The following is a 108,975-nucleotide window of genomic DNA, read 5'->3' as shown; positions in this document are numbered from 1 at the left end:
CACCGGCCTCGACGCCGGAGAGAACCAGGCCCGCCGACTGCTCAACGACCTCGACTCGTACCGCGCCACCGGCGACCGCGCGAATCTTGACGAGGAGCAGGTCGCGCACGAGTGGCTCGCCAAGGTCTTCGAGCCGGTGATTCGCGCGGTGCCGCGCGACCTGCGCGGCAAGCTCGAACCGGCCGAGCTGTTCCATCAGCTGCTCGATCACCGTTGGTATCTCTCGCAGAACACCGGCCACAGCGTTCCGCTCGCCGAGGCTCTGACCTCCTACATCGAGACGATCCTGCGGCACCGGCGCGACGAGATGACCGTCGTCGCCCCGGTGACCGGACTCATCGACGTGCCGGTCGAGACCTCGGCGATGCCGATCATCTCGCCCGACGACGACGAAGAGGACTGGCGCGCGAAGGTCTAGCGCGCCTCGGCGCGCAGCTTCGCCACCTCGTAGAGGGTGACGCTGACGGCGATCCCGGCGTTGAGCGACTCGGTGCTCGACTCGATCGGGATCGACACCACGGCGTCGCACTTCTCGGTGACCAGCCGCGAGAGCCCCTTGCCCTCACTGCCGACGACGATCACGATCGGCGAGGTCGCCAGCTCCAGGCCCGGCAGCGAGATGTCTCCGCCACCGTCGAGGCCGAGCACGAAGACGCCGCGCTGCTTGAGCTCCTCGAGCGCGCGCGTCAGGTTCGCGGCCATCGCGACCGGAACACGCGCGGCCGCGCCGGCGCTGGTCTTCCAGGCGCTCGCGGTCATGCCGACGCTGCGACGCTGCGGCACGATCACGCCGTGCGCGCCGAACGCGGCAGCCGACCGCACGATGGCGCCCAGGTTGCGCGGATCGGTGACGCCGTCGAGCGCCACCAGCAGCGGCGGGCGACCGGAGTCGATCGCCGCGTCGAGCAGGTCGAGCGGGTGCGCGTACTGGTAGGGCGGCACCTTGAGCGCGATGCCCTGGTGAACGGCGTCGTGGCCGCTGAGCCGGTCGAGCTCGGGCCGCATCACCTCGAGCACGTTGAGGCCGCGCTTGGTGGCGAGCGACAGCGCCTCCTTCACCCGGTCATCCATCTCGATGCGGGAGGCGATGTACAGCGTCGTCGCGGGGATCTTCGCGCGCAGCGACTCGAGCACCGAGTTGCGGCCGGTGACCATCTCGCCGTCGTCGCTCTTGGGGCGTGCGGTGCGGCGCGCGGGCGCCTCCGAGCCGCCGCGACCCGACTTGGCGCGGGCTGCCTCCAGGCGCTCCTTGGCGGCCTTCCGCTTGCCGGCGACGTGCCAGCTGCGGTCCTCGGCCTTCGGCGTCGGGCCCTTGCCCTCGAGGGCGCGGCGACCGTGACCGCCGGTGCCGACCTGGGGGCCCTTCTTCTTCGGCTTCCCGGCCCCAGCTCGTCCTGGCTTGTTCATGCGATGCTCCATCTGGTTCCGTCGGGCGTGTCGTCGAGGGCGATCCCCGCGGCCGTCAATTCGTCGCGGATGCGATCCGCGGCGGCAAAGTCCTTGTTCGCGCGCGCGGCGGCGCGGTCGGCGATGAGGCGCTCGACGAGCGCCCCCAGCACCGCGTGCGACTCCGCGTCGTCGCCCGCCGCCCACTCGGGGGCATGCGGGTTGATGCCGAGCACGTCGAGCATCGCGACCACCTCTTCGCGGCGCTCCTCGGCGACGGCGAGAGCGCCCGCGTCGAGCGCGATGTTGCCGGCCCGCACGGTGTCGTGCAGCACGGCGAATGCCTGCGGCGTGCCGAGATCGTCATCCATCGCGTCGGCGAACGCGGCCGGCACCCGCCCCGGAACGCCGGCGCTGGCGGCGGGTCGGCCCTCGACGGCGCGGATCACGCGGTCGAGGAACCCTTCGATGCGGGCAAAGGCGGTCTCCGCCTCGCGGAGCGCCCCCGGGTGGTAGTCGATCGTCGAACGGTAGTGCGCGCTCGCGAGATACGCACGCACCACGATCGGCCGCGCCAGGGCGATCAGCTGGGAGGCGTAGACGGAGTTGCCGAGCGACTTCGACATCTTCTGGCCCTCGATGTTCACGAGGCCGTTGTGCACCCAGTAGCGCGCAAAGCCCTCGCCCGCGGCCGACGACTGCGCCAGCTCGTTCTCGTGGTGCGGGAAGCGGAGGTCGAGGCCGCCGCCGTGGATGTCGAAGGTCCCGCCGAGGTAGCGCTTGCTCATCGCCGAGCACTCGATGTGCCAGCCGGGGCGACCGGCGCCCCACGGGGAGCTCCACGACGCCGAGTCCGGCTCACCGGGCTTGCTGCCCTTCCAGAGCGCGAAGTCGCGCGGGTCGCGCTTGGCGCGCGCGGGCGCATCCGCCGCGTCGGCCATGTCGTCGAGCTTCTGATGCGTGAGCGAGCCGTAGTCGGGCCAGGTCTTCACGTCGAAGTACACGTCGCCGCTGTCGTCGTCGGCGACGTAGGCGTGGCCGCGCTCGATGAGCTCGGCGATCATCTCCTGCATCTGCGAGATGCTCGCGGTGGCGCGCGGCTCATAGGTGGGCGGCAGGATGCCGAGCGTGCGGTACGCGGCGGTGAACTCGAGCTCGATGCGGTAGGCGAGCGCCCACCACACCTCACGGCCGCTGGCGTGCTCCAGGATCTTGTCGTCGATGTCGGTGACGTTGCGCACGAAGGTGACGTCGTAGCCGCGCATGCCGAACCAGCGTCGCCACAGGTCGTAGGCGAGCGCCGAGCGCACGTGGCCGATGTGCGGCGAGGACTGCACGGTGGGTCCGCAGACGTAGATGCCCACCTTGCCGGGCACGAGCGGCTCGAAGGCGCGCAGCCCGGAGGCGCGGGTGTCGTAGAGGCGGATCGTCACTCGGCGAGTTTAGCCGGGGTGGCGGCGCGTTACCCCAGAATCAGGGCGGTCGCGAGCGCTTGGACCCCTTCACCGCGGCCGGTGAAGCCCAGCCCGTCGCTCGTCGTGGCGGCAACGCTCACCGGCGCCCCGACGAGGGCGGTCAGATGCGCCTCCATCTCGAGGCGACGCGCGGCGAGGCGCGGGCGCTGCGCGACCAGCTGCACCGCCACGTTCTGGATGCGGTAGCCGGCGCCGTCGACGAGCGCGAGAGTCTCGGAGAGGAACACCTCGCTGCGCGCGTCGGCGAAGCGCGGGTCGGCGGTGCCGAAACGGGACCCGATGTCGCCGAGCCCCGCCGCCGAGAGCAGCGCGTCGCAGATGGCGTGGATGACGGCGTCGCCATCGCTGTGCCCCGCGAGCCCCGGCTCGTCCGGCCAGTACAGCCCGCCGAGCCAGAGCGGCGCGCTCTCGTCGTAGGCGTGAACGTCGATTCCGATGCCGGTCCGCATGCGGTCCGCCCCTCCGACCAGGTGCTCGGCCCGCTCCAGATCGGCGGGCGTGGTGATCTTGAATCCGAGCGCGTCGCCGTCGACGGCGACGACGGTGCCGCCCGCCGCCGCGAACAGCGCCGCGTCGTCGGTGTGCTCCTCGATCGCCGCGTCGTAGGCGGTCTGGAGGGCGGCGCGCGGGAAGCCCTGCGGCGTCTGCGCGGCGACCAGTTCGGCGCGGTCCACCGCCTCCAGGATCTCGTCGGCATCCAGCGGGCGGCTCTGCGGCGCGGCGGCGACCCGCTTGAGCGTGTCGACGACGCGCAGCGCCGGCACCACGCCGATGCCGCGGTCTCGCACCGCGCGCGCGACGCGGTCGATCACCGCGCTCGGGGTCAGGGCCCGCGCCGCATCGTGCACGAGCACGACCTCGACCGAGTCGGGCAGCGCCGCCAGCCCGGCGGCGACGGACGCCTGCCGCGTCGACCCCCCGGTGACGACGCGCACGCTCCGATCCGCGCGGTCAGCGATGCGGGTCGCCTCGTCAAGGCGATCGGCGGGCGCGACGACGACGGTCGCGTAGGTCTCGACCGCCTCCGAGACGCCGTCGAGCGCGCGCTCCAGCAGCGTGCGCGCGCCGAGTTCGACGAACGCCTTCGGCGTCGCGTGGCCGAGGCGCGTGCCACTGCCCGCGGCGACGATCACGACACCGAAGGGTGACGGCGCGCCAGAGATCATGCTCCGAATCGTAGTCGGAGCGGGCGCTGCCTCAGGAGGCGAGAACCTCGTCGAGGACCGTCGAGGCCTTCTCTTCGTCGGTCTTCTCGGCGAGCGCGAGCTCGGAGATCAGGATCTGGCGAGCCTTCGCCAGCATCCGCTTCTCGCCCGCGGACAGGCCGCGGTCCTGATCGCGACGCCACAGGTCGCGGACGACCTCGGAGACCTTGATGACGTCACCCGACGCGAGCTTCTCGAGGTTCGCCTTGTAGCGGCGGCTCCAGTTGGTGGGCTCTTCCGTGAACGGCGCGCGAAGCACCTCGAACACGCGGTCCAGGCCTTCCTTGCCGATGACGTCGCGAACGCCGACCAGGTCGACATTCTCCGCGGGCACCTCGATCGTCAGATCACCCTGGGTGACATTGAGCTTGAGGTACAGCTTTTCCTCACCCCGAATGGTGCGCTTCTTTACTTCAATGATCTTTGCCGCCCCGTGATGGGGGTACACGACCGTCTCGCCGACCTCGAACAGCATGGAGTTGTTCCTTCCCGCAGACCTCCCATTTTAGCACAGTCGGGGTACGAGTTAGGATGGCCTAAGCCAGGGGTGCGCCTCGCCCCCGCTAGGCTTGGGGACGCTGTCTACTGTCTGACTCGGAGGGTCTTGTGAACGCACGTGCCGCGATGTCCATTGTGCTGGCCGGCGTCACCGCCGCCGTTCTCGCGGGATGCGGTTTCGTCACCCCGATCGCGACGCAGTTCCAGTACGACCCGAGCGACGGTGTGAGCACCGAGGTCGGCGAGGTCACCGTGCAGAACGTGCTCGTGCTGACCGAGGACGGCCTCGATGGCAACCTGCTCTTCACGGCCGTCAACCACGGCGACGACGCCGTCGATCTCGGCGTCCAGTACGTCGTCGACGGCTCCAAGGTCGACCTGACGCTCGAGCTCGAGCCCAAGTCGTCCACCAACTTCGGCTTCGGCGAGAACGGCCAGCTGCTGCTCGAGGGCATCGACAGCCCGGCGGGAAGCCTGATCGAGCTCTACTTCCAGTACGGCAACGAGGTCGGCAGCCAGATCGACGTGCCCGTCCTCGACGGCTCGCTCGAGCAGTACGCGCCGTACCTGCCGACGCCCACGCCCACGCCGACGACGTACGCGACGACCGAGCCCGAGCCCACCGAGACCCCCGCCCCGTAGCAGGGCGTCGGCGGCCGCGGCCCGCAGCCGGGTCTAGGACTCGAAGCGGTAGCCCAGTCCGCGCACGGTCACCAGCAGCGTCGGCTGCGCCGGATCGGGCTCGATCTTGCTGCGGATCCGCTTGATGTGCACGTCGAGCGTCTTGGTGTCGCCGAAGTAGTCGGCGCCCCACACCCGGTCGATCAGCTGGCCGCGGGTGAGCACCCGCCCGGCATTGCGCAGCAGCAGTTCGAGCAGTTCGAACTCTTTGAGCGGCATCGAGATCTCCGTGCCGTTCACCGCGACCGAGTGGCGTTCGACGTCCATGCGCACGGGTCCCGCCTCGAGGACACCGTCCTGCTCCTCCTCCACGTCGGCACGTCGACGCAGCACGGCACGGATGCGGGCCAGGAGCTCCCGCGAGGAGTACGGCTTGGTGACGTAGTCGTCCGCCCCCAGTTCAAGCCCGACGACGATGTCCACCTCGCTGTCCTTCGCCGTCAGCATGATGATCGGCACCGTGGAACGCGTGCGCAGCTCGCGGCACACCTCGGTGCCGGGAAGCCCGGGCAGCATCAGATCAAGCAGCACCAGATCGGCCCCTTGCCGTTCGAACGCCGCGAGCGCCGCCGGCCCATCGGCCGCCACCTCGGTCTCGTAGCCCTCCCGCTCGAGCAGGAACGCGAGGGGCTCGCTCAGCGAGGGCTCGTCCTCGACGATCAGGATGCGGGTCATAGTGCAGCTCCTTCAGATGGCAAGGCGTTCGGCGGCGGACTCGGGAAGCCGAATCGTGAACGTCGATCCGTTGCCGGTCTGCGACCAGACTCGGACGTCTCCGCCGTGTTGTTTGACGATGTGCTTGACGATGCTGAGCCCGAGGCCCGTGCCACCCGTCTGGCGGCTGCGGGCGCTGTCGAGGCGGAAGAACCGCTCGAAGACGCGGTCGCGCTCTGACTCCGGGATCCCGATGCCCTGATCGGTCACGGCGATCTCGACGACGCCCTCGGAGCGCGTCACGCCCACTCCGACGCGGGAGCCGTCGGGCGAGTACTGGATCGCGTTGACGACGAGGTTGTGCACGGCGGTGATGAGCATGTTCTCGTCGCCGAACACCTGCGCGCCGGCGTCGCCGCCGGTCACCAGCGAGATGCGATGCGCCGCTGCGGCGACACGATTGCGATCGACGGCCTGAGCGATCACCGAGTCGATGTCGACGTTCTCCGCGTCGTGCAGCGCGTCGTCGGCCTGCAGCCTGCTCAGTTCGATGATCTCCTGCGTGAGCCGCGCGAGACGGTCCGCCTCGACCGTCAGCCGCTGGGCGAAGCGACGCACCTCGACGGGCTCATCGGCACTCGCCTCGATCGCCTCGGCGAGAAGGGTGACGGCCCCGATCGGCGTCTTCAGCTCGTGGCTGACGTTCGCGACGAAATCGCGGCGGACCTCATCGAGTCGGTATGCCTCGGTCCGGTCCTCGGCCAGCAGCAGCACATAGCGGGTGCCGAGGCGCGCGACGCGGACCATGATGTGCAGGTTCGCGTCGCCGAACGGCCCGCGAGACAGGTGCAGCTCGCGACTGATCGTCTGGCCGGTGCGCCGCACCTCGTCGGCGAGGGCGAGCAGCTCCGGATGCACGAGCGACTGGTTCCAGACCAGCCCGAAGGAGAGGGCCCCCATCGACGCCTTGACGACGTTGTGCGAGGCATCCAGCACGACCCCGACCGACTCGAGCGCGTCGATGACCTCTTCGACGCCATCGGGGACGGTCGGCGAGACCACCGAGACCGCACGCTGACCGCGCCGATGCGCGAGAACGGCGATGGTGGTGATGCCGATCCCGACGATGAGTCCGAAGAACACAGCGAGGAGCACGAGCCAGCCTTGAGGCATGGGTCTAGATTAGGGGGACAAACGGAGGCGCTCGTCGCCGGTCTCCCGCCAGAGGCCGCGTCGAGCCGCAGTATTCACTCCGCCGACACCGATCGTTCACTTTCGCTCGGAAGGCTGGCGGAGATCGGCGCGGCTCATGCTGCCCGAGACGATGCAAGACGCGAGAGGATCCAAAATGCGCGAGGTGTTCCAGCAAGAGCTGCGAGAGGTGCAGGACCGACTCGTCGAGATCTCGTCCCTCGTGGCCGAGTCGATCGAGAACGCCACGAAGGCGTTCGGCGAGTCGAACGTGGCCCTCGCGGAGAGCGTGATCGAGCAGGACAGCCGCATCGACGCTGCGGCGCTCGCGCTCGACGAGCTGGCGATCCAGATCCTCGCCCGTCAGCAGCCCGTCGCCCGCGACCTGCGCATCGTCGTGACGGCGCTGCGCGTGAGCGCATCGCTCGAGCGGATGGGCGACATGTCGACGCACATCGCACAGCTCGCCCGCTACCGCTTCCCCGAGAAGGTCGTGCCGAAGGGTCTGCGCAAGACGTTCCAGGAGATGGGCGAGCTCGACTGCGAGATCGCGCACAAGCTGACCGAGCTGCTCCGCACCGAGGACGTCAAGCTCGCGGAGGAGATCCGCGACGAGGACGACAAGATCGACGCGCTGCACCTCAGCGTGTTCGACAAGGTGCTCGGCGAGACCTGGAAGGGCGGCGCCGAGGACACGGTGGATGCGACCCTCGCCTCGCGCTACCACGAGCGCTTCGCCGACCACGCCGTCTCGATCGCGAAGAAGATGCAGTACCTGGCGACCGGCGACTGGGCCCCCCAGGACGACTGAGCACAGACCTCAACGACGAAGCGCGTCACCCCGCGGGGATGACGCGCTTCGTCGTTCTCGGGGCGCTGCGCCCTACTTCTTGCCCTGGCTGGCGACCGCGGCGGCACCGGCGGCGGCGGCCTCCGGGTCGAGGTAGCGGCCCGGCGCGAGCGGACGGTAGTTGTCGTCGAGCTCGTAGACGAGCGGAATGCCAGTCGGGATGTTCAGCTCGGAGATCTCGTCATCCGCGATGTCCTCCAGGTGCTTGACGAGGGCGCGCAGCGAGTTGCCGTGCGCGGTCACCAGCACCGTCTCGCCGGCGGCGAGGCTGGGGATGATGTCGGACTCCCAGTACGGCAGCATCCGCTCGATCACGATCTTGAGGCTCTCGGTGCGCGGCACCTCGCCGTCGATGTTCGCGTAGCGCTCGTCGTGCACCTGGCTGTACTCGGCGTCGTCGTCGAGCGGCGGCGGCGGGGTGTCGAAGCTGCGGCGCCAGGTCATGAACTGCTCCTGGCCGTACTTCTCCAGCGTCTCGGCCTTGTCGAGGCCCTGCAGCGAGCCGTAGTGGCGCTCGTTGAGGCGCCAGGAGCGCTTGACCGGAATCCAGAGCCGGTCGGCCTCCTCCAGCGCGAGGTTCGCGGTCTGGATGGCGCGGGTCAGGAGGCTCGTGTAGAGGATCGTCGGCGCGAGGCCGGACTCGGCGAGCAGCTCGCCGGCACGCTTCGCCTCGGTGACGCCCTGGTCACTCAAGCGGACGTCGACCCACCCGGTGAACAGGTTCTTTTGGTTCCAGTCGGAATTGCCGTGACGAAGAAGGATGAGCGTGGTGGTCATGCCGCCAGCCTACCGAGACAAGAATGGACGCATGCCAAGATCCACCTCGCCGCAGGGGCGCATCACCCGCGGGACGACCGGGGTGAACCGTCTGCGGCGCGTGGACCGCTGGGTGGCGCAGCTGCCCGCGTTCCGTTCCGCGGACGCCCCGCTCGTCGTCGATCTGGGCTATGGCGCCTCCGCGCGCACGACTCTCGAACTGCACGAGCGTCTGGCCCGCGTGAAGCCGAACGTGGAGGTCGTCGGCATCGAGATCGACCCGGAGCGAGTGCGGCTCGCGAACGCCGAGGCGAAGCCCGGGGTGAGCTTCCGACTCGGCGGCTTCGAGACCCCGCTCGACGGGCGGCGCGCCACGGTCATCCGGGCGCTCAACGTGCTGCGCCAGTACGACGAGTCGGAGGTGGAGGCGGCCTGGGCGACCATGCGTGCGCGCCTCGCCCCCGGCGGCGCGCTCGTCGAGGGCACCTGCAACGAGGTGGGGCGCGTCGCCAGCTGGGTGACGCTGGATGCGGCAGGACCGGTGACCTTCACCATCTCTCTCCGACTGGCCGAACTGGACGCCCCCTCGATCGTGGCCGAGCGGCTGCCCAAGGCGCTCATCCACCGCAACGTGCCGGGCGAGCGCATCCACGACCTGCTGACGACGCTCGACCGCCTGTGGGCGACGCACGCGCCGCTCGGCGTCTACGGGCCCACGCAGCGCTGGATCGCCGTCGCCGAATCGCTGCGGGCCGAGGGCTGGCCGGTGCTCGGCGCGCGGTCGCGCTGGAAGCTCGGCGAGCTGACGGTGCCGTGGAGCGCCGTCGCACCGGCCTGAGTCAGGAGACCGGCGGCAGCAGCTTCCGCGCCTCGTCGATCGGCATGCCCGCGCCGACGAGCAGATCGACCACCAGCGGGCGCAGCAGCAGCAGCACGGTGGCGTCGGTGACGACGAGGGCGCCCGGCAGGCTCACCGCCGGGTCGAGCCGGGCCGCGAGCGAAGAGAGCACGCCGCGCGCCGACTCGGCGATCTCCAGCTCGACGACGGTGCGGGCGTCGAGCGCGGTCGCGAGCAGGCGCATCGCCGCCGACAGGTCGGCCACGAGCCCGGCGAGCGCGGGTCGCGGAACCCCGTCGCGCACCAGGAACTCGATGCGCCGGGCCACCAGCCGCAGGTGCCGACTCGCGAGGTCGGCCGTGGCCTGCAGCCGTTGCTGACGGCGCACCATGACGAGGTGACGGCGCAGGAACGGCGAGAGCCGTGTCACCGAGACCGCGGTGTCGGCCGAGGCCGCCCACTCATCCAGCAGCGGCTGGGTGCGTCGCAGCCGCGCCAGGGCGAGCTCCGCCGCCGCCGGATCGGCGTCGGCCAGCGCGTCGCGCACCGAGCCGAGCGCCTCGTCGAAGACCGAGAACACCCGGCGCCCGTCGCGCGCCGCCTGGCGGCGTGGATCGCGCGGAATGAGCGCTGTCACGAGCAGCGCCACGACGCCGCCGACGAGACCGTCGAGGGTGCGCCCGAACGGGCTCCCGTCGATCTGCGGCAGCAGCACGACGAGCGCGGCCGGGATCGCGGTGGCGAGCGCGAAGGCGGGATTCGGTGACACGGCGCGCGCCACCACGAAGGTGACCAGCATCGCCACCAGCAGCTGCCAGAGGCCCGCCCCGAGCAGCACCATGAACGCATTGGCGAGCGCGATGCCCAAGAGGATCGCGAGCACGCTGGCCGCCACCCGACGGGGCCGGGCGTCGCGCGAGAAGCCGAGGGAGGAGACGACGACCGTCACCGCGAGCACCGGCAACTGGTGACCCAGGCCCCAGTGCGCGATCGAATAGGAGGCGGCGATGCCGGCCAGGATCTGCAGGATCGCCGGCAGCGACTCCCACACGCGTCGGAGCGCCGCCCGCGCGTCAATCCGGCGACGCACGCGTCGCTCCAGAGCACGCAGGTTGCCGAGACCGTCCACGGTCACTCGCGACGGACGGCGCCGAGCCGCGGCAGGCGCGGGACGTTGGCAGATGCTCCCGCCTCCGGCGGAACGACGACCTCCTGGGCGGCGGCCAGCAGCGTGCCGTCCTCGGTCGCGACGGTGAGCTCTGCGTCGACCGGGGCCGACCGCTTCACCACGGCGAGCGCGATCGGGCCCAGCTCGTGGTGGCGGGCGGCGCTCGTCACGCGACCGACGACCTTCTCACCCGAACGCACCTCATCGCCCGCGGCGGCGGCAACGCCCTCGCTGCCATCGAGGTGCAGAAACACCAGGCGGCGCGGCGGATGGCCGAGGTTGTGCACCTTCGCCACCGTCTCCTGGCCGCGGTAGCAGCCCTTGGCCAGATGCACGGCCGACCGCAGCCAGTCGAGCTCGTGCGGCAACGTGGTGGTGTCGAGCTCGGTTGCGGCGCGGGGTCGCCAGGCGGCGATGCGCAGTGCCTCGAGCGCGAAGCTTCCGGCGACGGGGGTGCCGGTCGCCGCCAGCTCGGCGAGGCGGTCGCGCGGCACGAGCGCCTCCAGCGCGCGCCACTCGGCGCCCGGATGCCCCTCGGCGGCCGCGTAGGAGTGGCCGCCCGCGGCGACCTCGGCCCAGCCGTCCTGCCAGATCAGCGGAACGCCGTGCGGTGCGGCGGCGAACTCGGCGAGCGCGGCCGGCACCTCGCCGAGCGCACCCACGGTCGCGAACTCGGCGGTGCGGTCGGCGACCTCGACGCGGAGCATGAAGCGCATCCGGTCGAGGAAGGCGCGGAAGCCCTCGCCGAGACCCGCGTCGAGCAGCAGCCAGGTGGTCTCGCCGTCGTCGAAGACCCGCGCGACGAACTCGATGCGCCCGCTCGGGTCGAGCAGCAGGGTCTCGCTGGAGCCGCCGGGCGCGAGCCGCGTCAGCGCTTGCGAGGTGAGCGAGTCGAGCCAGCTCAGCCGGTCGTCGCCGGTGATCGACAGCACGTCGCGGTCGGAGAGGTCGACGATCGCCTCGCCGCGGTCGAGGGCGCGCTGCTCGGCGATCGGGTTGCCGTAGTGCTCGGGCGGGGAGCCAACGGCACCGGGGAGGAGAGCGAAGGGGGTCGCGGTTTCGACAGGCTCAACCCGCTCAGGCGGCTCAACCCGCTCAGTCGACACGAGCGAGCCTTCCGGAGGCGTGCGTGCGCAGGTCGTGGCCGAGGGCTGCGATGTCCCACGCCCAGAGCAGGTGGTCGTCGACGAGTCCGTAGATGCGGGTCGCGGCCGAGTAGTCCTTGGCGCTGGCGGTGCGCACCACGGCATCCGTCGCCAGATCGATGCGCGGTCCGGCAACCGCCCCGAGGTAGAGCTCGCTGACGCCCGCCGCGTGCAGAATCGACACCTCGATGTCGAAGGAGCCGGCGGCGTTCCGCAGCGTCTCCACCTGCTCGGCCGTCGTGAACTCCGACTCGCCGACGCCCGGGATCATGCCCGGGCCGGGGTCGGCCGCGGTCGCGGGTCGCGCCAGGCTCCAGTAGCCCAGCTCGGAGAAGTACGGCAGGGCCTCCGAGGCCTCGGCCTCCGCATCCAGCGCCCACACCGTGCAGCTGTACTGCAGGTGACGTCCGCCGTCATGGCTGAAGGCGATCCGCTGCCCGAACTCGCCCTCGTGCATCTGATCGCCGGCACGGTAGGCGAGCACGCCGGTGCCTTCCCACACGCCGATCAGCCAGGAGAGCGGGACGAGCTCTGCCGGAACCGCCGGGTCGAGCTCGAACATGCCCTAGCGCTGCCCGCGGAAGAGGTTGTACACCACGACGACGGAGACGAAGCCGATCGACAGCGTCGCGAGACCGAGGAGCGCGATGAAGAAGAGTTCGAGGGCGAGCATGGTCTCAGTCTAGTGAGGGGAGCAGGGCCACGTCGGGGTGAACGGCGATCAGCACCAGGGATGCCACCACCAGGATCACGAGCCCGCCGCCGAGGCTTGCGATCATGCGCGTCACGAAGCCCTCCCGACGGTGGATCGCCAGCTGGATCGCCGAGGTCATGATGACCAGCGCGCCCAGCACGACGGGGATCCAGACCAGGAACGCGGAGCCCGCGAAGACCCCCACCAGCACGGCGCCGACGAGCGCCGCACCCCAGACGATGCCGATGCTCCCACGTAGCCAGTTCACGCGCCCATAGTATGCGTCACTACACTGTCCCCAGACTCTCGGGAGGGTGTTCGTGGCACAGTTGTTGATTCTGACCTCTACGGTCGACAGCGACGTGTTGCCCGCGCTCGGACTTCTGAACCACCGCACGCGCAGCATTCCCGCCGAACCGGCGTCGCTCGTGACGGCGCCGACCGCCGACCTGATTCTGGTGGATGCGCGACTCGATCTGGCCAGCGCGAAGTCGCTGTGCAAGATCCTCGTCACCACCGGCGTCACCGTTCCCGTCCTGCTCGTGCTCACCGAGGGCGGGCTGACCGCGGTGCAGTCCGACTGGGGTGTCGACGACGTGATCCTCGAATCGGCCGGGCCCGCCGAGGTGGATGCGCGCATCCGCCTGGCGATCGGCCGCCTCACCGAAGACAAGTCGTCGAGCAAGATCCAGACCTCGGGCGTCATCATCGACGAGGCGAGCTACTCCGCCAAGGTGCACGGTCGCCCGCTCGACCTCACCTACAAGGAGTTCGAGCTCCTCCGCTTCTTCGCCTCCCACCCGAGCCGGGTGTTCACCCGCGAGCAGCTGCTCAGCGAGGTATGGGGCTATGACTACTTCGGCGGCACCCGCACGGTCGATGTGCACGTGCGACGACTGCGCGCCAAGCTCGGCGATCTGGAGTCGCTCATCGGCACGGTGCGCAACGTCGGCTACCGATTCAACGTTTATGAAGATGATGAGAGACTCACGCCAGCGGGCTGAGCTTTAACCTGTCGTTCATTGAGCGGTGCCAGGATGGTGAAGTGGACGACATCAACCCCCTCGGCGACCCGACGATCGCGGCCGACCTCCTCGACGACTACGAGGCAGAGCCGGTGCTCGTCGATGACGGGACTCTTCCCCACGACCGCTTCCTCGACCGCGAGCTGAGCTGGCTGGCGTTCAACCAGCGCGTGCTGGAGCTCGCCGAGGACGAGAGCCTGCCGATTCTGGAGCGCGCCAACTTCCTGGCGATCTTCTCCTCCAACCTCGATGAGTTCTTCATGGTGCGCGTCGCCGGCCTGAAGCGGCGCATCGCGACCGGCCTCGCGGTGCCGACGAACGTGGGGCGCGCGCCGAGCGATGTGCTCGCCGACATCAGCGCCAAGGCGCACGAGCTGCAGGACCGTCACGCCCGCGCCTTCGGCGAGCTGGTGAAGCCCGCCCTCGACGCCGCCGACATCCACATTGAGCACTGGACCGATCTGGAGGAGCGCGACCGGGTGCGGGTCGACGAGATCTTCTCGAGCCAGATCTTCCCGGTGCTGATGCCGCTCGCGGTCGACCCCGCGCATCCGTTCCCCTACATCTCTGGCCTCTCGCTCAACCTCTCGGTGCGGGTGCGCAACCCGAAGACCGACAAGGAGGAGTTCGCGCGCCTCAAGGTGCCGACGAACCTTCCGCGCTTCGTCAAGCTGCCGGATGACGGCACCGGCCGCCTGCGCTACCTCCCCCTCGAGGACGTGATCGCCAACCACCTGAGCGAGCTGTTCCCGGGGATGGAGATCCTCGCCCACCACACCTTCCGCGTCACCCGCAACGAGGACGTCGTGGTCGAGGAGGACGAGAGCGAGAACCTGATCCAGGCGCTCGAGAAGGAGCTGCTGCGGCGTCGCTTCGGCCCGCCGATCCGGCTCGAGATCACCGACGACATGGACGAGGTGACGCTCGGCCTGCTGATGAGCGAGCTGCAGATCACCGCGCAGGAGGTGTTCCGCCTGCCGGCGCCGCTCGACCTCGGGGGGCTCTTCGAGCTGATGAAGCTCGACCGCCCCGAGCTCAAGTACCCGAAGCACGTGCCGACCACGAGCGTGCACCTGCAGCCGGCCGACCCGACCGCGGCGCCCGACATCTTCGCCTCGATCGACCGCGGCGACGTGCTGCTGCACCACCCCTACGAGTCGTTCGCGACGAGCGTTCAGGCGTTCCTCGAGCAGGCCGCCGCCGACCCGAACGTGCTTGCCATCAAGCAGACCCTCTACCGCACGAGCGGTGACAGCCCGATCGTCGAGGCGCTGATCGCCGCGGCGCAGTCCGGCAAGGCGGTGCTCGCCCTGGTCGAGATCAAGGCCCGCTTCGACGAGCAGGCCAACATCTCCTGGGCGCGCAAGCTGGAGAAGGCCGGCGTGCACGTCGTCTATGGCCTCGTCGGGCTGAAGACCCACTGCAAGCTCGCGCTGGTGATCCGCCAGGAGGGCAGCGAGCTGCGGCACTACAGCCACATCGGCACGGGCAACTACAACCCCAAGACCAGCCGGATCTACGAGGACTTCGGTCTGCTGACCGCCGACAACCAGGTCGGCAAGGACCTCACCCGGCTGTTCAACGAGCTCTCCGGCTACGCGATCGAGAAGAAGTTCAAGCGTCTGCTCGTCGCGCCGCTGCACCTGCGCAAGGGCCTGCTCAAGCACATCAACGCCGAGGCCAAGAACGCCCGCGAGGGCAAGCCGAGCGGCATCCGCATCAAGGTGAACTCGATGGTCGACGAGGCCATCATCGACGCGCTGTACCGGGCCAGCCAGGCGGGCGTGCCCGTCGACGTCTGGGTGCGCGGCATCTGCTCCCTGCGGCCCGGGGTGCCGGGGCTGTCGGAGACGATCCGGGTGCGCAGCATCCTCGGCCGCTACCTGGAGCACTCGCGCATCTTCGCCTTCCACCACGCCGGCGACCCGCTGGTGTTCATCGGCAGCGCCGACATGATGCACCGCAATCTCGACCGCCGCGTCGAGGCGCTCGTGCGCCTCACCGAGCCGGAGCACATCGACGAGCTCACCACCCTGTTCGAGCAGGCGATGTCGGAGCAGACGGATGCCTGGCACCTCGGCGAGGACGGCGTGTGGGTGCGCCACGACCGCGACGCCTCCGGCGAACCGCTGCTCGACCTGCAAGACGACGTGATGCGCCAAATCGGGGAACGACGCCGGGGGAGCCTGCGATGACCGCCAACAACACCGTGCTCGCGGCGGGAGCCGTCGTCTGGCACGAGCTGCCGGACGGCCGGATCGAGATCCTCGTCGTCTACCGCACGCAGCACCGCGACCTGTCGCTGCCCAAGGGCAAGGTCGACCCCGGGGAGTCGCTCCCGCAGACCGCCGCCCGCGAGGTGGAGGAGGAGACCGGCCTCGCGCTCGCGCTCGGGGTGCCGCTCGGCACCGTGGACTACACGCTGCCCAACGGTCGACCCAAGCGCGTCTACTACTGGGCGGCCGAGGCCGACCGGGATGCGATTGCGAACTCGACCTTCAGCTCGAACGACGAGATCGAGGAGCTGCGCTGGGTCAGCCTCGACACGGCGCGCGAGATCCTGAGCTACGAGCATGATGTCGACGTGGTCGACCGCTTCGCGGGGCTCGTGGCGACCTCGAGCGCCCGCACCTTCGCCATCATCGCGGTGCGGCACGGCAAGGCCGTCGCCCCGCACGAGTGGCGCGGCCCCGACGCGAGCCGACCGCTCATGCCGCGCGGGCACGAGCAGGCCCGCCGCGCGGCCGCCGGCATCGCCGCGTTCCGCCCCCGCAAGCTGATCTCGTCGACGGCCGCCCGCTGCCTCACCACGATCGCCCCGGTGGCGGCGTCGACCGGGCTGCCGGTGAAGCTCTCCGACAAGATCAGCCAGGACGCGTTCCAGCCCTCGGGCAAGGCCGTCAACTCGGTCGTGCGCAAGCGGCTCAAGCGCCGACAGACGGTCGTGCTGTGCAGTCACGGTCCGGTGCTGCCGCAGGTCATCGAGGCGGTCGCCTCCCATGGCGGGGATCGGAAGCTGGACCAGCTGCCCCGCGCCAAGGCGCTCGGCACCGGCGAGTTCGCCGTGCTGCACGTCGCGACCGACCGTCCGGATGCCGGGATCGTCGCCATCGAGGTGCACAACCCCTTCGAGTGACGCGGGTGGCTATTCGCGGCTCGTTCACCTTCCGTTCACCATCCGGGTCGAGTCTGGACACGAGACGTTCTTAGCGTGACCTGCGGGTCGCACCGACCCTCACCTGAATCCAGACATTCCCGAAGGGAACACAGTGAACATCACGCGCATCGGCAGCGTTGCTGCCATTGCCATCGCAAGCACCCTCGTGCTCGCGTCTTGTGCCGGAGCCAGCGAAGGCGGCGAGGGCAGCAGCGACCTCACCGGCACGCTCATCGGCGCCGGCGCCTCGTCGCAGCAGTCGGCTCAGGAGGCCTGGGTCGTCGGCTTCCAGACCGCGAACCCGGATGTCACCGTCGAGTACGACCCGATCGGTTCGGGTGGCGGCCGCGAGACCTTCATCGGCGGCGGAAGCCAGTTCGCCGGTTCCGACCGTGCGTTCAAGGTCGAGGAGATCGCCGAGGACAACTTCGCCTCCTGCGTCGCGGGCACCGGCATCCTCGAGATCCCGGCCTACATCTCGCCGATCGCCGTCATGTTCAACCTCGACGGCATCGACTCGCTGAACATGGACGGCGCCACGATCGCCGGCATCTTCGCGGGTGAGATCACCAACTGGAGCGACGAGGCCATCGTCGCGCAGAACGAGGGCGTCGAACTGCCCGACCTCGCGATCACGGCCGTTCACCGCGCCGATGACTCGGGCACCACGGCCAACTTCACGGACTACCTCGCGGCCGTTGCGCCCGACGTGTGGACCGTGGGCCAGATCGAGACCTGGCCGACCGAGTACGGCGGAGAGGCTGCCCCGCAGACCTCCGGCGTGATCGACGCCGTCACCAACGGCACCGGCACCATCGGCTACGCCGACGCCTCGCGCGCCGGTGACCTCGGCACCGTCGCGGTCAAGGTCGGCGACGAGTACGTTCCGTACTCGCCCGAGGCCGCTGCCGCCATCATCGACGCTTCGCCGCGCGAAGAGGGCCGTGGCGACACCGACATGGCGATCTCGGTCGACCGCTCCTCGAGCGCGCCGAACGTGTACCCGATCGTTCTCGTCAGCTACCTCATCGCGTGCAACGAGTACGCCGAGGGTGCCCCGGTTGAGCTCGTGAAGGCGTACCTCTCCTACGTGATCAGCGCTGACGGCCAGGCGCTCGCCGCCGAGTCGGCCGGCTCGGCCCCGATCTCGGAGGCGCTCTTCACCGAGGCGCAGGCCGCGATCGACGCGATCAAGTAGCACGCAGTTCCCCAATCGGCCCCGCCGCTCGTTAGATTGAACGGCGGGGCCGGTTTCTTCCCCCTCGCGCTTCCCCTTACGCCCGACACGGAGCACACTCGAGATCATGTCTTCCCCCGCTGCGAAGCTTCGCCCCAAGTCCGCTCAGCGGCCCGGAGACCGGGTCTTCTCCGCCAGCGCACTGACCGCCGGAAGCCTGATCCTCGCGATCCTCGCCGCGGTCGCAGGCTTCCTCATCCTTGAAGGCATCCCCGGCGTTCTCGCCGACCCGAACGATGTGTCGATCTTCGACGACGGCGTCGACTTCGTCTCGTTCGTCATCCCCCTCATCTTCGGCACGCTGTGGGCGGCGGCGCTCGCCCTCGTCATGGCGATGCCGATCGCGCTCGGCATCGCGCTGTTCATCTCCCACTACGCCCCGCGCAAGCTGGCCGCCGGCCTCGGCTACACCATCGACCTGCTGGCTGCGGTGCCCTCGGTGGTCTTCGGACTCTGGGGCGCCAACGTGCTGGCCCCCATGATCCAGCCGGCTTACACCTGGCTCGCCGAGAACCTCGGCTTCATCCCGCTGTTCGCCGGCCCCGCCTCCGGAACCGGCCGCACCATCCTGACCGCCGCCATCGTGCTCGCCGTCATGGTGCTGCCGATCATCACCGCGATCAGCCGCGAAGTCTTCCTGCAGACGCCGCGCCTCTACGAGGAGGCCGCTCTGGCGCTGGGTGCCACGCGCTGGGAGGTCATCCGCACGGTCGTGCTGCCGTTCGGTCGACCGGGCGTCATCTCGGGCGCGATGCTGGGCCTCGGCCGCGCACTCGGCGAGACGATGGCCGTCGCCATGGTGCTCTCCGGCAGCGGCATCATCAGCTTCGACCTGATCAGCTCGGTCAACCCCACCACAATCGCCGCCAACGTCGCGCTGCGCTTCCCCGAGGCCTACGGCATCAACGTCAACGTCCTCATCGCGACCGGCCTCATCCTGTTCGCGATCACGCTCATCGTGAACTCGATCGCGCGCTACATCGTCAACCGTCGCAAAGAATTCTCGGGAGCCAACTGATGTCGAGCGCCACCGCCACGTCGCCGGTCACGAACGCGTTCGCGGCGAGCCGTCTGCCTCGCTTCTCGACCCTCTGGATCCTGCTCGCGAGCCTTGCGGTCTCGAGCGTCGTGGTCGGGCTGGTCACGATGGCCGGCGACGCCGAGTTCAACGTCGGCCTCGCCGTGTTCTTCGGCGCGGTGATCTTCGCCGTCGCCAACTACGTGATCTCGCTCCTGGTCGAAGGTCCTCGCCGTGCGGCCGACCGTCTCGTCACGACCCTGGTCGTCGCCGCCTTCACGGTGGCAATGATCCCGCTCATCTCGCTCGTCTACACCGTCGTCGTGATGGGCTCGGGCCGCATCGACTGGGACTTCTTCACCCTGTCGATGCGCAACGTCCTCGGCGAGGGCGGCGGCGCGGCGCACGCGATCGTCGGCACGCTGCTCATGACCGGGCTCGCGACCGTCATCTCGGTGCCGATCGGCCTGCTCACCTCGATCTACCTCGTCGAGTACGGCCGCGGCCGCCTCGCCCAGGCGATCACCTTCTTCGTCGACGTCATGACGGGCATTCCCTCGATCGTCGCCGGCCTGTTCGCCTTCGCCCTGTTCGAGCTGATCCTCGGCCCCGGAACGCGCGTCGGCCTCTCGGGCGCGATCGCGCTCACGGTGCTGATGCTCCCCGTCGTGGTGCGCTCCAGCGAAGAGATCCTGCGCCTCGTGCCGAACGAACTCCGGGAGGCCTCGTACGCGCTCGGCGTGCCGAAGTGGCTGACCATCCTCAAGGTGGTCATCCCGACCTCGATCGCGGGCATCTCGACCGGCGTCATGCTGTCGATCGCGCGCGTCATCGGCGAGACGGCCCCGCTGCTCATCGCGGCCGGCTTCTCGAACAACTTCAACTACGACCTGACCGAGGGCCGCATGCAGAGCCTGCCGGTCTACGTGTACTACTCGTACATCAGCCAGGGCACCGACTTCGCGCCGTACATCGAGCGCGCCTGGGCCGGTGCGCTGACCCTCATCGCCATCGTCATGATCCTGAACCTGATCGCGCGTCTCGTCGCACGAATCTTCGCCCCCAAGCTCGGTCGCTGAGCGAGAAAAGGAAGACTCCCACTGTGTCCAAGCGAATCGAAGTCAACGACCTCAACGTCTACTACGGCAAGTTCCGTGCCGTCGAGGGCGTGACGCTCACCATCGAGCCCCGCTCCGTGACCGCGTTCATCGGCCCGTCCGGCTGCGGCAAGTCCACCTTCATCCGCACGCTCAACCGCATGCACGAGGTGATCCCGGGCGCCTACGTCGAGGGTGAGGTGCTGATCGACGGCAACAACCTCTACGACGCGAGCGTCGACCCGGTGAACGTGCGCCGCCAGGTGGGCATGGTGTTCCAGCGCCCCAACCCGTTCCCGACGATGTCGATCCGCGACAACGTGCTCGCGGGCGTCAAGCTCAACAACCGTCGCATCAGCAAGAGCGAGGCGGATGAGCTGGTCGAGTCCTCGCTGCAGGGCGCCAACCTCTGGAACGAGGTCAAGGACCGCCTGGAGAAGCCCGGATCGGGCCTGTCGGGCGGTCAGCAGCAGCGTCTCTGCATCGCGCGCGCCATCGCGGTCAAGCCCGAGGTCATCCTGATGGACGAGCCCTGCTCGGCCCTCGACCCGATCTCGACCCTCGCGATCGAGGACCTCATCGAGGAGCTCAAGTCGGAGTACACGATCGTGATCGTGACCCACAACATGCAGCAGGCCTCGCGCGTGAGCGACAAGACGGCGTTCTTCAACATCGCGGGCACCGGCAAGCCGGGCAAGCTCATCGAGTACGACGACACCACGACGATCTTCTCGAAGCCCAGCGTGCAGGCGACCGAGGACTACGTCTCGGGCAAGTTCGGCTAAGCGCCCAGCACCACGATCGGCGGCGTCGACGGGGTCTCGGAGCCGCCCGCCGGCTCGATCGTGACTCCGACGGCGTCGCCGGCGTGCATCACGCCTTCGAGCACGACGCTGACCCGGTCGCCCTCCATCGTGAAAGTGCCCGCGGGGATCGCCTCGCCGTCGCGCAGGTACCAGAGCTCGTAGGTCTGGTCGCTGGGCAGCTCGCCCATGCCTTCGGCGATGAGCGCCGAGCGCCCGAGCTCCCCCGACCAGACGAGCGTGGCGTGGCCGCCGCCGTCGAGCGGCACGCTGGCGCGCTGGAAGTCGCTCGCGGCGGTGATCTCGGCGATCTGCTGCGCCTGGTTGTCGGCGGTGCCGTCGGCGACCAGGAGCCCGCCCGAGAACGCCAGCACGATGGCGGCCGCGGCCCCGGCCAGTGCGACGGCGGGGTGGCGGAACCAGCGGGCTCGGGCGCGCTCGGTCGGCGCCAGCACCTCGGCCGCGGGCGGCGCGGGTTCGGCGGCGGGCGCGGCCGTCTCCTCGGCGGGCAGCTGCGGCAGGTCGGCGATCGCGGCCAAGATGCTCGCACGAAGCTCGGGGCTCGGCGCCTCCGGGGTGACGGCGAGGCCCAGTTCGGCCGCCGTGGCAGTGAGCCCGTCGACTTCGGTGCGCAGCTCGTCCGAGCCGCGCAGCCGCGCCTCGAAGGCCGCGCGCTCGTCGGCGGGCAGCGCGTCGAGCGCGTACGCCCCGCTCAGCTCATCCACGTCGGGTCCGTCGTTCGGGTGCTCCGGTGTCGGGTTCGTGGTCACGAGGCCACCCCCAGTTCGTCTCTCAAGCGGATCATGCCGTCACGCAGCCGCGTCTTCACGGTGCCGATCGGCACCTCGAGCAGGGTCGCCACCTCGCTGTGGCTGAGGCCGCGGAAGTAGGCGAGCGAGACGGCCTGGCGCTGCAGCTCCGTGAGACGTTCCATCGCTTTCTCCACCCTTTCGCTCTCCAGTCTGATCTCCACGTTCTCGGCCACCGAGTCGAAGCCGGGGGCGAAATCGCGGATTCCCACCCGCGTGTCACGGTCCCGGCTGGACTGCGAGGCCCGCACCCGGTCGACCGCTCGGCGGTGCGCCATGGTCAGCATCCAGCTGACCGCACTCCCCCGCCCCGGTTCGTACCGGGCGGCGGTCTGCCAGATCTCGAGGAAGATCTCCTGCGTCACTTCCTCCGACTGCGCGTGGTCGCGCAGCAGCCGCTTGACCAGGCCGAAGACCCGCGAGGCGGTCTGGTCGTAGAGCTCGGCGAAGGCGATCTGATCGCCGCCGGCGCATCGCGCGAGAAGCGCCTCGGGCGTGAGGTCGACCTGGCTCGCGGAGCGCTGATCGACATCATCGGACACAAGTTTCAGCATCCCACACCGTTCCTCGACGTTCTCGTGGAAAGTCATTCGGAACCGGGCGCGAGCCGGATTGGTGCCGAATCGGGGCGCGAAAAACCGGGCCGCAGAACGCCTCTCGGCGGAAGGCCGCTCGCAGCGGCGAAATTTGGAGCCCGGGGTTACTGCGGCCCGGCCAGACGAGTCTACGTTCAGTCGAGCGAGTCTGCACGGGCGAGGCCCGCACTCGCCGCCAGATCGGCCGCGATCGTCGACAGGCGCAGGGCGCGACGCGTCAGCGCGTCCGCCCGGTCGCTCTCCGCGCCGTCGTAGTCGTCGGCGAGGCTGGTCGCCCCGGCCGCCGCGACCCGACAGAACGCCGCCGCACGCTCCAGTGCGAGCGCGAAGTCGCCCTCGAACACCCCGCGCAGGATGCGGTCGGCCAACTCGACGACCTCCTGCGGTCCCGCCGGGGTCGGCGCTCCCGCGACCAGTGCGTCGATCGTGCGCAGCACCTCGGTGCCGCGGGTGTAGATCAGGCTGACCGCATCCGGGTTGCTGCGGATCATCAGTCGCACCAGATACAGCCGCCACAGCGCCCCCGGCAGGCTGTGCGCAGTGGCGTGCGACCACAGCTCGGCGAGCGCGTCGATGCCGTGCTCGTCGGTGTAGTGCACGAGGCGCTTCACGACGCTCGGGTCGGCGGAGTCCCGCGCGCGGGTCAGGATCGCCGCCGCGCTCTCGTGCGCAGCCCGGGACTGCGCCGCCGGATCCGTGCCGCCCTCGTAGGCCTCGAACTCGCGGCCTCCGAACAGGGCTGGCTTGTGGAACTCCGACGACATCGTTCCAGGGTACGCGGGCGCGCACGTCTCTACCCGAACGTGAACGAATAGGCTTCGACACCCGGTTCAACGCTCACCTCGATCGTTCCCTCGGTCGAGCCGTCGAGCTCGACGAGCTGATAGGAGTCGGGCACGCCCTGCACCCGGATCACGCGCGGTTCGCCGCCGTCGACGCGCACCGTGACCTCGCCGGAGCCGCCGAGCACCATGCGCACCTCGCGGGTGGCGGTGAACTCGAGCCGCACCGTTCCGGGCGAGCCGATCGGCGTCGCGTTCTGGAAGTCGATCTCCCACCGCCCGTCGAGGGCGAAGGTGTCGCGGGCCAGATCGTCCGGAATCCGGTACTTGTTGACGCCGGAGCGATACGCCTCGTCGCCGCCGAAGTTCACGACCTTGCCGAGGCTGAGGTAGCTCTCGGGCGTCGTCGAGCCGAGCTCCGGGGTGTCGTCGACCAGCTCGGTCGGGGCGGGCAGCTCGACGTCGGGGTTCGCCAGCACGAGCAGTTCGCGGATCAGCTTCTCGGTGGTGGCGTAGCCGTCCTCGCCGAACTTGATGTGGCGCACGGTGCCCTCCGCGTCGATCAGGTAGTGCGCGGGCCAGTAGCGGTTGCGGTAGTTCGTCCACGTCGACAGCGAGTTGTCGAGCGCCACCGGGTACTCGATGCCGTAGCCGCGGGCGCCCGCCTCGACGTTGCGCTGCTCCTTCTCGAACGCGTACTCGGGCGAGTGGATTCCGATCACCTGCAGCCCGAGGTCGCGGTAGGTCTCATCCCACGCCACGGCGTGCGGCAGCGAGCGTTGGCAGTTGATGCACGAGTAGGCCCAGAAGTCGATCAGCACGACCTGGCCGCGCAGCTCCTCCAGCGCGATCGGCTGGTTGCCGGGGGTGTTGAACCAGGCTTCGATGCCGCGGATGTCGGGCGCCGTGCCGCAGCTCTCCAGCTCGGACGCTCCCTGCGTGCAGAGGTCGAGATCCTTGTTCTGCTCGTTCTCGAGACCGCCGAGGTCGAGCGCCTCGGTGATCGCCTCCGACTCGGCGATCTGCTCCTGCAGGGCGCTCGTGTAGTCGGGGATGAGGCGCTGCAGGGTCTGGGGAAGGTTGAAGACGAGTCCGACGGCGAGCGCGATCATCACGACACCGCCCGTGACACGGATCGCGTTCTGGCGCGCCCGGAACGCCTTCACTCGCTCGGCGACGCGGCGCCCCGCGAGCGCGAACACCAGCAGCGGCAGGGCCGCCCCGAGAGCGAAGGCGACCGTCAGCACGACCGTCTCCGCGCCGATCCGGCCGGTCGCGCCCGCCACGGTGATCGCCGCGAGCACCGGGCCGGCGCACGGAACGTAGACGGCGCCGAGGGCGAAGCCGAGCACGAAGCCGGAGCGATCGGTGGAGACGCTGCGCTGCGGAATCCACGAGAACGGCTTCTCCAACAGGTGCTGGAAGGCCGGAACGATGAGGCCCAGCCCGATCAGGATCAGCACGACGATGCCCGCCCAGCGCAGCACATCCTGCGGAAGGCCGAGCACGGCCAGCAGCAGCGAGCCGGCGAGCGTGATCAGGCTGAAGCTCGTGACGAGCCCCGCGATCACCAGGTAGGGGCGCCAACGCGAGACCGGCCTCGACGCCGCACCGTCGCGGGCGCTCTGCGCGCCGCCGGACAGGAAAATGACCGGGAGCACGGGGATGATGCAGGGCGAGATGCCGGTGATGAGACCGCCGAGCAGTCCGATCAGTCCGAGTGTGATGAGCATGACCCGTGTTCGGAGCCGTCACCGGAATCGGAGCGGTCGAAACCGGAGTTCCTGCGAATCCGGAATTCGACCCAACCGGTTCTGCCACTGCTCCGAAGTGCCTTGTACAGGAACCGTCCACACGGAGAGCCGCCCACCGCGGCTGTCCCGCACTGAGGAGAAACCCATGCGAACCCACTCGCGCACCAAGCTCGCCGCCATCAGCATCGCCGCTGTGGCCATGTTCGGCCTCGCGGCCTGTACGACCGCGGCCGAGGAGGTCACCGACGACCCGGCCATGGAAGAGGAGATGGACGACACCATGAGCGACCCGGCCTTCGCCAACCTGGTGGGCCCGGGCTGCACCGCCTACGCCGAGGCCGTTCCGGATGGCGCCGGCTCGGTGGTCGGCATGTCGCAGGACCCGGTCGCGGTCGCCGCGAGCAACAACCCGCTGCTGACGACTCTGGTCGCCGCGGTCTCCGGTCAGCTGAACCCGGAGGTCAACCTGGTCGACGTGCTGAACGGTGACGAGTTCACCGTCTTCGCGCCGGTCGACGACGCCTTCGCCGCTCTCGACGCCGAGACGGTCGACGCGCTCGCCCAGCCGGAGAACGCCGAGCTGCTGACCTCGATCCTGACCTACCACGTGGTTCCCGGTCAGATGCTGCCCGCCGACATCGCCGGAATGACCCTCACCACGGTGAACGGTCAGACCCTCGAGATCGGATCCGATGTCGACACCCTCACCGTGAATGACGCCAACGTCATCTGCGGCGGTGTCATGACGGCCAACGCCACCGTGTACCTGATCGACGCGGTGCTGTTGCCGGCGAGCTGAGTCCCTAGCTCGTCGCACCGGACGGGGTCGGATGTCGTGGTGGCATCCGGCCCCGTCTTTCTGCGCCTCAGGCGTAGGTGGTGGCCAGCAGCTCGTCGAAGATCTCGATCTCGTAGTTCTGCACGAGCGCGGCCTGCGCGGCGATCTGCCGGACCGGCGCGGTGGCGGCCCCGGTCGCCGCCTCCGCCATGTGCACCCCGCCGACGTGGTGGGTGCGCATCAGCTCCAGGAACATCCGCCCCTTCTCGAGGCCTTCGGCGAGCGCCAGCTCGCGCATCTGCTCGTCGGTGGCGAGGCCCGGCATCATGTCGGCGGCCATCTCCATGCCCATCCAGCCCATCACCGTCTCAGGCATCGCGGTGCTCTCGCCCCAGGACTGCAGCCAGGTGTGCATCATCCCGCGCTCGTAGGACTGGTTCTGCAGGATGTCGGCGGCGGCCGTCTGCACCTGCGAGCCGGTGTCGGTTCCGAGTACGCGCTGGCACATGGCGAGCGCCTGCTCGTGGTGGAAGGCCATGTCTTGGCAGAAGCCGATGTCGATCTCGTTGGGGGATGCGGCATCCGTCTGCTCGGTCGTGCACGCCGTCAAGAGCGCGCCCAGCGCCGCCGCGGCCGTGCCGCCGAGGAAGGCCCGGCGCGCGACGACGGGGCGCGGGGTGCTCACGGCCGGCCGCCGGGGCCACCACCGTTGCCGGTGCCGACGATGGCGTCGTCGGAGACCTCGCCGTAGTAGCAGCCCATGAAGTAGGGGAACGTGGTGGTCGTGTAGTACCGGTACTGCCCGTCGCTGTCGACGCGTCCGTTGCACTGGTCGAGATCGCCGGAGCCTTCGACGTAGGTGTGCGCCGACCAGGTGTCGGAGGCGAACAGCGAGTCGTCCGTGAGCTGCCAGCTGCTCTCGAGCTGCACCATCTCGGTGCACTCGTCGTCGGCGCAGACGTAGCCCGACATGATCGGGTAGCCGTCGGCCGACCAGCCGACCAGGATCGAGTCGCCGGATTCGACCTCCTCGGCGCTGTAGAGGCAGTCGACGTCATCGGCCCAGCCGAACAGGTGCAGGTGGAACTGCACCGGACTGGAGTGGCTGCCGCACTCGGAGAGCGCGCCGCGCAGCGACAGCACATCGCCGCCGGTCGACTCGGTGGGGCCGTAGATCGGCACCCCGTCGACGGCGATGCCGATGGTGCCGAGGGCGGGGATCTCGCCCGGCTCGTCGGCGACCGTCGGAGTGACGGCCAGGTTCAGCGCGACGGTGGAGGCCTGCAGCTCTTCCGGCGTCGTCGCGATGTAGAGGTAGTCGGGGATCGCGTTGCTGGTGACGCTGAGCACGTCGCCGTCGCAGGTGGCGGTGAGCTCCGGATCCGGGGAGTCCGGGTTGGCGCTCTCCACGTCGCGGAAGGTGGCGGCCATCGCCTCGCAGTCCCCGTTCGAGGCGGCGAAGTCGGTTGTGGTCGTGGTGGTCGTGGTGTCGCTCTCGACGACGGCGGAATCGGTCGTCGTCTCCGTGGTGTCGGCGGCGGTGCAGCCGGCGAGCGCGAGGGCCGCGATCAGGGCGACGGCCAGCGTCGGTTTCAGTCGGACGGGCATGGCGAGGTTTCCTTCAGCGTGGTGCGGCCAGATCGCCGCCCAGGCTGACAGCGTTCGCTATGCCGTCACTATGAATCCGCTCCACTCATGCACAGCCGCACGGGCGCCGCGCGCTCCCACTACGCTGGGGAGCCGAGGGCCTGTAGCTCAGTTGGCAGAGCAGCGGACTTTTAATCCGTGGGTCGTGGGTTCGAGCCCCACCGGGCCTACCGTCGAATATGCCGGCGAGGCGACTCTCACGCCGAGCCGCTCACCGCGATGCCGATCTTGCCGCGGGCGTGCTGCTCGCCGAAGTGGCGCAGCGCCTCGGCGGTTTCGGCGAGCGGGTAGCTGCGCTCGATACTCGGCCGCACCTGGCCGGCGTCGATGAGGGCGGCTAGCTCGACCAGGTCCGCGGCGCTGGCCGAGGCCGTGAGCGGGCGAAGCTGCTGGCTGACGAAGGTGTTCTGAATGCCCGCGGCGATCAGGCGTCCGATGGGGCCGAGTATCCGCCCGCCGTTGCCGGAGGACAGCACCAGGATGCCCTTCGGGGTGAGGATGCGACGCAGCTTCGACAGCGGGTGGTTGCCGACGACGTCGAAGATCACGTCGAACTTCTCGTCGCCGTCGGCGACGTCACGTTCGGTGTAGTCGATCACGTCGTGCGCTCCGAGCGAGCGCACCAGTTCGACGTTGCGGGTGCTGCAGACCCCGGTCACGGTGGCGCCGAGAGCGACGGCGATCTGCACCGCGAAGGTGCCGACACCCCCGGAGGCGCCGTTGATCAGGACACGCTCGCCGGGGGCGACGTGGGCGACATCACGGAGGCCCTGCAGCGCGGTCATCCCGGCGAGCGGCACGCACGCCGCCTCCTCGAAGCTGAGGCTCTGCGGTCGGCGCGCCAGCAGGCGCGCGGGCGCCACCACGTACTCGGCGAACGTGCCCGCCGGCACCTCGCCGAAGACCTCGTCGCCGACGGCGAACTGGCTCACCTCGCTGCCGACCGCCTCGATCACGCCGGCGACATCCCGCCCGGGCGTCGCCGCCTTCGGCGCCCGCAGTCCGAACACGAGCCGCACCAGGTACGGCTCGCCGCGGGTCAGGAGCCAGTCGGCCGCGTTGACGGAGGCTGCCCGCACGCGGATGAGCACCTGATCCGGCTTCGGCGTGGGCACCGGCACCTCGCTGAACTCGAGGACTTCGGGGCCGCCGTATCGCTGCTGGGTGATCGCCTTCATGACTTCCTTCGCGCTTTCGCTTCTGGTGTAACACTATGGTGTGTGCTACACAGTATCGTGTTACTCACTCAACCTCTACCCCGGATCGGAACACCCATGAAGCTTTTCGCCCCGAACACCCGTCCCGTACTGCTGTCGACCCTGTGGGTCGTGCTGATGCTCAACTACCTCTACTGCGACGTGCTCGGCCTCTACGACCCGCACCACCTTGTCGCCCTCCAAGAGCAGACCATCGGAGGCGTGCCGTTCACGCCCGAGGCGCTCGTCGCGGCCGGCGTGCTGATGCAGATCCCGATCGCCATGGTGCTGCTCTCGCGCATCCTGCGACAGGGCCTCGCCCGCTGGGTCAACGTGGCCGCCGCAACCGTGATGGGCGCCGTGCAGGTCAGCACGTTGTTCTTCGGCACCCCGCCGACGCCCGTGTACGTGTTCTTCTCCGCCATCGAGATCGCGCTGGCGATCGCGATCGTGGCGATCGCGCTCACCTGGCGCCGCGCATCCGAACCCGTCGCGCACGAGAACCGCACCGTCGCCGCGTGACGCCCACTAGCGTGAAGAAGTGCTGAACGACGACGAGCTCGCAACCCACCGGCAGGAGCTGCGCCGGGGGACGGTCGTGGCCGCCTGTCTCGTGCTGCTGCAACAGCCCAACTACGGCTACGCCCTGCTCACCGCCCTCGAAGACGCAGGGTTCGCCGTGGACGCGAACACCCTCTACCCGCTGCTGCGCCGGCTCGAGAAACAGGGTCTGCTGACCGCCGAATGGAACACCGACGAGTCCCGGCCCCGCAAGTTCTATGTGACCAGCAGTGAGGGTGCGGCACTCGCGCGCACCCTCACCGACGACTGGAACCAGCTGACCACCGCTTTCACGGCCCTCACGGAGAAGCCATGACCACCGCATCCACCCTCACCGACCGCTACGTCGCCGAAGCGCTGCGCGGGATGCCCGCCGCCCAGCGCGCCGACATCGAGACCGAGCTGCGCGCCTCCATCGCCGATGCAATCGATGACCGCATCGAGGCGGGGGCGGATGCCGCGGCCGCCGAACTCGACGTGCTGACCGAGCTCGGCGCCCCGCGCGGGCTCGCCGCCGGCTACTCCGCGCGCCCCACCGCCCTCATCGGGCCCGACCTCTACCCCGACTTCGTGCGCGCGCTCACGGCGCTGCTGGCGACCGTGGTGCCGATCTGGTTCCTGTTCAGCGGGATCGTGACCTTCGTCGACGGCGCGACGCCGCTCGAGACCTTCGGCGCGGCCCTGTTCGGCTCGCTCGAACTCGCGATGTCGATCGCCTTCTTCACGGCACTCGTCTTCGTGATCATCGAGCGCACGCCCGCGATGCGCTCGCGGCACCGGGCTGCCTGGAACCCGGCTTCCCTTCCCGAGGTGCGGGATCGACGCGGCTACCTGCAGGAGCTCGTCGGCGGCGTCATCCTGCTCGTCGTGATCACCGGAACCGTGATCGCACTGCAGACGGTCGGCGCCGTCGACGCCCCGAACGGAGATCTGATCGGTCCGATCCAACCGGACCTGTGGGCATCCGGTGCCCTGCTGATCGCGCTGTTCTACCCGATCGTGAGCATCGTGTTCCACGTCGTCGGCTACTACACCGGCTGGTCGACGCCGAACGCGATCGCGACGATCGTGTTCCAGGTGCTCTTCGTCGTGCCGGCGATCTGGCTCACCGCGAGCGGACGCCTGCTCAACCCCGACTACTTCGACGCGGTCGGCTGGCAGGGCGGGGCGGCGGTCGTCGCGACCGTGATCATCGTGCTCGTGCTGCTCTTCGCCCTGCTCGACGCGATCGACGGGATCGTGCGAGCGACGCGCTCGCGCCGCACGCGCTGATCGGGCGGATGCGGGAGCGCCGCGCGGCACCTACGAGCAGCAGCTGGAGGCGCCCGGCGCAGCCCCCGTCGAGCAGACGCCCGTCGCGGGCAGGTCGAGCTGCACCGCGGTCGCGGCGGCGAGGTCGCCGGCGAGCCAGGCGGTGATCGAGCGCACCTGCTCGTAGCCGGTCGCCAGCAGGAAGGTCGGGGCGCGTCCGTAGCTCTTCATCCCGGCGAGGAAGAAGCCCTCCTCCGGGTGCTGCAGCTCGGCGAAGCCGTGCGGCTCGACGGTGCCGCAGGTGTGCTCGTTGGGGTCGATCAGGGGCGCGAGGCGGCGCGGCGCCTCCACGATCTCGTCCAGGTCGAGGCGCACCTCGCGCAGCATGTCGAGGTTCGGGCGGAACCCGGTCGCGTTGACCACCAGGTCGGTGCCGTGCTCGACGAGCTCCCCGGCTCGGGCGCCGACGAGGCGCACCCCCTCCGCTTGACGCTCCAGCCGCACGATCTCGAAGCGGTCGACCACCTCGATCGCACCGGAGGCAACGAGCGCGTCGACGCGGGCCCCGAGCGAGGCCCGCGCGGCCAGCTCGTCGTCGGGCGAGGTCGTGACGCGCACCGCAGAGGCGTTGCGAATCAGCCAGGTGACCCGGGTTCCCGGTTCTTCCCGCGCCAGCTGGGCGAGCGCGAGCAGCGTGTTGGCCGCCGAGTGCCCGGCCCCCACGACGGTGGTGTGGCGGCCGGCGAAGCGCGCGCGCTCCCGGCCCAGCACGTCGGGGAGGGCGTGTGTGACGAGGTCGGCGACCTCGGGCAGGCCGAGCGGTTCCAGGCCGCTCGAGGCCAGACTGTTGGGCGAGCGGTAGGTGCCGGAGGCGTCGATCACGGCGCGCACCGGCAGGTCGGTCAGCTCTCCGCCGTCGCGCACCCGCACCAGGAACGGGGTGGACTCGCGCCGCGCGGTGCGGGTGCGATCCATGCCCTCACGCGTGACGGCGACCACCTCGACGCCGGTGCGCACGTGGTCGGCGATCTCGGGCAGGGCCGCGAGGGGCGCGAGGTACTGCTCGACGAGCTCGGCGCCGGTCGGCAGCGACGTCTCGGCCGGATGCGTCCAGCCGGTCGCCTCCAGCAGTCGACGCGAGGCCGGGTCGACGAGGTGCATCCAGGGCGAGAACAGCCGCGTGTGACCCCACTGGCGGACGCTGTCCGCGACGGTGTCGCCCGCCTCGAACACGACGAAGTCGATGCCGCGCTCGACGAGATTGGCGGCGGCGGCCAGCCCGATGGGGCCCGCGCCGATGATGGCGACCGGGAGCGCGTCGCGCCGCTCGCTGCTCACGGGACGGCGGGTCAGGTCGATCAGAGTCACGAGGGGCCTTTCACTTCATCGACGGGTGTCGATATGGATTCTGCTCGCATCCATCGAAGTTTGTCAATATTTGGGTAGACTCGTCCCATGAAGACTCTGCCGATCGTCGACGCGCCCGCGGGCGCGGCCTGCTGCGCGCCCCTCACCCGGGCGCCGCTCGACGCCGCCGAGGCCGACGACGTCGCCCGGCGATTCAAAGCGCTCGGCGATCCGGCCCGCGTGCGGCTGATCTCGATCGTCGCCGCCTCCGACGGCCAAGAGGCCTGCGTCTGCGACCTCACCGAACCGGTCGGGCTCAGCCAGCCGACCGTGTCGCACCACCTGAAGATCCTGATGGATGCCGGCTTCCTCACCCGCAGCAAGCGCGGCACCTGGGCGTACTACCGCCTCGTTCCCGGCAGCCTCGATCAGCTCGGGCTCGTGCTCGCCACCGGCTGAGACCGGCATGACGACCGCCTTCATCGCGCCGCCCAGGCGCATCCCGCTGTATCTGCGGTTCGGGCTCTGGGTGGTCAAGAAGCGCACCGGCGCCGACCTGCTGCCGCCGAAGCTCCTCGCCTGGTATCCGCGCGCGGCCATCGGCTCGGGCATCCTCGAGGCGCTCGTCGCGCACCGCGACGGCGACATCGACGAGCGGATGCTGAAGCTCGTGCGCATGGCCGTGTCGTTTCGCGTGGAGTGCCCGTTCTGCATGGGCTTCAACTCGGAGGGCTGGGAGCGGCTGATCACCGAAGACGAGCTCGCCGCGGTGCAGGGCCGCACGCCGCTCGACGAGGTGCCGACGCTCACCGCGCGGGAGCGGCTCGCGATCGAGTACGCGCGGCGCAGCTGCGACACCCCGCTCGACTTCACGCCCGAGTTCGGGGCGCGCCTCACGGAGCTGTTCAGCGAGCGCGAGCTCGTCGTGCTCGCCTCCACCTCGGCGCAGGTCAACTACTGGGCGCGACTCATCCAGGCGCTCGGCTGCCCGGCCGAAGGCTGAGCCCCGGTCAGACGATCGTGGCGCCGAACACCCAGCCGAGGGCGTAGGTGACCGCGGCGGCGCCGTAGCCGATGGCGAGCTGACGCAGCGCGCGCTTCAACGGTGACGCCCCCGAGAGCACGCCGACCACCGCGCCCGTCAGCAGCAGCGCCAGGCCGACCGCGACCGCGGCGATCACGACCGCCACCAGGCCGTCGCCGCCGAACAGGTACGGCAGCACCGGGATCACGGCCCCGGCCGCGAAGAACGCGAAACTCGAGATCGCCGCCCGCCAGGTGGAGCCAACCGCCTCGTGCTCGTCCTCGTCGTCGTCGTGGTCGATGCGACGCGCCGCCAGCACCTCCTGCGCGCGCTGCTCGGCGCGCTCCTCCGACATGCCGCGAGCGCGATACACGAGCGCGAGCTCGTTCGCGTCGACGTCGAGGGCCGCCACCGCGCCGTGCGAAGCCGGGTCGGCGCGGGAGGCCGTGAGCAGCTCGCGCTGCGAGCGCACCGAGACGTATTCCCCCGCCGCCATGGAGAGGGCGCCGGCGAGAAGGCCGGCGATGCCGGTGAACAGCACCACCGAGGAGGCGGCGCCCGTCGCGCTCACGCCGAGCACCAGCGCCAGGTTCGAGACCAGTCCGTCGTTCGCGCCGAACACCGCCGCGCGGAACGTGCCGGCCAGCCGCAACCGGCCCCGCGCTGCGAGACCGCGCAGCACCTCGCCGTGGATCCGCTCGTCGGCCGCCATCGCATCCGTCGCATCCGCGTCGTCGTCGTAGGGCGACCGCGCCTCGGCGCGCTGCGCCAGGGCGAGCACGAACAGGCTGCCGAAGTGCCGGGCGAGCCACGCCAGGCCGCGGGTGCGCAGGCTGCCGCGCTTCGGCGCCCCGACGTCGTCGCCGAGCAGCGCGAGCCAGTGCGCCTCGTGGCGCCCCTCCGCATTCGCCAGGCCGCGCAGAATCTCGCGCTCCGCGCCGTCGGCCCGCTCGGCGAGCTCGCGGTAGACCTGCGCCTCCGCGCGCTCGTCGGCCAGGTGACGACGCCAGCGCTGAATCTGCCGTCTCGTCGGAGTGCTCATGCGCTGAGCACCAGACCCCAGGAGCCCTGCCAGCGCTCCCCCGGCTCCAGCCAGATGAGCCCCTGCCCCGAGTTGAGAGCGTCGGGCGGGGCGGTCATCGGCTCGACCGCGACCGCGGCGACGAGCTCGCCCGCCTTCGGAAAGTTCTTCGGCGTGAACACCTGCAGGTAGCCCCAGTCGGCGTTCTGCCAGAGCGTCAGCCGACGCCCGTCGGGGGCGTCCAACCAGGCACTCGCCCCGCGCACGCTCGCATCCGCCTCGCCCGGCAGCGGCACGAGGGCGACACCCCCGAAGGCGGTGTCGAGGGTCAGCTCGCCGACCGGTCGGGGGGAGCGCACGTCGGCGAAGGTGCCGTCGACCGGCGATTCGGCGACCGGGTTCAGTCGCTCGTCCACCTCGAAGAAGGTGGCCGCCGCCACGGTGAGGCGCAGCTCCTCCACCGGCACGTCGCCGATGCGCAGATACGGATGCGTGCCCACGGCGTACGGCGCCAACCGCGTCGCGCGGTTCTCGACGCCGTGGGTGACGGTGAGCCCGGCATCGACCAGCTCGTAGCGCACCCAAGTGTCGAGCTCGAAAGGCCAGCCGTGCTGCGGGGCGATGCGCGCGCCGAGCGTCACCGCCTCGGCCGACTGCTCGCGCACCTCGTACTCGGCGAACTGCAGCAGCCCGTGCAGAGCGCCGCCCCGATCGGGCTCGGTGATGTCGAGCTGCTGCACGGCGCCGTCGAGGATCCAGCGCGCATCCCGCACCCGGTTCGGCCACGGCGACAGCACGACGCCGTTGCAGAACGCCGGAGCCTCATCGATCGGCACCGGCTCGGTGAGATCGACACCGTCGATGCGCAGCGAGCGCAGCACCGCGCCGACGGTGCCGAGCTCGGCGCGCACGGCGCCGCGCTCCAACAGGATCTGTTCGCCAGTGGGGGCACGCATGCGACGAGCCTAGAGGCCGGATGCGGCGCGGTAGCGAACACCCCACGACGCCTCGACCCGGTCGCCCGGTTCGAGCCACCGCAGGTCGGTTCCCGAGTTGAGCGCGTCCGGCGGCACGGTCATCGGCTCGAGCGCGACCGCGCGGTGCGGCCCCTCCTCGCCGGGGAAGTCGGCCGGCGTGAACAGTTGCAGCCAGCGGAATGCCGGGTCGGCCCAGACCGTCGTCGCGGCGCCGTTCGCCGCCTCTAGCCACGCGACCTCGGCAGCCTCCTCGCGGTTCGAGAGCTGCCCGAAGCCGACATTGAAATCGGCGCCGGCGAGCGACGTCGCCGCGCGCAGGTCGAACTCGGTGCCCGCCACCGGGTGCTCGGCGACCGGGTTGAGGCGGTCGTCCAGCTCGAGGCGCGTCTCGCCCGCCACCCGCAGCGTCAGCTCGTCGGTCGGCGTCTCGCCGACCCGGAAGTACGGGTGCGCGCCGACCGACCACGGCGCGCGGGCCGAGCCGAGGTTCTCCGCGCCGTGCGTCACCGTGAGGCCGTCCGCCTCCAGCGCGTAGGTGACCCAGGTGTCAAGGATGAACGGCCAGCCGTGCTGGGGGTAGATCGTGGCGCCCAGGGTGAGCGAGCGATCCGTCTGCTCACGCAGCCGGTAATCGGTGTTGCGCAGCAGGCCGTGGATCGCGCCGCCGCGAGCGACGTCGGTGATATCGAGCTGCTGCACCTCCCCGTCGAGAACCCAGCGGGCATCCTTCACCCGGTTCGGCCACGGGGCAAGCACGATGCCGCAGCCGTGCGAGGGCAGGCTGTCGGCGGGCACGGTCTCGGTGATCCGGATGCCGCCCACACGCACCTCGCGCAGCACCGCCGCGAGGGCGCCGATCTCGACGCGCACGTGGCCGTCGTCGAGGAGGAACTGTTCACCGGTGGGAGAAGTCACGCCCGTCAGCCTAGAAGGTCGGGCACCTCGATCCGAGTGCCCGCGCGGGCCGCGACGGCGCGCAGCGCCTCGACGGCGGCCGCCTCGCCCGCGGTGACGAGAGTGTCGAAGTCGGCGAGGGTGCCGATGCGGCCCAGATGCCGCTGGCTCCACTTGGAGGCGTCGGCCACCAGCACGCGCCGGGTCGCCGCCGCGACCATCGCGCGCTTGATCTCCGCCTCCGGCAGGTTGAGGTTGGTGACGGCGCCGTCGTCGGCGATGCCGTTGCCGCCGAGGATCGCGAAATCGGCATGCAGCTCGGGAAGCGTGTTGGCGGCCAACGGCGCCACGAGCGAGTGCTGCAGCGGCCGCAGCGTACCGCCGGTGACGATGACCGTGAAGCGCGGGATCGCCGCCTCCAGCGCGAGCGCGATCGACAGCCCGTTGGTGATCACCGTGAGCTCGGTGAGATCGCGTCGCGCCACCAGGGCCCGGGCCACGGCGAGCGTCGTCGAGCCGACATCGAGCAGCACGCTCGACCCGTTGCTGACGAGCGCGGCGGCGCGGCGCCCGATGGCGCGCTTCAGCTCGGCGTCGCGCTCGGCGGCCGTCTCCACCGGGGCTTCGCGCTCCGTGCCGGGCACCGGCATCGCTCCGCCGTGCACGCGGTGCACGAGCCCGGCGTCGTCGAGGGCGCGCAGGTCGGAGCGCACCGTCACCTCGCTCACGCCGAAGTAGTCGCGCACCTCCGACACCCGCACGTACCCGCGCTCGGCGACGAGGGCCGCGAGGGCGGCGCGCCGGGCTTCGGCGGGCAGCTCGCCCCGGTCATCCATGATCGCCCTTTCGCTCCGCACGGCTTTCGATTTCTGTCGTATCTGCAAGCCGTGCTTTCATTATCGTAATCCTGTGCCCATCACTCACCACCGCAGCACCCTCGCCGACGGCCGCGAGCTGATCTACTTCGACGACGCCGACACCACCCTCGGACCCGAGCGCGCCCTCGACGCCCGCGAACTCGACCCGCGGCCCGCCACCGCGACCATGCGCCAAGACGTGCTCACCGGCGACTGGGTCTCGATCGCCGCCGCCCGTCAGAACCGGGCCTTCCTGCCGCCGGCCGAACTCGACCCGCTCGCACCTCAGAGCCCCGGCAACCCCTCCGAGGTGCCCTCGCTCTACGACGTCGCCGTCTTCGAGAACAAGTCGCCCTCCTTCGGCCCCGCGCTCGCCGACGACCCGAACGCGCCGCAGGGCCTGGGTGACCTGGCGACGCTCGGCTACGGGCGCACCCGCACCTCCGTCGGCCGCTGCGAAGTGGTCTGCTTCAGCCCCGAGCACGAAGGCTCCTTCGGCAGCCTCAGCCCCAGCCGCGCCCGCACCGTCATCGAGGCCTGGGCGCACCGCACCGCCGAGCTCTCGGCCCTGCCCGGCATCGAGCAGGTGTTCCCGTTCGAGAACCGCGGCGAAGCCATCGGCGTCACCCTGCAGCACCCGCACGGGCAGATCTACGCCTACCCGTACGTCACCCCGCGCACCACACGCCTGCTCGACTCGATCCAGCAGCTCGGGCCCGACCTGTTCGAGCGCATCCTCGAATTCGAGCGCGCCAGCGACCGCGTCGTGCTCACCGGCTCGCACTGGACGGCCTTCGTGCCGTTCGCGGCGCGCTGGCCCATCGAGATCCACCTGATGCCCCACCGCCACGTGGCCGACTTCGCCGAGACGAACGACGCCGAGCGCGACGAACTGGCGACGCTCTACCTGCGACTGCTGCGCGGCGTCGACGCGCTCTACGACACCCCCACGCCCTACATCGCCGCGTGGCATCAGGCCCCCGTGCACGTCGGCCGCGACAGCGTACGCTTGCACCTCGAACTCACCTCGCCGCGCCGTGCGGCCGACAAGCTCAAGTACCTCGCCGGCTCGGAAGCCGCGATGGGAGCCTGGATCGGCGACGTCACCCCCGAAGCCGCGGCGGCGAACATCCGAAAGGCCATCGAGAGCGTATGAGCGACCTGCGTGACGACGTCCGCGCCCTGTTCACCGAGCTGACCGCGCACGCCCCGCTCGGCCTCTGGTCGGCGCCGGGCCGGGTCAACCTGATCGGCGAGCACACCGACTACAACGACGGATTCGTGCTCCCCTTCGCAATCGACCGCCGCACGCTCGTTGCGGTCGGGGTGCGCGACGACGGCGTGCTGCGCGTCGCCTCCACCTTCGGCGACGAGAGCGTCGAGGTCGAGTTGGCCGAGCTGTCGGCGATCGTGGCCGAAGGCGGACTCGACGGCTGGGCCGCGTATCCGCTCGGGGTGGCCTGGGCGCTCGGCGAAGCCGGGGCCGACCTCGCGGCGGTGCCGGGGCTCGACCTGGTGATCGACTCCAACGTGCCGGTCGGGGCGGGACTGTCGTCCTCCGCCGCGATCGAGTGCTCCGTCGCGCTCGCGCTCGACGAGGTGTGGCAGCTCGGGCACACGCGCGAGCAGCTCGCCCGAGTCGGCCAGCGCGCCGAGAACATCGCCGTCGGCGCGCCGACCGGAATCATGGACCAGTCGGCCTCGCTGCTCGGGCAGCGTGACGCCGCGGTGTTCCTCGACTGCCGCTCGCTCGAGGCCGAGGTGATCGACCTCGGGTTCGCCGAAGCGGGGCTCGTGCTGCTCGTGATCGACACCGGGGTGAAGCACTCGCACGCGACCGGCGGCTACGGCGAGCGCCGCGCCTCCTGCGAGGCGGGGGCCGCCGCGCTCGGCGTCGCCTCGCTGCGCGACGTGACGGTCGACGATCTGCCGCGCGCCCGCGACCTTCTCGATGACGTCACGTTCCGCCGCGTGCGGCACGTCGTCACCGAGAACCAGCGCGTGCTCGACACGGTGCTCGCGCTGCGCGAGAGCGGGCCGCGCGCGATCGGCGAGCTGCTCGACGCCTCGCACGTGTCGATGCGCGACGACTTCGAGATCTCGGTGCCGGAGCTCGACCTCGCCGTCGAGACCGCGCAGTCCCACGGCGCCCTCGGCGCGCGGATGACCGGCGGCGGCTTCGGCGGTGCCGCGATCGCGCTCGTGCCCGCCGAGGAGCTCTCGCGCGTGCAGGTCGCGCTCGACGGCGCCTTCGCCGAGCACGGCTTCTCGGCCCCCGAGCTCTTCACCGTCACCCCCTCCCCCGGCGCCCTCCGCGAGCCCTAACCCCGCGGGGCGCCCCGCAGGGCGTGCCGAGCGCTACCGAAACTTGCGAGCGCCACCAGTTCTTCGGTGGCGCTCGCATTTTTGGGTAGCGCTCGGCGAAAGGGGGGCGGCGTGCGCGCGGGCGGCGGCTGACGTAGCATGGATACCCCCGGTGGGTATCCATGGGGCGTCAGACAAGGAGTGCGAACCGTGTGCAACTCGACCACCCCGGTCGGCCAGCTCGGCCTGACCGACGCCAACCACGAATGCCACTGCGGCAGCGCAAACGCGGCGCACACGATCGGCGCGCACCCCGAGGGCAGCATCGAGTCCGACTATCTGGTCGACGGGATGACCTGCCAGCACTGCGTCGCGAGCGTCACCGAAGATCTGAGCGAGCTCGACGGGGTCGAGCGCGTCGACGTCGACCTGAACGCGGGCGGCGCCTCGCGCGTCACCGTCGTCAGCCGTGCGCCGATCGCTCCCGAAAGCGTCGCCGCCGCGATCGCCGAGGCCGGCTACACGCTCACCCCCGCGTCATGAGCACCGCCGTCGACCTCGAGATCGGCGGCATGACGTGCGCCTCCTGCGCGAACCGCGTCGAGCGCAAGCTCAACAAGATCGACGGGGTCACGGCGAGCGTCAACTACGCCACCGAGAAGGCGCACGTCGACGCCCCCGGCGTTGACGTCGCCACGCTGATCGCCGCCGTCGAATCTGCCGGGTACACGGCCGCGCTCCCCGCACCGCCCGTCGCGCATCCCGCCGACGACGAGGCGCCCACCGACCCCGAACTGCGCGCGCTCCGTCTGCGGCTCATCATCTCCGCCTCCCTCGCCGTGCCTGTCGCGCTGCTGTCGATGATCCCGGCGCTTCAGTTCACGAACTGGCAATGGCTCGCCCTCACCCTCGCGGCCCCGGTCGCCGTGTGGGGCGCCTGGCCGTTCCACCGCGCCGCCACCGTCAACGCCCGACACGGCGCCGCCACCATGGACACCCTGATCAGCGTCGGCGTGATCGCCGCCTTCGGCTGGTCGCTTTACGCCCTCTTCTTCGGCATGGCGGGAATGCCCGGCATGCAGATGACGGTGACCCTTGTCGGCACGCCGGGCGAGGCATCCGGAGAGATCTACCTCGAGGTCGCCGCGGCCGTGACCGTCTTCATTCTCGGCGGGCGCTATCTGGAGGCGCGCGCCAAGTCGCAGTCGGGGGCGGCGCTTCGTGCCCTCCTCGAACTGGGCGCCAAGGACGCGGTGGTGCTGCGCGAAGGCGCCGAGGTGCGCGTTCCGGTCGACGCGCTCGTGCCCGGCGACACCGTCGTCGTGCGCCCCGGCGAGAAGATCGCGAGCGACGGGCTGGTGCTCGAGGGCGCCTCGGCGGTCGACGCGAGCATGCTGACCGGCGAATCAGTCCCGGTCGAGGTCGGACCCGGTGATCGGGTCGTCGGGGCCACGCTCAACGTGGGCGGACGACTGGTGATCGAGCTGACGCGCGTCGGGGCCGACACCAAGCTCGCCCGACTCGGGCGGCTGGTGGAGGAAGCCCAGACCGGCAAGGCCGCCGTGCAGCGGCTCGCCGACCGCGTCTCGGCGGTCTTCGTGCCCGTCGTCTTCGGCCTCGCGATGATCGCGTTCGCGGGCTGGCTCCTCGCCGGCGCGAGTGTCGAGCTCGCCTTCACAGCCGCCGTCGCAACGCTCATCATCGCGTGCCCGTGCGCCCTCGGACTCGCGACCCCCACCGCGCTGATGGTGGGCACCGGACGCGGCGCGCAGCTCGGCATCCTCATCCGCGGGCCGCAGGTGCTCGAGCAGACGCGTCGCATCGACACGATCGTGCTCGACAAGACCGGCACCCTGACCACGGGTCGGATGCGCGTGCTCGCCACGACCGCGATCGGCGCCACCGCGGCGGACGAACTGCTGCGCCTCGCCGCGGGGGTCGAGACGGGCTCGGAGCATCCCGTGGCGCGGGCGATCCTCGAGCACGCGCAGGCCGAGGGGGTCGCGGCCCCGTCGCCCGAGCGGTTCGTCGCGCACGCCGGGTTCGGCGTCGAGGCGGTCATCGACGGCCACGCGGTCGTCGCCGGACGCGCGAGCTGGCTCGCCGAGGCATGGTCGCTGGATGTCCCCGCCGAGGCGGTCGCCGCCGCGTCCGAGGCCGAGGCGAGCGGCCGCACCGCCGTCGTCGTCGCCTGGGATGGCGAGGTGCGCGGCGTGCTGAGCGTCGGCGACACGGTGAAGCCGAGCAGCGCGCAGGCGATCGCCCGGTTCCGCGAGCTCGGGCTGCGTCCGGTGCTCCTGACCGGCGACAACGCGGGGGCCGCGGACGCGGTCGCCGCCGCCGTCGGAATCGAGGAGGTGCACGCCGGGGTGACGCCGCAGGTCAAGCTCGAAGTGATCCGCGCTCTCATGGCGGACGGCCACACGGTCGCGATGGTCGGCGACGGCGTCAACGACGCGGCCGCCCTCGCCGCGGCCGACCTCGGCATCGCGATGGGCAGCGGAACGGATGCAGCGATCGCCGCGAGCGACATCACCGTGGTCAGCGGCGACCTCCTGGTGGTCGCCGACGCGATCCGCCTGGCGCGCCGCACGCTCGGCACCATCAAGGGCAACCTGTTCTGGGCCTTCGCCTACAACGTGGCCGCGATCCCGATCGCGATGCTCGGTCTGCTGAACCCACTCATCGCGGGCGCCGCGATGGCGTTCTCCTCCGTCTTCGTGGTCACGAACAGCCTCCGCCTCCGCCGCTTCCGCCCCGCCTAAGACCGCCGAGCGCTACCCAAACTCACGAGAGCGACCAGTTCTTCGGTAGCGCTCGCGTGTTTGGGTAGCGCTCGGCGGAAGAGGAGGGGCGCGGGGCGCGGCCCTACAGGGCGACGCCGCGGTTGCGGCGGCGGGTGTGCTTGGGCGCGCGGCCGCCGATGAACGAGCGGTCGGAGGCCACCACGAAGCCGTGGCGCAAGGCCTGTCGGCCGATCAGCATCCGGAAGCCCATCTCATCGCGGTTGGTGAGGGTCACCTCGATGTGAACGTCCTGCCCCACGAGCACGATCGGCATCTCGACAACGAGCCGCTCATCGACGTGCCCCGAGGAGCTGCGCACGCGGCGGCGATCTTTCACCGGCAGCTCGACGATCACATCGTCGTCGTTGGTGCGCTGCCAGGGGTGGATGTGAAACCGCACCCAGTCGGCCCCGTCGCACTCGAACGGCTCGATGTTGAAGGCGTGGATCGCGGATGTCTGCGCGCCGGTGTCGAGTTTCGCCTTGATCCACGGAATTCCGATTTCGGGCATCTGAACCCACTCACGCCACCCCGCGAGGGTGTTTGAATGAGAGGACTCGCCCATCCCCCTATCTTGTCAGGGCCCCTCCATGAAACTTGCGATCCTGTCGCGCGCCCCCCGCGCTTATTCCACCCAGCGCCTCCGCGCCGCCGCCGAGCAGCGCGGCCACGACGTGAAGGTGCTCAACACCTTGCGCTTCGCGATCGACCTCTCGGGCGACGATCCGGACCTGCAGTTCCGCGGCAAGCAGCTGAGCGACTACGACGCGATCCTGCCGCGCATCGGCAACTCGATCACCTACTTCGGCACCGCCGTGGTGCGCCAGTTCGAGCAGATGGATGTCTACACGCCGAACACCGCGAACGGCATCTCGAACGCGCGCGACAAGCTGCGGGCCACGCAGATCCTGTCGCGCCACAACATCGGCATGCCCGCCACCACCTTCGTGCGCAACCGCGCCGACGTGCGCCCCGCCATCGAACGCGTCGGCGGCGCCCCCGTCGTGATCAAGCTGCTCGAGGGCACCCAGGGCATCGGCGTGATCCTCGCCCCCGACCAGAAGGTCGCCGAGGCGATCATCGAGACGCTGCATTCGACGCGGCAGAACGTGCTCATCCAGCGCTTCGTGAGTGAGAGCCGCGGGCGCGACATCCGCGCGCTGGTGGTCGGCGACCGGGTTGTGGCGGCGATGCGCCGCACCGCGAGCGGCGACGAGTTCCGTTCGAACGTGCACCGCGGTGGCTCGGTGGAGGCGGTCGAGCTGTCGAGCGAGTACAAGGATGCGGCGGTCCGCTCCGCCCAGATCATGGGTCTGAAGGTCGCCGGCGTCGACATGCTGGAGGGCGCCGACGGTCCGCTCGTGATGGAGGTCAACTCCTCGCCGGGCCTGCAGGGCATCGAGGCGGCGACCCAGCTGGATGTCGCGGGCGCCATCATCGACTACATCGCCAACCAGGTCGCCTTCCCCGAGATCGACGTGCGTCAGCGCCTGAGCGTCTCGACGGGCTACGGCGTCGCCGAGCTGCTCGTGCACAACAACGCCGACCTGGTCGGCAAGAAGCTCGGCGACTCGGGCCTGTGGGAGCGCGACATCACGGTGCTGACGCTGCACCGCTCGGCCTCGGTGATCCCGAACCCGCGCAAGGGCGTCGTGCTGGAGTCCGGCGACCGCCTGCTGTGCTTCGGCAAGCTGGAGGAGATGCGCTCGATGATCCCCGAGCGCCGGCGCCGGCGCGCCAAGGTGCGGAAGCTCCCGACCGAGGCGATGCCGACCGAGGACGCCTAGCCGAAAGGCGCCGGGCGCTGGGGAATCCAGCAGCGAACGGAGTCCCGGTACGCCCGGAACTCGTCGCCGAACTTCGCTTCCAGGTCGGCCTCCTCGTGCGGCCTGACGGCGTAGTTCCAGACCAGCGATCCCAGCACCGCGTAGGCGACGACGAGCCAGGACGAGAGGATCAGCCCGACCGCGGCGCCCTGCACGATGCCGCTCAGCGCCATCGGGTTGCGAACGAAGCGGTACGGGCCCGAGACGACGAACTCGTTGGGCATCGCAGCCGGAAGCGGCGTGCCGTTGCCGCGAATGGACATGGTGAGCCCCGACCAGATCCCGAGGGCGCTCGACAGCGCCAGCACGACGACGCCGATGACGCCGACCGGCTCGGGCAGCGCCACATGCAGGTTCCACCGCCGCTCGGCCGCGACGACGATGAGCGGAATCACGACCAGGAAGAACCCCCAGAACACCGCGATCTGCAGCACGGTCGCGGTGACGTGAACGACGTGCCCTCGCCGCGGACGTGCCACGCGAAACGCGAACGGCCCGTGCATGATCCATTCGGTGGGCACCCGGCCGAGGATGACCTCGAACAGCGCCACGACGGATCCGGCGCTCGCCGCCGCCATCGCCACGACGCCCCACCCCGCCTCGGTGGTCACCGTCGCGTAGCCCGCCAGCGCGAGGGTCACCAACAGCGTCCACACCGTCGCGATCACCGCGGCGGCGCGAACGCCGGCCGCGGCGAGCGCCGAGCCGACGACGAACAGCGGGATGTCGGCTGCCGCGACCGCAAGCGGGTCAAGGCCGCCCAACGTCGCCTCGCGCACGCCGGGAAGCAGAGCGACGGCAACCCACCACACCGCGCCCAGCACCGCCTGAGCCGCAAAGTAGGCCCGCCCCCATCGCATGAGCGAAACGTAGCAGTCGGCGGCCGCGCGCAACGCGTCGGCGCTGGCTCGACGAACAGGAGATCGCAGGGAGGGCGAGACTCGAGCCCGCGCTTGTGCGTCGCGTGCGTTCACCTCTCGGGCTGACCCGCCGGGGAACTGCCGCTGGTTTCGATACGCCGCTTCGCGGCTACTCAACCAGCCCGCTCAGAAGAAGATGCGGGTGACTGTCCAGTAGAGACCGACGGCGCCGATCGCGGCGGCGACGGCGTAGCGCACGCGGTCCTTCCACGCGGGCACCCACCGTCCGATCGCGAGGAACGCCCCCAGCACGGCGAGCACCACGACGGTCTGCGCCACATCGATTCCGAGGTTGAAGGCGATCAGCGCGACCGCGTGATCGGCGGTCGCGACCCCGAGCCCGGCGAGGCTGGAGGCGAACCCCAGGCCGTGGATGACGCCGATGATCCCCGCGATCCACCAGCGCACGTCGCCGCCGGTCTTCCGCAGCGCGAGCGCCGCCGCGGCGACGATCGACAAGGCGATGGCCGGTTCGACGATCTCGGCCGGCACCGAGACGAGATCGAAGTAGGCCAGGCAGAGGCTCAGGGCGTGCCCGACGGTGAACGCGGTGACGAGCTTGACGACGCGCCAGGCAGCGGCGCGACCGGACTTCGCACTCACCACCCCGAGCGTCAGCACCACCAGGAACAGCAGGTGGTCGAGCCCGAGCCGGATGTGCTCGATGCCCTGCACGAAGAACGACCCCGCCGTTGACCACGCGTCGAAGGTGAAGGACGCGGTTCCGGCTTCGCTGAGTCCGCCGACCACGACGCCGTCGGTGCGGACGACGAGCACCGTGTCGGCCGAGGAGGCGAGACCCCACTCGAGTTCGAGGCGGGAGAGCTCCCCCTCGAACTCCGCGGAGGCGAAGGCCACCCCGATCACGGACGACCCGGAGTCGGGAGCGCTCGTCAGGTCGCTCACCGCGACCGCCGACAGGCCCGCCCCGATGATGGTCACGTCCGTGCCGTTGACGGAGAGCTTCACGTGTTCGCGCACCGTCGCGACGAGGCCGCCCGAGATCGCGGATTCCTGCGCCTGCAGCTCGTCCTCGTCGATGACACCGTCACCGGAGGTGTCCACCAGACCGAGCTGCTCGGCCTCGACGTGCGCCGTGCCGACGACGCGGCCCTGGTCGACGGCGAGCGACACCACGTTGGTGGCATCGTCGTGCGCCCACGCCGCGGCGGAGCCCGTCGCGAGCAGCGCCGCGAGGACTCCGACCGCGACGAGACGGTGGGTGCGCTTCAAGGTCAGTTGTCGCCCGGACGACCGCCGGCCGGAGGCCCGCCCGTGCCGCCGCCGTCGGGAAGCGTCACGCTGCTGTTGTCAGGACTCGAGAGCTTGCCGACCGCCGCCGCTCCGACCCGGCACAGCGGGAGGTTCGAGTCGTCGTAGCTGAGGTGGTAGTGGTAGACGCTGCCGAACTCCTCCGTCTCGGACACGTGGCCCGAGCACTCGTCGAGGTCGGTCGGAACCGCGCCGTTCTCTTCCGGTCCGTAGATGACATAGCCGTCGTAGGACAGCGCGACCGCGGCCTCGAGGTCCTGCGCGATCGAACAGGTCACGTCGGCGCCCGCCGCGTCCAGGTTCGACTGGATCGACTCCGCGCCGTAGTGCCAGTGGTAGTAGCCGGACGGATCGATGTGTCCGCCGCAGGCATCCAGCGCGGGAAGTCCGCCCGTGTCACCCACCGACGGCGCATCGCCGAAGATCGTGACCCCGTCGAAGGCGAGCCCGATCTGCGAGATGGTCGTCAGGTCGACGACCTCATCGAGGTTCTCGGGCGTCACCGGGATGAGCACGTCGATGTGGTACGAGCCGTCGGGCGTCGCCTGGAGGCACGAGTTGGCGGTACCGCCGTCGGAGGGCGCGTTGCCGGCCGGGTCGACGATCGTGATGTTGCCGTCCGCATCGGCGAACTCGTAGCCGAGCGAGGCCATGAAGTCCCAGAACTCGGAGTCGAGCGCGTAGAGCCCGGGCTCCTCGCCGTCCCAGACCCAGATTCCGCCCTCATCGCTCGTGGTCTCCGGGCAGTACGGCCCGTCGGTCGAGACCGCGTCACTCAGGCTGCCGACCTCGAACTGGTAGCAGGTGGTCTCGCTGCCGTTCTCGAGGGTGCAGTCGACGATCGTCGCGTCGGAGGTGAGGGCTCCGTCGGCGAAGAGCGCCGCCACGCCGGTCGTGGTCGAATCCGTCGTCGATTCCGTCGTGGTGTCGGTCGTCGCGTCGGTCGTGCACGCACCCAGGGCGAGCGCGGCGCTCGCGACCGTGACCAGCAGGAGGGGGCGGGTGAGCCGCATGATCCCGCTCAGCCGTTCTGCCCGGCGGGCGGGCCCCCGTCACCGGGGCCGTCGGTGCCGCTGGAGACCACCTGGCCGACGTAGCACTCGACGACGAGGTTCTCGGCGGCGCTGTTCGCGTGGTAGTGGTAGCCGAGCTCTTCCGTGGTGTGCCCGTTGCACTCGTCGAGTTCGACGCTCGCGAGCTCCTCGTCGGTGTACGGGCTGTGGATCGCGAAGCCGTCGAGGGCGTAGCCGAAGATCGGCGTCTCGCCGTCGGATGCGGTGCCGACCTCGGAGCAGCCGGTGGCGCCGTGCAGGTGGTAGCCCTCAAACGGGTTGATGTGCCCGCCGCAGTCGTCGAAGGAGGCGATCGTGTAGGCGCCGAGGATCGCGTCGACCGGGGCCGAGGCGGCGATGATCACGCCGTCGAGGGTCACGCCCAGGTTGCCCTGCGCCGCGGCCGAGGCAGATGCCACCACCGGGGTGGTCGGGATCAGCACCGTGGAGGTGATCGGTTCGCCGTTCTCGAGGAACGAGATCTGTCCCTCGATGCAGTAGTTGTAGTACGCCGGATCGACGTCGGGCCGCGCGGCGGCCTCGAAGGCCTCCACCGTCTCGGTCACGTACACGTTGCCGTCGTCGTCGTACATGTGCCAGCCGTCGTCGCCGTAGAACTCGGCGAGGCCGGCGATGAACTCGCCGTCGAGGTCGTAGACGCCGTCGCCGTCGAACCAGATCCCGGCCTCGTCGGCGCTCGTCGTGATCGTGTCCGGGCAGAACGGGCCGACCTCGTAGTCGGTCGGATATCCGGCGATCGTGAACTCGTAGCAGGTCGTCTCGACGCCCTCGCTGAGCGTGCAGTCGACCGTGGCCGGCTCGCCGACGATGGCACCGTCGGTGAAGAGAGTCAGGTCGATCCCGCTCGAGGTGACGGTGTCGGTGCTCGTGGAGCCATCGGTGGTCTCGGTCGCAGTGCAGGCCGCGGTTGTCAGGGCCACCACCGCGAGAAGGGCTGTCGTCAACGACAGTCGGCGGGCGCGCGCGATCCGGGAACGGAGTTCAGTCATGCCGGCCAGCATTCCGCTTTTCGCTGTGGCGAAACTGAGGGTCCCGGTAGCGCCACCCCTGTCGGACGATCTAGCGTGGCGACGTGGACCCGGACGCGCAGGAGGCATCACCGACGACGATTCTGATCGTCGAGGACAGCCCCGCAATCAGCGACATCGCCGCGACCGCGCTTCGCTTCGAGGGGTATCACGTCGTCCAGGTCGAGGACGGTCTCGACGGCCTCACCCACGCGACGACCCAGCCGGTCGATCTGATCGTGCTCGATGTGATGCTGCCGGGGATGGACGGCTTCGAGGTGTGCCGGCGGCTGCGCGAGCAGGGGCTGCGAACACCGGTGCTGTTCCTGACCGCGCGCGGTGAGTTCGATGACCGGGTGCGGGGCCTCGACACCGGCGGCGACGACTATCTGACGAAGCCGTTCACCGTGGATGAGCTCACCCTCCGAGTGGCGGCGATCCTGCGCCGCGCGAACCCCAAATCCGAGCCGGAGGTGGTCAAGGTGGGGTCCCTCACGCTCGACCCGGCGAGCCTGGAGGCAGTTCGCGACGGGCAGACGATCGAACTGTCGGCGACCGAGTACCGACTGCTCCACTACCTGATGGTCAATCAGGGCGTCGTGCTCTCCAAGAACCGGATCCTCGACGCCGTGTGGGACGACGAGCTCACCCGGAACCCGAACGTGGTGGAGCTCTACATCGGCTACCTGCGCAAGAAGCTCGATGGCGACCACCCGCCGCTCATCGAGACCCGACGCGGCATCGGCTACATCCTCCGCCAGGACACGGCGTGAAGCGGCTGTCGCTCCGCTGGATGCTGCTCGTTCCCGTGCTGGCCGCCATCATCATCGGATTCGTCGCGTTCGCGGTCGCCGTCGACGCGAGCGAGCGGGCGCTGCGCCTGTCGGAGATCGACCAGGAGCTCGCCCGGGCCGAGTTGAGCCCCATGCAGGCGACGGTCTCAGAGACCGACGGCGACTCCGCGGCACCGAGCCCACGCCCCACCTCCGACCTGGCGACGAACCTGCCGGTGCAGCTCACCCTGACGCAGTCCGGAGCTGTGGTCGCCACCGGGGGTGCCGCGAGTACGTTCTCCCTCGATGAACTGGCCGAGATCGCGGCCCAGCCGAGCGGCTCGACGTTCAACGTGAGCGGCTACCGGGTGCTCGTCACCGCTCTTCCAGAAACACTCGTCCGCGTCACGGCGCTGTCGCTCTCCGGCTTCGATGCGGCCATCGCGGCGCTGCGTGGCACGCTCGCCGCCGGCGGCATCGTCATCGTCGTGATCGAGGCGGTGGTCGTGTGGGTGCTCGCGCGGCGGATCGCGAGACCGATCACCACCGTCGCCGCCGGGGTCTCCCGGATCGCGGACGGCGAGCTCGACACGCCCGTGTGGGCGACCGGCGGCTCGCGCGAGGTGGCGATGCTCACCCACGACGTCGGCCGCATGGTCGCGCGGCTCCGCGCGGCGCTCGCCGAACGCGAGCAGTCCGCCGCCGACGCGACCCGCGCGCGCGACGACCTGCGCCGGCTCCTCGCCGATGTCGCGCACGAGGTCCGCACCCCGCTGACCGCACTCAAGGGCTACAGCGAGCTGTACGAGCGCGGCATGCTCACCGAGGAGGGCGCCCTCGACCGGGCAATGGCCCGCATCGGGGAGGAGAGCACCCGACTGCATGAGCTGGTCGACTCCATCCTGCGCACCGCCCGCACCGGTGACACACCCACGCCGGTGCGCGACCGCGTCGACATCGCACGCGTGATCCGCAACGTCGTCGACGACCTCCGTGCCGCATTCCCCGGTCGACGCATCGACGAGCGCGTGGATGTGCCGGACTGCGAACTGGTGGGTGACCGCGCGCAGCTTCACCAGGCGGTGCTCAACCTGGGAGCCAACGCCTGCCGACATACCCCCGCGGATTCGCGGATCACCTTCGAGGCGACCCAGAGCGCCGGCCGGCTCACGATTCGCGTGATCGACCACGGCCCGGGCATCCCGGAGTCGGAGCGCGACAAGATCTTCCTGCCGTTCTACCGCTCCGACCCGGCCCGCGCGCGGCAGGACGGCGACGGCGCCGGTCTCGGGCTCACGGTCACACAGCAGATCGTGTTCGAGCACGACGGAACGGTCAGCGTGCGCGAGACCTCGGGCGGCGGGGCGACATTCGAGATCGAGCTGCCGCTCGCACCTCCGTCCCGCGCGGACCGTTCACACCGCGGCCACGGCGATCACGACTGATCAGATCGACCGCTCTCCATCGGCGCGTGACGGTGCGGGGACACCGTGATCCAGAGCCACGGTCACGGCCCACTCGGTCCACTGGTCGGGGCGCAGCACGAGCGCTCGGCCCGCCCCCGCCGCGGCCTCGACATCATCGCCGAGCGACGTGGCGGGCTCGAGGCACACGACGGGCTCTCGCGACGCCCAGCAGTGGTCGATCCACAGCGCCGCGGCGGCGATCGGTCCTCGCCACGACATCGTGAGAGCGGCACCGTCGGAGTGGATCACCTGCATGCCGGTCGGCGCTGCCCCGTCGACGCCGGCGAACCAGAGCTTGCGGCCCGTGCCCCGGGCGACGCCGACGACGGCGGGTTCGGCCTCGTCCCAGGTCGACTCGACCAACACACCATCGACGTCGCGCGCGACGACGTCGGACACCGGAATCACTCGCACTCGGGTCCGGGCGTCGGCGCGGAACTGCGGATGCGCCATCCACAGAAAGGCCGACTCCGCCCCGGTGGCGCGGGCCGAGTAGTCGAGGACGAAGCCGTCCGACGTGACGCGGAGAGTGCGCCGCAGCGTGAAGCGAGCCGCTGAGATCTCGAGCGACACCGCGTCGTCGCGCACGTCGAGCACCGTCCAGCAAGCCCGCCACACCTCACCGTGATCGGCCATGCCCGGGGTGCGCACCGTGGGCGCCATCTCGTCCCAGCCGCACATCTCGGCCTCGGTGAACGCGACGGCGTCGTCGACGGGCGGCAGGTCGGCATCCGGCTGGGTCAGCCATTCGCGACCCGCACGATCTCTCAGCGAAGCGATCTTGCCACCGCGCGTCGGAAGCACGACGACGTCGCCCCAGCCGGCGCCGAGCACGGTCGCCGGGACGCCATGCCAGAGCATCACGCCGATTGAAGCCGCGCGAGCCCCTCGAAGTCGAGCGCGACGCCGTGGCCGGCGCGATCGGGGGCGGTCACCGTGCCGTCGATGACCGGCATCGGCTCGGCGATGTAGTCCTCCAGCCCGAAGCCATGCGCTTCCATGTAGGTGCGGTTCGGGGCGGCCGCGAGGGCGTGCACCGTGAGGTCGTGCACCCCGTGCGAGGTGAGGCGGAGGTTGTGCGCCTCCGCCAGTGCGGCGACCTTGCGGAACGCGGTGTATCCGCCGATGTTGCTCACGTCAGGCTCGGGCAGCGTGAGCGCCCGCGCCTCGATCGCGTTGACGAAGTCATAGATCGTGTGCAGGTTCTCGCCCGCGGCGATCGCATGGCCGCCGTGCTCGACGATCCGGGCGTTGCCCGCCAGGTCGTCGGGAATCGTCGGCTCCTCGATCCAGGTGAGGTCGAACGGCTCGAAGGCGCGCGCAGCGCGCAGCGCTTCGTCGGCCGACCACTTCATGTTCGCGTCGACCATGAGTGGAAACGCCTCGCCGAGGTGCTCTCGCATGGCCGCGACGCGCGACACGTCTTCCCGCAGGCTCGGGCGTCCGACCTTCATCTTGATGGCGCGGATGCCGCCGGCGACGAACTCGTCCGCCTGGTCGAGCAGCGCCTCGAGCGGGAACTCGAGATCGATCCCGCCCGCATAGACCGGAACGACCGGGTCGAAGCCGCCGAAGAGGACCCAGAGCGGAAGGTCGGCGCGGATGCCGGCGAGGTCCCACAAAGCGATGTCGATCGCCGACATGGCCGAGGTCTGGTGCCCGCCGCGTCCGGCGTAGTGCAGTCGCCACCACATGTCCTGCCAGATCTTCTCGCGGCGCTGCGGGTCGGCGCCGAGCAGGCAGCCGGCGAGGTCGCGCTCGATCATGGTCGCCACCGCGGCGCCGCCGTGATTCACCGTGTAGGTGTATCCCATGCCGGTGGCCCCGTCGGAGTCCTCGATCCGCACCGTGATGAGCTCGAAGTCCATCATCACGCCGTGGGTGCTGTCGGTGAGGCTGCGCTTGAGCGGGACCCGGAAGAGGTCCGTCTGCACCCGTTGAATCGTCGTCATGCCGGTCATCTGCTTTCGTGGAGAGAGTTGTCGAGTCGAGGTCGGGCGTCGAGGGGACGGACGCCGTCAACCGTCACGTTCCGGCCCGCCCCGGCTGCCCGAGGATCGCGCCGCCGCCGTCGCGGGCGACGGTCTCGGGGCTGATCGCGTTCTCGTAGAGGCGCTTCATCTCCTCGTCGGCTCGAAAGCCGCGCAGGTACCCCCACTCGCCCGTCACGTCGTGGCACAAGCCCCAGCGCAGCCCGTCGAGCGGAGCCGTCGTCGGCGCACCCGGCCGGAACGGACCGGCCGCGACGGGCGGGTCGGGCACGAAGGCGCGAATCTCGAAGTTCAGGCCGTCGGGCGCGAACTGGATGGTGTTGCGCTCCGGGCCGTCGGTCGTCAGGAGGGCGGCGACGCCGCCGTCGTGCAGCCACAGGCACGTCTCGTGCCCGCTGTTCGTGATCGGGTTCAGGGGCGACTTGACGTACGGCCCTTCGACGCGTTCCGCGATCGCGACACCCCAGCGCGTGGAACGGCCGCCGGACGTGAACCGCTCCCCCATCTGCTCGCCCTTGTAGTACAGGAAGAACCGGCCGTCGTAGGCGAGAAGAAGCGGGTCGTGCACTTTCAGGCTGTCGAAGGAGCCCTGCGATGCGACCGCCAGCCGGTTGTCATCCTCGCCGAGCCACTGGCCGTCGGCCGCCGGCGCGATGAGCGGCGCGGCCGACTTCACCCAGGGGCCGTCGGGGGTCTCTGCGCTGGCCATCGCGATCGACTCCAGGCTGCGGAGCCGGTAGGGCGACTGGAGCACCTGGTAGACGAGATGGAACCGTCCGCCGTGCTGAAGGATCTCCGGCGTGAACACGCTGCGATCGTCGTAGGCGCCGGGCTCGCCGACCGCGACGGCGCGGTCGCGCTCGACCCAGTGGATGCCGTCCTCACTGGTGGCGTGCCAGACCTCCGACCAGTCCCAGGGGAACACCTTGGCCTGGGGGTCGTCGCTGCCGAATCCGACGGCATCTCCCACGGACTTCGAGTACCAGACGTGATAGGTGCCCTCGATCAGCAGCACGCTGCTCGGGTCGCGGCGGTGGACGCCGGGCTCGGGGCCGAGGCCGCGGAGCTCGTACACCTCGAAGTTCGTGAACCACTCGGCAGACGCCGGATACGTCGCCGCCCGACGGGTGGCCGCACTGACGGGATTCGACTCCGTTGTCACAGCTCTGTTCCTCTCAGCGCGCCGACCGGGCCACGTAGAGAACCGGTTTACCGAATTGTAGACAGCGCACGGAGCCACCGCAAGCCGACCGCGATGGGCGGGCTTCGACGGGTCGACGACAGAGCCGGCTACGCCCCCGAGTCGCTCGCGCGTGGAGCGGCCACCGAGGCGCGTTCGACGACGCGAGCGCCGCCCTCGATCCGCCGACCGACGGGCCGCCGAGTCTCGATCTGCTCCACCAGGGCGTCGACAGCAGCCTCGCCGAGAGCCTCGAGCGGCATCGCGACGGTCGTCAGCGGCGGGTCGAGGAAATCCGCCACGGCGGAGTCGTCGTAGCCGATGATCGAGAGATCCGCCGGAACCGAGAGCTCCCGATCGCGCGCGGCCTTCAAGGCGCCGACCGCCTGGCCGAAGTTGGAGACGTAGACCGCGGTCACCTCGGGATGCCGCTCAAGCAGCCGAAGCGTGGCCTCGTAGCCCCCGTACTCGGTGAACTCGCCCGACTCGGCCACCGTGGCGTCGAGACCGAGCTCCCCCATCCGCCCGGCGAACCCGGCGGCGTGCGCCTGCGCCGGCGCCAGCTCGAGCGGACCGGACGTCAGCCCGATGTGGACGTGCCCGCGATCGTGGAGGTAGTCCACCGCGAGCGCGGCCGCACCCTCGAGGTCGAGGCCGACGTTCCGCACCGAGCCCGCGACGACACGGTTGACGAACACGTGCGCGATCGCGTCCGGCGCCTCCATGAGCCGGTCGACGAGCGCGTCACCGGGCCGGGCCGACGCCACCAGGAGCCCGTCGACGCGACCCGAGGTGACGAGGTCGGTGTACTCGTCGGCGCCCACCGGATGGGTGGGCTCGTCTTCGGCGATCAGCAGCACGTAGCCGTGCTCGCGCGCACGCCGAAAGGCCGCGCGCGTGATCGCGGCATAGACGCTGTTGCGCAGGTCGGGAATGATCAGCGCGAACGCACCCGTGCGCGAGACCGACAGGGCGCGCGCGCCCGCGTGCGGACGGTACCCGAGCTCAGCGGCGACGGCGAGGACCCGCTCGCGCGTCTCGGGCCGGATGCGCAGGGTCTCGTCGCCGTTCATGATCCGTGACACGACCGACTTCGTCACGCCGCTGCGCTCGGCGACGTCGACGAGGCGCGCCCGGCCGCGCGGGCGCGGCACAGCGACGCTGCGCTCCCCGGCCTGGTGCTCGCGGCTCATCCTGCCCTCTTCGTCTCGCGGTCGAGCCGGTCAGACCTGACCGTGCTGCTCACCCGTGTCGATCGTCTTTGCCGTCCACGGCGCTATTCCACGCCGCATCCAGCATAGGAGAAACCGGTTGACCGTGGGGGGCGTTCGCTCGCGCTACGCGCCGGACGGCGGCCCCGGGAACTCCGCCCGCACGGCGGCGTCATGCTCGCCCAGACGGGGAGCCGCGACACGGCTCGACAGCACGCGGCCATCGACGCGGATCGGCCCGCGCGTGGTCGTCAGGCTCACCCCGTGCCGCTCGACCTGCTGCGTCATCCGGATCGCGGCGAACCCCTCGGCGTCGAGCAGCTCATCGAGCGTCAGCACCGGTGCGCACCACACGTCCTCCGCGTCGAGCACGCTCAACCAATGCTCGGTGGTGTCGGTCGCGAGCGCCTGCGCGAGCAGCTCCTCGATCTCTTCCTGCTGATCCCACGCCTGCTGCGGATCGGTCATCTGCTCGAGTTCGGGCAGGCCGAGCAACCGCCCGAGGGTCGGGATCGGGTTCATCGCGAGCGCGAGGTACCCGTCCGCGGTCGGGTAGGTACCGTACGGGGCCGCCAAGAAGGCGTTCGCCGAGCGCTCGCCACCGCGGCGCACCTGGATCGCGTCGTCGTTGAGCTTCGTGGACAGCAGTTCGAACTGGAGGTCGAGCATCGCCTCCAGCAGGCTGGACTCGACGTGCCCTCCCGTGCCCGTCCGGAATCGGCGCACCAGCAGCGCGGTCACGCCCTGCGCGAGATGACAGCTGAGAAGGTGATCCGCCACCGCGACGCCGACGGGCACCGGCCCGTCCGTGCGCGAACCGCTCAGCCAGGGCAGCCCCGACAGCGACTGGGCCAGGAGGTCCTGACCCGGGCGGTCCTTCCACGGCCCCTCTGAGCCGTATCCCGAGGCGCTCGCGTAGACGATCCCCGGATTGATCGCACGCACCGACTCGTAGTCGAGTCCGATCCGCTCCATCACCCCCGGCCGGAAGTTCTGCACGATGACGTCGGCCGAGCGCGCCAGCTCGGTGACATAGGCGAGGTCCTCCGGCGACTTGAGATCCGCCGTGATCGACTCCTTGTTGCGGTTCATGGCGTGGAATGAGACCGAGTCGCCGTCGATCACGCGACCCGCGAACGCCAGCGTGCGCCCGACGTCGCCCACCCCCGGCCGCTCCACCTTGATGACGCGCGCGCCCAGGTCGGCCAGTCGCAGTGCCGCCACCGGCCCGGCGAGGAACTGACTGAAGTCGAGCACGAGCAGTCCATCCAGTGGAAGGTCGTGTTCTTCGGTGTTCTCGTTCATCTCTGCACCGTCCTCCGGCTCACTCGGGGTCCCGCTCGACCCACATCTCCGGCCAGTACCGGTAGATGCTGTGGCCGTGCTGGCGGATGCGCTCGTCGGCCTCGGCCTTGAAGGCCAGGCTCCGCGCCTTGGCCGCCGCCTGATCGCCGATCAGCAGCACGACCTCGTTCTCGGCGACCACATCGCCGGCGGCGTCGCGCAGACGAAGCTGGACGCGGAAGGAGCCGCTCGCCTGTGCGGGCACCGCCCACGAGACCGGGCACACCTCAAGCGAGCTGTCGGCCGGCACCTCGGCGAGCGTCGCCCCCGCGCTCACGGTCTGCCCCCCAGCGTCGAGCACACTCCACTCGAGCGTGAGAGCGCCGAGGTCGCGCTGAAAGTCGTTCACGATCCACGCCGAGGCTTCGAACCTCTCGCCCGGCAACCACCGACGTCGACTGACCTCGAGGCTCGGCAGCACCGGCTGATACGTGCGCCGCAGCCAGTCGAAGGAGGCCTTCTTCTTGCCGTAGTAGTCGATCACGCCCCACTTGATGTCCGGCACGTGCGTCATGAAGTGGCAGAGCGAGACGCCGCTCATCTTCGGCTTCCGCCGCCGATAGGTCTCGAGGGCGAACTGGATCACGGTGCCCTGGGCGACCTGCGTCGCTTCGACGAACTCGTCAAGGCTTCCATCCCTGACGTCGTCGAAGACCTCGAGATTGATGGCCTTCAGCATGTCGATATCGGCCCAGTGGTAGGCCCAGCTGACACCCATCGGCCACAGCTCATCCTCGGGAATGAACCGCCGGAGGCTCTCGACGTTCGGCGCCGACGCGGCAGTGAGCTCGGGGATGATCGCGCAGTCGAGCGCCGGGTAGTACTCCTCCATGAACTCGGCGCCGCATTGGTAGTAGTGCTCGTTGGCGTGCATGCTCTCGTTGGGCTTGAACCCGAGACGCTGACCGGCTTCGGCGCTGAGCGGCGAGGCGAGGCCGTAGGGCACGTTCGTTCGCGTTGCGACCGCGTCGCCGATCGCGCGCATGAGCGCGAGGTTGCCGCTGCGCTCGTGGGCACCGGAGAAGAAGACCTCCTCGCCGCCCATCCAGAAGATCTGCGAGGGGTGATTGCGCCGCGCGTCGACGACTGCCAGGCACTCCTCGACCACCCCGGCCACGAAGTCCGGGTCGTCGGGGTAGGCCTGCGTCGCGAGGCTGAAGTTGGTCCACACCGTGATCCCGAGCTCGTCGCAGAGGCGATAGAACTCGGGCGTCTCGGGCGGGTGCCAGCCGAAGATGCGCAGGTTGTTGATGTTCGCCTCGCGCACCAGGGCCACCCGGTCCGCATACTTCTGCGCGGAGTTGCGGCCGTACAGGAACGAGGGCTGCCCGCCCCAGCACGCCGAGCGGAGGAAGTGGCGCTTGCCGTTGATGGTGAACGTCCACGGGAACTCGACCTGCTCCGGCGTGTATCCGGGGTTGAAGTCCATCGTGATCTCGCGCAGACCGATGCGCTCGGCCTGGCGGTCGAGCACGTCGGCCCCCTCGCGCACGTCGATCGAGAGCTCGTACAGGTTCTGCTCGCCCATGTCCCAGGGCCACCAGAGGCGCGCGTCGTTGACGTCGATGTCGAAGCTGACCGACGTGCGCCCGGGCTCGGCGACGGCGGTGAGCTCGTGGCCGAGCTGCGCGACGTCGACGTTCCAGCCGCTCAGCGCCGCGACGAGCTCGACCTCCCGCGGCTGCTCGCCATGATTCACCAGTTCGACGGTCGCGCGGACGGTCGCACGATCGTCGCCGGGCACTGTGACGTCGGTCCGCACGGCGTCGATGCGCACGGGGCCCGTCGCCTCGAGCCGCACCGGACGCCAGATGCCGAACGGCACGAGCCCCGAGAAGTAGTCCCCCGAGAAGTTGACCTTCTTGCCTCCGCAGTTGCGGTAGTTCTTCGGCGGGGGGTCGAGCTTGACCATGAGCATGTTCGCCCCGTCGCGCCAGTCGTCCCAGCTCACGAGGTCGGTCACGTCGAACTCGAATGACGAGAACATGCCCTCGTGCCGACCCAGGTGCGCGCCGTTCAGCCAGACATCGCAGCTGTAGTCGACGCCTTCGAAGATCAGCCGGATGACCTTGCCGCGCATCTCGGGATCGACAGCGAACCGGTGGCAGTACCACCACTCGTACTCGGCGACCCACTTCGCGCGGTGCATGCCCCGCCCGACGTACGGGTCGTCGATCTCGCCAGCCCGCTGCAGATCGGTGTAGACGTCGCCCGGAACGGACGCGAAGTTCCAGCTGAAGTGGGTGCCCTGATACTCGGCCGGAAGGAGGTGCAGACCTTCTTCGACGCCGCGCCCCGCGCGCATCCGCTCCATCTGCCACCGGTGACCGCTGAGGTCCTGATCACTGCGTCCCACACTTGCTCCTTTGCACCTGCCGACGCGAGGATGACCCCTGTCGGCAACATAAGAATACCGGTTTTTCACTGCGCGGCGACGCGCATCCTCGCCCGGGCAAACCGGTCGAGCACGTGACGACTCAGGCGTAGTTGAGGTACACCGTGCGGCGCTGCAGATAGCTCTCGATGCCGTAGACACCGTCTTCGCCCGCCGTGCCGCTGCGCTTGTGCCCGGAGTGGTAGCCCTGGATGTACCCGGTGATCTGCTGGTTCACGAACACCGTGCCGACCTCCATGTGGTTGATGGCATGGAACACGCGGTTGACGTCCCGAGTGAAGATGTAGGCCGACAGGGCGTCCTCGCGGTCGTTGCAGATCGCCAGGGCCTCCTCGTAGTCCTTCACCTTCACGATCGGCAGGATCGGACCGAAGATCTCGGTGGTGGCCAGAGGCATGTCGCGGGTCACGCCGCTGACGACCGTCGGCAAGAACCAGTGCCCGCCGGCGAACCGCTCCTCGGTCGGGCGCGCACCGCCGACCTCGACGCTGGCTCCCATCTCGACGCTCTCCCGCAGCAGCCCGTCGATGCGCTCCACACTCGCCGCGGTCGCGCTCGGTCCCATGCCGGTTCCCTCGGCGGGGTCGGCGAGGGAGATCTCGCGAACCCGCTCCGCCACCCGAGCCGTGAACTCGTCGGCGATGGCCTCGTGCACCAGGACGAGCTCGTTGCAGATGCAGACCTGGCCCGCATTCACGAAACGCGAGGTCACGGCGGCCTCCACCGCCTTGTCGAGGTCGGCATCCTCCAGCACGATGAACGACGCCTTGCCGCCGAGCTCGAGCACCAGGCCCGGGATGTTGTCAGCGACCGAGCGGAAGATGGCCTGCCCGGCGCGCGTGCTGCCGGTGAGCGACACGAGTCGCGTCAGCGGATGCGTGACGAGCGCCGAGCTCGCCTCGATTCCCGAGCCGGTGACGACGTTGAGCACGCCGGGGGGCAGGCCGATCTCGGTCGCGAGCCGCACGAACTCCGACGCCGTCACCGGCGTCGCCTCGTGGGGCTTCAGCACCATCGTGTTGCCGGTCACGAGCGCCGGCCCGACCTTGCGCCCGACGAGCGCCAAGGGGTAGTTGTACGCGCACATGCCGACCGTCGCACCGTAGGGCACGCTCTGGATCCAGAGCTGCTCATTCGCGCGTTCCGAGGGCAAGATCTTGCCCTCGATGCGGCGTGCGGCCTCCGCGGCGTAGGTGAGGTACGTCACGGTGTCGGTCACCTCGGCGTGCGCCTCGCCGACCGGCTTGCCCTGTTCACGCACCAGCAGCGCGACGAAGTGCTCGCGGTTCTGCTCGACCGCGTCGGCGAGACGGTGCACCCACCGCCCCCGCTCGACGGCGGGAAGCTCTGCCCAGGCCGCCTGCGCGGCGTGCGCGCTCTCGATCGCGCGCACGGCGTCATCGGCCGAGAAGTCGGGGACGGTCGCCCAGATCTCGCCGGTGGCGGGGTTGTCGACCTCGACGAGGGCCCGCGCGGAGGCCTCGACCTGCTCGCCGTCGATGTAGCAGGGGTAGTGCTGTAGCTCGGTCATTCGGTTGCCCGATCCTCTCGTTCGCGGTTCGGCATCTCCGCCGACCGATTCGCGTGGTGCGCCCGGAAAGTCTGAGGTCATCGACCCTCGAACACCGGTGAGCGCTTCTCCAGGAACGCCGCGAGACCCTCCGCGGCATCATAGGTCGCCGGGAGCGACGCACCCGCCCGCTTCTCGACGTCGAGCGCGACCTCGAGCACCACGTCGGCGCCGTCGCGGAGGGCGTGTTTGGTGGCCGCGAGGGCCAGCGGGCTCTTCGCGGCGATCCGCTCAGCCAGCTCTCGCGCCCGATCCTCGAACTCGGCTGCGTCGAAGAGATGCGACACGAGCCCCCACGTCAGCGCATCCTCGAGGGAGAACGCGTCGCCGGTCAGCAGCAGCTCGGCAGCGCGCGTGCGGCCGACGAGGCGCGGCAGCCGCTGCGTGCCGCCGTTGCCCGGGATGAGCCCGAGTGCGATCTCCGGAAGACCGAGGATGCCACGGGCGTTGGAGGCGATGCGAAGATCGCACGCCATCGCGAGCTCCAACCCGCCACCGAGTGCATGCCCGGCGATCTCGGCGATGAAGATCAGCCGCGACGCTTCGATGCGCGCGCAGCTCGCGCGCGCCGCATCGGCGAGCGCCTGCCGCTCGCCGACGGACGCCGCGGTGTATTCGCCGAGGTCCGCGCCGGCCGAGAAGAACTTCGCCGAGGCACTGCGGAGGCGCACGACGCGGACTCCCGGGTCGGACTCCAGCTCGTCGATGCGGGCGACCAGCTCCTCGTGGCAGGCAATCGTGTAGGCGTTGGCCGGCGCACGATCCAGGGTGATCGTCGCGATCGCGCCCCCGACCGCGATCTGCGCCCAGTGCACGCGAGCGCGAGGCGCTCCGAGTTCGTCTCCCATGGCGCTCGCGCTACTTCCCCGCGCCGGCGGTCACGCCGGACACGATCCGACGCTGGAAGATCAAGAACAGCACCAGCAGCGGCAGCGACCCCAGCACGGCCGCCGGGAACAGCTGATCCGGGAGCACGTTCTGGTTGCCCACGAATCGGTACACCGACATCGTGACCGTCTGCATGGAGGGGTCGGTCAGCAGCAGGAGCGGATAGGTCAGGTCGTTCCAGACGAACAGCATCACGAACAGCGAGAGCGTGGCGGTCGCGGGGCCGAGCAGCGGCCGCACGATGCGCCAGAACACCTGCCAGTCGTTGCACCGATCGAGCTTCGCCGACTCCAGGAGCTCCTTCGGGATGGTGCCCATGAACCCGATGTAGAAGAAGATCGCGAGCGGAAGGTTGAGGGCCCCGTAGGCGAGGATGATCCCGGGATAGCTGTTGAGCAGCCCGAGGTCGCGGAAGATCACGTAGATGGGCGTGATCGTGACGAAGTTCGGCGTGGCCATGCCGAGCGCGACCACCATGATGACGACGCGCGTCCACCAGCCCGAGCGCATCACGATCGGGAAAGCCGCCATCGATCCGAGAAGTGCGGTGAGCAGCACCACCGCGACCGTGATGATCACGGAGTTCGCGATCGCCTGGCCGTAGTTCATCGCCGAGAAGGCCCGCGCGTAGTTCTCCCACGCCGGATCGAGCGGCAGTCCGAGGGGCGCCTGAGCGATCTCGGTCGGGGTGCGCAGCGACATGGTGAGCATGTACAGCACGGGGAGGAGCATGATCCCGACGATGACGAGCACGCCGCCGTTCGCGAGCACGCGCCCCGCCCGGGAGGTTCCTGCCGGGGGACGGAGACTGGTCATGCGGTGTCCTCGCGCTTCCTGAGGTAGGCGTTCTGCAGCGCCGCGATGGCCACGATCACGACGAGCATGACGACCGCGAGGGCCGAAGCGAAGCCGAAGTCGAAGCTGCGGAACAGCTGGTAGATGATCTCGAGACTCAGGGTCTGCGTGGCGCCGTCGGGCCCGCCCCTGGTCATGATGAACGGCAGCTCGAAGGTCTTCAGCGTGCCGATGGTCGACAGGATGATGTTGATGGTGAAGGAGCGCGCCAGCAGCGGGATCTCCATGTGGCGGAAGCGCTGCCAGGACGACGCGCCATCCAGGCGCGCCGCCTCATCGATCTCGGGCGAGATCGCCGCATAGCCCGCGAGGAAGATCGCCGTCGTGTAGCCGGTGAACATCCAGACGTGCGCGGCCGCGATGGCGTACAGCGCAATGTCGGGGTTGCCCAGCCAACTCTGCGTCAAGGATTCGAGCCCGATCGACGTCAGGAGGGCATTCAACCCCCCGGAGAACGGCGAGTAGATGAACTGCCACACGTAGCCGACCACGACGAACGACATCATCGCCGGGGTGAACAGCGCCGCACGGCTGAAGTTGCGGATCGCCGGAAGGCGATAGAGCAGCGCCGCCATCAGCAGGCCCGCGAGCGTCTGCACGACCACGACGACCACGGTGAACTGGATCGTGATCAGCAGCGACTCGAGGTACTCGGAGCGCGTGAAGATCTTCTCGTAGTTCTCGCCGCCGATGAAGGTCGCATCCCCCACGCCCGTGAAGTCGGTGAAGCTCATCTGCACCGTTCGGACGATCGGGTAGATGAAGAAGACGAGGAGGAAGATCGCCGCCGGGGCGATGAAGAAGAATGCTGATCGTCTGGACATGTGCATCATCTCTGCGAGCGAATCCGCTCACGGTTGCTGCCCGCGTCGCGCCCGGCCCGACCAGGATCTCCCGATCGGGCCGTGCGCTCCGTGTGCGGTTCGTGTTACTTCGAGTCCTCGACCGCCGTGTCCCACCGCTTCAGCAGGTCGGCCGTCGATGTCGGCTCCAGCAGGAAGCCGGTGAGGCTGTCCCAGATCTCCTGCTCGAGCGGCTTCGGCCATTCGAGCGTCGAGAACGGGTACACGATCGACGCGCCCTCGGTGCGCGCGACGTCGTACGCCGCGGTCAGCGCCGGAGTGCCGGTGGCGCCGTCAGCGAAGGGCGAGTACGCGGCCTCGGCGTCGAGCAGCACCTGCAGGTTGTCCGGCTCGGCGAAGAACTCGACGAACTTCACTGCCGCCTCCTTCTGGGAGCTCGCCTCGGCGACCGACCAGCCGAAGCCGAAGAGGTCGAGCGCGACTCCCGGCGCCGTGGCGCTCGGAAGGGGAGTGAACTCGTAGTTCAGACCTTCGACCTGGTCGAACGCGCCGATGTTCCACGCGCCCTGCGGCATCATCGCGAAGTTGCCTGCCTGGAACTCGCTGAGCGCGGTGCTCCACGGGTCGAGGCCGGCCTGCGCGGCGGAGTCGAAGCACTTCGCGTCGGCGAGCTCCTCGATGAGGTCGATGCTGTCGGTGAACGAGGCGCTGTCGACGAACGACGCCGCGCCGGAGCCGAGGTCGCTCGTCGCGTCGGAGGACGACTCGATTCCGTTCGCGATGACCATCAGGGGCGCGGAGAAGCCCCCGGTGAAGATCATCGGGTTGATGCCCGCGTCGGAGAGCTTCACGCACGCATCCTTGAGCTCATCGATCGTGCTCGGGGCGGCGTCGACGCCCGCCTGGGCGAGAAGGTCGGTGTTCACGAAGTTGCCCATGCCGATGACCTCGAGCGGCATGATGTAGGCGCCGCCCTCGAACGTGATCGTCGACTGCAGGCTGTCGGCCACATTGGCGTACCAGTCGGAGTCGGTGCCGAGATCGACCAGGAAGCCCTCAGCTCCCCACTGCTTGACGAGCGCCATGTCGGTCATCATGACATCCGGCGGGTTGCCGCCCTGGAGTCGCGGGGGCAGCACGACGTCGACGTCGGTCCGGCCGACGTAGCTGAGCTCGACCGTGATGCCGGGGTTCTCGGACTCGAACTTCTCGATCAGTTCGGGCAGACCGGCGGGCTCGGTCTCATTGCCCTTCCAGGCACTCACCTCGAGGGTGATGGACCCGTCGTCGCCTCCGGTGCCGCCGGCGGTGCAACCCGCGGTGCCGAGCGCAACCGCGACCGCAACCGCGGTGGCGACGAGCGGCTTTCGTGTGATGGACATGTGTTCCCTCTACTTCCTCGTACTGGGGACGTTCGTTGCGCGGAGTGGCGCGACGAGACGACACATTACCTGAATAACCGGTTTTCCACTACTGACCAGATTCGCCCATCTCATCACAGATGCGTAACGGTCGACGACAGCAGCCCGCGGCGCATCCCGCGCGCACACGAAAAATGCCGGTCCGGGCGCGTGCGCGAAGGCGTCGCGCCGACCGGCACCGTGGCTGCCGAAGCCAGGAACGAAGAACTGTAGCGAGGGCGGGACTCGAACCCGCGACCCCACGATTATGAGTCGTGTGCTCTAACCACCTGAGCTACCCCGCCGGGAGAAACGCTGTGGTTTCGATACGCCGCTTTGCGGCTACTCAACCAGCTGGTTCCGAGCCCCGAGTCAGGATTGAACTGACGACCCCTTCCTTACCATGGAAGTGCTCTACCACTGAGCTATCGGGGCGCGTCGCGGTTGCCCGCGGCACCGCAAGAGCCTACCACCCGCGCGGGGTGCGTTTTAACCGCCTACGCACCCCACGCGGGGAGGGGGATGCCGGGGAGGTGCCAGGCGAGGAACTGCGGGCCGTCGGTCGACACCCGGCCCGACTGCCAGGTGGCGGCGCCCTCCAGCAGTTCGGCGGCATCCGGCAATTCGGAGCCCAGGTCGACCGAGCACGCTCCGCGGGCGGCGAGCACCAGCACGCTCTCGTCTGCCGACTCGCGCACGAACGCGATCGCCTCCTCCGACGCGTGCAGCCAGCGGATGCCGCCGCCGTTCAGCACCGGGTGCTCGCGGCGCAGCCCGATCATCCGCCGATACAGCTCCATCGCCTCGGCAGAGCGAGGCTCATCGGCGCGCGTCCACGGCAGCGGAGTGCGCGAGTGCTCCCCGTCGTCGCCGTGCAGCCCCCACTCGGCGCCCGCCCACACCACGGGGATGCCCGGCAGCGTCATCGACAGCCCCACCGCGACCGGCACCACGCCCTCGCGCGCGACGTTGCGGAACCGCGGGGTGTCGTGGGTGTCGAGGGCGTTCATGTTCTGCAGCCGCACCCGCCACGGGAACGCCGCGGCGAACGACAGGTGGGCGGCAACGAAATCGTCGCCGCCGAACTCGCTCGTGCGCTGCAGCGCCAGGCCGAGACCGCCGCCCGCCGGCGTGCCCGGCACCCCGAGCCAGTTCCACAACGGCCGGGTGAAGTTGGCGTAGGTCATCGCCCCGTGCCAGGCATCCCCGGTGAAGTCCGGGGCGGCGTCGTTGGTCGACTCCCCCAACAGGATCGTGTCGGCGTTGATCTCCTCCATCGTGCGCCGCACCGTCTGGCGCACCTCGGCGTTCAGGTCGAGGTCGCGGAAGCGGCCGGTCATGTTGGCGACGTCGATGCGCCAGCCGTCGAAGCGGAACGGCGGCTTCAGGTAGCGCGCCACCACCGAGTCGTCACCGTCGATGAAGCGTCGACGCAGCTCCTGCGAGCGCCAGTCGAACTTCGGCAGGCTCGGCACGCCGAGCCAGCTGGCGTAGGAGGTCTGCTCCTCGTTCAGCCACAGATAGAAGGCGCTCTCCGGCGCCTCCGGGTTGCCGTAGGCCGCCTGGAACCACTCGTGCGCATCGCCGGAATGGTTCGTCGTCAGGTCGCCGATGACGCGGATGCCCCGGGCGTGCGCCGCCTCGACCAGCGAGACGAGCGCCTCGTCGCCGCCGAGCAGCGGGTCGACGTGGTCGAAGGAGAGCGCGTCGTAGCGGTGGTTGCTGCGCGCGGGGAAGACGGGGGTCAGATACAGCAGGTTCACGCCCAGGGAGGTCAGGTGATCCAGGTGCTCTTCGACACCGGCCAGGTCGCCGCCGTAGAACTGCTGCGCCGTGTGCGCGCGATCCTGGTCGACCTCGTCGTCCCACTCGGCGGGCTCGGCCCACGCCGGCAGCTCGGCTTCGGCGATCGGGCCGGCCGCCGCCGATCGCGCGAAACGGTCGGGGAACACCTGATACATGACGGCCCCGCGCGCCCACGCGGGCGGCGGGGCGGCGGTCACCAGCCGGAAGTCATCCACGTCGCGCGTCTCGGTGACCGAGAGCCCGGCGGCGTTCAGCCAGCGGATCGCCCCCGACTCGAGCTCGAGCAGGAACCGGTAGCCGTGCACCGGGTTCTCGACGTGCAGCTCCGCCTCCCACCAGGTCGCCGTGTCGCCCTGGTGCACGATCTCGGCCTCGGTGAAACGCGGCTCGCGGTCGGGGTTCGAGCGTGTGAGCACGCGCGCCACCGGCTCAAAGGCGTGCGGCACGCGCAGCCGCACGCGCACCGTGTCGCCGAGCGCCGGCGTCTCGGTCGAGACGTAGAGGGCGGAGCCGTCGTGGTGGGGCGCCGCAGCGAGGTCGCGAGACATGACGGGAGGCTACCCGAGTCGTGTGTCGAACAGGCGACGATGCCGAGCACCGGTCGAAGGCGCGGCGCAATCCGGCTAGCGTGAAGGCATGAGCGAGTGGTGGCGGACAGCCGTGATCTATCAGGTGTACCCGCGATCCTTTGCGGACGCCGACGGTGACGGCATCGGCGACCTCGCGGGCGTCACCAGCCGCCTCGATGAGCTCGCCGACCTCGGCGTCGACGCCGTCTGGCTCTCGCCGTTCTTCACCAGCCCGCAGAACGACGCCGGCTACGACGTCGCCGACTACTGCGACATCGACCCGATCTTCGGCACCCTCGACGACTTCGATCGGATGCGCGACCGCGCCCACGAGCTCGGTCTCAAGGTCATCGTCGACCTGGTGCCCAACCACTCCTCGAGCGAGCACCCCTGGTTCCAGGAGGCCCTCGCCGCCGACCCCGGCTCGCCCGAGCGCGCCCGGTACCTGTTCCGAGACGGCCGCGGCGCCGACGGCGCCGAGCCGCCGAACAACTGGAAGTCGGTGTTCGGCGGCAACGCGTGGACGCGCGTCACCGAAGCCGACGGAACGCCCGGCCAGTGGTACCTGCACATCTTCGACTCGAGCCAGCCCGACTTCGACTGGACGAATCCCGAGGTGCACGAGTTCTTCCGCGGCGTGCTGCGCTTCTGGCTCGACCGCGGCGTCGACGGATTCCGCGTCGACGTGGCGCACGGCATGGCCAAGGTGGCCGGCCTTCCCGACTACACCCCGCCGGAGGACGGCGGCAGCATGGGCGGCGACGAGGCCGACGTGCCGTACTGGGCGCAGCCGGGCGTGCATCCGATCTACCGCGACTGGCACGAGCTGCTCGCCGAGTACGGTCCCGACCGGGTGCTGATCGGCGAGGCATGGGTCGAACCGCTCTCGAAGCTCGCCCTGTGGGTGCGGCCCGACGAGATGCACCAGACCTTCAACTTCGCCTACCTGGAGACCCCGTGGGAGGCGGCGAAGCTGCGTCGCGTCGTTGACGACTCCCTCGCCGCGTTCGGCGCCGTCGGCGCCCCGAGCACCTGGGTGCTGTCGAACCACGACATGATCCGGCACGCCAGCCGTCTCGCGCTCACCCCGCCGCCGCCGCAGGGCGTCGGCATCGGCCCGAAGAGCTCGCCGCTCCCGGACCCGGTCGTCGGCCTGCGCCGTGCCCGCGCCGCCACCAGCTTCATGCTCGCGCTCCCCGGCTCCAGCTACCTGTATCAGGGCGAGGAGCTCGGGCTTCCCGAAGTGATCGACGTTCCCGACGATCGCCGCGAAGACCCGACCTTCGCCCGGACGAAGGGCGAGACCTACGGCCGTGACGGATGCCGGGTGCCGATTCCCTGGGAGGCCGATGCCCCCGCCTACGGCTTCAACGACACCGGAGCGAGCTGGCTGCCGCAGCCGGCGAGCTGGGCCGAGTTGGCTCGCGACCGCCAGGTCGGCGTCGAGGGCTCGACGCTGGAGCTGTACCGCTCCGCGCTCGCGCTTCGTCGCGAGCACCGGCTCGCCGAGCACGCGCTCGAGTGGCTGCCGTCCGCTGACGAGGCGGTGCTGCGCTTCCGGGTCGGCGACGTCGTGATCGCGGCCAACACCGGCGCGACCGCGGCGGAGCTGCCGTCGGGCGAGGTGCTGCTGGCCAGTTCCGACCTCGCCGACGGCATGCTGCCCGCCGACACCACGGTGTGGGTCGCCGCGACCGTCTGAGCGGGTCGTTCCGCCGCTAGGAGGCGGCCTTCGCCTGCAGCCAGGTGAACGGGTTCACCTTGACCCCGTCGATCCAGATCTCGAAGTGCAGGTGCGGGCCGGTCGAGGCGCCCGTATTGCCGACGAGCCCCATGAAGTCGCCGACCGAGACCACGTCGCCCACCTGCAGCGGGCTGGAGTTGTACTGCATGTGCGCGTACTTGCTGGTGACGACGTGTCCGTCGATCTCGTGCTCGATCTCGACCGTGTTTCCGTAGCTCCAGTTGGCCTCATCGTGCACGGTCACCACGCCGTCGGCGATCACGTAGATAGGCTGACCATCACCCGGAATGAAGTCGACCCCCTGGTGGTAGGTGGAGCACCCACGGCAGGGCGACACGCGGTCGCCGAAGCCGTCGGAGATCGGCACCGGGAACGGGAACGGCCACTGGATGTCACCGGTGCCGACCGTGTAGGTGTAGCTGGCCTGGCCATAGCGCTGCTGAAGGATCTCGGCCCACGAGGTGACGCCGAACGTCGAGCGTTCGGCGACATCGGTCGTGACGGCGTCGTCGACGGAGAGCGTCTGCACCGCCTCCGCGCTGAGCGCGCTCGCGGCCGCGGCGTCGGCATCCGCGTTGTAGACGGCGTTCGCCGGCAGCGTCAGTCCGACCATGAACGCGCCGGCCAGCAGCAGCGCACCGGAGGAGAGCAGCCGCGCGCTCCAGCTCTTGCGCTGCGCGTGGCCGCGCGCCGGCGGGCTCGGCCGGCGCGACCGCGTGCGAGGCGCGGAGGCGGCACGACGACGGCGCCCGAGCTTGGCGGTGGCGGGCTCGGGGCGCGACGCGGCGCGCGATGCGGCGCGACGCGGCGAAGGCTCGACGGTCTCGGCGCTCGGCGTCGGAGCGGGCGCGGGAGCGGGAGCGGGAGCGGGAGCGGCGAGCGGAGCAGGGATCGGGGGCACCACCGGCGTCGGCACCGAGCTTGCCGCCGCGGCTTCGCGCGCACGCGCCTCGCGACGGGTGAGCGGCGGGGTCGCCTCCGGAAGTGCGGCGGGGACCGAGTTCGGCGTCGGCAGGTTCGAGGCCGGCGTCATCGGAACGAGGTCGGCCAGTAGTGAGGGCTGCGGGGGCGCCGACGGCGGGGCAGCGGGCGCGGCCTCCGCGGGGCTCGGCGGGGCGGACGAGATGAGGCCCAGCAGCTCGAAGGCCGAGACCTCGCGGTCGTGGCTTTCGCGGGGCATCGAGTCGTCCGCGCGCGTCACCGTTCTGCCACCCTCGAGGCACTGCGGAGGCCGCGGCGTGTGCCGGGCGCGCTCAGTGCGCGGATCGAGAACAAGCGCGAAGCTCCTTACGGTGCTCGCCAGGGGCAGGGGCGAAGTAGGGGGTCGGACCTCACCGATGGTAACGAATCGGCAACGTCAAGGCCAAGCCTAGTTCGCGGTTTGCCCGAGTTGGTCGCCGATTCCCAGCTTGATCAGCTGCGTCAGGAGCCGCTCCGCCAGGTCGGGATGCGCGGCGAGGATGAACTCGTGATCGGCGCGCGCGCCGTTCCAGCCGCTGACCCGTGCTCCCGCCTCCGCGGCGATCAGGGCACCGGCCGCGTGATCCCAGGGGCTGAGCGTGCGCTCGAAGTAGGCGTTCAGCCGGCCCGCCGCCACGAAGCACAGGTCGAGCGAGGCCGTCCCCTGGCGGCGGATGTCGCGCACCGTCGGCAGCAGCTCGGCGACGAGCGCGCCCTGCCGCGCCCGCGTCTCGGCGGAGTACGCGAAGCCGGTTCCCACGAGCGCCAGGTCGAGCGGCACCGGGTCAGCGACGCGGATCGGCTCGCCGCCGAGCTGTGCGCCCTGCCCCGCGCGCGCGCTGAAGGTCTCCCCCGTCGCCGGGTTGACGACGCATCCGGCGAGCGCCGTCCAGGTCTGCGGGTCGGGATCGCCTTCGACGACCGCGATGCTCACCGCGTAGTGCGGGATGCCGTACAGGTAGTTGACGGTGCCGTCGATCGGGTCGACGATCCAGGTGAGCCCGCTCTCGGTCGCCCCCGCGTCGCTCTCCTCGCCGAAGAAGCCGTCCCGCGGACGGGCCTCGGCGATCCGAGCACGGATGAACGCCTCGACTTCGCGGTCGACCGCGGTGACCACGTCAACCGGGCTCGACTTGGTGTCGGCCACCTCGACCCCCTCGCGACGTCGCCGCGCGGCGAGCTCGGCGGCATCGAGGGCGAGCGTGCGGGCGAAGTCCAGGAGTTCAGCGGTCACCGCCCCACTCTACGAGCGCGAGCGTGCGCCGTCCCGCAGCACGATCGCCGCGACCGACGAGGCGACGACGCCGCCTCCGGCAACGGCCAGACAGATGATGGCTCCCAGCGTGAATGCATCCATACCGATGAAGACGCGACTGGTCGCCGAACATGACGCCGACCACGAAAAAACGTGGGACCGGATCTCCGGTCCCACGTGGTGGTGGCGAGTGAGGGATTCGAACCCCCGAATGCAGAGCAGTCTGATTTACAGTCAGATCCCTTTGGCCGCTTGGGTAACTCGCCGGGCTGCGCCCTTCCGATGTATTCACCGACCGGACGCGCCTGACAAGGATACAAGGTCCGGGAGCCTTCTTCGACCGCGCCGCGGTCAGTCCTCGTCGGAGACCGCGGCGGCGTAGCTCGCGGCGGCCCGCGCGACGGCGTCGATGTAGCTCGGTGCCGAGTTGTAGGCGGTGATCGCGGCCCGCCAGCCGGCCTCGGTGTCCTGCGGCGCGCTCGCCCGGCAGAGGTAGTTCACGGCCGCCATCGCGGCGTCGTCGATGTTCTGCGGATCCTCCACGCCGTCGCCGTTGGCGTCCACGTGCCAGTTGCGCCACGTCTGCGGAATCAGCTGGAACGGCCCCACGGCGCGATCGAACTCGGCGTCACCGTCGAGCTCTCCCCCGTCGCTGTCGGGAATGAGGTCGGTGTCGCCGCCTTCGAGCGCGATCCCGATGATCGGCGGAGACACCTGCCCCTCCGCATCGACGCTCGAGCCCGCGTGCCGGCCGTGGTCGCTCTCCACCGCCGCGATCGCCGCGATCGTCGTCCACGAGAAGACGCACTCGGGCATCGTCGAGTTCTTCCAGAGCGTCACGCCGGCGTAGGCCGCCAGCTGCCGCTCGGGGATGCCGGTCGCCTCGCTCACCTCGGCGAGCCAGTCGGCATCCACGCGGCCCGCGATGCCGGGCCCTCGTTCGCTCGCCGCCCGCGGCGCCTCCACCGGCGGAACCCAGCTCGGCGCGGGCTCGGCCGTCGCCTCCTCGAGCACGCTCTCGACGGACGTGCAGCCGGTCAGGAGCACCGCCCCGATCAGCCCGATGACCAGCAGCCTCCCGGATTCACGCACCCGCTCGTTCTAGCATGGGCACATGGCAGATTCCTCATTCGACATCGTCAGCAAGGTCGACACGATGGAGACGCAGAACGCCCTCAGTCAGGCCCAGAAGGAGATCGCGCAGCGCTACGACTTCAAGAACGTCGGCGCCTCGCTCGAGTTCAGCGGCGAGAAGATCCTGATGAAGGCGAACTCGGAGGAGCGCGTCAAAGCCGTGCTCGACGTCTTCGAGCAGAAGCTCATCAAGCGCGGCATCTCCCTGCGCTCACTCGACGCGGGCGACCCGTTCGCCAGCGGCAAGGAGTACCGCATCGAGGCGAAGATGAAGGAGGGGATCTCGAGCGAGGACGCGAAGAAGATCTCCAAGATCATCCGCGACGAAGGACCGAAGTCGGTCAAGAGCCAGATCCAGGGCGACGAGCTGCGCGTGCAGTCCAAGAGCCGCGACGACCTGCAGGCCGTCATCGCCCTGCTCAAGGGCAAAGACCTCGACGTCGCGCTGCAGTTCGTCAACATGCGCTGAGCGCGCACCCAACCACGATGAGCTGACCGATGGAGCCTGAGGCGGAAAGTCCCGAAGTCGCGCTCGTCACGCTGATCATCCTCGGCCTCGCCCTCGCGGTCGATGTCACGGTGCGCGTGCTCGCGCTCATCTTCGTGCCGCGCAACCGGCGCCCGCAGACGGCGGCCGCCTGGCTGCTGGCGATCTTCTTCCTGCCGTACCTCGGCATCCTGCTGTTCCTCATGCTCGGGTCGGCGAAGCTGCCGCGCGAGCGGCGCCGCAAGCAGAGCGAGATCAACGGCTACCTGCACGCCACCACCGAGGGCATCGACCGGGTCACCCCGCACGAGAGCGACCCGGCGTGGCTGCAGCCGGTCGTCGAGCTGAACCGCAGCCTCGGAGCGATGCCGCTCGTCGGCGGCAACAGCGCCGAGCTCTACTCCGACAACGCCGAGGCCCTCGCCGCGATGACCGCGGCGATCAACTCCGCCGCGCGCAGCGTGCACGTCGAGTTCTACATCCTCTCCCTCGACCCGACGACGGCGCCCTTCTTCGACGCCCTCGAGGCGGCCATCCGCCGCGGCGTGACCGTGCGCGTGCTGCTCGACCACCTCGGCAACTGGCAGTACCCCGGATTCCGGCGCACCAAGAAGCGCCTCGACGAGATGGGCGCCGACTGGCACCTGCTGCTGCCGTTCCAGCCGCTGCGCGGTCGCATCCAGCGCCCCGACCTGCGCAACCACCGCAAGCTCGTCGTCATCGACGGCACCGTCGCGTTCACCGGCTCGGCGAACGTCATCGACCCGGGATACCAGCGCAAGCGGAACGCGCGCCGCGGCCTGGTCTGGAAGGACTTCATGGCGCGGTTCGAGGGCCCCGTGGTCGCCGGGATCGACGCGATCTTCGTCACCGACTGGTACTCGGAGACGGATGAGCTGCTCGGCCGCGACGTGGACCCCTCACGCCTCACCGGCGACGGCGACCTCGACTGCCAGGTCGTGCCGAGCGGTCCCGGCTTCGAGGGCGAGAACAACCTCAGGCTGTTCAACTCGCTCGTCTACGCCGCGAGCGAGAAGATCATCCTCACCAGCCCCTACTTCGTGCCCGACGACTCGATGCTCTACGCCATCACCACGGCGGCGCAGAGCGGCATCCACGTCGAGCTGTTCGTCTCCGAGATCGGCGACCAGTTCCTGGTGTTCCACGCGCAGCGCAGCTACTACGAGGCACTGCTGCGGGCCGGGGTGCGGATCTTCATGTACCGCGCGCCGACGATCCTGCACGCGAAGCACATCACGATCGACGACGAGATCTCGATCATCGGCTCGAGCAACATGGACATGCGCTCGTTCACGCTCGACCTGGAGCTGTCGATCATGGTGCGCGGCGGCGACTTCCTGCAGCGGCTGCGCGACATCGAGGACGAGTACCGCGCCCACTCGCGCGAGCTCACCCTCGACGAGTGGCTCTCGCGGCCGTTCGTGAAGCAGGCCGTCGACAACGTCGTGCGCCTGACCGCCGCGCTGCAGTAGCGGGGCGCGGCGTCAGCTCTCGACGCGCGAGACCCGCACCATCTCGTCGCGCGGCACGACCTTGATCCGGGCGCGGCCCTCCGGCTCGCCGAGCGCGATCTCGTGCTGGTCGAGCCGGTGCCAGCCCTCCAGGTCGGTGTACTTCACGCCGCGCGACTCGAGCAGGTCGAGAACCGCCTGCTCGCCGGGCTCGGCGGGCGACCACCAGTTCGACTGGTCCTTGACGAGGTGCGAGATGGTCTCCATCGCATCCGACTTGGTGTGCCCGATCAGGCCGACCGGACCGCGCTTGATCCAGCCGGTGGCGTAGACGCCGGGCATGACCTCGTTGGCCTGGTCGGGGCTCGAGGCGTCGGTGCGCAGCACGCGGCCCTCGTGGTTCGGGATGACGCCGCGCTGGGCATCGAACGGGATGCCATCCAGCGGCGAGCCGAAGTAGCCGATCGCACGGTAGGCGGCCTGCACCGGCACCTCGCGGATCTCGCCCGTGCCGCGCACACCGCCGTGGCCGTCGGGCTCGGTGCGCTCGTAGCGGAAGGCGCCCACGCGGCCGTCCTCGCCGGCGACGACCTCCAGCGGCTTGGCGTAGAAGTGGAAGTGCAGACGACGACTCGCCTGACCCACCTCGCGCGCCCGCCACTGGGTGAAGACGCGGTCGATGACGAGCACCTGCTTGTTGCTCTCGATCGCCGCTTTCGAGGCCTCGTCGTAGTCGAAGTCCTCCTCGTGCACGATCATGTCGACGTCGCGCAGCTCGCCGAGCTCGCGCAGCTCGAGCGGCGTGAACTTCACCTGCATCGGGCCGCGACGGCCGAACACGTGCACGTCGGTGACGGGGCTCTTCTGCAGGCCCTCGTAGACGTTCGCCGGGATCTCGGTCGGCAGCAGGTCCTCGGGGTGCTTGACGAGCATGCGGGCGACGTCGAGTGCGACGTTGCCGTTCCCGACGACCGCGATCGACTCGGCCTCGAGCGGCCACTCGCGCGGGTAGTCCGGGTGGCCGTCGTACCAGCTGACGAAGTCGGCGGCGCCGTAGCTGCCGGGCAGCTCGATTCCGGGGATGCGCAGCTCCGCATCCCGCACCGCCCCGGTCGAGAAGATCACCGCGTGGTAGTGGTGCTGCAGGTCGTCGAGGGTCAGATCCTCGCCGAAGCGCACGTTGCCGAAGATGCGGATGTCGCCACGGTCGAGCACGTCACGCAGCGCGTTGATGATGCCCTTGATGCGCGGGTGGTCGGGGGCGACGCCGTAGCGCACCAGCCCGTAGGGGGCGGGCAGCTGGTCGAACAGGTCGATCGACACGTCGAAGCTGCGCTCGTGCTTGAGCAGAATGTCGGCGGCGTAGATGCCGGCCGGTCCGGCACCGACGATGGCGAGGCGAAGCTTCACGGGTGTTCCTTTCGGGGCGCTCGCGAGAGCAGGTCCTAGTGCGAGCGCTCGACGATGGCCTCGGCGAAGCGCGTGAGCGCCTTCTTCACCGGGCCGTCGGGCAGCGGGGCCAGCGCGTCAACCGCGATGGCGGCCCAACGGTGGGCCTCCGTGAGCGTATCGCGAGTCACCTGGTGCTCGCGCAGCTCGGGAATCGCGGCGTCGACGTCGTGTTCGATGCGTGCCAGCAGCGCGGCCGCCGACGGATCCGACTTGGCCCGCTCGCGCAGATACAGCAGCGGCAGCGTCGGCACGCCGGCACGCAGGTCGGTGCCCGCCGTCTTGCCCGTCTCGGCGGTGGACGCCGAGAGGTCGATGACGTCGTCGATCAGCTGGAAGGCGACGCCGATGCTCTCGCCGAAGCGCTGCACCGGTTCGCGGTACTCGCCGGGCGCGTTCGAGAAGACCACGCCGACGTACGCGGCGAGCGCGATGAGCGAGCCGGTCTTGTCAGAGAGCACCTGCAGGTAGTGCTCGATCGGGTCATCCTCGGGCTTGGGGCCGATCGTCTCGTGCAGCTGGCCGAGGCACAGTCGCTCGAAGGTCTCGGCCTGCAGCTCGAGGGCGCGTTCGCCGAGGCCCGCGAAGATGCGACTCGCGCGCGCGAACAGCAGGTCGCCGGTGAGGATCGCCACCGAGTTGCCCCAGACGTTCTGCGCGGTGGGAACCCCCCGGCGCAGTTCGGCGTCGTCCATCACGTCGTCGTGGTACAGCGAGGCGAGGTGCGTGATCTCGACCGCCTCGGCCGCCGCGATCACGTCGTCATTGACCCCGTCGCCGAGCTGCGCGGTCAGCAGCGCGAGCGTGGGACGGATGCGCTTGCCGCCGGCCTGAAGCAGATAGCGGCCCGCGGCATCGGCGATGTCGTCGGTGAACGCGGTGTCGGTCACGAGTCCCGCCTCGACCCGGTCGAGTCCCGCTTCGATGGCCGCCGCGAAACGGCGCTCCTCGCTGGAGGCGAACAGCTTCTCGCCCAGCCCGAGCGACGAGCTCAGGGTGTTGCTTCGCCGAGCCAGCGGAGGGTTCGGAGTCATGTTGGCGCCGCTCGTCTCGTGCGGGCTCACGCCGCGGGCTCAGTCGTCGAGCGCCGTTGGCGCGTGGCACGGCGCTTCGCCGTCGTCGCCCGGATCGCCGCATCCTCGGGCTTCCGGCCGCGGTGCAGCGCCACGACGCCGCTGGTCAGGTTGCGGTGCGCGACACGGGTGAACCCGACCCCGCGGATCCACTGGCTCAGCGTGCCCTGATCCGGCCACGCCTCGATCGACTCGGCGAGGTAGTCGTACGCGTCCGGGTTCGAGCTGGAGGCGCGGGCCACGAGCGGCATGACGTGCTTGAGGTAGGCGTGGTAGCCGGCGCGCAGCAGGGCCTGCGGCGGCCGTGAGAACTCGCAGATGACGAGACGACCGCCGGGCTTCAGCACCCGGTACATCTCGGCGAGCGCCACCTTCGGGTGCTCGACATTGCGCAGGCCGAAGCTGATCGTGACCGCGTCGAACTCGTTGTCGCCGAAGGGCAGGCGCTCGGCGTTCGCCTCGACGAACTCGATCTTGGGGTGCTTCTTGCGGCCCACCTCGACCATGCCCGGTGAGAAGTCGACGGCGACGACCGTGGCTCCGTGCCGGGCGAGCGCGGCCGAGGAGGTGCCGGTGCCGGCGGCCACATCGAGGATGCGCTCGCGCGGCTGCGGCGCGACGGCGCGAACGGTGGCCATCCGCCAGAGCGTCGCGTTGCCGGCGGAGAGCACGGTGTTGGTGACGTCGTAGCGGGCCGCGACCTCGGTGAACATCCCGGCGACCTGCTCCGGGGCCTTGTGCATGTCGGCTCTGTTCACAGGAACCCATCCTAGTAAGCCCGCCCGCATGGTTGCCGTGCGCGATCTAGGCTAGGGAGGTGACGGAACTTCGGTCGCAGATCCCTGCGTTGACAGTCGAGACCCGCGCGGTCGAGCCCTTCGGTTCGCTGCTGCCCCTCCTCGACGCCCAGCATCCTCTGCTGTTCGTGCGTCGCGGCGAGGGCGTCGCCGGGCTCGGCGAGGCACTGCGTCTCGAGTTCCGCGGGCCCGACCGGGTGCGCGAGGCGGCCGAGACCTGGCGGCGCGTGGTGGCCGCCGCCACGATCGATGACCCGGTGCAGCGCTCCGGCAGCGGTCTGATCGCCTTCGGTGCGTTCGGCTTCGCCGACGACTCCGAGCGCGCCAGCGTGCTGATCGTGCCGCGCGTCATCGTCGGCCGTCGCGGCGGCGTCAGCTGGGTGACCCGCATCAACGGGGCCGACGACGAGGTCGCGGCCGAGCCGCTCGGGCCCGAGTACCGGTTGCGTCTGCTCCCCGGCCGGCTCGACGGCGACGCCTACGCGGCCGCGGTCCGTCAGGCGGTCGCCCGGATCGCGACTGGCAGTGTGCACAAGGTCGTCCTGGCACGCGACATGGTCGGGCACCTGCCGCAGAGCGCCGACCTGCGCCGAGTGCTCATGCACCTCGCGCTCAGCTACCCCGACACCTGGACCTTCGCGGTCGACCGCTTCCTCGGCTCGAGCCCCGAGACGCTCGTGCGCGTCAAGCGCGGCACGGTCAGTGCGCGTGTGCTCGCGGGCAGCATCGGGCGCGGCGCGGATGCCGACGCCGACCACGCCGCCGCCGTGCGGCTGGCGACCTCGACCAAGGATCTCGACGAGCACGGCTACGCGGTCCGCAGCGTCGTCCAGGCGCTGGCGCCGCACGCCCCGCACATCGCGGCGAGCGAGATGCCGTACGCGCTGAAGCTGCCGAACCTCTGGCATCTCGCGAGCGATGTCGAAGGAACCCTGAGCGACGGGTCCACGAGCCTCGACCTGGTCGCGGAGCTGCACCCGACGGCCGCCGTCGCGGGTACGCCCCGGACGGCCGCGCTCGAGCTCATCCACCAGCTGGAGCCCTTCGACCGCGGCCTCTACGGCGGGCCGGTCGGCTGGGTCGACGCCGCCGGTGACGGCAAGTGGGCGGTCGCCCTGCGCTCGGCCGAGATCAGCGAGGCGGGCGACATTCGCGCATTCGCCGGAGCGGGGATCGTCGCCGGCTCCGACCCGGAGCACGAGCTCGCCGAGACGCGCCTGAAGTTCCGTCCCGTGGTCGAGGCGTTCGGCTAGGTCGACCATGTCGGACAAGGTCGATCTGAAGAAGAGCCTGGACTGCTTCCGGGCCCCGATCGGCGAGTTCCGCCTTCTCGAGGTGCCCGATCTGAACTACCTCATGATCGACGGGCACGGTGCCCCGGGCGCCTCAGCGCAGTACACCGGAGCCCTCGAAGCCCTCTACCCGGTCGCCTACGCGCTCAAATTCGCAAGCAAGCTCGAACTCGGGCGCGACTACGTCGTTCCACCGCTCGAAGGCCTGTGGTGGGCCGAGGACATGAGCGTGTTCACGAGCGCGCGCGACAAGTCTCAGTGGGACTGGACCCTGATGATCCTGGTGCCCGACTGGATCGAGGGCGCGCTGGTCGAGACGGCGATCGAGCGCGCGGGGGCGAAGAATCCCCCGGCCCGGCTGGCCGAGGTGCGGTTCGAGACGCTGTCGGAGGGCCTCTGCGTGCAGACCCTGCACGTCGGGTCCTTCGAGGACGAGGGCCCGGTACTGCAGCGAATGCACGAGGAGTTCATCCCCGCCGAGAGCCTGCGGATGACGGGCCGCCACCACGAGATCTATCTGAGCGACGTGCGGAGGGTCGCCCCCGAGAAGCTGCGCACGATCCTGCGTCAGCCCGTCGAGGGCGCGAACTCGTAGCTCGTCACCGCAGCTGGAACAGGTAGGCGAAGGCGGGCGCCGTGTACGCGATCCCGCGCCCGCTGCGGCGGATCAGTTCGGGGTCGGCGTCCGCCGGCTTCTTCGGGACGAGGTAGCGTCCGAGATCGTTCGCGTCGAGTCGATAGCGGTCGCCGCGATGCTGCACGGCCGCCACCAGTTCGAAACGTGCGTCCAGCGCCGCGAGGCTCGCGTCGCCGTGGCTGGCGTTCGCCAGCAGCAGCCCGCCGGGGCGCAGGAAGCGTCGGCAGTGCTCCGACACCGGCCCCGCGTACAGCGAGATGAGCAGGTCGAACGCGCCGTCGCCGAGGGGAAGCGCCTCGGTGTAGTCGGCGTGCAGGAACCGCACCTCAGGAGGCGAAGCGCCTCGGGTGCGCCGTGCGTCGGCGAGCTCCGCCTGCACCAGCTCGGCATCCGCGAAGTACCGTGCGGCCCGGCGATCCGTGTCGACGTAGGTCACCGACGGGATCGCCGTCGACGGCGACAGATCGAGATAGCTGCCCGGGTAGAGCGCCCGTTCGACGCCCCAGCGCTCCCGAAGCGCCGCGAACAGCGAGGAGCGGTCGCCGATCGACTCGCGGTACGACGCCCAGGAGGGGGTGCGCGCTGCGGCCATCAGCTCGCGGCGAGGCGCTTCTTCTCGGCCTCGACGTCGAAGTCGGCGAGCGGCCAGCGCTGGTCGAGGCCGCGCAGGGCATCCAGCAGCAGGCTCTGCACCGCGAGCCGGGCGAACCACTTGCGATCGGCGGGCACCACGAACCAGGGCGCCTCGGGCGTCGAGGTGCGCGTGAGCGCGAGTTGGTAGGCCTCCATGTAGGCGGGCCAGAGCTGCCGCTCATCGACATCGCCCGGCGAGTACTTCCAGTGCTTGTCGGGGCGGTCGAGGCGCTCGGCGAGACGCTCGCGCTGCTCGCCGTTCGAGACGTGCAGCATCACCTTGACGACACTCGTGCCGCCCGCGACGAGCTCGCGCTCGAAGTCGTTGATGAGACCGTAGCGCTCCTCGATCACCTCGGGGCTGGAGAAACCGCGGACGCGGTGGATGAGCACGTCCTCGTAGTGCGAGCGATCGAAGACGCCCAGCTCACCGGGCTGCGGCAGCTGCTTGCGGATGCGCCACAGGAAGTCGTGCGCCTTCTCCTCCTCGGTGGGTGCCTTGAATGCCGCGATGCGCACCCCGAGCGGATCGACCGCGCCGACCACGTGCCGCACGATGCCGCCCTTGCCCGCGGTGTCCATCGCCTGCAGCACCAGCAGCACGCGCCGCTCGTCGCCGTGCCGCGAGTTGGCCCACATCAGCTCCTGCAGCTTCGCGAGCTCGGCGGCCCCCTCGGCCAGGGCCTCCCGCCCCTCCGACTTGTCGAGGTCGACCCCCGGGGTCGAGGACGGGTCCACCGCACCGAGGTCGAATCCGTCGCCGACGCGAAGAAGATCTCTCATGCGGCGACCCTAACGGGCGAGGGCGACCTCGACCAGGGTGCGCCCCGGGGCGGGCGTCAGCGCGCCGTCGAGGTCGGCGCGGGTGTCGACGCGGCGGTACTCCCAGCCGGCGGCGGTCGCGAGCGCCTCGATGTTCATCGTGTGCGGGGTGTACAGCACGCGATCGATCAGCTCGGGTTCGGCCCGGGCGGCGACCTCGAGCAGATCGAAGATCGAGCCCCCGCCGTCGTTGCCGACGATCACCTGCAGGCGCGGCTCGGCCTCCCCTGCGGCGGCCAGCAGTGAGCCGAGATCGTGCTGCAGCGCGAGGTCGCCGAGCAGCACGCGCGTGACCCCCTCCGCCCCCTCGGCCTCGGCGGCCAGCGCGATGCCGGTGGCCGTCGCGATCGTGCCGTCGATGCCCGCGAGCCCGCGATTGGCGTGCACGCGGAGCTTCTTGCCCGGTGCGACCCGGTCGAGCTCACGGATCAGGCGCGACGCCCCGAGGACGAGGCGGTCATGCGGCCAGCTCGCGTTCCAGACGGCGTCGACGAGCATCCGCCGGGTCACCGGGGCACGCAGGTGGGCGAGCTGCTCGCGAGCGAACTGGGCGCGCTCGGCGAGATCCTCGGTCAGCACCGCGCCGCGCTGCTCCGGAATGGCCACGAGCTGCCGGGAGGCGTGCACCCAGCGACCCACCCAGGAGCGCGCCGACTCCACCGCCGCGGGATCGTCGATGACGCGCACCGCGTCGAGGTGACGGGCGACCGCGCGACCCGGGTTGTAGTCGTCGCCACCGGGGCTGCGGACCACGATCGTCTCGACACCGGCGCGCTCGATGAGCGCCGGAATCTCGCGGCTGAGCGTCGGGCGCCCGAACACGATCACGCGCTCGATGCGGTCGCCGAAGTTCGCCGTGTCGAGCAGCTCGCGATACGCCGCCACGAGGTTCGGGCCGAAGCGGGCGCCACTGGTGACCTCGGCGAGCAGCGGGGCGCCGAGCGCCCGCGCCGCGTGCTCGGCCTGCTCTCCGGCGCCGGTCCCGGCCACCACCACGGTGCCGGGGGCCGCGCGCAGCTCGACCGGTTCCGCCGTCGGCGCCGGAGCCGCCCAGGTGCCCGGAGCGACGTCCGGGAGCGCCGCGGCGCCCGAGAGCGGCTCGCGGAACGCCAGATTCAGATGCACCGGGCCGGCGATGTCGCGCAGCGCCTCCGCGACGAGCTCGACCGCGCCCGCCTCGACCGGATCGTCAAGCGTCGGAGCGGGCACGTCCCAGCTGCGCGGGGTGGCGACATCGAACATCCCCGGCTGGCGGGTGGTCTGGTTGGCGCCGATGCCACGCAGCTCATCGGGCCGGTCCGCCGTCAGCAGCACGAGCGGGATCCCGGAGTGCGCCGCCTCGAGCGCGGCCGGAAGCAGATTCGCGACCGCCGTTCCCGAGGTCGTCACCACGGCGACGGGTCGTTCGCTCTCGCGCGCCAGCCCCACGGCGAGGAAGCCCGCCGCGCGCTCGTCGATGCGCACGTGCAGGCGCAGGAGTCCGGCCCGCTCGAAACGGGCGGCGGCGAGGGCGAGCGCCTGCGAGCGCGAGCCCGGGCACACCACGATGTCGGTCACCCCGGCGCGCGCGAACTCACCCAGCAGGGCTGTCGCGAAGGCGCTCGCGGGCGAGACCGGGTCAGTCCTTGGGGTTGTCATCGTCGAGCTCGGCGAGCTTCTCCTCGAGCTTGCGAATGCGCTCTTCCCGCTCCTGGTCGTGCGCGATGCGACGCAGGAACTCCGGGTCGTCGTCGGGGCCGAGCGCCGGACCCGACGTGCTCGACGGGCCGCGGCCCTTGTTCAGTCGCTCACGCCCGAGCGTGAACCACAGCGCCGAGCCGATGGCGGACAGGAAGATGACGAGCACGACCCACACGAACTTGGGCAGATGACGCACACGGGATCGGTCGATCGCCAGAATGTCGACGATGGAGAAGACCATGACCGCGAACAGGGCCAGGCCACCGATCAGGACGTAACGCATGCCCCGATTCTAGGCGGCCCGCCCACGTAGACTTTGGGAATGCGTCCCTGGGTGATCTACAGCCTCGCGCGCGTGGGTATCTTCCTGGCGCTCCTGGTGGTCCTGCTCGTGCTCGGCATCGAGTGGTGGATCGCCGCCATCGCGGCCACGCTCATGGCGCTCGCGATCTCGTACCTCGCACTCGGAAAGCTGCGCAACCGCGTCGCGGCGGACCTGTTCGCGGCGCGCGAGAAGCGCGAGGCGGGCATCGTCACCCGCGGCGAGGACGAAGCCGCCGAAGACGGCGACTAGAAGCCGATCGCCGCGGCGAGCCCGACCCCGAAGGTCAGCGCCGTCACGAGCACCAGCTGCAGCACGATCACGAGCTCGCGCGCGGTCTTGGCCGTCCACACGATGAGCAGCGCGGGGGCCGCGGCGAGCAGCGAGAAGTACACGTAGGGCGCGAACTCGTAGAAGAGCACGAAGAAGGCCAGGATGCCGTAGGGCACCAGGATCAGCAGCGTGAACAGCGCCTTCGACGCGGTCGCACCGATGATCACCGAGAGCGTGCGCTTGGCGTGAAGCGCATCGCGCTCCCGATCGCGCAGGTTGTTGACCAGCAGCACGGCCGCGGCGAAGCAGCCGAGCGCCGCACCGCCGAGCCACGCCTCGATGTTGACTGTTCCGGCCTGCACGAACATCGTGCCGGCCACCGGGACGAACCCGAAGAAGATCAGCACGGCGAGTTCGCCGAGCGGCAGGTACCCGTACGGCCACTTGCCGCCGGTGTAGAACCAGGCGGCGAGCAGGCTCACGGCCCCGACGGCGAGCAGCCACCACTGCTCGCTGCGCCAGATCAGCACGAGCCCGGCCAGCGCCGAGAGGGCGAAGAACACCAGCGCGACCGTCAGCACCTGGCGGGGCTTCGCGCGACCGGAGCCGACGAGTCGCTGCGGTCCGACGCGGTCGCGGTCGGTGCCGCGAACGCCGTCGGAGTAGTCGTTGGCGTAGTTCACGCCGATCTGCAGTCCCACCGCCACGGCGAGCGCGAGCAGCGCGCGCACCCAGTGCTCGGTCCAGGAGTCCATGAGCAGCGCGGCGGCCCCCGTGCCGAGCGCGACCGGCGCGATCGCCAGCGCGAGCGTCTGCGGGCGTGAGGCCGCAATCCAGGTGCCGAGCGTCGCCGGGCGCACGGGTCCGCGAGCGCGGGCGGCGTCCTGGGCGCTCTGCGCGCGCTTGGCCGGGTTGCCGCTGCGGGCGGCATTCTGCTTGGCGCGGGTGCGCTCGATGTTGCGGGGGTCGATGCGTTGCTGCTTGGGCACGACGTCAGCCTAGGCCGTGTGGGAGGCGACGAGCGCCCGAAGCGCCAGGCGATCCGGCTTGCCGCCCGGCAGCAGCGGGAGCGCGGTGACGCGCACTGCCCGGTCGGGTCGGGCCGCGGCGCCGAGCGCCGCCTCGACCGCCGCGCGCACCGCCTCCAGCTCGGCATCGTGCGCGGTGACGAGCACCGGCACCTCCCCCCAACGACGATCCGGCGCACCGACGATCACGGCATCGGTCAGGCCCGGCAGCTCGCGGACCACCCGCTCGATCTCGCCGAGCGCCACCTTGACCCCGCCCGAGATGATGACGTCATCGCGCCGGCCCGTCACCACGAGCCGCGGCTCCGGCTCATCCGTCAGGTAACCGGCGTCGGCGGTTCGGAACCAGCGCAGCCCCTCATCGTGGATGAAGCGCTCGTCGGTCAGCGCCGGGTCGCCCAGGTAGCCCTCGGCGAGGGTCGGCCCGGCGAGCTGCACCTCGCCGTCGTGGATGCGGACCTCGGTCGTGCCGTTGGGGCGGCCGTCGTAGACGCATCCGCCGCTCGTCTCGCTGGAGCCGTAGCTGCGGACGACGCGGATGCCGTGGTCGGCCGCCTCGGCCAGCAGGGGCGTCGGGGTGGCCTGGCCGCCGACGAGCACGGCGGCGAAGCGGGCGAGCGCCGCTCGCGCAGCCGGATCGGCGAGGAGCACCGCCAACTGCCGCGGCACGAGCGAGACGAAGCGCTCGGGCGCGTCGAGGCGCGCCACCGCGTCGAGGAATGCCGCCGCGGTGAACGGGCCGTCGGCGACCGCGACCGGAACGGTTCCCGCCGCGATCGAGCGCGCCAGCACGTTGAGTCCGGCGATGTAGTGGGTCGGCAGCGCGAGCACCCACTGGCCCGGCCCGCCGAGCGCCGACTCGCTCGCGGCCGCGTTCGCCAGCACGGCGTCCGCGCCGAGCGCGATGCGCTTCGGGCGCCCCGTCGACCCGCTGCTCTCGACCACGAGCGCGGTCGGGAGCGAGACGGTGTCGGGCAGGCCCTCCGGGCTGGCCCCGTCGGGGGTGACCAGGATCGCCGGCCCGCCCGAGAGTGCGGTTCGCAGCCCGTCGAGCACCTCCGGCCCGGCCCTGAGCACCCGGAGGGTGCGCGTCATCGCGATCCGCTCCCGGTCAGTAGTGCCACGGGTAGGGCGACCAGTCGGGCGCGCGCTTCTGCAGGAACGCGTCACGGCCCTCGACGGCCTCGTCGGTGCCGTAGGCCAGGCGGGTCGCCTCGCCGGCGAACAGCTGCTGGCCGACCATTCCGTCGTCGGTGAGGTTCATCGCGTACTTGAGCATCCGGATCGCCGTCGGGCTCTTGCCGAGGATCTCCTCCGCCCACTCCAGGGCGGTTGACTCCAGTTCGGCGTGCGGCACGACCGCGTTGACGGTGCCCATCTCGTAGGCGCGCTGCGCGTCGTACTCGCGCGCCAGGAAGAACACCTCGCGCGCGACCTTCTGCCCCACCTGCTTGGCGAAATAGGCACTGCCGTAGCCGGCGTCGAAGCTGCCGACATCCGCGTCGGTCTGCTTGAAGCGCGCATGCTCGGCGCTCGCGATCGTGAGATCGCAGACGACGTGCAGCGAGTGGCCGCCGCCCGCCGCCCAGCCGGGAACGACCGCGATGACGACCTTCGGCATGAAGCGGATCAGGCGCTGCACCTCGAGGATGTGCAGCCGTCCCGCGGGTTGAGTAGTCGACGCAGTCGACGTATCGAAACCCGGTCTCGATACACCGCCTTCGGCGGCCGGTCTCGATACACCGCCTTCGGCGGCACTCGACCCGCCTTCGGCGCTCGAGCCGCCTTCGTACTGGTAGCCGTGGCGACCGCGAATGCGCTGGTCGCCGCCCGAGCTGAACGCCCAGCCGCCGTCCTTCGGGCTCGGCCCGTTGCCGGTGAGCAGCACGACGCCGACGCGGGCGCTCTGCCGGGCGTCGTCGAGCGCGGCCGCGAGCTCATCGACGGTGCGCGGGCGGAACGCGTTGCGCACCTCGGGCCGGTTGAAGGCGACGCGGGCGATGCGCCCGGTCACGTCGTGGTGGTAGGTGATGTCCGTCAGCTCCGTGAAGCCGGGAACCTCGACCCACCGGCTGGCATCGAACAGTTCGGAGACGACGGGATTCACGGGTTCAGCCTACTGAGCCGGACGTTTCGGGGGCAGGATGGGGGAATGGATGCGACGGTGCCGAGTCTGGAAGAGCTGCGCTCCACCGCGGCGGTCGTGTCGTTGCCGCTGCGAACGCGCTTTCGCGGCCTCGACCACCGCGAGCTCGTGCTCGTGCGCGGCCCCCGCGGCTGGGCCGAGTTCTCGCCCTTCGTCGAGTACGACGACCGGGAGGCCGCCGCCTGGCTGCAGGCGACCTGCGACGAGGGCTGGGGTCCGGAGGTTCCGCACTACCGCGACAGCATCCCGATCAATGCGACGCTGCCCGCCGTCGCGGCGGCGCAGGTGCTGGCGGTGCTGGAGCGCTTCGGCAGCGTGCGAACGGTGAAGGTGAAGGTCGCCGAGCGCGGGCGGAGCCTCGAGGACGATGTCGCCCGGGTGCGCGCCGCACGCGAGTTCCTGGGCCCGGTCGGACGCATCCGCGTCGACGCCAACGGAGCCTGGAACGTCGACGAGGCCGAGCACGCCGCGCATCTCCTCGCGCCGTTCGACCTCGAGTATCTGGAGCAGCCGTGCGCGAGCGTCGCCGAGCTCGCCGAGCTGCGCGAACGGCTGCGCGACTGGCAGCTGCCGATCGCCGCCGACGAGAGCGTGCGCAAGGCCGAGGATCCGCTCGCCGTCGCGCGCGCGGGGGCCGCCGACCTGCTCGTGATCAAGGCGGCGCCGCTGGGAGGCGTGCGCGCCGCGCTCGCGATCGCCGCCGATGCGGGGCTTCCGGTGGTGATCTCGAGCGCGCTGGAGTCGAGCGTCGGCCTCGCGATGGGGGCGCGTCTCGCCGCGGCGGTGCCGGAGCTGGCCTTCGACTGCGGCCTCGGCACGGCCGCGCTGCTCGCCGCCGATGTGACCCGCGAGCCCCTCGTGCCGGTGAACGGCGAGGTGCCGGTGCGGAGCATCGACGTCGACGACGACCTCGTGCGGGAGCACGCAGCCGCACCCGACCGGGTCGCATGGTGGCGCGACCGGCTGGAGCGCTGCCACCGGCTGCTCACCGAGACTGAGTAGTTTCTCCCCCTATCTGGCGACCCGCGCCCCGGTTAGGGTCGAGACAACGCCCCGAGGAGGCCTCATGATCACCCTGCCGCGTTCCACGTCCGCCCTTCTCATCGCCGGCACCGCCGCCGCGCTCGCCCTGACCGGGTGCACCGGCGGCGCGACGCCCGCCGAACCGGATGCGTCGTCGAGCGGCGAGGCGGCCGAGGGCACCGGCGGCTCGGGCGGCGGCGGCGAGATCGATCAGTCGACCTGCCTGATCGGCGACTGGCGGATCACCGAAGACCAGATGCAGGTGTTCTACGACGCGGTCGGCGCAGACGCCGGCGGCGGCCTCACGATGACGATCGACGGCGACACCGGGCTGAGCTTCACCGAGACGAGCTACACCTACACGCCCGACTTCACGCTCGAGCTGTCCTTTGACGTCGGCGCCGACGGCACCGGCACAATCTCGGGCAGCATCCGCGGTGACTACGAGGTGGCCGACGGCGTGATCGCGACCTCGCACAACGAGAGCGACGTCTCGATGACGGTCGACGTCGGCGGGTTCGAGATGGACGGCAGCGAGCTGTTCGGCGACATCCTCGCCTCGCACCCGTTCAACGAAGCGCCCTATGAGTGCACGGCCGACGAGGTCGTCATCCAGTTCTCAACCGGAGACGGTCGGGTTCCGATCGCGCTGACGCCCGCCTCGTGAGGCTCGCGCCTACAGTCCGCTGTAGGCGTGCAGGCCCTTGAACAGCAGGTTGACGACCGTGAAGTTGAAGAGCACGGCCGCGAAGCCGACGATCGCCAGCCACGCGCTGCGCGAACCGCGCCAGCCCTTCGTCGCGCGCGCGTGGATGTAGCCGGCGAAGACGACCCAGATGATGAAGGTCCACACCTCTTTGGTGTCCCAGCCCCAGTAGCGCCCCCAGGCGCGCTCGGCCCAGATCGCCCCCGCCATGAGCGTGAAGGTCCACAGGGCGAAGCCGACGACGATGACGCGCGAGGCGAGGCGCTCCAGCGCCTCGGAGGTCGGGAAGGTCTGCAGGAATCGAAGCCCGGCGGCGCGGCCCGCCTCGCGGCGCGCCTGCAGCAGCTGCGCGATCGAGAGTCCGCCGCCGATGGCGAAGAATCCGGTGGCCAGCGTCGCCACGAACACGTGGATGACGAGCCAGATGGACTGCAGCGGCGGCGGCAGCGGCGAGACGGCCACGTAGAAGTTGACGGTCGCCAGCGCCAGCAGGATCGAGACGATCCCGGTGACGTACGCGCCGAGGAATCGCAGGTCGCGCCACAGCTGGACACCGAGGAACACGGCGACGGCGAGCGCCGTGCCGGTGAGTGCGAACTCGTACATGTTGGCCCACGGCACGCGGCCGGCGGCGATGCCGCGCATCACGAGCGCGGCCACGTGCAGCACCCAGCCGAGGACGGTCAGGGCGAGGCCGAGCCGCTGCCAGCGCGAGCCGCGCTCGACCTGGCCGGTCGGGCGGGCGAGGCGCTCCAGCAGGCTGGTCCGGGTGCCTGCGGCCGTCGCGGCCGCCGACTCTCGGGCGAGCGCCCGGGCCTCCTCGGCCCCGGCGGTCACGGCGGCCGATCGGGCGCTGAGGTCGCCGACGAAGGCGAGGAAGGCGAGCACGTAGAGCGCGATCGCGGAATAGTTCGCGATCAGCGAGTACGCGGCGAGGGTGTCCATCACGCGTCCATCCTAGGTTCGGTGTCTCGGTCCGGCGCGGCCACCCCGAGCGCGGTCGTGTGCCGGATCGCCAGCTCGGCGACGGCGTCGGCCAGTCGCGCGTCCTCACCGCGGGCGAGGCCGGCGTATTCGAGCACGGTTCCCTCCGCGGTGTCGCGCACCTTGATCCAGACCCGCCGACGCGCCACGAAGAGGCTCACCAGCAGCCCGCCGAGCAGCGTGATCGAGAACAGCAGCACCCACGCCTGGGAGGGATCGTGGTGGATGTCGATGCTCACGAAGCGGCGCAGCTCGGTGAACTCGACGGTGCCGAGCCCGTTCGGCAGGGCGACCTCATCGCCGAGCGCGAGTTCGAGCGCGGGCTCCTCGGCCGTGCGTCCGGCCAGCGGCGTCAGGTCATCGGTGTCGAGCGAGTACGCGTTGACCGACACCCCGTCATCGAGCCCGAGATCTCCGGAGTAGATCTCGAGCTGCAGGAGCGGATCGGCCGGGTCGGGTGAGAACGAGGCCAGCACGCCGCCGACCTCGATCGCGTCGGGGGCGAAGATGCCGACCATCCCGAGCTGCTCGTCGAGCCCGTCGGGCACCTTGATGACGCCGAGGCTGAACAGGTTGTTGTCCTGCGGGCGGAAGGCGACCGGGCCACTGGAGACGACCGTTCCCGCGGGGTCGCGAATCGTCACCACGGGGGCATAGCCGTTGCCGAGCAGGTACACCTGGGTGCCCGCGATGTCGAGCGGTTCGTTGATGCGCAGGCTGCGCGCCTCCCACTCGCCGCCCTGCTCGCGCACGCTCAGCTGCGCGTCGAAGTCGAGCGGCTGCCAGGTCACCGTGTCCAGGTCGAACGAGTACTCGGCCACGAAGTCGTCGAGTCGGAGCGCATACGGGTCGAGCTGATCGTCACTGAAGAAGCGGCCCGGATTGAACGAGTCGTAGCTGCCCAGGCTGTTGGTGAAGGCGGTGTCCTGCACGAGGATCCGCTGGCCGCTGTAGCCGAATCCGCCGCCGATGCCGACCGCGATCAGCACCCCGACGAGCGAGACGTGGAAGACCAGGTTGCCGGTCTCGCGAAGATAGCCGCGCTCGGCCGAGATCGAGCGGAAGCCGGTTCCGTCGTAGCGTTCGACGCGATAGCCCTGGCCGCGCAGCACCGAGCGCGCCGACTCGACCGCGCGCTCCGAGTCGACCTGCGCCGCCACGCGGCGGAAGCCGACGAGGCGCTCCAGGCGCGCCGGGGTGCGCGGCGGGCGGGCGCGCAGTGCGTCGAGGTGATGCTTGGTGCGCGGCAGGATGCAGCCGACGAGCGAAACGAACAGCAGCAGGTAGATCGCCGAGAACCATGGCGAGCTGAACGTGTTGAACAGGCCCAGCGAATCGAGCACCGGGTAGAGATCCGGGTGCTCCTGCTCGTACTGGATCACGCCGTTCGGGTCGGAGGAGCGCTGCGGCACGAGCGAGCCGGGCACCGCGGCGACGGCGAGCAGCAGCAGCAGGATGATCGCCGTGCGCATGCTGGTGAGCTGCCGCCAGAAGAAGCGACCGTAGCCGCGGGCATCGAGGCGGGGCTGCGTCGGCGCGGTGGCAGCCGAGGCGGCGTCGACGTGGTCGTCGGGCCGCAGCGGATCAACGCCGCGATCAGATCGGGAGGACGACACCGGCCAGCACCCCCCCGAACGCCGTCATGACGGCACCCCAGGCGCCGGTGACCATGAGAAGACCGAGCACGATCAGCAGCGCCCCTCCGGTGATGTTGATCGCGCGCAGGTGGCGCTTGACCCAGGCGATCGACGTGCCGACCCAGCCGAAGCCGAGCGCGACCAGCAGGAACGGGATGCCGAGGCCCAGGCAGTAGGCGACGCCGAGCGCGAGCGCGCGGGGCAGATCGCCGGTGAGGGCGAGCGTCGACATTGCGGCGAGGGTGGGGCCGATGCACGGGGTCCAGCCGACGGCGAAGACGACGCCGAGCAGGGGCGCGCCGAGGAGCCCGGTGCGCGGCTGCCAGGTCAGCTTGACCTGGCGCTGCAGCACCGTGACCTGCCCGATGAACACGACGCCCATCAGGATGACGACCGCGCCGCCGATCGTCAGCAGCACCTGCTGGTAGCGCAGGAAGAATGTGCTCACGCTGCCGATCAGCACGAAGATCGAGAGGAAGACGACCGAGAATCCCGCGATGAACAGGGCGGCACCGGCGACGAGCCGCCCGCGCGAGTGCTCGGCGCCGCTGGCGATGCCGCTCACATAGCCGAGGTACCCGGGCACGAGCGGCAGCACGCACGGGGAGACGAACGAGAGCAGTCCCGCGGCGAGCGCGAGCGGCAGCGCGAGCCAGAGGTCTCCCGCGAAGGCGAGGTCGCCGGGGTTCACAGGTCCTCGGCGAGCGCGTCGTCGATGAACTGGGCGAGCAGGCCGGGGTCGGAGACGAGTCCGGAGATCCGCGCCGCCACCCGGCCCTCACGGTCGAGCACGAGGGTCGTCGGCACGGCGTTCGGGGCGATCTTGCCCGCGAAGGCGAGCTGCACGTCGTTGGTCGCCGCATCCACGATGGAGGGGTAGGTGATGCCGAACTCGGCCGCGAAGGTGCGCGTGGTGGCGGCGTCGTCGCGCACGTTGACACCGAGGAAGGTCACCTCGTCGTCCAGGTAGTCCAGGTGGAGCTGCTCGAGGTCGGGGGCCTCGATGCGGCACGGCGGGCACGTCGAGTACCAGAAGTTGACGACGACGACCCGGCCGAGCAGCTCCTCGCTCGAGACGGTGTCGCCGAGTTCCGTCTCCCCCGCGAAGTCGATCGGCTCGCCGCGGTTCTCGGCGGCGATCGCGGTGGTCGTGCCGTCGCCGGAGACGTAGTTGCCGCCGTCGTCGCCCGCGTTGTAGTCGTCGAGCAGCCCGCCCGAGGCGGTCGAGCAGCCGACGAGGGCGACGGAGAGGAGCAGCGCGAGCGCCGCGGCGGGGGCGCGCATCAGACCGCCCCGAGGTCGATCGACTGGGCGAGCAGGTGTCCCGCGGGCTCGCGGTAGTCGACCTCGACGAAGCGGTCGCCCTCCTTGGCGAGCGTCGTGATGCTCGACAGCGTGCAGCGGCGGGCGCGCGGGTCGTGCGCGAGTCGACGCCCCGAGACGCTGCGCGCGACCATCCAGATCGGCAGCTGGTGGCTGACGAGGACGATCTCTCCCCCGCTGGCCACCTCGTGCGCCTCGGCGATGACGGACATCATGCGGACGCGGATCGAGGCGAACGGCTCGCCCCAGGAGGGGCGCAGCGGGTTGACCGTGTAGGGCCACAGGCCCGGGCGGCGACGCAGATCCCGACGCACATTGATCCCCTGAAAGCGGTTGCGCGGCTCGATGAGCCGCTCGTCGAGCACCACGCCGCGGCCGAAGCGCGCGGCCCACGGCGCGGCGCTCTCCTGCGCGCGCTGCAGCGGGCTCGAGAGGATGCCGGTGATGCTGTGGCCGTCGAGCGACGCGGCGGCCGCCTCCGCCATCCGGTGACCGAGCTCACTGAGCCCGAAGCCTTCCAGCTGGCCGTAGAGAATCCGGGTCGGATTCTCGACCTCTCCGTGACGGACGAGATGAACGAGGTCAGCAGGCACGGCTCGATTGTAGGCGCGCTGGCCGAGTGCGGCCGGACGGGGTCAGTGACCGCCGCCGACGCCCCCGCTGAGCCGCCCGTGGAATTCGGTGGTCGCCTGATTCATCCCCACCAGCACGACGCGCTTGTGGTGCTGCTCGTACTTGGTGACGATCGCGTCGAGCGCCGCGACCGTGGAGGCATCCCAGATGTGCGAGTTCGACATGTCGATCACGACCCGCTCCGGGTCGTCGGCGTACTCGAACTGGGTGGTCAGGTCGTTGCTCGAGGCGAAGAACAGCTCGCCGTCGACCGTGTAGTACGCGGTCGGCACCTGCTCGTCCTCGGGCAGCACGCGCGTCACGGTGACGAAGTGCGCCACCCGTCGCGCGAACAGCACCATCGCGACGAGCACGCCGGCGACGACGCCGATCGCGAGGTTGTGGGTCAGCACGACGATCACGACGGTGGCGACCATGACGGCCGTCTCGCTCTTCGGCATGCGCTTGAGCGTCGACGGGCGGATGCTGTGCCAGTCGAACGTCGCCACCGACACCATCACCATGACCGCGACAAGGGCCGCCATCGGGATGATCGCGACCAGGTCGCCCAGGCCGACGACGAGAATCAGCAGGAAGACCCCGGCGAGGAACGTCGAGATGCGGGTGCGCGCCCCGGAGGCCTTGACGTTGATCATCGTCTGGCCGATCATCGCGCAGCCGCCCATCCCGCCGAAGAAGCCGGAGAGGAGGTTGGCGACGCCCTGCGCCCAGGCCTCACGCGTCTTGCGCGAGTGGGTATCGGTGACCTCGTCGACGAGCTTCGCGGTCATGAGCGATTCGAGCAGACCGACGACCGCCATGGCGAGCGCGTAGGGCGCGATGATCGTGAACGTCTCCCAGGTGAGCGGCACGCTCGGGATGAACAGCTCGGGCAGGCTCTTCGGCAGCTCGCCCTCGTCGCCGACGGTCGGCACGTTGAGGGCCATCACGACGACCACGGCGGTGGTCAGCGCGATCGCGACGAGCGGCGCCGGAATCACCTTGGTGAGTCTCGGCATGAGCACCATGATCAGGATGCCGGCGGCGACGAGCGGGTAGACCAGCCACGGGACGCCGATCAGGTGCGGCAGCTGCGCGCTGAAGATGAGGATCGCGAGCGAGTTGACGAATCCGATCATGACGCTGCGCGGAATGAAGCGCATCAGCTTGGCGACACCGAGCACACCCATGATCACCTGGAACACGCCGCCGAGGATGACGGTCGCGATGAAGTAGTCGTAGCCGTAGTCGCGCATCACCGGAGCGATCACGACGGCGATGGCCGCGGTGGCGGCGGTGATCATCGCGGGGCGTCCGCCGAGGAAGGCGATCGAGACGGCCATCACGAACGAGGAGAACAGGCCCACCCGCGGGTCGACGCCCGCGATGATCGAGAACGAGATGGCCTCGGGGATGAGGGCGAGGGCGACGACGAGACCGGCGAGCACCTCGCGAGTCAGGATGCGCGGGGTCCGCAGCGCGGTGAGCACGCTCGGCTCGGCCTTGTAGCGGTTGGGACGGATCGGCGCGAGGGCAGGCGTGGTCATGGGACTCCTGAGGGACGGGCCCCGAGAGCGCTCGGCACGAGACGCGGGGGCGGAGATATCGCGCCGCGTCGCACGATACGAGAGAGTGGATCACCTGGGTGACGACGGACACGGCGAACCGCGCCCTCAGGAACACTACCGTAACGTGAAGGTTGTGAGGAATCGCGTGAGCACCGCCCCGGGCACGGTCATGCACATCGGCGAGCTCGCCGAGCGCTCCGGGCTGTCGCTCCGCACCCTGCGCCACTACGACGAGATCGGCCTGCTGACGCCGAGCGGACGCACCACCGCCGGGTACCGCGAGTACACCGAATCCGACCTCGAGCGCCTGCTCGTCATCCGCCGCATGAAGCCGCTCGGCTACTCGCTCGAGCAGATGGCGACCGTGCTCGCCGCGATCAACGAAGCCACCCAGCAGCACGACATCGCCGAGCTCGACCGCTTCATCTCGGACGCCGAGGAGCGCCGCGCCGCCCTGCTCGGGCAGGTCGAGATGGCCGACGACTTCCTCACGCGCCTCCGCTCGCTGCGCGGAGCGGCGGACTAGATTCTGAAGCCATGGCGACCGGCGGCTCTCGACGCGTGCGGGCGGCCCGGCGCCGACGCCGACGCGTCGCCCTCGCCGACAACGACCTGACCGTGCCGCAGTGGGACGCGATCGTTGCAGCCTGGGGCGGCTGCGCCTACTGCGGAAGCGTCGCCCCCGCGCTGCAGAAGGACTGCGTGCTGCCGATCTCGCGCGGCGGCCGCTACACGCTCGACAACGTGGTGCCGGCCTGCGCCTCGTGCAACGCGAGCAAGAGCAACGACGAGGTCACCTCGTGGATGCGGCGCAAGCGCTTGGACGAGCCGCGCTTTTTGGTGCGCTTCGCCGAGGTGGTCGCCGAGCTCCGCCCGCGCTCGCCCGAGCTCTGAGCGCCGGTACCTCCGGGCCGCGCACCGTGCGGTCGGCGCCGTCGAAGTAGACTCGACCCCCGTGACCGACCGCACTCTGATCAAGAACCTCGCCGCACTTGCCGACGGCCCCGTCTCCGTCTCCGGATGGGTGGAAACGGTGCGAGATCAAAAGAAGGTGCAGTTCGTCATCCTTCGCGACGAATCGGGAGCGGTTCAGCTCGTCAACCCGGCGACGCGCGAGGCCGAGAGCCCCGAGCAGCAGCCCGCGCTCGAGCTCACCGAGTCGATCTCGGCACTCTCCACCGGCACGTTCCTCACGGTGACCGGCGAGCTCAAGCACGACGAGCGCGTCAAGCTCGGCGGCCTCGAGATCAAGATCTCCGGACTCGACGTGGCGGCGCCCGCCCTCGACTCGCCGATCGCCGACGACTCGTCGATCGACAAGCGCCTCGACTGGCGCTTCCTCGACCTGCGCCGCCCGGAGCAGAACCTGATCTTCCGCGTGCAGACGACGTTCCTGCACGCGCTGCGCACGTGGTGGGTCGAGAACGACTTCATCGAGATCCACACCCCGAAACTCATGGCCAGCGCCTCCGAGTCCCGCGCCGAACTGTTCGAGGTCGAGTACTTCGAGACCACGGCCTACCTCGCGCAGAGCCCACAGTTCTTCAAGCAGATGGCGCAGCCGGCCGGCTTCGGCAAGGTCTTCGAGGTCGCGCCCGCGTTCCGCGCCGACCCGAGCTTCACGAGCCGCCACGCGACCGAGTTCATCTCGGTGGACGCCGAGATGAGCTGGGTCGAGAGCCACGAGGACGTCATGCGGATGCACGAGCAGCTGCTCGTCGCCGGCCTGACCGCGGTCGCCGAGAAGCACGGCGCCGAGATCGAGGCCGCGTTCGGCGTCACCGTCACCGTGCCGAGCCTGCCGTTCCCGCGCATCCCGCTCGCCGAGGCGCACCAGATTCTCGAGAAGCGCGGCTACACGGTGCCGCGCGCCGACGGCGACCTCGACCCCGAGGGCGAGCGCCGCCTGAGCGAGTACGTGCGCGAGGAGCTCGGCCACGAGTTCGTCTTCGTGACCGACTACGCGACCGGAATCCGGCCGTTCTACCACATGCGCCACGAGGGCGACGCGAGCCTCACGAACAGCTACGACCTCGTCTTCAACGGCGTCGAGATCTCGACCGGCGCCCAGCGCGAGCACCGCGTCGACGTGCTGATCGAGCAGGCCAAGGAGAAGGGCCTCGAGCCCGAGGAGCTCGACTTCTACCTCGACTTCTTCCGCTACGGCGTGCCGCCGCACGGCGGATTCGGCATGGGTCTCAGCCGCGTGATCATGCTGCTGCTGCACCAGTCGTCGATCCGCGAGGTCACGTACCTGTTCCGCGGACCGAACCGCCTCACGCCGTAGTCGGCCTCAGGCGAGGTCCTCGATCGTCGCGCCGGCCGCGTTGCTGATGACCGACTCCACGGCCTTCTTCGCGGATGACTTCTGCACGTAGTTCTCGCTCACCGCGAGCGTCTGGCCGTTGGACGCGACGATGCGCCAGAAGTACGGCTGCTTCTCGCTCTTGCCCTTGACGATCTGGAACTTCATGGTGCGAACTCCCTTGTTCGGTTGCCTCTGACCTCCACCTAAGCACGGAGCCGCGGCGCTGACCAGGGCGCCGCCAGCAGCCTAGAGGTCGAGGTCGACGCAGACCCGATCGCTGGTCAGCTCGCGCGGCAGCGCCGCGAAGGCCACGTGCGCGGGGTGCGACTGGTAGGTGTCGAGGTCGGCGAGCGAGGCGAAGTCGACCCAGAACGCGACGTCCCAGTTGCCGTCGACGACGCCGACGTCGGCGCCGACCGTCAGGTGCTGGATCTCCGGGATGATCGGCACAAGCTCCTGCAGCCCGACAGCGAGGCGCCGCGCGGCCTCCTCCTTCTCGGCGGGCTCGGTGGCCTTGAGCTTCCAGGCGACGATGTGACGGATCATGCGGTGACCTCCTCGAGTCGACGACGCAACCGCTCCGGGTCGACGCGCCAGATGGTGTGAACCCGGTCGTCGATGAGCACGACCGGGATTTCTTCGACGTACGCATCGAACAGCTCTGTGTCGTCGAGAATCGATCGCTCATCGAAACGGACGCCGGGGAACTCTTCGAGCACCTGCAGCACCACAGCCCGTGCGTCGTCGCACAGATGACAGCCGGGCTTTCCGACCAGAGTCAGGCGTGGTGCACTCACGTCGCCACCCTACCGGCGGCTAGAGTGGCGCCGATGTCCGTCTCCGACCTCAGCCCGAGCGATCGCCCGATCATCGCGTTCTTCGATGTCGACAACACGCTCATGCGCGGCACCAGCATCTTCCAGGTGGGCCGTGAGGCCGTGGCGAGCGGGCTGCTGCGCTGGCGAGACATCTGGCGCTTCGTCTGGCATCAGGCCCGTTTCATCGCGGTGGGCGAGAACGACCTGCATCTCGTCTCGGCCCGTGAGCGCGCCCTCGGACTCGCCGCCGGCCACACCCGCGAGCAGATCATCGGCCTGGGCGAGCGCATCTGGGAGCGCCGGATCCAGCCGCGGCTCTACCCCGAGTCGGTCGAGCTCGCCCGCGACCACCTGCGCAAAGGCCACGAGGTCTGGCTGGTCTCGGCGACCCCGTGGGAGGTCGGCGACCTGATCGCCCGCAAGCTGGGGCTGACCGGTGCACTCGGCACCCAGGTGAAGACCATCGACGGCGTCTACACCGGAGAGCTGGTCGGGCACGTGCTGCACGCCGAGCGGAAGGCCGCGGCGGCCCGCGCCCTCGCGGCGAAAGCGGGGGCGGACGTCGCCGACTGCTGGGCCTACTCCGACAGCCGCAACGACATCCCGCTGCTGGAGCTGGTCGGCAATCGGATCGCCGTGAACCCGGATGCGATCCTCACCCACCACGCGCACAAGCACGGCTGGCCGATCCTCCGGCTGACCGCCAAGAGCATCCGGGCGGCACGGAAGCGGGTCGCACGGGAGGCGCGACGGGTGAAGCGCTCGGCACAGCAAAAACGCCCGGCCTAGACGGCTCGGGCGTTTCTGGTGCGCTCGGTGGATTTCGATACGCGCTTCGCGCACTCAATCCGCAGATTTCGATACGCGCGTCGCGCTACTCAATCCGCAGAGCGACTTACTTCTTGTTGCGGCGCTGGTGGCGCGTCTTGCGCAGCAGCTTGCGGTGCTTCTTCTTCGCCATGCGCTTGCGGCGCTTCTTGATGACGGAACCCATGTTCACCTCGCTTGTTCAAAGTTGGGACCACCGGGTCCTCAACCGAACCGCGGAAATCTAACCTCCGGAGTCTACCCGGAGACCCTGGATCGAGCGAAACGAGCGCTCAGCCGACGTTCGACTCGGGCAGCTCGATCGCGTGCGAGACCGCCGATTCGGGGATGCGGTAGCTGCGCCCGAAGCGCACGGCCGGGAGCTCCCCGGCGTGAACCATCCGATAGACGGTCATGTTCGAGACGCGCATCATCTCGGCCACTTCGGCGACGGTGAGGAAGCGCACGTCGGACAGATCCTGGGCCATGCCGCCTCCGTTCCGACTCGCGGTCGTGTCTCGTGTGATCTGTGTGACTCCTGTGACAGGAGTGCATCGCGAGACTAGCGGGGCCGGACGGCGCTGTCTAGGCCCGCATTACTCCTTGGAGCCGCGGAACGGCAGGATCTCGCTCACCTTGTGCTGCACGCGTTCGAGCCGCGCCTGCGCCCCATGCAGCCGGTCCTGCGCTGCGTCGAGGGCGGCACGCGCGGAGTGCGCCGTGTCGGCGGCCGCACGGCCGACGCGACCGGCGACGCCCGTGCCCGCCCAGGCGGCGAACACCGTCGACTGGGCCGAGGCGTCGCTCTCCTGCGACACGCGCTCGGCGTCGCGGGCGAGGAACGGCGAGAGCCACCCGTCAAGCTCCTCGAGCGGTGCGGGGTCGATCCGGTAGTAGCGGTGCTGGCCCTCCTCGCGCACCGCGACCAGCCCGTGATCGCGCAGCACCTTGAGATGCTTCGACACGGTGGGCTGGCTCAGCCCGAGCGCCTCGACGAGTTCGCCCACGGACACCTCCCCCACGTATTCGTCCGCCTGGGCGCGCGCAAGCAGCAGTTCGAGCAGGTGGCGACGCGTCCCGTCCGCGAGACACGTGAAGATGTCGGCCATGACCCAAGACTAGATCGCTCGCGTCCCGAGTACCATGGCCCCCTGTGCGCGCGAATCTTGCGAGAGGGCGGCGGGGATCCGGTCGGTTCCCCGATTCGCGGTCGCGCCCGGCGCGCATCCGGGACGCCTTCGACGACTTCGCGAGGCGCTCCCCGTCGCGGTTCGCGATCCTCATCTTCACCGGCCTGATCCTCGTTCTGACCGCGATTCTCGCGACGCCGTGGGCCGCGCGCGACGGCCAGGCGACCCCGATCGTCGACGCCCTCTTCACCGCTGTCTCGGCGATCTGCGTCACCGGCCTGGTCGTCGTCGACATGGCGACCCACTGGTCGACGTTCGGCAACGTGGCGATCCTGGTCGGTCTCCAGGTCGGCGGCATCGGCGTGCTGACGCTCGCAAGCATCCTCGGGCTGGTTGTCTCGCGCCGCCTCGGCCTGCGTGCGCGACTCATCGCCGCGAGCGACACCAACGCCTCGCGCCTGCACGCCGGCCCCGTCGCCGAATCGCAGGCGGTACGGCTCGGCGAGATCGGCGGGCTGCTCGCGACGGTCGCGCTCTCGACCCTCATCATCGAGTTCATCCTCATGCTGTCACTCGTGCCGCGCCTCATGCTGCACGGCCTCGACCCCTGGTCGGCGACCTGGAAGGGCTTCTACTTCGCCGCCTCCGCCTTCACCAACACCGGATTCGTGCCGACGGTGGCCGGCGTGGAGCCGTTCGCCACCGACCCGTGGTTCTTGACCACAATCGCCTTCGGCGTCTTCCTCGGCAGCCTCGGCTTCCCCGTCATCTTCGCCGTGCTGCGCACCGTGCGCTTCCGGGCTCGGCTGCCGATCCACGCCAAGCTCACCCTGGTGACCACCATCGCGCTGGTGATCCTCGGCGCCGTCGCGATCCTCGTGCTCGAGTGGTCGAACCCGGCGACGCTGGGCGGCCAGGACGCGGCCGCGCGGCCGATGACGGCGACGTTCCTGTCGTTCATGACCCGCTCCGGCGGCTTCGCCAACGTCGACGTCGGCGCCATGAACGGCGCCGCGCACCTGGTCATGGACATGCTCATGTTCGTCGGCGGCGGCTCCGCCTCGACCGCGGGCGGCATCAAGGTCACGACCCTTGCCGTGCTGTTCCTCGCCGCCTACGCCGAGGCCAAGGGCGACACCGACATGCAGGCCTTCGATCGCCGCATCCCGAACGACGTGCTGCGCCTCTCGGTCAGCGTCGTGCTCTGGGGAGCCACGATCGTCGCCGCCGCCTCGATCGTCATCCTGCGGATCACCGACGAGCCTCTCGACCGCGTGCTGTTCGACGTCATCTCCGCCTTCGCGACCTGCGGACTCAGCACCGGACTCACCGAGACCCTGCCGGATGCGGGCAAGTATGTCCTCGCTGCCACCATGTGGGCGGGTCGAGTTGGTACCGTGACACTGGCCGCCGCACTCGCGGCGAGCCAACGCCGTCAGCTGTTCACGCGCGCCGAAGAGAGGCCCATCGTTGGTTGAGCGAATCCCCCACGACGCCCCGGTTCTGGTGCTCGGCCTCGGCCGATTCGGCGCCGCGACCGCCGGGCAGCTTCAGCGACTCAACCGCGAGGTGCTCGCGGTCGATGAGGACCAGAACCTGGTGCAGAAGTGGGCCGACCGGGTGACGCACGCCGTGCAGGCGGATGCGCGCTCGATCGACGCCCTGCGCCAGATCGGCGCCGCCGACTTCAAGGTCGCGGTCGTCGCCGTCGGCTCCTACGTCGAGGCGAGCGTGCTCATCACGGCGAACCTCGTCGACCTGGGGATCCCGCAGATCTGGGCCAAGGCGGTCAGCCAGTCGCACGGCAAGATCCTCTCGCGCATCGGCGCGAACCACGTGATCTACCCCGAGGCGGAGGCCGGCGTGCGTGTCGCGCACCTCGTGTCGGGGCGCATGATCGACTTCATCGAGTTCGACGACGACTTCGCGATCGTCAAGATGTACCCGCCGAAGCCGATCCGCGGGCTCAGCCTCACCGACTCGCACGTGCGCACCAAGTACGGCATCACCGTCGTCGGCGTGAAGAGCCCCGGCAAGGAGTTCACCTACGCGACGGCGGAGACGGTGGTCTCGAACCACGATCTCATCATCGCCAGCGGGAAGGTCGCCGACCTCGACCGCTTCGCGGCCCTCGGCTGAGTCGCCGACCGCGCGCTCGGGTCAGGACCCTGCGGCGATCTCCTTCGCCCGCGCGACGGCGGCGTCCGCGGCGCGCGTGAACAGGTCGCGCAGCTCGGCCTCTTCGAGCACGGCGACCGCGCGCTCGGTGGTGCCCTTCGGGCTGGTCACGCGGCGACGCAGCTCGGTCGGTTCGACGTCGGCCCCCGCCAGCAGCTCGCTCGCCCCGCGCACGGTCTGCTCGACCATCAGCTTCGCCTGCTCGGGAGTGAAGCCGAGATCGATCGCGGCCTCCGTCCACCGCTCGATGAGCAGGAAGACGTAGGCCGGACCGGAGCCGGACACGGCGGAGAGCGCGTCGAGCTGCCCCTCCGGCACCACGATGACCTCGCCGACGGTCGCGAAGAGCGCCTCCACCAGTGCCACCTGCGCGTCGTCGACGCGGGAGCCCGCCGAGACCCCGGTCACGCCGAGCCCCACCAGCGAGGGGGTGTTCGGCATCGCGCGCACGACCGGGTTGGCGACGAGCGCCTCCATCGACCCGGTGGTGACCCCCGCGGCGACGCTCACCACGATGGCGTTCGGCTCCAGCGCGTCGGCGATCTCGCGCAGCAGGTCGGCGATCATCGCCGGCTTGACGGCGAGGAGGACGAGCCCCGCACCTGCCACGGCGCGGCGGTTCGCGCCCGGCGTCGTCTCGAGCGAGATCGCCTCGATCCCGTCGGTCGACATGCGTGCGGCGCTCGCGGCGCTGCGCGTCGTGACGACGACTCCATCGCCGGCGGCGGCGGAGCGGCGGAGCCCCGCGAGGATGGCCCCTCCCATCGAACCCGCGCCGAGGATCGCGATGCGGGGCAGACGAGTCGTTTCGGAGGAGGAAGCGGTCACTCGCAGAGTGTAACTTGGGACCGCGCGCCCGGTTTCGAGCGCAGAGGGGACCGAATCGATGAGCACCTCGGGCGGAACAAAGGCCGTCATCGCGGCTCTGCTGGCGAACTCCGGAATCGCGATCACCAAGTTCATCGCGTTCGCGTTCTCCGGTTCAAGCGCGATGCTCGCCGAAGGCGTGCACTCGCTCGCCGACGCGGGCAACCAAGGCCTGCTGCTGTTCGGCGGACGGCAGTCCAAGCGCAAGGCGGACGCCGAGCATCCCTTCGGCTACGGGCGCGAGCGCTACGTCTACGCCTTCGTCGTCGCCATCGTGCTGTTCTCGGTCGGTGGCGTGTTCTCGCTCTACGAAGGCATCGACAAGCTGCAGCACCCGCACCCGCTCGAAGTGCCGTGGCTGCCGATCGTCGTCCTCGTCATCGCCATCGTCCTCGAGTCTTTCTCGCTGCGCACCGCCGTCATCGAGTCGAACCACGCTCGCGGCGACCAGGGCTGGGTCGCGTTCGTGCGCCACGCCAAGCAGCCGGAGCTGCCCGTCGTGCTGCTGGAGGACATCGCCGCACTCCTGGGCTTGACCTTCGCCCTGATCGGCGTCGGTCTGACGATCATCACCGGCGACCCGATCTGGGATGCGATCGGCACCATCGCGATCGGCGTCCTGCTCGTGCTCGTCGCGCTCGTCCTGGGCATCGAGACGAAGAGCCTGCTCGTCGGCGAAGGCGCGACGCAGGCCAACGTCGCGAAGATCCGCGAAGCGCTCGCCTCGCACCCGCAGGTCGAGACGATCATCCACATGAAGACCCTGTACGTGGGTCCGGACGAGCTGATGGTCGGCGCGAAGCTCGCGTTCCCCAAGGGCACCTCGATGTCGAACGTCGCGAGCGCGATCAACTCGGTCGAGAAGAGCGTGCGCGCCGCCGTGCCGCACGCGCGCATCATCTACATCGAGCCCGACGTCTTCCACTCACCGCACGACTACAACCCGCCGACCGACGCCATCGTCATCAAGAGCGCCGACTAGCGCCCACGAAGGAGCACCATGGAAATCGCCCTCAATCTCGTTCTCGTTCTGCACTTCCTCGGCCTGGCGGCGATCATCGGGGTGTTCCTCGTGCAGATGCGCGCGAACTCCGGATTCCGCACCGACATCCTGCTCACCGGCGCGATCACCCAGGTCGTGACCGGCCTCGCCCTCGTCGCGATCCGCCAGATGGGCGACATGGGAGTCGACAACGCAAAGATCGCGGTCAAGCTCATCATCGCCCTGGTCATCCTCGCCGCGGCGATCCTCGCGAGCATCAACAAGCGCAAGGGCGGCAAGATCAAGCCGGCCTTCCACGCCGCGGGCGGGCTCGCGGTCGTCAACGTCATCATCGCGGTGCTCTGGGAGTAGCCCCGCGCGGCTTCAGCGCCGCTGCTCGAAGAACTCGCGGAGCAGCTCCGCCGCCTCGACGCCTCTCACACCCGTGGTCACCTCGACCCGGTGCGGGAGGCGTCGATCGCGTACCAGGTCGTGCTGACTCCCCACCGCCCCCGCTTTCTCGTCCCAGGCGCCGAAGATCAGGCGCGGGATGCGCGCCGCGAGGATCGCCCCCGCGCACAGCACGCACGGCTCGAGCGTGACGACGAGCGTCGCGTCGTCCAGATGCCAGTCGCCGATCGCCTCGGCCGCGCGACGGATGGCGACGACCTCGGCGTGCGCGGTCGGATCCTGGTGCAGCTCGCGCTCGTTGCGTCCGGTCGCCAGAACCCGGCCGTGGCCGTCCAGTACGACGGCGCCAACCGGAACGTCGCCGGTCGCGAGGGCGGCGCGCGCCTCGGCCAGGGCGAGCTCCATGGCCTCGTCGTCGGTCATCCACCCTCCCGATTCGGTGCTGCCAGTTCAGCATGGCGCCAAGCTGAATTGGCACCATTCGAAACGGTGGGCCGCCGGGGCGGGGTGCGCGTTCCGATAGATTGAGCCTATGCGCCTCCACGTCGCCGACCACCCGCTCATCACCCACAAGCTCACGGTGCTTCGCGACGAGCGCACCCCGAGCCCGACCTTCCGCAACCTCGCTCGCGAGCTGGTCACGCTCCTCGCCTACGAGGCGACGCGCGATGTGCGCGTGACGCCGGTGAGCGTCACCACGCCGGTGACCGAGACGATGGGCGTCGAGATCGCCGAGCCCCGTCCGCTCGTCGTGCCGATCCTGCGTGCCGGCCTCGGCATGCTCGACGGGATGACCGCGCTGGTGCCGACGGCCGAAGTGGGCTTTTTGGGCATGGTGCGCGACGAGGAGACGCTGCAGCCGACGACGTACGCGACGCGCCTTCCGGACGATCTGGCGGGTCGCCAGTGCTTCCTGCTCGACCCGATGCTCGCGACCGGAGGCTCGCTGGTCGCCGCGATCGAGTTCCTGTTCGATCGCGGCGCCGAAGACGTCACCGCCATCTGCCTGCTCGGCGCCCCCGAGGGCGTCGAAGCGGTGCGCGCGGCAACCGAGGGGCGCAACGTCACCGTGGTGCTGGGCGCCCTCGACGAGAAGCTCAACGAGGTCGGCTACATCGTGCCGGGCCTCGGCGACGCGGGAGATCGCCTGTACGGAACCGTCTGAGACGGGTTGCGTTTTGCGCTCCGGTGCAAGAAACTGACAGGCATGACCGACCGCACGCACGCCCTGACCTCCTTCGAGGCTTGTGGGGCCGCCGACATGATGTCGGCGCGCGCGGTCACCTGTTGTCGAATGTGTGCGTAGAGAACTTTCCTCTCTCGCCGAGTCCCGAATGCGCTCCCATGCTTGAGCACCACGGACTCCCGGAATCTGCCCGCTCGGGGCATCGACTCCGCCACCCCGCACACCCGCTCCACTCTCGCGAGGCGAACCACCGTGGATGATCCGACCCCCACGTCGCCCGCCAACGAAGGATTCGACGACATGTCTCTCGCCACCCTTGACTCGCTCCGCAAGCCGCCCGCCCACGCTCCCGTGCGACCCCGCCCCGTCGCGGACCTCGCGACGCCGCTAGCGCGCGACGAGCAGCCGACCGCGCCGGAGTCCCGCATCCGCGCCGTCCCCGACGGAACCGAGGCACGAGGGTTCGCCCTCTACGTCGGCATCGACGAGGCCAAGGCCGCGGAGGCCGGCACCGACCTGCCCGCCATCGTGACCCAGCTGAAGGCCCTGGTCGCCCAGCTGGCTCCCGGCGCGGAGAGCTACGCCGCCGTCGCGCTGGCCCCCGCGGGCGCCGGAGGGCGCGACGTCGACGTCGTGCGACTCGCCCTGCAGGACCCGGCCGCGCTCGCGCGTCAGCGCCAGGCCGCCGCCGTCGTCACGCCGCCGCCGGAGCCCAAGGCGGGCGTCGTCATCGACATCTCGCGCCGTCGCGTGCTGCTCGACGGCGAGGTCGCCCCGCTCACCTACAAGGAGTTCGAGCTGCTGCAGTTCCTCGTGCTGCGCGAAGGCCGCACGATCGACCGCAGCGAGATCATCTCGTCGCTGTGGGGCGAGACGAACGACGAGGAGACGCCGAACGAGCGCACGATCGACGTGCATGTGCGCCGCCTGCGCTCGAAGCTCGGCGCCTTCGAGGACGTGATCCGCACCGTCCGCGGCGCCGGCTACCGCTTCGACCGCCACGCCGACGTCGCGATCCGCTGGGCCTCGACACCCTCGCCCGACGTGTTCTAGCCTCGCGACATGGCCGCCAGCAGCGAGACCTGGGCGTCGGAGCCGGAGCACCCGGACGACGCGGTCCGCGAGCGCACGGGTCACGGCTGGGCGGAATGGGTCGAGCTCATCGACGCCGGTCCGGGCCGAGGTGCCGGACATCCGGCGATCGCCCGCTGGGTTCACGAGCAGGGCGTGGATGCCTGGTGGGCCCAGGCGGTCACGGTCGGCTTCGAACGGATCACCGGGCTGCGCCTTCCCGGCCAGATGGCCGACGGCACGTTCTCGGTGAGCCGATCGCGCACGCTCCGGTGGAGCGCGGCGGGCCTGCGCACCGCACTCGAGGACGACGCAAGTCGAGCCGAGCTGATCCCGGAGCTCGCGCTGACTGCGCGCTCACGCCCGGGCGTCAAGTCGCCCCGGTTCGACGCGACCCACGGCGCGGAGCCGGTCGGCGTCGTGCAGCTCGCGATCGATGCGGTCGCCGGCGGCCGCACCCGCCTGACCGTGACCCACGAGCGACTCGCCAGCGCCGACGAAGCCGAGCGGTGGAAGGCGTGGTGGGGCGACTGGCTCGCCGCGCTGCCGGAAGACGAAGACGAAGACGAAGACGAGAGCTAGTCCCAGCCCAGCCGCACCGCGACAGCGTCGGCGGCGGCAGTCGGGAACTCGGCCCACCCCGGTTCCAGCGTCGCGCGGAACAGCTCGAACAGCCCGCGCCCCGCCTCCTCGACCGGCGCGGCGAGGATCTCGTCCAGTCGCGCCGCCAACTCGGGATAGTCACGCTCGAGTCGGCGCAGCGAATCGATCGCGTCGCGCGCCGACCCCGCGACGGGGTGTCGCGCACGCAGCGCGCGCACGAAGCACTCGAGGGCCCAGCTCCGTACGAAGCCTCCCGCCGCGAGGCGCTCGCCGCGGCGAGCGCGCCCCACGCCGATCAGCAGCTTGACGAGCACCAGCTTGGCCTCGTTCACCGGGTCGACGCGCCGAGCGTCGACCCGCGCCCGCGCAGCGGCGACGAGCGCCGCCGCCGGCCCCTCGTCGTACGCGACCGCGCTGTCGCCGGTGACGAGCGCGCCGGCTAGCTCGTCCGCCGTCGCGGCGGCGAACTCGGCCACATGTCCGTCGTCGTAGACGGCGACGAACCCGATCTCGCCTTCGCGCGCGATCAGCACGCACCGCTCGGGAAAGGGCAGCCAGTCCGCGACCGCCCGCAGCTCCTCGCCGCGGCCGGCGCCCGCCAGGGCGAAGAAGTCGTGGTCTGACCACTCATCGCGGCGGTGCTCGGCGACGGTCGAGCCCAGCAGCACCAGCCCGGCCGCCTCGTCGCGCTCCCGCAACGCCGCCTCGAGTGCGCGAGTCCACTTGTCGAAATCGATCGGCTCGGTCACTCGGCTTCTCCTCCCGGGCGCCCCCAGCCGGGAGCGTCGACACCGGGCCCGCGCCACACCGTCAGCCCGATCCCGGGCGCCGTCAGCCGCTCGCCCCAGAGCGCCTCACCGAACAGCCGCTGCGTCGACGCCTGCCCCGGCACCGGGAGGTCGACGGCGGCCCGTGCGGCGAGCACGAGCAGGCTCTCGTCGGCGGATTCCCGCACGAAGACGAGCGCGTCGTCGGAGACATGCAGCCAGCGCAGACCTCCGGTGCCGAGCACCGGATGCGCGCGGCGCAGCGCGATCAGCTCGCGGTACAGCGCGAACGTCTGCGCCGCGGCCGGGTCGGCGCTCCCCCACGGCATCGGGGTGCGGGAGGCCTCGCCGTCGACGCCGTGAAACCCGAACTCGTCCCCCATCCACACGGTCGGGATTCCGGGCAGCGTCAGCGACAGCCCGAGCGCCACCGGAAGCGCACCCGGCGTCGCGTGGGTGAGAAACCGGGCAGTGTCATGCGTGTCGAGCGCGTGCATCGTGCCGAGCCGCACCCGCCAGGGGATGCCGGCGACGAAGCGCTGCAGCTGAGCGTGAAACTCCACCCCGGTGACCGCGGGGACGCGCGTGACCGGCACGCCGAAGAACCACAGCGTCTCGTCGGGCTCGGCGGGCTCGGCGAGCCACCCCCAGAGCGGCCGGGTGAAGTCGGCGTAGGTCATCGCGCCGTGCCAGGCGTCGCCGGTGAAGTCCTCGGTGGCGTCGTTGGTCGACTCGGCCAGCAGCACCGTGTCGGGGTTGATCTCGCTCATCGTGCGGCGAAGCGTCTGCCGCACCTCCGCGTTGAGGTCGACGGCGCCGAGCCGCCCGGTCATGTTGGCGACGTCGATCCGCCAGCCGTCGAGGTGGAACGGCGCACGCAGCCAGTGCGCGACCACCGAGTCGGGGCCGTCGGTGAAGCGTCGCCGCAGCTCCGCCGAGCTCCAGTCGAACTTCGGCAGGCTGGGGACGCCGAGCCAGCTCTCGTACTGCGTGTTCTCGTCGTCGGTGAAGAAGTAGAACTCCGACTCGGGCGCCGCCGGGCTGCCGAGGGCGGCGCGGAACCACTCGTGGCGATCGCCGGAGTGGTTCGTCGTCAGGTCGCCGATCACTCGCATGCCCCGCGCGTGGGCGGCCTCGACCAGCCGCACCAGCGCCTCGTCACCGCCGAGCAGCGGGTCGACGACCCGGAAGTTCGCGGCGTCGTAGCGATGGTTGGAGGCGGCCGGGAAGAAGGGGTTCAGATACAGCAGATCGACGCCGAGGTCGGCGAGGTGATCCAGGTGCTCGATGATCCCGTCGAGGTCGCCACCGTAGAGCTGCTGGGAGCGTCCCGGCATCTCCGGATCGACCGGGTCGTCCCAGGCGGCGGGAATCGCCCACTCCGGTGCGGGGCGCCGATCGGCGGCCGCGGAGCGCGCGAAGCGGTCCGGGAAGATCTCGTACATGACCGAGGTGGTCATCCACTCCGGCGGAGCGTTGCCGGCGACGAGGGCGAAGTCGTCGGCGTCGCGGGTCTCGCCCGCGAAGAGGCCCGCCTGGTTGAGCCAGCGGATGCCTCCCGCCTCGTCCTCCAGCAGCCAGCGGTAGCCGTGCCGCGGGTTCGCCACCTCGAGCTCGGCCTCCCACCACTCCGCGTCGCCCGCGCCCTCGAGACGCCGCGCCTCGTCCCAGCGCGGCTCGTGGTCGGGATTCGAGCGCACGTGCACCCGCCGCAGCCGCGGGCCGGTGCGCGGCGCCCTCAGGCGCACGCGAACGCGGTCGCCGAGCTGGACCGTCGCACGCTCGACGTACAGCGGCGACCCGTCGTGGTGAGGCTCGGGGAGCGCGCGGCTCACTTCACCGAACCCGCGGTGAGCCCGCTCACGATGTAGCGCTGCAGGAACAGGAACAGGGCCATGACGGGGATCGCCGCCAGCACCGCGCCCGCCGAGAACAGCGTCCAGTTCTTCGACGTCTCCTGGGAGACGAACTGGTAGAGGCCCACGGCGAGGGTCTGCGTCTGCGGGTCGCTCAGCACGATGCTCGCGATCACGAACTCGTTGGTCGTGCCGACGAACGACAGCAGCCCGACGACGGCGAGGATCGGCGCCACGAGGCGCAGGATGATGCCGAAGAAGATCTGGGCGTGACTGGCGCCGTCGATCTTCGCCGCCTCATCGATCGAGACCGGGACCGTGTTGAAGAACCCGTACATCAGGTAGGTGTTCACGCCGAGCGCGCCGCCGAGGTAGACCATGATGAGGCCGAGCTGCGAGCCGAGGCCGAGCGCCGGGAAGATGTCGCCGATGCCGGAGAGCAGCAGGAAGATCGCCACGACCCCGAGCAGCTGCGGGAACATCTGCACCAGCAGCAGGCTGAGCAGTCCGACCCGGCGGCCGGTGAAGCGCATGCGCGAGAACGCGTAGGCGGCGAGCGCGCCGAGGAACACGGTTCCGGCGGCGGAGATCAGCCCGATCACGAGCGTGTTGCCGAACCAGGCGGCGTAGGGCTGCTGCGGGCGGTTGAACAGCTCGATGTAGTTCGAGAAGTCCAGCGAGCGGAACAGCACGTTCGAGCCGACCAGCGTGCCGGTGGGGTTGAGCGAGGCCGACAGCACGTACAGCAGCGGGAAGGTCGCGAAGATGACGACCGCGACGCCGACGAGGTGGCGCCAGCCGGTGTCGGCGAACCACCGGGCCGCAGAGCGCCGGCGACGAACGGGAATGGAGGCGGGAATCGTGGCCATCAGTTCAGATCCTCCAGGGCACGGGTGCGGCGGAAGCCGATGATCGAGACCACCGCCACGATGATGAAGATCAGGATCGCGAACGCACTCGCCAGACCGTAGTCACGGCCCGTGCCGCTGCCGAAGGCGACCTTGTAGACGAGGGTGATGAGCAGATCCGTGGCGCCGGCGTCGACGCCCGCGGCCACATTCCGCGGCCCACCCCCGGTCAGCATGTAGATGACGTTGAAGTTGTTGAAGTTGAAGGCGAACGA

The 108,975-nt window shown here is 70.2% G+C and carries 114 protein-coding genes and 4 tRNA genes (2 of these 118 cut by a window edge); 44 read left to right on the top strand and 74 right to left on the bottom strand.

The annotated features are described in order from the left end of the window. Nucleotides 1-418 carry the end of a DUF4032 domain-containing protein gene (locus ACR3ZA_RS09815; RefSeq protein WP_473661779.1) on the top strand. 890 nt of this gene lie to the left of the window's left edge, so only the last 418 of its 1,308 coding nucleotides appear in the window; its start codon lies beyond the left edge, outside the window; the stop codon is at nt 416-418. Here ACR3ZA_RS09815 and rlmB read toward each other — a convergent pair. The 4 genes from rlmB to ACR3ZA_RS09795 are packed head-to-tail and all read right to left on the bottom strand — an operon-like array spanning nt 415 to nt 4,541. Further along, complete coding sequence (gene rlmB, locus ACR3ZA_RS09810) at nt 415-1,407, bottom strand: 23S rRNA (guanosine(2251)-2'-O)-methyltransferase RlmB (protein ID WP_473661778.1); 993 nt, start codon at nt 1,405-1,407, stop codon at nt 415-417. The genes ACR3ZA_RS09815 and rlmB overlap by 4 nt on opposite strands. Continuing rightward, nucleotides 1,404-2,819, bottom strand: a complete 1,416-nt coding sequence (gene cysS, locus ACR3ZA_RS09805; RefSeq protein WP_473661777.1) for a cysteine--tRNA ligase — start codon at nt 2,817-2,819, stop codon at nt 1,404-1,406. Before cysS ends, rlmB begins: the two co-directional genes overlap by 4 nt. Before the next feature lie 29 nt (nt 2,820-2,848). Continuing rightward, nucleotides 2,849-4,027 carry a 2-C-methyl-D-erythritol 4-phosphate cytidylyltransferase gene (gene ispD / locus ACR3ZA_RS09800; RefSeq protein WP_473661776.1) on the bottom strand — a complete coding sequence of 393 codons (1,179 nt, stop codon included), beginning with the start codon at nt 4,025-4,027 and terminating at the stop codon, nt 2,849-2,851. Nucleotides 4,028-4,058: 31 nt separating this feature from the next. Then, the gene (locus ACR3ZA_RS09795) at nt 4,059-4,541 is read right to left on the bottom strand and encodes a CarD family transcriptional regulator (protein ID WP_294180050.1); all 483 of its coding nucleotides are present in this window, start codon (nt 4,539-4,541) and stop codon (nt 4,059-4,061) included. 131 nt (nt 4,542-4,672) lie between these two features. Here ACR3ZA_RS09795 and ACR3ZA_RS09790 point away from each other — a divergent pair, with 131 nt between their 5' ends. Next, on the top strand, nt 4,673-5,206 hold the full coding sequence (locus tag ACR3ZA_RS09790) for a hypothetical protein (RefSeq protein ID WP_473661775.1): 534 nt from the start codon (nt 4,673-4,675) through the stop codon (nt 5,204-5,206). Nucleotides 5,207-5,239: 33 nt separating this feature from the next. Here ACR3ZA_RS09790 and ACR3ZA_RS09785 read toward each other — a convergent pair whose 3' ends face one another. Together ACR3ZA_RS09785 and ACR3ZA_RS09780 are read right to left on the bottom strand one after the other, a co-directional pair. Next, nucleotides 5,240-5,920 (bottom strand): response regulator, encoded by a 681-nt coding sequence (locus tag ACR3ZA_RS09785; protein ID WP_473661774.1) that lies wholly within the window; start codon nt 5,918-5,920, stop codon nt 5,240-5,242. A 12-nt stretch (nt 5,921-5,932) separates the two neighbouring features. After that, nucleotides 5,933-7,072, bottom strand: coding sequence for an ATP-binding protein (locus ACR3ZA_RS09780; RefSeq protein ID WP_473661773.1), 1,140 nt, complete (start codon nt 7,070-7,072; stop codon nt 5,933-5,935). A 175-nt stretch (nt 7,073-7,247) separates the two neighbouring features. On the opposite strand from ACR3ZA_RS09780, the gene phoU reads away from it, so the two are divergent. Next, nucleotides 7,248-7,901 (top strand): phosphate signaling complex protein PhoU, encoded by a 654-nt coding sequence (phoU, locus tag ACR3ZA_RS09775; RefSeq protein WP_473661772.1) that lies wholly within the window; start codon nt 7,248-7,250, stop codon nt 7,899-7,901. Nucleotides 7,902-7,973: 72 nt separating this feature from the next. Here phoU and ACR3ZA_RS09770 read toward each other — a convergent pair whose 3' ends face one another. Next, complete coding sequence (locus ACR3ZA_RS09770; protein WP_473553845.1) at nt 7,974-8,717, bottom strand: phosphoglyceromutase; 744 nt, start codon at nt 8,715-8,717, stop codon at nt 7,974-7,976. A gap of 31 nt (nt 8,718-8,748) precedes the next feature. Between ACR3ZA_RS09770 and ACR3ZA_RS09765 the strand changes: the two genes are divergently transcribed. Continuing rightward, nucleotides 8,749-9,534, top strand: coding sequence for a methyltransferase domain-containing protein (locus ACR3ZA_RS09765; protein WP_473661771.1), 786 nt, complete (start codon nt 8,749-8,751; stop codon nt 9,532-9,534). 1 nt (nt 9,535) lies between these two features. Here the strand turns inward: ACR3ZA_RS09765 and ACR3ZA_RS09760 are convergent, their stop codons facing one another. The 4 genes from ACR3ZA_RS09760 to ACR3ZA_RS09745 form a co-directional block, all read right to left on the bottom strand. Then, the gene (locus ACR3ZA_RS09760) at nt 9,536-10,624 is read right to left on the bottom strand and encodes an FUSC family protein (protein ID WP_473661770.1); all 1,089 of its coding nucleotides are present in this window, start codon (nt 10,622-10,624) and stop codon (nt 9,536-9,538) included. 41 nt (nt 10,625-10,665) lie between these two features. Beyond that, nucleotides 10,666-11,808: a CAF17-like 4Fe-4S cluster assembly/insertion protein YgfZ gene (ygfZ, locus tag ACR3ZA_RS09755; protein ID WP_473661769.1), complete on the bottom strand. Its 1,143-nt coding sequence runs from the start codon at nt 11,806-11,808 to the stop codon at nt 10,666-10,668. After that, the gene (locus ACR3ZA_RS09750; protein WP_473661768.1) at nt 11,798-12,409 is read right to left on the bottom strand and encodes a heme-binding beta-barrel domain-containing protein; all 612 of its coding nucleotides are present in this window, start codon (nt 12,407-12,409) and stop codon (nt 11,798-11,800) included. The genes ygfZ and ACR3ZA_RS09750 overlap by 11 nt, the downstream gene beginning before the upstream one ends. A 115-nt stretch (nt 12,410-12,524) precedes the next feature. Beyond that, complete coding sequence (locus tag ACR3ZA_RS09745) at nt 12,525-12,809, bottom strand: hypothetical protein (RefSeq protein WP_473661767.1); 285 nt, start codon at nt 12,807-12,809, stop codon at nt 12,525-12,527. 52 nt (nt 12,810-12,861) lie between these two features. Here ACR3ZA_RS09745 and ACR3ZA_RS09740 point away from each other — a divergent pair, with 52 nt between their 5' ends. From ACR3ZA_RS09740 to pstB, 7 genes are all read left to right on the top strand, one after another. Then, complete coding sequence (locus tag ACR3ZA_RS09740; RefSeq protein WP_473661766.1) at nt 12,862-13,545, top strand: winged helix-turn-helix domain-containing protein; 684 nt, start codon at nt 12,862-12,864, stop codon at nt 13,543-13,545. A 41-nt stretch (nt 13,546-13,586) separates the two neighbouring features. Then, the gene (locus ACR3ZA_RS09735; RefSeq protein WP_473661765.1) at nt 13,587-15,761 is read left to right on the top strand and encodes an RNA degradosome polyphosphate kinase; all 2,175 of its coding nucleotides are present in this window, start codon (nt 13,587-13,589) and stop codon (nt 15,759-15,761) included. Further along, nucleotides 15,758-16,702, top strand: coding sequence for an NUDIX domain-containing protein (locus tag ACR3ZA_RS09730; RefSeq protein WP_473661764.1), 945 nt, complete (start codon nt 15,758-15,760; stop codon nt 16,700-16,702). The genes ACR3ZA_RS09735 and ACR3ZA_RS09730 overlap by 4 nt, the downstream gene beginning before the upstream one ends. Nucleotides 16,703-16,835: 133 nt before the next feature. Then, nucleotides 16,836-17,921: an extracellular solute-binding protein gene (locus tag ACR3ZA_RS09725; RefSeq protein ID WP_473661763.1), complete on the top strand. Its 1,086-nt coding sequence runs from the start codon at nt 16,836-16,838 to the stop codon at nt 17,919-17,921. A gap of 106 nt (nt 17,922-18,027) precedes the next feature. Continuing rightward, entirely contained in the window at nt 18,028-18,978 is a 951-nt protein-coding gene (pstC, locus tag ACR3ZA_RS09720; protein WP_473661762.1) for a phosphate ABC transporter permease subunit PstC, read from the top strand. Continuing rightward, the gene (gene pstA, locus ACR3ZA_RS09715; RefSeq protein ID WP_473661761.1) at nt 18,978-20,057 is read left to right on the top strand and encodes a phosphate ABC transporter permease PstA; all 1,080 of its coding nucleotides are present in this window, start codon (nt 18,978-18,980) and stop codon (nt 20,055-20,057) included. The genes pstC and pstA overlap by 1 nt, the downstream gene beginning before the upstream one ends. A gap of 23 nt (nt 20,058-20,080) precedes the next feature. Further along, a complete protein-coding gene (pstB, locus tag ACR3ZA_RS09710) occupies nt 20,081-20,860 on the top strand; it encodes a phosphate ABC transporter ATP-binding protein PstB (protein ID WP_294180082.1) in 780 nt (259 codons plus the stop codon). On the opposite strand, the gene ACR3ZA_RS09705 is transcribed toward pstB, so the two are convergent. The 4 genes from ACR3ZA_RS09705 to ACR3ZA_RS09690 all read right to left on the bottom strand — a co-directional run bounded on the left by ACR3ZA_RS09705 (nt 20,857) and on the right by ACR3ZA_RS09690 (nt 24,798). After that, entirely contained in the window at nt 20,857-21,648 is a 792-nt protein-coding gene (locus ACR3ZA_RS09705; RefSeq protein WP_473661760.1) for an anti-sigma factor, read from the bottom strand. The genes pstB and ACR3ZA_RS09705 overlap by 4 nt on opposite strands. Next, nucleotides 21,645-22,241, bottom strand: a complete 597-nt coding sequence (locus ACR3ZA_RS09700; RefSeq protein ID WP_473661759.1) for an ECF RNA polymerase sigma factor SigK — start codon at nt 22,239-22,241, stop codon at nt 21,645-21,647. The genes ACR3ZA_RS09705 and ACR3ZA_RS09700 overlap by 4 nt, the downstream gene beginning before the upstream one ends. A gap of 176 nt (nt 22,242-22,417) precedes the next feature. Continuing rightward, nucleotides 22,418-23,047, bottom strand: a complete 630-nt coding sequence (locus ACR3ZA_RS09695; protein ID WP_473661758.1) for a DNA-directed RNA polymerase subunit beta — start codon at nt 23,045-23,047, stop codon at nt 22,418-22,420. A gap of 29 nt (nt 23,048-23,076) precedes the next feature. Beyond that, nucleotides 23,077-24,798 carry a cytochrome c biogenesis protein CcdA gene (locus tag ACR3ZA_RS09690; RefSeq protein WP_473661757.1) on the bottom strand — a complete coding sequence of 574 codons (1,722 nt, stop codon included), beginning with the start codon at nt 24,796-24,798 and terminating at the stop codon, nt 23,077-23,079. Nucleotides 24,799-24,964: 166 nt separating this feature from the next. On the opposite strand from ACR3ZA_RS09690, the gene ACR3ZA_RS09685 reads away from it, so the two are divergent. Further along, nucleotides 24,965-25,618 carry a fasciclin domain-containing protein gene (locus ACR3ZA_RS09685; protein WP_473661756.1) on the top strand — a complete coding sequence of 218 codons (654 nt, stop codon included), beginning with the start codon at nt 24,965-24,967 and terminating at the stop codon, nt 25,616-25,618. Nucleotides 25,619-25,685: 67 nt separating this feature from the next. Here the strand turns inward: ACR3ZA_RS09685 and ACR3ZA_RS09680 are convergent, their stop codons facing one another. Both ACR3ZA_RS09680 and ACR3ZA_RS09675 read right to left on the bottom strand, forming a co-directional pair. Beyond that, nucleotides 25,686-26,282, bottom strand: coding sequence for a DUF305 domain-containing protein (locus ACR3ZA_RS09680; RefSeq protein WP_473661755.1), 597 nt, complete (start codon nt 26,280-26,282; stop codon nt 25,686-25,688). After that, complete coding sequence (locus tag ACR3ZA_RS09675; protein ID WP_473661754.1) at nt 26,279-27,205, bottom strand: YHYH protein; 927 nt, start codon at nt 27,203-27,205, stop codon at nt 26,279-26,281. The genes ACR3ZA_RS09680 and ACR3ZA_RS09675 overlap by 4 nt, the downstream gene beginning before the upstream one ends. 136 nt (nt 27,206-27,341) lie before the next feature. On the opposite strand from ACR3ZA_RS09675, the gene ACR3ZA_RS09670 reads away from it, so the two are divergent. Further along, nucleotides 27,342-27,414: transfer RNA gene (locus ACR3ZA_RS09670), tRNA-Lys, on the top strand. Between the two features lie 27 nt (nt 27,415-27,441). Here the strand turns inward: ACR3ZA_RS09670 and ACR3ZA_RS09665 are convergent. Further along, a complete protein-coding gene (locus tag ACR3ZA_RS09665; RefSeq protein WP_473661753.1) occupies nt 27,442-28,422 on the bottom strand; it encodes a zinc-binding dehydrogenase in 981 nt (326 codons plus the stop codon). Nucleotides 28,423-28,518: 96 nt separating this feature from the next. Here ACR3ZA_RS09665 and ACR3ZA_RS09660 point away from each other — a divergent pair, with 96 nt between their 5' ends. Genes ACR3ZA_RS09660 through ACR3ZA_RS09650 form a run of 3 tightly spaced genes read left to right on the top strand, consistent with a single transcriptional unit; the run spans nt 28,519 to nt 30,273 of the window. Then, nucleotides 28,519-28,962, top strand: a complete 444-nt coding sequence (locus tag ACR3ZA_RS09660; RefSeq protein ID WP_473661752.1) for a DUF6326 family protein — start codon at nt 28,519-28,521, stop codon at nt 28,960-28,962. Between the two features lie 19 nt (nt 28,963-28,981). Then, a complete protein-coding gene (locus tag ACR3ZA_RS09655) occupies nt 28,982-29,317 on the top strand; it encodes a helix-turn-helix transcriptional regulator (protein ID WP_473661751.1) in 336 nt (111 codons plus the stop codon). Further along, on the top strand, nt 29,314-30,273 hold the full coding sequence (locus tag ACR3ZA_RS09650; protein ID WP_473661750.1) for a permease prefix domain 1-containing protein: 960 nt from the start codon (nt 29,314-29,316) through the stop codon (nt 30,271-30,273). Before ACR3ZA_RS09655 ends, ACR3ZA_RS09650 begins: the two co-directional genes overlap by 4 nt. 30 nt (nt 30,274-30,303) lie before the next feature. On the opposite strand, the gene ACR3ZA_RS09645 is transcribed toward ACR3ZA_RS09650, so the two are convergent. Continuing rightward, on the bottom strand, nt 30,304-31,620 hold the full coding sequence (locus ACR3ZA_RS09645; protein ID WP_473661749.1) for an FAD-dependent oxidoreductase: 1,317 nt from the start codon (nt 31,618-31,620) through the stop codon (nt 30,304-30,306). An 87-nt stretch (nt 31,621-31,707) separates the two neighbouring features. Here ACR3ZA_RS09645 and ACR3ZA_RS09640 point away from each other — a divergent pair, with 87 nt between their 5' ends. Then, nucleotides 31,708-32,058, top strand: a complete 351-nt coding sequence (locus ACR3ZA_RS09640) for a metalloregulator ArsR/SmtB family transcription factor (protein WP_473661748.1) — start codon at nt 31,708-31,710, stop codon at nt 32,056-32,058. Between the two features lie 7 nt (nt 32,059-32,065). Continuing rightward, complete coding sequence (locus tag ACR3ZA_RS09635; RefSeq protein ID WP_473661747.1) at nt 32,066-32,602, top strand: carboxymuconolactone decarboxylase family protein; 537 nt, start codon at nt 32,066-32,068, stop codon at nt 32,600-32,602. Nucleotides 32,603-32,609: 7 nt separating this feature from the next. Here the strand turns inward: ACR3ZA_RS09635 and ACR3ZA_RS09630 are convergent, their stop codons facing one another. From ACR3ZA_RS09630 to ACR3ZA_RS09615, 4 genes are read right to left on the bottom strand one after another with little or no spacing between them, the layout of a single operon-like run. Next, nucleotides 32,610-33,665 carry a VIT1/CCC1 transporter family protein gene (locus tag ACR3ZA_RS09630; RefSeq protein WP_473661746.1) on the bottom strand — a complete coding sequence of 352 codons (1,056 nt, stop codon included), beginning with the start codon at nt 33,663-33,665 and terminating at the stop codon, nt 32,610-32,612. Next, complete coding sequence (locus ACR3ZA_RS09625; RefSeq protein WP_473661745.1) at nt 33,662-34,600, bottom strand: aldose epimerase family protein; 939 nt, start codon at nt 34,598-34,600, stop codon at nt 33,662-33,664. The genes ACR3ZA_RS09630 and ACR3ZA_RS09625 overlap by 4 nt, the downstream gene beginning before the upstream one ends. A gap of 9 nt (nt 34,601-34,609) precedes the next feature. Beyond that, on the bottom strand, nt 34,610-35,536 hold the full coding sequence (locus ACR3ZA_RS09620) for an aldose epimerase family protein (RefSeq protein ID WP_473661744.1): 927 nt from the start codon (nt 35,534-35,536) through the stop codon (nt 34,610-34,612). Between the two features lie 5 nt (nt 35,537-35,541). Further along, nucleotides 35,542-36,351, bottom strand: a complete 810-nt coding sequence (locus tag ACR3ZA_RS09615; protein WP_473661743.1) for a DeoR family transcriptional regulator — start codon at nt 36,349-36,351, stop codon at nt 35,542-35,544. A gap of 79 nt (nt 36,352-36,430) precedes the next feature. On the opposite strand from ACR3ZA_RS09615, the gene galT reads away from it, so the two are divergent. The 4 genes from galT to ACR3ZA_RS09595 all read left to right on the top strand — a co-directional run bounded on the left by galT (nt 36,431) and on the right by ACR3ZA_RS09595 (nt 41,441). Further along, a complete protein-coding gene (gene galT / locus ACR3ZA_RS09610) occupies nt 36,431-37,528 on the top strand; it encodes a galactose-1-phosphate uridylyltransferase (RefSeq protein ID WP_473662309.1) in 1,098 nt (365 codons plus the stop codon). Next, a complete protein-coding gene (gene galK / locus ACR3ZA_RS09605) occupies nt 37,525-38,697 on the top strand; it encodes a galactokinase (protein ID WP_473661742.1) in 1,173 nt (390 codons plus the stop codon). The genes galT and galK overlap by 4 nt, the downstream gene beginning before the upstream one ends. Before the next feature lie 189 nt (nt 38,698-38,886). Beyond that, nucleotides 38,887-39,219: a cation transporter gene (locus ACR3ZA_RS09600; protein ID WP_473661741.1), complete on the top strand. Its 333-nt coding sequence runs from the start codon at nt 38,887-38,889 to the stop codon at nt 39,217-39,219. Beyond that, a complete protein-coding gene (locus ACR3ZA_RS09595; RefSeq protein WP_473661740.1) occupies nt 39,216-41,441 on the top strand; it encodes a heavy metal translocating P-type ATPase in 2,226 nt (741 codons plus the stop codon). Before ACR3ZA_RS09600 ends, ACR3ZA_RS09595 begins: the two co-directional genes overlap by 4 nt. Before the next feature lie 103 nt (nt 41,442-41,544). On the opposite strand, the gene ACR3ZA_RS09590 is transcribed toward ACR3ZA_RS09595, so the two are convergent. Next, nucleotides 41,545-41,973, bottom strand: coding sequence for a putative ATP-dependent zinc protease (locus ACR3ZA_RS09590; RefSeq protein WP_473661739.1), 429 nt, complete (start codon nt 41,971-41,973; stop codon nt 41,545-41,547). A gap of 79 nt (nt 41,974-42,052) precedes the next feature. Between ACR3ZA_RS09590 and ACR3ZA_RS09585 the strand changes: the two genes are divergently transcribed. Beyond that, complete coding sequence (locus ACR3ZA_RS09585) at nt 42,053-43,249, top strand: RimK family alpha-L-glutamate ligase (protein WP_473661738.1); 1,197 nt, start codon at nt 42,053-42,055, stop codon at nt 43,247-43,249. Here ACR3ZA_RS09585 and ACR3ZA_RS09580 read toward each other — a convergent pair. From ACR3ZA_RS09580 to ACR3ZA_RS09565, 4 genes are all read right to left on the bottom strand, one after another. Then, nucleotides 43,246-44,148, bottom strand: a complete 903-nt coding sequence (locus ACR3ZA_RS09580) for a methyltransferase (RefSeq protein ID WP_473661737.1) — start codon at nt 44,146-44,148, stop codon at nt 43,246-43,248. The two genes, ACR3ZA_RS09585 and ACR3ZA_RS09580, sit on opposite strands and share 4 nt — an antisense overlap. A 186-nt stretch (nt 44,149-44,334) precedes the next feature. Then, nucleotides 44,335-45,441, bottom strand: a complete 1,107-nt coding sequence (locus ACR3ZA_RS09575; RefSeq protein ID WP_473661736.1) for a HupE/UreJ family protein — start codon at nt 45,439-45,441, stop codon at nt 44,335-44,337. A 2-nt stretch (nt 45,442-45,443) separates the two neighbouring features. Beyond that, a complete protein-coding gene (locus tag ACR3ZA_RS09570) occupies nt 45,444-46,493 on the bottom strand; it encodes a hypothetical protein (protein ID WP_473661735.1) in 1,050 nt (349 codons plus the stop codon). An 8-nt stretch (nt 46,494-46,501) separates the two neighbouring features. Then, the gene (locus ACR3ZA_RS09565) at nt 46,502-47,542 is read right to left on the bottom strand and encodes a YHYH protein (protein WP_473661734.1); all 1,041 of its coding nucleotides are present in this window, start codon (nt 47,540-47,542) and stop codon (nt 46,502-46,504) included. Nucleotides 47,543-47,625: 83 nt separating this feature from the next. On the opposite strand from ACR3ZA_RS09565, the gene ACR3ZA_RS09560 reads away from it, so the two are divergent. Together ACR3ZA_RS09560 and ACR3ZA_RS09555 are read left to right on the top strand one after the other, a co-directional pair. Next, entirely contained in the window at nt 47,626-48,333 is a 708-nt protein-coding gene (locus tag ACR3ZA_RS09560) for a response regulator (RefSeq protein ID WP_473661733.1), read from the top strand. Further along, nucleotides 48,330-49,778, top strand: coding sequence for an ATP-binding protein (locus ACR3ZA_RS09555; protein WP_473661732.1), 1,449 nt, complete (start codon nt 48,330-48,332; stop codon nt 49,776-49,778). The genes ACR3ZA_RS09560 and ACR3ZA_RS09555 overlap by 4 nt, the downstream gene beginning before the upstream one ends. Here ACR3ZA_RS09555 and ACR3ZA_RS09550 read toward each other — a convergent pair whose 3' ends face one another. From ACR3ZA_RS09550 to ACR3ZA_RS09485, 14 genes are all read right to left on the bottom strand, one after another. Continuing rightward, nucleotides 49,779-50,660 carry an aldose epimerase family protein gene (locus tag ACR3ZA_RS09550; RefSeq protein WP_473661731.1) on the bottom strand — a complete coding sequence of 294 codons (882 nt, stop codon included), beginning with the start codon at nt 50,658-50,660 and terminating at the stop codon, nt 49,779-49,781. Then, nucleotides 50,660-51,751, bottom strand: coding sequence for an enolase C-terminal domain-like protein (locus ACR3ZA_RS09545; protein ID WP_473661730.1), 1,092 nt, complete (start codon nt 51,749-51,751; stop codon nt 50,660-50,662). Before ACR3ZA_RS09545 ends, ACR3ZA_RS09550 begins: the two co-directional genes overlap by 1 nt. A 73-nt stretch (nt 51,752-51,824) precedes the next feature. Further along, entirely contained in the window at nt 51,825-52,952 is a 1,128-nt protein-coding gene (locus ACR3ZA_RS09540; protein WP_473661729.1) for a glycoside hydrolase family 117 protein, read from the bottom strand. A gap of 128 nt (nt 52,953-53,080) precedes the next feature. Beyond that, nucleotides 53,081-54,163 carry a substrate-binding domain-containing protein gene (locus tag ACR3ZA_RS09535; RefSeq protein WP_473661728.1) on the bottom strand — a complete coding sequence of 361 codons (1,083 nt, stop codon included), beginning with the start codon at nt 54,161-54,163 and terminating at the stop codon, nt 53,081-53,083. 144 nt (nt 54,164-54,307) lie between these two features. After that, nucleotides 54,308-55,486: a CoA transferase gene (locus ACR3ZA_RS09530; RefSeq protein WP_473661727.1), complete on the bottom strand. Its 1,179-nt coding sequence runs from the start codon at nt 55,484-55,486 to the stop codon at nt 54,308-54,310. 19 nt (nt 55,487-55,505) lie between these two features. Beyond that, on the bottom strand, nt 55,506-57,881 hold the full coding sequence (locus ACR3ZA_RS09525; protein WP_473661726.1) for a glycosyl hydrolase 2 galactose-binding domain-containing protein: 2,376 nt from the start codon (nt 57,879-57,881) through the stop codon (nt 55,506-55,508). Between the two features lie 121 nt (nt 57,882-58,002). Then, nucleotides 58,003-59,451 carry an aldehyde dehydrogenase family protein gene (locus ACR3ZA_RS09520; RefSeq protein WP_473661725.1) on the bottom strand — a complete coding sequence of 483 codons (1,449 nt, stop codon included), beginning with the start codon at nt 59,449-59,451 and terminating at the stop codon, nt 58,003-58,005. 77 nt (nt 59,452-59,528) lie between these two features. Then, a complete protein-coding gene (locus ACR3ZA_RS09515) occupies nt 59,529-60,338 on the bottom strand; it encodes an enoyl-CoA hydratase-related protein (RefSeq protein ID WP_473661724.1) in 810 nt (269 codons plus the stop codon). Nucleotides 60,339-60,348: 10 nt separating this feature from the next. Beyond that, nucleotides 60,349-61,194, bottom strand: a complete 846-nt coding sequence (locus ACR3ZA_RS09510) for an ABC transporter permease subunit (RefSeq protein WP_473661723.1) — start codon at nt 61,192-61,194, stop codon at nt 60,349-60,351. Next, nucleotides 61,191-62,057: an ABC transporter permease subunit gene (locus tag ACR3ZA_RS09505; protein ID WP_473661722.1), complete on the bottom strand. Its 867-nt coding sequence runs from the start codon at nt 62,055-62,057 to the stop codon at nt 61,191-61,193. Before ACR3ZA_RS09505 ends, ACR3ZA_RS09510 begins: the two co-directional genes overlap by 4 nt. Nucleotides 62,058-62,161: 104 nt before the next feature. Beyond that, nucleotides 62,162-63,418 (bottom strand): extracellular solute-binding protein, encoded by a 1,257-nt coding sequence (locus tag ACR3ZA_RS09500; RefSeq protein WP_473661721.1) that lies wholly within the window; start codon nt 63,416-63,418, stop codon nt 62,162-62,164. A 249-nt stretch (nt 63,419-63,667) separates the two neighbouring features. Then, nucleotides 63,668-63,741 (bottom strand) — tRNA-Met (locus tag ACR3ZA_RS09495). Between the two features lie 58 nt (nt 63,742-63,799). Next, a tRNA-Thr gene (locus tag ACR3ZA_RS09490) sits at nt 63,800-63,871 on the bottom strand. A gap of 62 nt (nt 63,872-63,933) precedes the next feature. After that, nucleotides 63,934-65,790 (bottom strand): alpha-amylase family glycosyl hydrolase, encoded by a 1,857-nt coding sequence (locus ACR3ZA_RS09485; RefSeq protein ID WP_473661720.1) that lies wholly within the window; start codon nt 65,788-65,790, stop codon nt 63,934-63,936. An 88-nt stretch (nt 65,791-65,878) separates the two neighbouring features. On the opposite strand from ACR3ZA_RS09485, the gene ACR3ZA_RS09480 reads away from it, so the two are divergent. Further along, entirely contained in the window at nt 65,879-67,513 is a 1,635-nt protein-coding gene (locus ACR3ZA_RS09480) for an alpha-amylase family glycosyl hydrolase (protein ID WP_473661719.1), read from the top strand. A gap of 16 nt (nt 67,514-67,529) precedes the next feature. Here the strand turns inward: ACR3ZA_RS09480 and ACR3ZA_RS09475 are convergent, their stop codons facing one another. The 4 genes from ACR3ZA_RS09475 to ACR3ZA_RS09460 all read right to left on the bottom strand — a co-directional run bounded on the left by ACR3ZA_RS09475 (nt 67,530) and on the right by ACR3ZA_RS09460 (nt 70,862). Beyond that, on the bottom strand, nt 67,530-68,735 hold the full coding sequence (locus ACR3ZA_RS09475; protein ID WP_473661718.1) for a peptidoglycan DD-metalloendopeptidase family protein: 1,206 nt from the start codon (nt 68,733-68,735) through the stop codon (nt 67,530-67,532). A 189-nt stretch (nt 68,736-68,924) separates the two neighbouring features. Continuing rightward, nucleotides 68,925-69,749 carry an inositol monophosphatase family protein gene (locus ACR3ZA_RS09470; RefSeq protein WP_473661717.1) on the bottom strand — a complete coding sequence of 275 codons (825 nt, stop codon included), beginning with the start codon at nt 69,747-69,749 and terminating at the stop codon, nt 68,925-68,927. Between the two features lie 202 nt (nt 69,750-69,951). Continuing rightward, nucleotides 69,952-70,036 (bottom strand) — tRNA-Tyr (locus ACR3ZA_RS09465). A gap of 85 nt (nt 70,037-70,121) precedes the next feature. Continuing rightward, nucleotides 70,122-70,862 (bottom strand): transglycosylase SLT domain-containing protein, encoded by a 741-nt coding sequence (locus ACR3ZA_RS09460; RefSeq protein WP_473661716.1) that lies wholly within the window; start codon nt 70,860-70,862, stop codon nt 70,122-70,124. Nucleotides 70,863-70,884: 22 nt separating this feature from the next. Here ACR3ZA_RS09460 and ACR3ZA_RS09455 point away from each other — a divergent pair, with 22 nt between their 5' ends. Both ACR3ZA_RS09455 and cls read left to right on the top strand, forming a co-directional pair. Further along, on the top strand, nt 70,885-71,373 hold the full coding sequence (locus ACR3ZA_RS09455; RefSeq protein ID WP_473661715.1) for a YajQ family cyclic di-GMP-binding protein: 489 nt from the start codon (nt 70,885-70,887) through the stop codon (nt 71,371-71,373). A gap of 29 nt (nt 71,374-71,402) precedes the next feature. Continuing rightward, nucleotides 71,403-72,884, top strand: a complete 1,482-nt coding sequence (cls, locus tag ACR3ZA_RS09450) for a cardiolipin synthase (RefSeq protein ID WP_473661714.1) — start codon at nt 71,403-71,405, stop codon at nt 72,882-72,884. A gap of 12 nt (nt 72,885-72,896) precedes the next feature. Here cls and ACR3ZA_RS09445 read toward each other — a convergent pair whose 3' ends face one another. From ACR3ZA_RS09445 to ubiE, 3 genes are read right to left on the bottom strand one after another with little or no spacing between them, the layout of a single operon-like run. Beyond that, nucleotides 72,897-74,273, bottom strand: a complete 1,377-nt coding sequence (locus ACR3ZA_RS09445; RefSeq protein ID WP_473661713.1) for an FAD-dependent oxidoreductase — start codon at nt 74,271-74,273, stop codon at nt 72,897-72,899. A gap of 35 nt (nt 74,274-74,308) precedes the next feature. Further along, nucleotides 74,309-75,346 carry a polyprenyl synthetase family protein gene (locus tag ACR3ZA_RS09440; RefSeq protein ID WP_473661712.1) on the bottom strand — a complete coding sequence of 346 codons (1,038 nt, stop codon included), beginning with the start codon at nt 75,344-75,346 and terminating at the stop codon, nt 74,309-74,311. 26 nt (nt 75,347-75,372) lie between these two features. Continuing rightward, complete coding sequence (ubiE, locus tag ACR3ZA_RS09435; RefSeq protein ID WP_473662308.1) at nt 75,373-76,128, bottom strand: bifunctional demethylmenaquinone methyltransferase/2-methoxy-6-polyprenyl-1,4-benzoquinol methylase UbiE; 756 nt, start codon at nt 76,126-76,128, stop codon at nt 75,373-75,375. A 74-nt stretch (nt 76,129-76,202) separates the two neighbouring features. Here ubiE and ACR3ZA_RS09430 point away from each other — a divergent pair, with 74 nt between their 5' ends. Together ACR3ZA_RS09430 and ACR3ZA_RS09425 are read left to right on the top strand one after the other, a co-directional pair. Then, the gene (locus ACR3ZA_RS09430) at nt 76,203-77,435 is read left to right on the top strand and encodes an isochorismate synthase (RefSeq protein WP_473661711.1); all 1,233 of its coding nucleotides are present in this window, start codon (nt 76,203-76,205) and stop codon (nt 77,433-77,435) included. Nucleotides 77,436-77,442: 7 nt separating this feature from the next. Then, nucleotides 77,443-78,069 (top strand): GyrI-like domain-containing protein, encoded by a 627-nt coding sequence (locus tag ACR3ZA_RS09425; RefSeq protein ID WP_473661710.1) that lies wholly within the window; start codon nt 77,443-77,445, stop codon nt 78,067-78,069. Nucleotides 78,070-78,073: 4 nt separating this feature from the next. Here the strand turns inward: ACR3ZA_RS09425 and ACR3ZA_RS09420 are convergent, their stop codons facing one another. Genes ACR3ZA_RS09420 through ACR3ZA_RS09405 form a run of 4 tightly spaced genes read right to left on the bottom strand, consistent with a single transcriptional unit; the run spans nt 78,074 to nt 81,529 of the window. Beyond that, nucleotides 78,074-78,703, bottom strand: coding sequence for a class I SAM-dependent methyltransferase (locus ACR3ZA_RS09420; RefSeq protein WP_473661709.1), 630 nt, complete (start codon nt 78,701-78,703; stop codon nt 78,074-78,076). Beyond that, on the bottom strand, nt 78,703-79,527 hold the full coding sequence (locus ACR3ZA_RS09415) for a PPK2 family polyphosphate kinase (protein ID WP_473661708.1): 825 nt from the start codon (nt 79,525-79,527) through the stop codon (nt 78,703-78,705). The genes ACR3ZA_RS09420 and ACR3ZA_RS09415 overlap by 1 nt, the downstream gene beginning before the upstream one ends. A gap of 9 nt (nt 79,528-79,536) precedes the next feature. After that, nucleotides 79,537-81,204 (bottom strand): 2-succinyl-5-enolpyruvyl-6-hydroxy-3-cyclohexene-1-carboxylic-acid synthase, encoded by a 1,668-nt coding sequence (gene menD / locus ACR3ZA_RS09410; RefSeq protein WP_473661707.1) that lies wholly within the window; start codon nt 81,202-81,204, stop codon nt 79,537-79,539. Beyond that, nucleotides 81,185-81,529 (bottom strand): PLDc N-terminal domain-containing protein, encoded by a 345-nt coding sequence (locus ACR3ZA_RS09405; protein WP_473661706.1) that lies wholly within the window; start codon nt 81,527-81,529, stop codon nt 81,185-81,187. Before ACR3ZA_RS09405 ends, menD begins: the two co-directional genes overlap by 20 nt. A gap of 39 nt (nt 81,530-81,568) precedes the next feature. Here ACR3ZA_RS09405 and ACR3ZA_RS09400 point away from each other — a divergent pair, with 39 nt between their 5' ends. After that, nucleotides 81,569-81,820, top strand: coding sequence for a DUF4229 domain-containing protein (locus tag ACR3ZA_RS09400; RefSeq protein WP_473661705.1), 252 nt, complete (start codon nt 81,569-81,571; stop codon nt 81,818-81,820). Here ACR3ZA_RS09400 and ACR3ZA_RS09395 read toward each other — a convergent pair. From ACR3ZA_RS09395 to ACR3ZA_RS09385, 3 genes are read right to left on the bottom strand one after another with little or no spacing between them, the layout of a single operon-like run. Then, nucleotides 81,817-82,830, bottom strand: a complete 1,014-nt coding sequence (locus ACR3ZA_RS09395) for a 1,4-dihydroxy-2-naphthoate polyprenyltransferase (protein WP_473661704.1) — start codon at nt 82,828-82,830, stop codon at nt 81,817-81,819. The genes ACR3ZA_RS09400 and ACR3ZA_RS09395 overlap by 4 nt on opposite strands. 9 nt (nt 82,831-82,839) lie before the next feature. Beyond that, the gene (locus tag ACR3ZA_RS09390) at nt 82,840-83,964 is read right to left on the bottom strand and encodes an AMP-binding protein (protein WP_473661703.1); all 1,125 of its coding nucleotides are present in this window, start codon (nt 83,962-83,964) and stop codon (nt 82,840-82,842) included. 16 nt (nt 83,965-83,980) lie between these two features. Then, the gene (locus ACR3ZA_RS09385; RefSeq protein ID WP_473661702.1) at nt 83,981-84,976 is read right to left on the bottom strand and encodes a 1,4-dihydroxy-2-naphthoyl-CoA synthase; all 996 of its coding nucleotides are present in this window, start codon (nt 84,974-84,976) and stop codon (nt 83,981-83,983) included. A gap of 45 nt (nt 84,977-85,021) precedes the next feature. Between ACR3ZA_RS09385 and ACR3ZA_RS09380 the strand changes: the two genes are divergently transcribed. Next, the gene (locus ACR3ZA_RS09380) at nt 85,022-86,017 is read left to right on the top strand and encodes an o-succinylbenzoate synthase (RefSeq protein ID WP_473661701.1); all 996 of its coding nucleotides are present in this window, start codon (nt 85,022-85,024) and stop codon (nt 86,015-86,017) included. Between the two features lie 64 nt (nt 86,018-86,081). Beyond that, nucleotides 86,082-86,705, top strand: coding sequence for a hypothetical protein (locus ACR3ZA_RS09375; RefSeq protein WP_473661700.1), 624 nt, complete (start codon nt 86,082-86,084; stop codon nt 86,703-86,705). A gap of 9 nt (nt 86,706-86,714) precedes the next feature. Here the strand turns inward: ACR3ZA_RS09375 and ccsB are convergent, their stop codons facing one another. Genes ccsB through ACR3ZA_RS09345 form a run of 6 tightly spaced genes read right to left on the bottom strand, consistent with a single transcriptional unit; the run spans nt 86,715 to nt 92,847 of the window. Continuing rightward, nucleotides 86,715-87,689 carry a c-type cytochrome biogenesis protein CcsB gene (gene ccsB / locus ACR3ZA_RS09370; protein WP_473662307.1) on the bottom strand — a complete coding sequence of 325 codons (975 nt, stop codon included), beginning with the start codon at nt 87,687-87,689 and terminating at the stop codon, nt 86,715-86,717. Beyond that, on the bottom strand, nt 87,689-89,344 hold the full coding sequence (gene resB / locus ACR3ZA_RS09365) for a cytochrome c biogenesis ResB family protein (RefSeq protein WP_473661699.1): 1,656 nt from the start codon (nt 89,342-89,344) through the stop codon (nt 87,689-87,691). The genes ccsB and resB overlap by 1 nt, the downstream gene beginning before the upstream one ends. Beyond that, a complete protein-coding gene (locus ACR3ZA_RS09360; RefSeq protein WP_473661698.1) occupies nt 89,325-90,056 on the bottom strand; it encodes a cytochrome c biogenesis protein CcdA in 732 nt (243 codons plus the stop codon). The genes resB and ACR3ZA_RS09360 overlap by 20 nt, the downstream gene beginning before the upstream one ends. Beyond that, a complete protein-coding gene (locus ACR3ZA_RS09355; RefSeq protein WP_473661697.1) occupies nt 90,053-90,649 on the bottom strand; it encodes a redoxin family protein in 597 nt (198 codons plus the stop codon). The genes ACR3ZA_RS09360 and ACR3ZA_RS09355 overlap by 4 nt, the downstream gene beginning before the upstream one ends. After that, complete coding sequence (locus tag ACR3ZA_RS09350) at nt 90,649-91,281, bottom strand: histidine phosphatase family protein (RefSeq protein ID WP_473661696.1); 633 nt, start codon at nt 91,279-91,281, stop codon at nt 90,649-90,651. The genes ACR3ZA_RS09355 and ACR3ZA_RS09350 overlap by 1 nt, the downstream gene beginning before the upstream one ends. Before the next feature lie 42 nt (nt 91,282-91,323). After that, nucleotides 91,324-92,847 (bottom strand): SulP family inorganic anion transporter, encoded by a 1,524-nt coding sequence (locus tag ACR3ZA_RS09345; RefSeq protein WP_473661695.1) that lies wholly within the window; start codon nt 92,845-92,847, stop codon nt 91,324-91,326. Nucleotides 92,848-93,037: 190 nt separating this feature from the next. Here ACR3ZA_RS09345 and ACR3ZA_RS09340 point away from each other — a divergent pair, with 190 nt between their 5' ends. From ACR3ZA_RS09340 to aspS, 3 genes are all read left to right on the top strand, one after another. After that, entirely contained in the window at nt 93,038-93,394 is a 357-nt protein-coding gene (locus ACR3ZA_RS09340) for a MerR family transcriptional regulator (RefSeq protein WP_473662306.1), read from the top strand. An 11-nt stretch (nt 93,395-93,405) separates the two neighbouring features. Continuing rightward, nucleotides 93,406-93,762, top strand: a complete 357-nt coding sequence (locus tag ACR3ZA_RS09335) for an HNH endonuclease (protein ID WP_473661694.1) — start codon at nt 93,406-93,408, stop codon at nt 93,760-93,762. A 61-nt stretch (nt 93,763-93,823) separates the two neighbouring features. Continuing rightward, entirely contained in the window at nt 93,824-95,155 is a 1,332-nt protein-coding gene (aspS, locus tag ACR3ZA_RS09330) for an aspartate--tRNA(Asn) ligase (protein ID WP_473661693.1), read from the top strand. 6 nt (nt 95,156-95,161) lie between these two features. Here aspS and ACR3ZA_RS09325 read toward each other — a convergent pair whose 3' ends face one another. The 3 genes from ACR3ZA_RS09325 to ACR3ZA_RS09315 all read right to left on the bottom strand — a co-directional run bounded on the left by ACR3ZA_RS09325 (nt 95,162) and on the right by ACR3ZA_RS09315 (nt 95,973). Beyond that, nucleotides 95,162-95,341 (bottom strand): DUF1508 domain-containing protein, encoded by a 180-nt coding sequence (locus ACR3ZA_RS09325; protein ID WP_473661692.1) that lies wholly within the window; start codon nt 95,339-95,341, stop codon nt 95,162-95,164. Between the two features lie 81 nt (nt 95,342-95,422). Continuing rightward, nucleotides 95,423-95,722 (bottom strand): Dabb family protein, encoded by a 300-nt coding sequence (locus tag ACR3ZA_RS09320; RefSeq protein ID WP_473661691.1) that lies wholly within the window; start codon nt 95,720-95,722, stop codon nt 95,423-95,425. After that, nucleotides 95,719-95,973 carry a glutaredoxin family protein gene (locus ACR3ZA_RS09315; RefSeq protein ID WP_473661690.1) on the bottom strand — a complete coding sequence of 85 codons (255 nt, stop codon included), beginning with the start codon at nt 95,971-95,973 and terminating at the stop codon, nt 95,719-95,721. Before ACR3ZA_RS09315 ends, ACR3ZA_RS09320 begins: the two co-directional genes overlap by 4 nt. A gap of 33 nt (nt 95,974-96,006) precedes the next feature. Here ACR3ZA_RS09315 and ACR3ZA_RS09310 point away from each other — a divergent pair, with 33 nt between their 5' ends. Further along, the gene (locus tag ACR3ZA_RS09310; protein WP_473661689.1) at nt 96,007-96,783 is read left to right on the top strand and encodes an HAD-IB family hydrolase; all 777 of its coding nucleotides are present in this window, start codon (nt 96,007-96,009) and stop codon (nt 96,781-96,783) included. A gap of 106 nt (nt 96,784-96,889) precedes the next feature. Here the strand turns inward: ACR3ZA_RS09310 and ACR3ZA_RS09305 are convergent, their stop codons facing one another. The 3 genes from ACR3ZA_RS09305 to ACR3ZA_RS09295 form a co-directional block, all read right to left on the bottom strand. Continuing rightward, a complete protein-coding gene (locus ACR3ZA_RS09305; RefSeq protein ID WP_003792170.1) occupies nt 96,890-96,988 on the bottom strand; it encodes a 30S ribosomal protein bS22 in 99 nt (32 codons plus the stop codon). A gap of 106 nt (nt 96,989-97,094) precedes the next feature. After that, the gene (locus ACR3ZA_RS09300; RefSeq protein ID WP_294179675.1) at nt 97,095-97,289 is read right to left on the bottom strand and encodes a helix-turn-helix domain-containing protein; all 195 of its coding nucleotides are present in this window, start codon (nt 97,287-97,289) and stop codon (nt 97,095-97,097) included. A 108-nt stretch (nt 97,290-97,397) separates the two neighbouring features. Next, nucleotides 97,398-97,910 carry a metalloregulator ArsR/SmtB family transcription factor gene (locus ACR3ZA_RS09295; protein WP_473661688.1) on the bottom strand — a complete coding sequence of 171 codons (513 nt, stop codon included), beginning with the start codon at nt 97,908-97,910 and terminating at the stop codon, nt 97,398-97,400. A gap of 116 nt (nt 97,911-98,026) precedes the next feature. Here ACR3ZA_RS09295 and ACR3ZA_RS09290 point away from each other — a divergent pair, with 116 nt between their 5' ends. After that, on the top strand, nt 98,027-99,409 hold the full coding sequence (locus ACR3ZA_RS09290) for a potassium transporter TrkG (RefSeq protein ID WP_473662305.1): 1,383 nt from the start codon (nt 98,027-98,029) through the stop codon (nt 99,407-99,409). Further along, entirely contained in the window at nt 99,402-100,070 is a 669-nt protein-coding gene (locus ACR3ZA_RS09285) for an NAD-binding protein (protein ID WP_473661687.1), read from the top strand. The genes ACR3ZA_RS09290 and ACR3ZA_RS09285 overlap by 8 nt, the downstream gene beginning before the upstream one ends. A 21-nt stretch (nt 100,071-100,091) precedes the next feature. On the opposite strand, the gene proC is transcribed toward ACR3ZA_RS09285, so the two are convergent. Further along, nucleotides 100,092-100,874, bottom strand: a complete 783-nt coding sequence (gene proC / locus ACR3ZA_RS09280) for a pyrroline-5-carboxylate reductase (protein ID WP_473662304.1) — start codon at nt 100,872-100,874, stop codon at nt 100,092-100,094. Between the two features lie 121 nt (nt 100,875-100,995). On the opposite strand from proC, the gene ACR3ZA_RS09275 reads away from it, so the two are divergent. Together ACR3ZA_RS09275 and ACR3ZA_RS09270 are read left to right on the top strand one after the other, a co-directional pair. Beyond that, nucleotides 100,996-101,958: a cation diffusion facilitator family transporter gene (locus ACR3ZA_RS09275; protein WP_473661686.1), complete on the top strand. Its 963-nt coding sequence runs from the start codon at nt 100,996-100,998 to the stop codon at nt 101,956-101,958. Nucleotides 101,959-101,976: 18 nt separating this feature from the next. Further along, a complete protein-coding gene (locus tag ACR3ZA_RS09270; protein WP_473661685.1) occupies nt 101,977-102,330 on the top strand; it encodes a hypothetical protein in 354 nt (117 codons plus the stop codon). 12 nt (nt 102,331-102,342) lie between these two features. Here the strand turns inward: ACR3ZA_RS09270 and ACR3ZA_RS09265 are convergent, their stop codons facing one another. After that, a complete protein-coding gene (locus ACR3ZA_RS09265) occupies nt 102,343-102,792 on the bottom strand; it encodes a deaminase (RefSeq protein ID WP_473661684.1) in 450 nt (149 codons plus the stop codon). A 109-nt stretch (nt 102,793-102,901) separates the two neighbouring features. Between ACR3ZA_RS09265 and upp the strand changes: the two genes are divergently transcribed. The 3 genes from upp (at nt 102,902) to ACR3ZA_RS09250 (ending at nt 105,208) form a co-directional block, all read left to right on the top strand. After that, nucleotides 102,902-103,534, top strand: a complete 633-nt coding sequence (gene upp, locus ACR3ZA_RS09260; RefSeq protein WP_473661683.1) for a uracil phosphoribosyltransferase — start codon at nt 102,902-102,904, stop codon at nt 103,532-103,534. Nucleotides 103,535-103,855: 321 nt separating this feature from the next. Next, nucleotides 103,856-104,608: a winged helix-turn-helix domain-containing protein gene (locus tag ACR3ZA_RS09255; RefSeq protein WP_473662303.1), complete on the top strand. Its 753-nt coding sequence runs from the start codon at nt 103,856-103,858 to the stop codon at nt 104,606-104,608. A gap of 9 nt (nt 104,609-104,617) precedes the next feature. Continuing rightward, nucleotides 104,618-105,208, top strand: a complete 591-nt coding sequence (locus tag ACR3ZA_RS09250; protein ID WP_473661682.1) for a hypothetical protein — start codon at nt 104,618-104,620, stop codon at nt 105,206-105,208. Here ACR3ZA_RS09250 and ACR3ZA_RS09245 read toward each other — a convergent pair. The 4 genes in view from ACR3ZA_RS09245 to ACR3ZA_RS09230 are tightly spaced (each overlapping or abutting the next) and all read right to left on the bottom strand, a layout consistent with a single transcriptional unit that may run on beyond the window. Next, nucleotides 105,205-105,978, bottom strand: coding sequence for a hypothetical protein (locus tag ACR3ZA_RS09245; protein WP_473661681.1), 774 nt, complete (start codon nt 105,976-105,978; stop codon nt 105,205-105,207). The two genes, ACR3ZA_RS09250 and ACR3ZA_RS09245, sit on opposite strands and share 4 nt — an antisense overlap. Next, a complete protein-coding gene (locus tag ACR3ZA_RS09240; RefSeq protein ID WP_473661680.1) occupies nt 105,975-107,831 on the bottom strand; it encodes an alpha-amylase family glycosyl hydrolase in 1,857 nt (618 codons plus the stop codon). Before ACR3ZA_RS09240 ends, ACR3ZA_RS09245 begins: the two co-directional genes overlap by 4 nt. Next, nucleotides 107,828-108,721: an ABC transporter permease subunit gene (locus ACR3ZA_RS09235; RefSeq protein ID WP_473661679.1), complete on the bottom strand. Its 894-nt coding sequence runs from the start codon at nt 108,719-108,721 to the stop codon at nt 107,828-107,830. Before ACR3ZA_RS09235 ends, ACR3ZA_RS09240 begins: the two co-directional genes overlap by 4 nt. After that, nucleotides 108,721-108,975, bottom strand: the end of a protein-coding gene (locus ACR3ZA_RS09230) for an ABC transporter permease subunit (RefSeq protein WP_473661678.1). 1,362 nt of this gene lie beyond the right edge of the window; 255 of the gene's 1,617 nt are visible here — the last part of the coding sequence; its start codon lies off the right edge, out of view; the stop codon is at nt 108,721-108,723. The genes ACR3ZA_RS09235 and ACR3ZA_RS09230 overlap by 1 nt, the downstream gene beginning before the upstream one ends.

The organism is Herbiconiux sp. J20-20 (genome assembly GCF_057365085.1).
Note: the sequence above shows the minus strand (reverse complement) of the source record. Positions and strands in the feature narration are given on the sequence as shown.

Coding starts and splice junctions, on each gene's coding strand:
- ACR3ZA_RS09480 (WP_473661719.1), top strand. CDS start 65,879: ATGAGCGAGTGGTGGCGGACAGCCGTGATCTATCAGGTGTACCCGCGA.
- ACR3ZA_RS09730 (WP_473661764.1), top strand. CDS start 15,758: ATGACCGCCAACAACACCGTGCTCGCGGCGGGAGCCGTCGTCTGGCAC.
- ACR3ZA_RS09695 (WP_473661758.1), bottom strand. CDS start 23,047: ATGTCGTCGGAGTTCCACAAGCCAGCCCTGTTCGGAGGCCGCGAGTTC.
- ACR3ZA_RS09595 (WP_473661740.1), top strand. CDS start 39,216: ATGAGCACCGCCGTCGACCTCGAGATCGGCGGCATGACGTGCGCCTCC.
- ACR3ZA_RS09630 (WP_473661746.1), bottom strand. CDS start 33,665: ATGAGCACTCCGACGAGACGGCAGATTCAGCGCTGGCGTCGTCACCTG.
- ACR3ZA_RS09380 (WP_473661701.1), top strand. CDS start 85,022: ATGGATGCGACGGTGCCGAGTCTGGAAGAGCTGCGCTCCACCGCGGCG.
- ACR3ZA_RS09420 (WP_473661709.1), bottom strand. CDS start 78,703: ATGGCCGCAGCGCGCACCCCCTCCTGGGCGTCGTACCGCGAGTCGATC.
- ACR3ZA_RS09345 (WP_473661695.1), bottom strand. CDS start 92,847: ATGACCACGCCTGCCCTCGCGCCGATCCGTCCCAACCGCTACAAGGCC.
- ACR3ZA_RS09795 (WP_294180050.1), bottom strand. CDS start 4,541: ATGCTGTTCGAGGTCGGCGAGACGGTCGTGTACCCCCATCACGGGGCG.
- pstA (WP_473661761.1), top strand. CDS start 18,978: ATGTCGAGCGCCACCGCCACGTCGCCGGTCACGAACGCGTTCGCGGCG.
- rlmB (WP_473661778.1), bottom strand. CDS start 1,407: ATGAACAAGCCAGGACGAGCTGGGGCCGGGAAGCCGAAGAAGAAGGGC.
- ACR3ZA_RS09520 (WP_473661725.1), bottom strand. CDS start 59,451: ATGACCGAGCTACAGCACTACCCCTGCTACATCGACGGCGAGCAGGTC.
- ACR3ZA_RS09590 (WP_473661739.1), bottom strand. CDS start 41,973: ATGCCCGAAATCGGAATTCCGTGGATCAAGGCGAAACTCGACACCGGC.
- ACR3ZA_RS09545 (WP_473661730.1), bottom strand. CDS start 51,751: ATGACGACGATTCAACGGGTGCAGACGGACCTCTTCCGGGTCCCGCTC.
- ACR3ZA_RS09375 (WP_473661700.1), top strand. CDS start 86,082: ATGATCACCCTGCCGCGTTCCACGTCCGCCCTTCTCATCGCCGGCACC.
- ACR3ZA_RS09750 (WP_473661768.1), bottom strand. CDS start 12,409: ATGTTCGAGCTCGACCCGGCGGTTCCGGCAGAGCTCGTCCCGCTCTCC.
- ACR3ZA_RS09405 (WP_473661706.1), bottom strand. CDS start 81,529: ATGCGTTACGTCCTGATCGGTGGCCTGGCCCTGTTCGCGGTCATGGTC.
- ACR3ZA_RS09530 (WP_473661727.1), bottom strand. CDS start 55,486: ATGAACGAGAACACCGAAGAACACGACCTTCCACTGGATGGACTGCTC.
- ACR3ZA_RS09455 (WP_473661715.1), top strand. CDS start 70,885: ATGGCAGATTCCTCATTCGACATCGTCAGCAAGGTCGACACGATGGAG.
- ACR3ZA_RS09235 (WP_473661679.1), bottom strand. CDS start 108,721: ATGGCCACGATTCCCGCCTCCATTCCCGTTCGTCGCCGGCGCTCTGCG.
- menD (WP_473661707.1), bottom strand. CDS start 81,204: ATGACAACCCCAAGGACTGACCCGGTCTCGCCCGCGAGCGCCTTCGCG.
- ACR3ZA_RS09295 (WP_473661688.1), bottom strand. CDS start 97,910: ATGGCCGACATCTTCACGTGTCTCGCGGACGGGACGCGTCGCCACCTG.
- ACR3ZA_RS09305 (WP_003792170.1), bottom strand. CDS start 96,988: ATGGGTTCCGTCATCAAGAAGCGCCGCAAGCGCATGGCGAAGAAGAAG.
- proC (WP_473662304.1), bottom strand. CDS start 100,874: ATGGGAGGGGCCATCCTCGCGGGGCTCCGCCGCTCCGCCGCCGCCGGC.
- ACR3ZA_RS09425 (WP_473661710.1), top strand. CDS start 77,443: ATGTCGGACAAGGTCGATCTGAAGAAGAGCCTGGACTGCTTCCGGGCC.
- ACR3ZA_RS09325 (WP_473661692.1), bottom strand. CDS start 95,341: ATGAAGTTCCAGATCGTCAAGGGCAAGAGCGAGAAGCAGCCGTACTTC.
- ACR3ZA_RS09335 (WP_473661694.1), top strand. CDS start 93,406: ATGGCGACCGGCGGCTCTCGACGCGTGCGGGCGGCCCGGCGCCGACGC.
- phoU (WP_473661772.1), top strand. CDS start 7,248: ATGCGCGAGGTGTTCCAGCAAGAGCTGCGAGAGGTGCAGGACCGACTC.
- ACR3ZA_RS09770 (WP_473553845.1), bottom strand. CDS start 8,717: ATGACCACCACGCTCATCCTTCTTCGTCACGGCAATTCCGACTGGAAC.
- ccsB (WP_473662307.1), bottom strand. CDS start 87,689: ATGGACACCCTCGCCGCGTACTCGCTGATCGCGAACTATTCCGCGATC.
- ACR3ZA_RS09700 (WP_473661759.1), bottom strand. CDS start 22,241: ATGCTGAAACTTGTGTCCGATGATGTCGATCAGCGCTCCGCGAGCCAG.
- ACR3ZA_RS09355 (WP_473661697.1), bottom strand. CDS start 90,649: ATGCGCGCCCCCGCCGCGGCGCTCGCGCTGCTCCTCTCCGTCGCCCTC.
- ACR3ZA_RS09685 (WP_473661756.1), top strand. CDS start 24,965: ATGCGAACCCACTCGCGCACCAAGCTCGCCGCCATCAGCATCGCCGCT.
- pstC (WP_473661762.1), top strand. CDS start 18,028: ATGTCTTCCCCCGCTGCGAAGCTTCGCCCCAAGTCCGCTCAGCGGCCC.
- ACR3ZA_RS09515 (WP_473661724.1), bottom strand. CDS start 60,338: ATGGGAGACGAACTCGGAGCGCCTCGCGCTCGCGTGCACTGGGCGCAG.
- ACR3ZA_RS09265 (WP_473661684.1), bottom strand. CDS start 102,792: ATGACCGACGACGAGGCCATGGAGCTCGCCCTGGCCGAGGCGCGCGCC.
- ACR3ZA_RS09310 (WP_473661689.1), top strand. CDS start 96,007: ATGTCCGTCTCCGACCTCAGCCCGAGCGATCGCCCGATCATCGCGTTC.
- ACR3ZA_RS09660 (WP_473661752.1), top strand. CDS start 28,519: ATGAAGCTTTTCGCCCCGAACACCCGTCCCGTACTGCTGTCGACCCTG.
- ACR3ZA_RS09475 (WP_473661718.1), bottom strand. CDS start 68,735: ATGCCCCGCGAAAGCCACGACCGCGAGGTCTCGGCCTTCGAGCTGCTG.
- ACR3ZA_RS09585 (WP_473661738.1), top strand. CDS start 42,053: ATGAAACTTGCGATCCTGTCGCGCGCCCCCCGCGCTTATTCCACCCAG.
- ACR3ZA_RS09270 (WP_473661685.1), top strand. CDS start 101,977: ATGGAAATCGCCCTCAATCTCGTTCTCGTTCTGCACTTCCTCGGCCTG.
- ACR3ZA_RS09780 (WP_473661773.1), bottom strand. CDS start 7,072: ATGCCTCAAGGCTGGCTCGTGCTCCTCGCTGTGTTCTTCGGACTCATC.
- ACR3ZA_RS09255 (WP_473662303.1), top strand. CDS start 103,856: ATGTCTCTCGCCACCCTTGACTCGCTCCGCAAGCCGCCCGCCCACGCT.
- ACR3ZA_RS09580 (WP_473661737.1), bottom strand. CDS start 44,148: ATGCGATGGGGGCGGGCCTACTTTGCGGCTCAGGCGGTGCTGGGCGCG.
- ACR3ZA_RS09505 (WP_473661722.1), bottom strand. CDS start 62,057: ATGTCCAGACGATCAGCATTCTTCTTCATCGCCCCGGCGGCGATCTTC.
- ACR3ZA_RS09300 (WP_294179675.1), bottom strand. CDS start 97,289: ATGGCCCAGGATCTGTCCGACGTGCGCTTCCTCACCGTCGCCGAAGTG.
- ACR3ZA_RS09415 (WP_473661708.1), bottom strand. CDS start 79,527: ATGAGAGATCTTCTTCGCGTCGGCGACGGATTCGACCTCGGTGCGGTG.
- galK (WP_473661742.1), top strand. CDS start 37,525: ATGAGCGACCTGCGTGACGACGTCCGCGCCCTGTTCACCGAGCTGACC.
- ACR3ZA_RS09650 (WP_473661750.1), top strand. CDS start 29,314: ATGACCACCGCATCCACCCTCACCGACCGCTACGTCGCCGAAGCGCTG.
- ACR3ZA_RS09485 (WP_473661720.1), bottom strand. CDS start 65,790: ATGTCTCGCGACCTCGCTGCGGCGCCCCACCACGACGGCTCCGCCCTC.
- ACR3ZA_RS09690 (WP_473661757.1), bottom strand. CDS start 24,798: ATGCTCATCACACTCGGACTGATCGGACTGCTCGGCGGTCTCATCACC.
- ACR3ZA_RS09535 (WP_473661728.1), bottom strand. CDS start 54,163: ATGAGCCGCGAGCACCAGGCCGGGGAGCGCAGCGTCGCTGTGCCGCGC.
- ACR3ZA_RS09640 (WP_473661748.1), top strand. CDS start 31,708: ATGAAGACTCTGCCGATCGTCGACGCGCCCGCGGGCGCGGCCTGCTGC.
- ubiE (WP_473662308.1), bottom strand. CDS start 76,128: ATGCACAAGGCCCCGGAGCAGGTCGCCGGGATGTTCACCGAGGTCGCG.
- ACR3ZA_RS09635 (WP_473661747.1), top strand. CDS start 32,066: ATGACGACCGCCTTCATCGCGCCGCCCAGGCGCATCCCGCTGTATCTG.
- ACR3ZA_RS09550 (WP_473661731.1), bottom strand. CDS start 50,660: ATGCTCTGGCATGGCGTCCCGGCGACCGTGCTCGGCGCCGGCTGGGGC.
- ACR3ZA_RS09615 (WP_473661743.1), bottom strand. CDS start 36,351: ATGGATGACCGGGGCGAGCTGCCCGCCGAAGCCCGGCGCGCCGCCCTC.
- ACR3ZA_RS09500 (WP_473661721.1), bottom strand. CDS start 63,418: ATGTCCATCACACGAAAGCCGCTCGTCGCCACCGCGGTTGCGGTCGCG.
- ACR3ZA_RS09440 (WP_473661712.1), bottom strand. CDS start 75,346: ATGACTCCGAACCCTCCGCTGGCTCGGCGAAGCAACACCCTGAGCTCG.
- ACR3ZA_RS09510 (WP_473661723.1), bottom strand. CDS start 61,194: ATGACCAGTCTCCGTCCCCCGGCAGGAACCTCCCGGGCGGGGCGCGTG.
- ACR3ZA_RS09665 (WP_473661753.1), bottom strand. CDS start 28,422: ATGAAGGCGATCACCCAGCAGCGATACGGCGGCCCCGAAGTCCTCGAG.
- ACR3ZA_RS09400 (WP_473661705.1), top strand. CDS start 81,569: ATGCGTCCCTGGGTGATCTACAGCCTCGCGCGCGTGGGTATCTTCCTG.
- ACR3ZA_RS09390 (WP_473661703.1), bottom strand. CDS start 83,964: ATGACGCGCACCCTCCGGGTGCTCAGGGCCGGGCCGGAGGTGCTCGAC.
- ACR3ZA_RS09675 (WP_473661754.1), bottom strand. CDS start 27,205: ATGCCCGTCCGACTGAAACCGACGCTGGCCGTCGCCCTGATCGCGGCC.
- ACR3ZA_RS09340 (WP_473662306.1), top strand. CDS start 93,038: ATGCACATCGGCGAGCTCGCCGAGCGCTCCGGGCTGTCGCTCCGCACC.
- ACR3ZA_RS09275 (WP_473661686.1), top strand. CDS start 100,996: ATGAGCACCTCGGGCGGAACAAAGGCCGTCATCGCGGCTCTGCTGGCG.
- ACR3ZA_RS09565 (WP_473661734.1), bottom strand. CDS start 47,542: ATGACTGAACTCCGTTCCCGGATCGCGCGCGCCCGCCGACTGTCGTTG.
- ACR3ZA_RS09625 (WP_473661745.1), bottom strand. CDS start 34,600: ATGCGTGCCCCCACTGGCGAACAGATCCTGTTGGAGCGCGGCGCCGTG.
- ispD (WP_473661776.1), bottom strand. CDS start 4,027: ATGATCTCTGGCGCGCCGTCACCCTTCGGTGTCGTGATCGTCGCCGCG.
- upp (WP_473661683.1), top strand. CDS start 102,902: ATGCGCCTCCACGTCGCCGACCACCCGCTCATCACCCACAAGCTCACG.
- ACR3ZA_RS09785 (WP_473661774.1), bottom strand. CDS start 5,920: ATGACCCGCATCCTGATCGTCGAGGACGAGCCCTCGCTGAGCGAGCCC.
- ACR3ZA_RS09250 (WP_473661682.1), top strand. CDS start 104,618: ATGGCCGCCAGCAGCGAGACCTGGGCGTCGGAGCCGGAGCACCCGGAC.
- ACR3ZA_RS09765 (WP_473661771.1), top strand. CDS start 8,749: ATGCCAAGATCCACCTCGCCGCAGGGGCGCATCACCCGCGGGACGACC.
- ACR3ZA_RS09320 (WP_473661691.1), bottom strand. CDS start 95,722: ATGATCCGTCACATCGTCGCCTGGAAGCTCAAGGCCACCGAGCCCGCC.
- ACR3ZA_RS09570 (WP_473661735.1), bottom strand. CDS start 46,493: ATGCGGCTCACCCGCCCCCTCCTGCTGGTCACGGTCGCGAGCGCCGCG.
- cls (WP_473661714.1), top strand. CDS start 71,403: ATGGAGCCTGAGGCGGAAAGTCCCGAAGTCGCGCTCGTCACGCTGATC.